This is a genomic window from Methylovulum psychrotolerans (assembly GCF_002209385.1).
GTDB lineage: Bacteria > Pseudomonadota > Gammaproteobacteria > Methylococcales > Methylomonadaceae > Methylovulum > Methylovulum psychrotolerans.
Window position 1 is genome coordinate 863139 of the sequence record NZ_CP022129.1, and the last position, 115343, is coordinate 978481.

General features: G+C 51.0%; 110 protein-coding genes and 3 pseudogenes (2 of these 113 cut by a window edge). 76 read left to right on the forward strand and 37 right to left on the reverse strand.

Features of this window, described 5'->3' with window-relative positions; genetic code table 11:
• From CEK71_RS03715 to serA, 11 genes are all read right to left on the reverse strand, one after another.
• Positions 1–1013, reverse strand: partial view of an energy transducer TonB gene (locus tag CEK71_RS03715; protein ID WP_088618123.1) — the 5' portion only. 787 nt of this gene lie to the left of the window's left edge; 1013 of the gene's 1800 nt are visible here — the first part of the coding sequence; its start codon is at positions 1011–1013; its stop codon lies beyond the left edge, outside the window.
• 4 nt (positions 1014–1017) lie between these two features.
• Positions 1018–1458, reverse strand: a complete 441-nt coding sequence (gene tolR / locus CEK71_RS03720; protein ID WP_088618124.1) for a protein TolR — start codon at positions 1456–1458, stop codon at positions 1018–1020.
• The gene (tolQ, locus tag CEK71_RS03725) at positions 1455–2129 is read right to left on the reverse strand and encodes a protein TolQ (RefSeq protein WP_088618125.1); all 675 of its coding nucleotides are present in this window, start codon (positions 2127–2129) and stop codon (positions 1455–1457) included. Before tolQ ends, tolR begins: the two co-directional genes overlap by 4 nt.
• Entirely contained in the window at positions 2119–2529 is a 411-nt protein-coding gene (ybgC, locus tag CEK71_RS03730; RefSeq protein ID WP_088618126.1) for a tol-pal system-associated acyl-CoA thioesterase, read from the reverse strand. The genes tolQ and ybgC overlap by 11 nt, the downstream gene beginning before the upstream one ends.
• A 198-nt stretch (positions 2530–2727) precedes the next feature.
• A complete protein-coding gene (gene ruvB / locus CEK71_RS03735; RefSeq protein WP_215479442.1) occupies positions 2728–3759 on the reverse strand; it encodes a Holliday junction branch migration DNA helicase RuvB in 1032 nt (343 codons plus the stop codon).
• Positions 3759–4361, reverse strand: coding sequence for a Holliday junction branch migration protein RuvA (gene ruvA, locus CEK71_RS03740; RefSeq protein ID WP_088618128.1), 603 nt, complete (start codon positions 4359–4361; stop codon positions 3759–3761). Before ruvA ends, ruvB begins: the two co-directional genes overlap by 1 nt.
• On the reverse strand, positions 4358–4852 hold the full coding sequence (ruvC, locus tag CEK71_RS03745; protein WP_088618129.1) for a crossover junction endodeoxyribonuclease RuvC: 495 nt from the start codon (positions 4850–4852) through the stop codon (positions 4358–4360). The genes ruvA and ruvC overlap by 4 nt, the downstream gene beginning before the upstream one ends.
• Positions 4853–5007: 155 nt before the next feature.
• Positions 5008–5754, reverse strand: a complete 747-nt coding sequence (locus tag CEK71_RS03750) for a YebC/PmpR family DNA-binding transcriptional regulator (protein WP_088618130.1) — start codon at positions 5752–5754, stop codon at positions 5008–5010.
• A gap of 480 nt (positions 5755–6234) precedes the next feature.
• A complete protein-coding gene (locus CEK71_RS03755) occupies positions 6235–7266 on the reverse strand; it encodes an acyltransferase (protein ID WP_088618131.1) in 1032 nt (343 codons plus the stop codon).
• A gap of 71 nt (positions 7267–7337) precedes the next feature.
• Positions 7338–7982 carry an HAD-IB family phosphatase gene (locus CEK71_RS03760; protein WP_088621494.1) on the reverse strand — a complete coding sequence of 215 codons (645 nt, stop codon included), beginning with the start codon at positions 7980–7982 and terminating at the stop codon, positions 7338–7340.
• Between the two features lie 8 nt (positions 7983–7990).
• A complete protein-coding gene (serA, locus tag CEK71_RS03765; protein ID WP_088618132.1) occupies positions 7991–9574 on the reverse strand; it encodes a phosphoglycerate dehydrogenase in 1584 nt (527 codons plus the stop codon).
• A 96-nt stretch (positions 9575–9670) separates the two neighbouring features.
• Between serA and CEK71_RS03770 the strand changes: the two genes are divergently transcribed.
• On the forward strand, positions 9671–10555 hold the full coding sequence (locus tag CEK71_RS03770; RefSeq protein ID WP_088618133.1) for a hypothetical protein: 885 nt from the start codon (positions 9671–9673) through the stop codon (positions 10553–10555).
• Positions 10556–10582: 27 nt separating this feature from the next.
• The gene (locus CEK71_RS03775) at positions 10583–11455 is read left to right on the forward strand and encodes a DNA-methyltransferase (protein ID WP_088618134.1); all 873 of its coding nucleotides are present in this window, start codon (positions 10583–10585) and stop codon (positions 11453–11455) included.
• Here the strand turns inward: CEK71_RS03775 and CEK71_RS03780 are convergent.
• Together CEK71_RS03780 and CEK71_RS03785 are read right to left on the reverse strand one after the other, a co-directional pair.
• Positions 11432–12040 (reverse strand): ScaI family restriction endonuclease, encoded by a 609-nt coding sequence (locus CEK71_RS03780; RefSeq protein ID WP_198328455.1) that lies wholly within the window; start codon positions 12038–12040, stop codon positions 11432–11434. The genes CEK71_RS03775 and CEK71_RS03780 overlap by 24 nt on opposite strands.
• Positions 12037–12252 carry a helix-turn-helix domain-containing protein gene (locus CEK71_RS03785; protein ID WP_088618136.1) on the reverse strand — a complete coding sequence of 72 codons (216 nt, stop codon included), beginning with the start codon at positions 12250–12252 and terminating at the stop codon, positions 12037–12039. The genes CEK71_RS03780 and CEK71_RS03785 overlap by 4 nt, the downstream gene beginning before the upstream one ends.
• 207 nt (positions 12253–12459) lie before the next feature.
• On the opposite strand from CEK71_RS03785, the gene CEK71_RS03790 reads away from it, so the two are divergent.
• The 3 genes from CEK71_RS03790 to CEK71_RS03800 all read left to right on the forward strand — a co-directional run bounded on the left by CEK71_RS03790 (position 12460) and on the right by CEK71_RS03800 (position 14258).
• Complete coding sequence (locus tag CEK71_RS03790) at positions 12460–13386, forward strand: histone deacetylase family protein (protein ID WP_088618137.1); 927 nt, start codon at positions 12460–12462, stop codon at positions 13384–13386.
• Positions 13387–13468: 82 nt separating this feature from the next.
• Positions 13469–13747 carry a DUF5710 domain-containing protein gene (locus CEK71_RS03795; protein WP_088618138.1) on the forward strand — a complete coding sequence of 93 codons (279 nt, stop codon included), beginning with the start codon at positions 13469–13471 and terminating at the stop codon, positions 13745–13747.
• Positions 13748–13751: 4 nt separating this feature from the next.
• Positions 13752–14258: a M48 metallopeptidase family protein gene (locus tag CEK71_RS03800; protein WP_088618139.1), complete on the forward strand. Its 507-nt coding sequence runs from the start codon at positions 13752–13754 to the stop codon at positions 14256–14258.
• A gap of 121 nt (positions 14259–14379) precedes the next feature.
• On the opposite strand, the pseudogene CEK71_RS23480 reads toward CEK71_RS03800, so the two are convergent.
• Positions 14380–14493: pseudogene (locus CEK71_RS23480) on the reverse strand (BrnA antitoxin family protein); the annotation flags it as partial.
• A 197-nt stretch (positions 14494–14690) separates the two neighbouring features.
• Between CEK71_RS23480 and CEK71_RS03810 the strand changes: the two are divergent.
• The gene (locus tag CEK71_RS03810) at positions 14691–15638 is read left to right on the forward strand and encodes a reverse transcriptase domain-containing protein (protein WP_088618141.1); all 948 of its coding nucleotides are present in this window, start codon (positions 14691–14693) and stop codon (positions 15636–15638) included.
• 2 nt (positions 15639–15640) lie between these two features.
• The gene (locus CEK71_RS03815; RefSeq protein WP_088618142.1) at positions 15641–17005 is read left to right on the forward strand and encodes an ATP-dependent nuclease; all 1365 of its coding nucleotides are present in this window, start codon (positions 15641–15643) and stop codon (positions 17003–17005) included.
• Positions 17006–17066: 61 nt separating this feature from the next.
• Here the strand turns inward: CEK71_RS03815 and CEK71_RS03820 are convergent.
• Positions 17067–17470, reverse strand: a pseudogene (locus tag CEK71_RS03820) (IS701 family transposase); the annotation flags it as partial.
• A 173-nt stretch (positions 17471–17643) separates the two neighbouring features.
• On the opposite strand from CEK71_RS03820, the gene CEK71_RS03825 reads away from it, so the two are divergent.
• The 5 genes from CEK71_RS03825 (at position 17644) to CEK71_RS03845 (ending at position 23173) form a co-directional block, all read left to right on the forward strand.
• The gene (locus tag CEK71_RS03825; protein ID WP_088618144.1) at positions 17644–18549 is read left to right on the forward strand and encodes an AAA family ATPase; all 906 of its coding nucleotides are present in this window, start codon (positions 17644–17646) and stop codon (positions 18547–18549) included.
• On the forward strand, positions 18546–19493 hold the full coding sequence (locus CEK71_RS03830; RefSeq protein WP_088618145.1) for a DUF58 domain-containing protein: 948 nt from the start codon (positions 18546–18548) through the stop codon (positions 19491–19493). Before CEK71_RS03825 ends, CEK71_RS03830 begins: the two co-directional genes overlap by 4 nt.
• Positions 19494–19841: 348 nt before the next feature.
• A complete protein-coding gene (locus CEK71_RS03835; RefSeq protein ID WP_088618146.1) occupies positions 19842–21815 on the forward strand; it encodes a transglutaminase TgpA family protein in 1974 nt (657 codons plus the stop codon).
• A 315-nt stretch (positions 21816–22130) separates the two neighbouring features.
• A complete protein-coding gene (locus tag CEK71_RS03840; protein WP_088618147.1) occupies positions 22131–22676 on the forward strand; it encodes a hypothetical protein in 546 nt (181 codons plus the stop codon).
• A gap of 17 nt (positions 22677–22693) precedes the next feature.
• Positions 22694–23173, forward strand: a complete 480-nt coding sequence (locus CEK71_RS03845; RefSeq protein ID WP_088618148.1) for a CinA family protein — start codon at positions 22694–22696, stop codon at positions 23171–23173.
• A 67-nt stretch (positions 23174–23240) separates the two neighbouring features.
• Here CEK71_RS03845 and CEK71_RS03850 read toward each other — a convergent pair whose 3' ends face one another.
• The 3 genes from CEK71_RS03850 to CEK71_RS03860 form a co-directional block, all read right to left on the reverse strand.
• Positions 23241–23468, reverse strand: coding sequence for a PA3496 family putative envelope integrity protein (locus CEK71_RS03850; RefSeq protein WP_088618149.1), 228 nt, complete (start codon positions 23466–23468; stop codon positions 23241–23243).
• 301 nt (positions 23469–23769) lie between these two features.
• A complete protein-coding gene (locus CEK71_RS03855) occupies positions 23770–25668 on the reverse strand; it encodes a transketolase C-terminal domain-containing protein (RefSeq protein WP_088618150.1) in 1899 nt (632 codons plus the stop codon).
• A gap of 366 nt (positions 25669–26034) precedes the next feature.
• Positions 26035–26775 (reverse strand): zinc ribbon domain-containing protein, encoded by a 741-nt coding sequence (locus tag CEK71_RS03860; protein ID WP_088618151.1) that lies wholly within the window; start codon positions 26773–26775, stop codon positions 26035–26037.
• A 445-nt stretch (positions 26776–27220) separates the two neighbouring features.
• Between CEK71_RS03860 and CEK71_RS03865 the strand changes: the two genes are divergently transcribed.
• Both CEK71_RS03865 and CEK71_RS03870 read left to right on the forward strand, forming a co-directional pair.
• The gene (locus CEK71_RS03865) at positions 27221–29689 is read left to right on the forward strand and encodes a sensor domain-containing diguanylate cyclase (protein WP_088618152.1); all 2469 of its coding nucleotides are present in this window, start codon (positions 27221–27223) and stop codon (positions 29687–29689) included.
• A 250-nt stretch (positions 29690–29939) separates the two neighbouring features.
• A complete protein-coding gene (locus CEK71_RS03870; RefSeq protein WP_088618153.1) occupies positions 29940–32942 on the forward strand; it encodes a tetratricopeptide repeat protein in 3003 nt (1000 codons plus the stop codon).
• Here the strand turns inward: CEK71_RS03870 and CEK71_RS03875 are convergent.
• The 4 genes from CEK71_RS03875 to CEK71_RS03890 all read right to left on the reverse strand — a co-directional run bounded on the left by CEK71_RS03875 (position 32939) and on the right by CEK71_RS03890 (position 36943).
• Positions 32939–33928, reverse strand: a complete 990-nt coding sequence (locus tag CEK71_RS03875; protein WP_088618154.1) for an alpha/beta hydrolase — start codon at positions 33926–33928, stop codon at positions 32939–32941. The genes CEK71_RS03870 and CEK71_RS03875 overlap by 4 nt on opposite strands.
• A gap of 357 nt (positions 33929–34285) precedes the next feature.
• On the reverse strand, positions 34286–35281 hold the full coding sequence (rpoS, locus tag CEK71_RS03880) for an RNA polymerase sigma factor RpoS (protein ID WP_088618155.1): 996 nt from the start codon (positions 35279–35281) through the stop codon (positions 34286–34288).
• A gap of 184 nt (positions 35282–35465) precedes the next feature.
• Positions 35466–36449, reverse strand: coding sequence for a peptidoglycan DD-metalloendopeptidase family protein (locus tag CEK71_RS03885; protein ID WP_088618156.1), 984 nt, complete (start codon positions 36447–36449; stop codon positions 35466–35468).
• 5 nt (positions 36450–36454) lie between these two features.
• Positions 36455–36943 (reverse strand): DnaJ domain-containing protein, encoded by a 489-nt coding sequence (locus CEK71_RS03890; protein ID WP_088621495.1) that lies wholly within the window; start codon positions 36941–36943, stop codon positions 36455–36457.
• 103 nt (positions 36944–37046) lie between these two features.
• On the opposite strand from CEK71_RS03890, the gene mobB reads away from it, so the two are divergent.
• From mobB to cysN, 6 genes are all read left to right on the forward strand, one after another.
• Positions 37047–37568 carry a molybdopterin-guanine dinucleotide biosynthesis protein B gene (gene mobB, locus CEK71_RS03895; protein WP_088618157.1) on the forward strand — a complete coding sequence of 174 codons (522 nt, stop codon included), beginning with the start codon at positions 37047–37049 and terminating at the stop codon, positions 37566–37568.
• Complete coding sequence (gene moeA / locus CEK71_RS03900) at positions 37565–38809, forward strand: molybdopterin molybdotransferase MoeA (protein ID WP_088618158.1); 1245 nt, start codon at positions 37565–37567, stop codon at positions 38807–38809. Before mobB ends, moeA begins: the two co-directional genes overlap by 4 nt.
• Before the next feature lie 250 nt (positions 38810–39059).
• Positions 39060–40421 carry a UDP-N-acetylmuramate:L-alanyl-gamma-D-glutamyl-meso-diaminopimelate ligase gene (gene mpl / locus CEK71_RS03905; protein WP_088621496.1) on the forward strand — a complete coding sequence of 454 codons (1362 nt, stop codon included), beginning with the start codon at positions 39060–39062 and terminating at the stop codon, positions 40419–40421.
• Positions 40422–40845: 424 nt separating this feature from the next.
• Complete coding sequence (gene cysD / locus CEK71_RS03915) at positions 40846–41754, forward strand: sulfate adenylyltransferase subunit CysD (RefSeq protein WP_088618159.1); 909 nt, start codon at positions 40846–40848, stop codon at positions 41752–41754.
• Positions 41755–41789: 35 nt separating this feature from the next.
• The gene (locus tag CEK71_RS03920) at positions 41790–42332 is read left to right on the forward strand and encodes a DUF4124 domain-containing protein (protein WP_088618160.1); all 543 of its coding nucleotides are present in this window, start codon (positions 41790–41792) and stop codon (positions 42330–42332) included.
• A gap of 418 nt (positions 42333–42750) precedes the next feature.
• The gene (gene cysN / locus CEK71_RS03925) at positions 42751–44376 is read left to right on the forward strand and encodes a sulfate adenylyltransferase subunit CysN (RefSeq protein WP_088618161.1); all 1626 of its coding nucleotides are present in this window, start codon (positions 42751–42753) and stop codon (positions 44374–44376) included.
• Positions 44377–44696: 320 nt separating this feature from the next.
• On the opposite strand, the gene CEK71_RS03930 is transcribed toward cysN, so the two are convergent.
• Positions 44697–45509 (reverse strand): DUF2797 domain-containing protein, encoded by an 813-nt coding sequence (locus CEK71_RS03930; protein WP_088618162.1) that lies wholly within the window; start codon positions 45507–45509, stop codon positions 44697–44699.
• A 645-nt stretch (positions 45510–46154) separates the two neighbouring features.
• Here CEK71_RS03930 and CEK71_RS03935 point away from each other — a divergent pair.
• The 22 genes from CEK71_RS03935 to CEK71_RS04040 all read left to right on the forward strand — a co-directional run bounded on the left by CEK71_RS03935 (position 46155) and on the right by CEK71_RS04040 (position 67049).
• Positions 46155–46514 (forward strand): ATP synthase subunit I, encoded by a 360-nt coding sequence (locus tag CEK71_RS03935; RefSeq protein WP_232463758.1) that lies wholly within the window; start codon positions 46155–46157, stop codon positions 46512–46514.
• A 25-nt stretch (positions 46515–46539) separates the two neighbouring features.
• Positions 46540–47316, forward strand: coding sequence for a F0F1 ATP synthase subunit A (gene atpB / locus CEK71_RS03940; RefSeq protein WP_088618164.1), 777 nt, complete (start codon positions 46540–46542; stop codon positions 47314–47316).
• A 44-nt stretch (positions 47317–47360) separates the two neighbouring features.
• Complete coding sequence (atpE, locus tag CEK71_RS03945) at positions 47361–47648, forward strand: F0F1 ATP synthase subunit C (protein ID WP_019864635.1); 288 nt, start codon at positions 47361–47363, stop codon at positions 47646–47648.
• Between the two features lie 40 nt (positions 47649–47688).
• A complete protein-coding gene (locus CEK71_RS03950; RefSeq protein ID WP_088618165.1) occupies positions 47689–48162 on the forward strand; it encodes a F0F1 ATP synthase subunit B in 474 nt (157 codons plus the stop codon).
• Between the two features lie 5 nt (positions 48163–48167).
• Complete coding sequence (locus CEK71_RS03955) at positions 48168–48701, forward strand: F0F1 ATP synthase subunit delta (RefSeq protein ID WP_088618166.1); 534 nt, start codon at positions 48168–48170, stop codon at positions 48699–48701.
• Positions 48702–48716: 15 nt separating this feature from the next.
• Positions 48717–50258 (forward strand): F0F1 ATP synthase subunit alpha, encoded by a 1542-nt coding sequence (gene atpA / locus CEK71_RS03960; RefSeq protein ID WP_088618167.1) that lies wholly within the window; start codon positions 48717–48719, stop codon positions 50256–50258.
• A gap of 12 nt (positions 50259–50270) precedes the next feature.
• A complete protein-coding gene (atpG, locus tag CEK71_RS03965; protein WP_088618168.1) occupies positions 50271–51137 on the forward strand; it encodes a F0F1 ATP synthase subunit gamma in 867 nt (288 codons plus the stop codon).
• Between the two features lie 128 nt (positions 51138–51265).
• Positions 51266–52648, forward strand: coding sequence for a F0F1 ATP synthase subunit beta (atpD, locus tag CEK71_RS03970; RefSeq protein WP_088618169.1), 1383 nt, complete (start codon positions 51266–51268; stop codon positions 52646–52648).
• Positions 52649–52668: 20 nt separating this feature from the next.
• Positions 52669–53091 (forward strand): F0F1 ATP synthase subunit epsilon, encoded by a 423-nt coding sequence (locus CEK71_RS03975; protein WP_088618170.1) that lies wholly within the window; start codon positions 52669–52671, stop codon positions 53089–53091.
• Positions 53092–53203: 112 nt separating this feature from the next.
• Entirely contained in the window at positions 53204–54574 is a 1371-nt protein-coding gene (gene glmU / locus CEK71_RS03980) for a bifunctional UDP-N-acetylglucosamine diphosphorylase/glucosamine-1-phosphate N-acetyltransferase GlmU (protein ID WP_088618171.1), read from the forward strand.
• Between the two features lie 2 nt (positions 54575–54576).
• Positions 54577–56406, forward strand: a complete 1830-nt coding sequence (gene glmS, locus CEK71_RS03985) for a glutamine--fructose-6-phosphate transaminase (isomerizing) (RefSeq protein WP_088618172.1) — start codon at positions 54577–54579, stop codon at positions 56404–56406.
• A gap of 75 nt (positions 56407–56481) precedes the next feature.
• Positions 56482–57054, forward strand: a complete 573-nt coding sequence (locus CEK71_RS03990) for a DUF4124 domain-containing protein (protein WP_088618173.1) — start codon at positions 56482–56484, stop codon at positions 57052–57054.
• On the forward strand, positions 57054–57887 hold the full coding sequence (locus CEK71_RS03995) for an SDR family oxidoreductase (RefSeq protein WP_088618174.1): 834 nt from the start codon (positions 57054–57056) through the stop codon (positions 57885–57887). The genes CEK71_RS03990 and CEK71_RS03995 overlap by 1 nt, the downstream gene beginning before the upstream one ends.
• An 83-nt stretch (positions 57888–57970) precedes the next feature.
• Positions 57971–58921, forward strand: coding sequence for an Rpn family recombination-promoting nuclease/putative transposase (locus CEK71_RS04000; RefSeq protein WP_088618175.1), 951 nt, complete (start codon positions 57971–57973; stop codon positions 58919–58921).
• A 162-nt stretch (positions 58922–59083) separates the two neighbouring features.
• The gene (locus tag CEK71_RS04005; RefSeq protein WP_088618176.1) at positions 59084–59839 is read left to right on the forward strand and encodes a hypothetical protein; all 756 of its coding nucleotides are present in this window, start codon (positions 59084–59086) and stop codon (positions 59837–59839) included.
• Positions 59840–59874: 35 nt separating this feature from the next.
• Complete coding sequence (locus CEK71_RS04010) at positions 59875–60708, forward strand: hypothetical protein (RefSeq protein WP_157678969.1); 834 nt, start codon at positions 59875–59877, stop codon at positions 60706–60708.
• Positions 60705–62075, forward strand: coding sequence for a DUF4350 domain-containing protein (locus CEK71_RS04015; RefSeq protein WP_088618178.1), 1371 nt, complete (start codon positions 60705–60707; stop codon positions 62073–62075). Before CEK71_RS04010 ends, CEK71_RS04015 begins: the two co-directional genes overlap by 4 nt.
• Entirely contained in the window at positions 62072–63040 is a 969-nt protein-coding gene (locus CEK71_RS04020) for an AAA family ATPase (RefSeq protein WP_088618179.1), read from the forward strand. Before CEK71_RS04015 ends, CEK71_RS04020 begins: the two co-directional genes overlap by 4 nt.
• Positions 63040–64338 (forward strand): DUF58 domain-containing protein, encoded by a 1299-nt coding sequence (locus tag CEK71_RS04025; protein WP_088618180.1) that lies wholly within the window; start codon positions 63040–63042, stop codon positions 64336–64338. Before CEK71_RS04020 ends, CEK71_RS04025 begins: the two co-directional genes overlap by 1 nt.
• A 134-nt stretch (positions 64339–64472) precedes the next feature.
• On the forward strand, positions 64473–65234 hold the full coding sequence (locus tag CEK71_RS04030; protein WP_088618181.1) for an RDD family protein: 762 nt from the start codon (positions 64473–64475) through the stop codon (positions 65232–65234).
• A 7-nt stretch (positions 65235–65241) separates the two neighbouring features.
• Positions 65242–66231 (forward strand): stage II sporulation protein M, encoded by a 990-nt coding sequence (locus CEK71_RS04035; RefSeq protein ID WP_088618182.1) that lies wholly within the window; start codon positions 65242–65244, stop codon positions 66229–66231.
• A 425-nt stretch (positions 66232–66656) separates the two neighbouring features.
• Entirely contained in the window at positions 66657–67049 is a 393-nt protein-coding gene (locus CEK71_RS04040) for a group II truncated hemoglobin (protein WP_088618183.1), read from the forward strand.
• Positions 67050–67141: 92 nt separating this feature from the next.
• Here CEK71_RS04040 and CEK71_RS22410 read toward each other — a convergent pair whose 3' ends face one another.
• Complete coding sequence (locus tag CEK71_RS22410; protein WP_157678971.1) at positions 67142–67303, reverse strand: hypothetical protein; 162 nt, start codon at positions 67301–67303, stop codon at positions 67142–67144.
• Positions 67304–67551: 248 nt separating this feature from the next.
• Positions 67552–67971, reverse strand: a complete 420-nt coding sequence (locus tag CEK71_RS04045; RefSeq protein WP_088618184.1) for a hypothetical protein — start codon at positions 67969–67971, stop codon at positions 67552–67554.
• A 1044-nt stretch (positions 67972–69015) separates the two neighbouring features.
• On the opposite strand from CEK71_RS04045, the gene CEK71_RS04050 reads away from it, so the two are divergent.
• The 3 genes from CEK71_RS04050 to CEK71_RS04060 all read left to right on the forward strand — a co-directional run bounded on the left by CEK71_RS04050 (position 69016) and on the right by CEK71_RS04060 (position 73018).
• Positions 69016–69567: a MarR family winged helix-turn-helix transcriptional regulator gene (locus CEK71_RS04050; protein WP_088618185.1), complete on the forward strand. Its 552-nt coding sequence runs from the start codon at positions 69016–69018 to the stop codon at positions 69565–69567.
• Positions 69568–70214: 647 nt separating this feature from the next.
• On the forward strand, positions 70215–71744 hold the full coding sequence (gene clcA / locus CEK71_RS04055) for a H(+)/Cl(-) exchange transporter ClcA (protein WP_088618186.1): 1530 nt from the start codon (positions 70215–70217) through the stop codon (positions 71742–71744).
• A 104-nt stretch (positions 71745–71848) separates the two neighbouring features.
• Complete coding sequence (locus tag CEK71_RS04060) at positions 71849–73018, forward strand: cation:proton antiporter (RefSeq protein WP_088618187.1); 1170 nt, start codon at positions 71849–71851, stop codon at positions 73016–73018.
• Positions 73019–73059: 41 nt separating this feature from the next.
• On the opposite strand, the gene CEK71_RS04065 is transcribed toward CEK71_RS04060, so the two are convergent.
• The 3 genes from CEK71_RS04065 to CEK71_RS04075 form a co-directional block, all read right to left on the reverse strand.
• Entirely contained in the window at positions 73060–73377 is a 318-nt protein-coding gene (locus tag CEK71_RS04065) for a DUF3144 domain-containing protein (protein WP_088618188.1), read from the reverse strand.
• Positions 73378–73824: 447 nt separating this feature from the next.
• The gene (locus tag CEK71_RS04070; RefSeq protein ID WP_088618189.1) at positions 73825–74616 is read right to left on the reverse strand and encodes a sulfite exporter TauE/SafE family protein; all 792 of its coding nucleotides are present in this window, start codon (positions 74614–74616) and stop codon (positions 73825–73827) included.
• 8 nt (positions 74617–74624) lie between these two features.
• Positions 74625–75158 carry a Slp family lipoprotein gene (locus CEK71_RS04075; RefSeq protein ID WP_088618190.1) on the reverse strand — a complete coding sequence of 178 codons (534 nt, stop codon included), beginning with the start codon at positions 75156–75158 and terminating at the stop codon, positions 74625–74627.
• 238 nt (positions 75159–75396) lie between these two features.
• Between CEK71_RS04075 and CEK71_RS04080 the strand changes: the two genes are divergently transcribed.
• The 3 genes from CEK71_RS04080 to CEK71_RS04090 all read left to right on the forward strand — a co-directional run bounded on the left by CEK71_RS04080 (position 75397) and on the right by CEK71_RS04090 (position 78710).
• On the forward strand, positions 75397–77307 hold the full coding sequence (locus CEK71_RS04080; protein WP_088618191.1) for an ATP-dependent DNA helicase: 1911 nt from the start codon (positions 75397–75399) through the stop codon (positions 77305–77307).
• A 341-nt stretch (positions 77308–77648) separates the two neighbouring features.
• Positions 77649–78335 carry a tRNA (adenosine(37)-N6)-threonylcarbamoyltransferase complex dimerization subunit type 1 TsaB gene (tsaB, locus tag CEK71_RS04085; protein ID WP_088618192.1) on the forward strand — a complete coding sequence of 229 codons (687 nt, stop codon included), beginning with the start codon at positions 77649–77651 and terminating at the stop codon, positions 78333–78335.
• Positions 78336–78338: 3 nt separating this feature from the next.
• Entirely contained in the window at positions 78339–78710 is a 372-nt protein-coding gene (locus tag CEK71_RS04090) for a cupin domain-containing protein (protein WP_088618193.1), read from the forward strand.
• A gap of 116 nt (positions 78711–78826) precedes the next feature.
• Here the strand turns inward: CEK71_RS04090 and CEK71_RS24100 are convergent, their stop codons facing one another.
• Complete coding sequence (locus CEK71_RS24100) at positions 78827–78991, reverse strand: IS3 family transposase (protein ID WP_088618194.1); 165 nt, start codon at positions 78989–78991, stop codon at positions 78827–78829.
• 1210 nt (positions 78992–80201) lie between these two features.
• On the opposite strand from CEK71_RS24100, the gene CEK71_RS04100 reads away from it, so the two are divergent.
• The 8 genes from CEK71_RS04100 to CEK71_RS04135 all read left to right on the forward strand — a co-directional run bounded on the left by CEK71_RS04100 (position 80202) and on the right by CEK71_RS04135 (position 91533).
• On the forward strand, positions 80202–80996 hold the full coding sequence (locus tag CEK71_RS04100) for a response regulator (RefSeq protein ID WP_157678973.1): 795 nt from the start codon (positions 80202–80204) through the stop codon (positions 80994–80996).
• A gap of 60 nt (positions 80997–81056) precedes the next feature.
• Complete coding sequence (locus CEK71_RS04105; RefSeq protein WP_088618196.1) at positions 81057–81419, forward strand: response regulator; 363 nt, start codon at positions 81057–81059, stop codon at positions 81417–81419.
• Between the two features lie 33 nt (positions 81420–81452).
• Positions 81453–81980: a chemotaxis protein CheW gene (locus tag CEK71_RS04110; protein ID WP_088618197.1), complete on the forward strand. Its 528-nt coding sequence runs from the start codon at positions 81453–81455 to the stop codon at positions 81978–81980.
• Positions 81977–85579 carry a hybrid sensor histidine kinase/response regulator gene (locus CEK71_RS04115; protein ID WP_088618198.1) on the forward strand — a complete coding sequence of 1201 codons (3603 nt, stop codon included), beginning with the start codon at positions 81977–81979 and terminating at the stop codon, positions 85577–85579. The genes CEK71_RS04110 and CEK71_RS04115 overlap by 4 nt, the downstream gene beginning before the upstream one ends.
• A 620-nt stretch (positions 85580–86199) precedes the next feature.
• Positions 86200–88311: a methyl-accepting chemotaxis protein gene (locus CEK71_RS04120; protein WP_198328459.1), complete on the forward strand. Its 2112-nt coding sequence runs from the start codon at positions 86200–86202 to the stop codon at positions 88309–88311.
• 183 nt (positions 88312–88494) lie between these two features.
• Positions 88495–89235 carry an MHYT domain-containing protein gene (locus CEK71_RS04125; RefSeq protein WP_088618200.1) on the forward strand — a complete coding sequence of 247 codons (741 nt, stop codon included), beginning with the start codon at positions 88495–88497 and terminating at the stop codon, positions 89233–89235.
• Between the two features lie 18 nt (positions 89236–89253).
• Positions 89254–89613 (forward strand): PilZ domain-containing protein, encoded by a 360-nt coding sequence (locus tag CEK71_RS04130; protein WP_088618201.1) that lies wholly within the window; start codon positions 89254–89256, stop codon positions 89611–89613.
• Between the two features lie 372 nt (positions 89614–89985).
• A complete protein-coding gene (locus tag CEK71_RS04135) occupies positions 89986–91533 on the forward strand; it encodes a carbohydrate porin (protein ID WP_088618202.1) in 1548 nt (515 codons plus the stop codon).
• Positions 91534–91686: 153 nt separating this feature from the next.
• On the opposite strand, the gene cfa is transcribed toward CEK71_RS04135, so the two are convergent.
• From cfa to CEK71_RS04150, 3 genes are all read right to left on the reverse strand, one after another.
• Positions 91687–92826, reverse strand: a complete 1140-nt coding sequence (gene cfa / locus CEK71_RS04140) for a cyclopropane fatty acyl phospholipid synthase (RefSeq protein WP_088618203.1) — start codon at positions 92824–92826, stop codon at positions 91687–91689.
• 212 nt (positions 92827–93038) lie between these two features.
• Positions 93039–93503: a very short patch repair endonuclease gene (locus tag CEK71_RS04145; RefSeq protein WP_088618204.1), complete on the reverse strand. Its 465-nt coding sequence runs from the start codon at positions 93501–93503 to the stop codon at positions 93039–93041.
• Positions 93504–93520: 17 nt separating this feature from the next.
• Positions 93521–95026, reverse strand: a complete 1506-nt coding sequence (locus CEK71_RS04150) for a CHAD domain-containing protein (RefSeq protein ID WP_157678975.1) — start codon at positions 95024–95026, stop codon at positions 93521–93523.
• A gap of 237 nt (positions 95027–95263) precedes the next feature.
• Between CEK71_RS04150 and CEK71_RS04155 the strand changes: the two genes are divergently transcribed.
• The 5 genes from CEK71_RS04155 to CEK71_RS04175 all read left to right on the forward strand — a co-directional run bounded on the left by CEK71_RS04155 (position 95264) and on the right by CEK71_RS04175 (position 103111).
• On the forward strand, positions 95264–96820 hold the full coding sequence (locus CEK71_RS04155; RefSeq protein ID WP_088618206.1) for a DNA cytosine methyltransferase: 1557 nt from the start codon (positions 95264–95266) through the stop codon (positions 96818–96820).
• Between the two features lie 265 nt (positions 96821–97085).
• The gene (locus CEK71_RS04160) at positions 97086–98255 is read left to right on the forward strand and encodes a DNA cytosine methyltransferase (RefSeq protein WP_088621497.1); all 1170 of its coding nucleotides are present in this window, start codon (positions 97086–97088) and stop codon (positions 98253–98255) included.
• Positions 98252–99157: a NotI family restriction endonuclease gene (locus CEK71_RS04165; protein ID WP_198328460.1), complete on the forward strand. Its 906-nt coding sequence runs from the start codon at positions 98252–98254 to the stop codon at positions 99155–99157. The genes CEK71_RS04160 and CEK71_RS04165 overlap by 4 nt, the downstream gene beginning before the upstream one ends.
• Before the next feature lie 356 nt (positions 99158–99513).
• A complete protein-coding gene (locus tag CEK71_RS04170) occupies positions 99514–101250 on the forward strand; it encodes a cell surface receptor IPT/TIG domain-containing protein (RefSeq protein ID WP_088618207.1) in 1737 nt (578 codons plus the stop codon).
• A 280-nt stretch (positions 101251–101530) separates the two neighbouring features.
• Positions 101531–103111, forward strand: a complete 1581-nt coding sequence (locus CEK71_RS04175; protein WP_088618208.1) for a bifunctional aminoglycoside phosphotransferase/ATP-binding protein — start codon at positions 101531–101533, stop codon at positions 103109–103111.
• A 163-nt stretch (positions 103112–103274) separates the two neighbouring features.
• Here CEK71_RS04175 and CEK71_RS04180 read toward each other — a convergent pair whose 3' ends face one another.
• From CEK71_RS04180 to CEK71_RS04195, 4 genes are all read right to left on the reverse strand, one after another.
• On the reverse strand, positions 103275–103994 hold the full coding sequence (locus CEK71_RS04180; protein ID WP_088618209.1) for a dienelactone hydrolase family protein: 720 nt from the start codon (positions 103992–103994) through the stop codon (positions 103275–103277).
• Between the two features lie 362 nt (positions 103995–104356).
• Positions 104357–104839, reverse strand: a complete 483-nt coding sequence (locus CEK71_RS04185) for a low molecular weight protein-tyrosine-phosphatase (protein ID WP_088618210.1) — start codon at positions 104837–104839, stop codon at positions 104357–104359.
• A gap of 106 nt (positions 104840–104945) precedes the next feature.
• Positions 104946–105401 (reverse strand): hypothetical protein, encoded by a 456-nt coding sequence (locus tag CEK71_RS04190; RefSeq protein WP_232463760.1) that lies wholly within the window; start codon positions 105399–105401, stop codon positions 104946–104948.
• Complete coding sequence (locus CEK71_RS04195) at positions 105401–106441, reverse strand: hypothetical protein (RefSeq protein WP_088618211.1); 1041 nt, start codon at positions 106439–106441, stop codon at positions 105401–105403. Before CEK71_RS04195 ends, CEK71_RS04190 begins: the two co-directional genes overlap by 1 nt.
• Before the next feature lie 91 nt (positions 106442–106532).
• On the opposite strand from CEK71_RS04195, the gene CEK71_RS04200 reads away from it, so the two are divergent.
• From CEK71_RS04200 to CEK71_RS23490, 9 genes and pseudogenes are all read left to right on the forward strand, one after another.
• Positions 106533–106685, forward strand: a complete 153-nt coding sequence (locus CEK71_RS04200) for an RHS repeat-associated core domain-containing protein (RefSeq protein WP_232463761.1) — start codon at positions 106533–106535, stop codon at positions 106683–106685.
• A gap of 97 nt (positions 106686–106782) precedes the next feature.
• Positions 106783–107496 carry a hypothetical protein gene (locus CEK71_RS04205; RefSeq protein WP_088618213.1) on the forward strand — a complete coding sequence of 238 codons (714 nt, stop codon included), beginning with the start codon at positions 106783–106785 and terminating at the stop codon, positions 107494–107496.
• 134 nt (positions 107497–107630) lie between these two features.
• Positions 107631–107876 (forward strand): hypothetical protein, encoded by a 246-nt coding sequence (locus CEK71_RS04210; RefSeq protein WP_088618214.1) that lies wholly within the window; start codon positions 107631–107633, stop codon positions 107874–107876.
• A 99-nt stretch (positions 107877–107975) separates the two neighbouring features.
• Positions 107976–108494 carry an RHS repeat protein gene (locus CEK71_RS04215; protein ID WP_088618215.1) on the forward strand — a complete coding sequence of 173 codons (519 nt, stop codon included), beginning with the start codon at positions 107976–107978 and terminating at the stop codon, positions 108492–108494.
• Complete coding sequence (locus tag CEK71_RS04220; protein ID WP_088618216.1) at positions 108488–108994, forward strand: Imm42 family immunity protein; 507 nt, start codon at positions 108488–108490, stop codon at positions 108992–108994. The genes CEK71_RS04215 and CEK71_RS04220 overlap by 7 nt, the downstream gene beginning before the upstream one ends.
• A gap of 132 nt (positions 108995–109126) precedes the next feature.
• Positions 109127–109369 carry a hypothetical protein gene (locus tag CEK71_RS04225; RefSeq protein WP_088618217.1) on the forward strand — a complete coding sequence of 81 codons (243 nt, stop codon included), beginning with the start codon at positions 109127–109129 and terminating at the stop codon, positions 109367–109369.
• Between the two features lie 71 nt (positions 109370–109440).
• Positions 109441–109938, forward strand: coding sequence for a hypothetical protein (locus tag CEK71_RS04230; protein ID WP_088618218.1), 498 nt, complete (start codon positions 109441–109443; stop codon positions 109936–109938).
• Positions 109939–110732: 794 nt separating this feature from the next.
• Positions 110733–110936 carry a hypothetical protein gene (locus CEK71_RS23485; protein ID WP_232463762.1) on the forward strand — a complete coding sequence of 68 codons (204 nt, stop codon included), beginning with the start codon at positions 110733–110735 and terminating at the stop codon, positions 110934–110936.
• A gap of 10 nt (positions 110937–110946) precedes the next feature.
• Positions 110947–111468: pseudogene (locus tag CEK71_RS23490) on the forward strand (RHS repeat-associated core domain-containing protein); the annotation flags it as partial.
• A gap of 177 nt (positions 111469–111645) precedes the next feature.
• On the opposite strand, the gene CEK71_RS23495 reads toward CEK71_RS23490, so the two are convergent.
• The gene (locus tag CEK71_RS23495) at positions 111646–111870 is read right to left on the reverse strand and encodes a hypothetical protein (protein WP_157678977.1); all 225 of its coding nucleotides are present in this window, start codon (positions 111868–111870) and stop codon (positions 111646–111648) included.
• On the opposite strand from CEK71_RS23495, the gene CEK71_RS23870 reads away from it, so the two are divergent.
• The 6 genes from CEK71_RS23870 to CEK71_RS04265 form a co-directional block, all read left to right on the forward strand.
• Entirely contained in the window at positions 111859–112497 is a 639-nt protein-coding gene (locus CEK71_RS23870; RefSeq protein ID WP_157678979.1) for an RHS repeat-associated core domain-containing protein, read from the forward strand. The genes CEK71_RS23495 and CEK71_RS23870 overlap by 12 nt on opposite strands.
• Before the next feature lie 17 nt (positions 112498–112514).
• Positions 112515–113255 (forward strand): HEAT repeat domain-containing protein, encoded by a 741-nt coding sequence (locus CEK71_RS04245; protein WP_088618221.1) that lies wholly within the window; start codon positions 112515–112517, stop codon positions 113253–113255.
• A gap of 407 nt (positions 113256–113662) precedes the next feature.
• Positions 113663–114067 (forward strand): RHS repeat-associated core domain-containing protein, encoded by a 405-nt coding sequence (locus CEK71_RS04250; protein ID WP_088618222.1) that lies wholly within the window; start codon positions 113663–113665, stop codon positions 114065–114067.
• Positions 114064–114501: a hypothetical protein gene (locus CEK71_RS04255; RefSeq protein WP_088618223.1), complete on the forward strand. Its 438-nt coding sequence runs from the start codon at positions 114064–114066 to the stop codon at positions 114499–114501. The genes CEK71_RS04250 and CEK71_RS04255 overlap by 4 nt, the downstream gene beginning before the upstream one ends.
• 110 nt (positions 114502–114611) lie before the next feature.
• Complete coding sequence (locus CEK71_RS04260) at positions 114612–114860, forward strand: hypothetical protein (protein WP_088621500.1); 249 nt, start codon at positions 114612–114614, stop codon at positions 114858–114860.
• A gap of 64 nt (positions 114861–114924) precedes the next feature.
• On the forward strand, positions 114925–115343 hold the 5' portion of the coding sequence (locus tag CEK71_RS04265; RefSeq protein WP_198328461.1) for a hypothetical protein. Its footprint extends 64 nt past the window's final position; 419 of the gene's 483 nt are visible here — the first part of the coding sequence; its start codon is at positions 114925–114927; its stop codon lies off the right edge, out of view.

Below are 115343 nucleotides of genomic sequence, written 5' to 3' on the forward strand. Positions count from 1 at the left end.
GCCTTGGCCGCTTCGGCGGCTTCCGCCTTGGCTTTGGCGGCGGCTTCGGCTTTGGCCTTAGCAGCAGCTTCGGCTTTTTCGGCCTTGGCGGCTTCAGCGGCTTCCGCCTTGGCTTTGGCGGCGGCCTCGGCTTTGGCCTTAGCAGCAGCTTCGGCTTTTTCAGCCTTGGCCTTTTCTGCGGCTTCTTCTTTGGCTTTCTCAGACTTTTCAGCCTTGGCCTTTTCGGCAGCTTCCGCTTTGGCTTTCTCAGACTTTTCGGCCTTAGCCTTTTCTGCGGCTTCTTCTTTGGCTTTCTCAGACTTTTCGGCCTTAGCCTTTTCTGCGGCTTCTTCTTTGGCTTTCTCAGACTTTTCGGCCTTGGCCTTTTCAGCCGCCTCTTCTTTAGCCTTCTCGGCTTTTTCAGCCTTGGCCTTTTCGGCGGCTTCTTCTTTGGCTTTCTCGGTTTTTTCGGCCTTAGCCTTTTCGGCGGCCTCTTCTTTGGCTTTCTCAGACTTTTCAGCCTTGGCCTTTTCGGCAGCTTCCGCTTTGGCTTTCTCAGACTTTTCGGCCTTAGCCTTTTCTGCGGCTTCTTCTTTGGCTTTCTCAGATTTTTCGGCCTTGGCCTTTTCGGCAGCTTCCGCTTTGGCTTTCTCAGACTTTTCGGCCTTGGCCGCTTCCGCCTTAGCTTTTTCTGCGGCTTCTTTCGCTTGTTCTTTGGTTTGGGCGGCCTCAGCTTTCGCTTGTTCCGCTGCTTTGGCGGCGGCTTCGGCTTGCGCCTGTTCGGCGGCTAAGGCTTCTTGTGCGGCACGTTCTTGGGCTTGTTGCTCTGCTGCTTTGGCGGCATCTAGGGCTTGCTGTTGCGCTTCAATCTCGGCGGCATCGAACATGGTGGCATGGATGATGTCTTCCGAGGGTTGCTTGGGTTCGGGGCGTTGCGGTTTCAGCAAGGCCGTGAGGACAAACAAGGCCAACAAGGTAAAGTGTAAAGCTAATGCCAGAAGGAAATAGCGGGAATATCGTCTGTTACTGGCCATTTCACTATTGGTCTTCTGATTTTGCTTTGGTGCTGAAGCCTACTTTATCGACACCGGCATTTTTTAAGTCCGCCATGACGGTAATCACTTTGCCGTATTCGACGCTTTTGTCGGCGCTGATGTAGACTTGGGTCTTGGGTTTTTTCGCCAAAGCGGCAATGACCAACTCGGTGATTGCTTCCGGTTGGATCATCAGGTTGTCGGCATCGTCTATTTTAATGGAGTATTGGCCGGATTTTTCAATGGAGATGATAATCGGCGGGTCATCGGTCACTTCGACGGCTTTCGACGAGGCTTCCGGCAAATCGACATCCACGCCAGTCTGCAACATGGGCGTAGTCACCATGAAGATAATCAGCAGCACGAGGGTAACGTCGATATACGGCACGACGTTGATTTCTGCCATCGGCTTGCGGCGGCCATTCTTTTTGCTCAATTTGCTCATTTGCTGTGGGCCTGTCTTTGTAATAATACAACAAATTCTTCCACAAACAGTTCGTAACGTCCGGTCAGGCGGTCAAGGCGGGTCGAGAAGCGGTTATAGGCGATAACCGCCGGAATCGCCGCGAACAGGCCGATGGCGGTGGCGATCAGGGCTTCGGCGATACCGGGGGCGACTTGCGCCAAGGTGGCTTGTTTGACGCTGCCTAAGGACATGAAAGAGTTCATAATCCCCCAGACGGTGCCGAACAGGCCGATGTAGGGGCTGATGGAGCCGACGGTGGCGAGGAAGGCCAGATGCTCGTCGAGCCGCTCCAATTCGCGCGACAGTTCGATGCGCATGGCGCGTTGGGCGCTTTCGACCTGCACCATCGCTTCGACCCCGCCTTGGTTCATGCGGGAAAATTCTTTGTAGCCCGCGAGGAAGATTTTTTCGATGCCTTCGGGGGCGAAGTCTTTAGCGGCCAGTTTGCGGTACAACTCGGCCAGGGCGATACCTGACCAGAATTGTTCTTCAAATTCATCCGTGATTTCGACCGCGCGGTTCAGCTCTTTGCGTTTGCCGAAGATAAATGTCCAGGAAGCCACGGAGGCGGTCGCTAAGACCAGCATGACAAACTGGACGACAAAGCTGGCTTCGGTGACTAGGTGAAAAATGGATAAATCAGTGTTCATTCGTTAACTGCTCAAGTAAATAGTGGGGAATAACGGTGGGGCGCAGGGTATCGGCATTCAGGCAGGCAATGCGGATCTGTCCGGTCGCCAAGGTTTTATCGCCCAGCATGACGCTTTGGGCAAACATCAGGCTGGCTTTTTTGGCCTCGGTCACGGCGGCGCTGACGTGTAAAAGCTCATTAAAACGGGCGGGGCTTAAATAGTCAACCTGTACTGAGCGCACGACAAAAATAATGCCTTCCTGGGCGCGTAAAGTGTCTTGCTCATGCCCCATAGCGCGGAGCATTTCGGTGCGGGCGCGTTCAAAAAATTTCAGGTAGTTGGCGTAAAACACCACACCGCCTGCGTCGGTGTCTTCGTAGTAGACCCTGATGGGCCAAGTAAAGGGCTTGGGCTTCATTATAATGGTTTGTGGGGCGGTAGTTTTGGAACGGCGTTGGTTTGGCGGTAATGTAGGGTGGATACTTATGCTATAAAGAGATGGGTTCTATAAAGCTGTTGGGGCTTTTTATCGTGCGATTATTGGGATTTTAAATTGGCTCTATCCAAAAAATTATACGGCAATACTACCCCTAAACCCTGAACCGTATCTTAACGGTTAATCAAACAAATCCACCGCCACCCCAAATGCCCTGGGCACGTCTAAACCGAAGTGGGTGTAGGCGTGTTGGGTGACGACCCGCCCGCGTGGGGTGCGCATGATGAAGCCTTGCTGCATCAGGTACGGCTCCAGCACGTCTTCGATGGTGCCGCGTTCTTCGCTGATGGCGGCGGCTAGGGTGTCCAGACCGACGGGGCCGCCTGCGAAGTTTTCGATCATGGTCAATAATAGTTTGCGGTCCAGCGCGTCGAAGCCGTTACTGTCGACTTTGAGCATGTCCAGCGCCTGCATGGCGACGGTTTCGGTGACGATGCCGTTGCTTTTGACTTCGGCGTAGTCGCGTACCCGCCGCAATAGGCGGTTGGCGATGCGCGGCGTGCCGCGTGAGCGGCGGGCGACTTCAAACGCGCCTTGGCTTTCCATGCTGATGCCTAACACGTTTGCCGAGCGCAGGATGATGCTGGTCAGCTCATCCACGGTGTAAAACTCCAGGCGTTGGACGATGCCGAAGCGGTCGCGTAGCGGCGAGGTCAGCAACCCGGCGCGGGTGGTGGCACCGACTAGGGTAAACGGCGGCAGGTCGAGTTTGATGGAGCGGGCGGCGGGGCCTTCGCCGATCATCAAATCGAGCTGGTAGTCTTCCATGGCCGGATACAGTATTTCTTCCACGGCGGGGCTGAGGCGGTGGATTTCGTCGATGAACAGCACATCGTGGGCTTCCAGGTTGGTCAGCAACGCCGCCAAGTCACCCGCTTTTTCCAACACGGGACCAGAGGTTTGGCGAATTTTAACACACATTTCCGCCGCGATGATGTTGGCGAGGGTGGTTTTGCCCAAGCCGGGCGGCCCGAAGATCAGGACGTGGTCCAGGGCTTCTTTGCGGGCGGTGGCGGCTTGGATAAATATCTCCATTTGCGCACAGAGTTCTTTTTGCCCGACATACTCGGCGAGGCGTTTCGGACGGATGGCGCGGTCTTGGCGTTCTTCGTCCAGATGGCTGGTGGCGGTGATGATGCGGTCGCTTTCGATCATTTCAGCGTCCCTTGCAGGGCGAGGCGGATGATGTCTTCACAGCTTTTGCCTTCGGCGTTGACGGCCTGCACCATTTTGCTGGCATCGGCGGGTTTGTAGCCTAAGGAACACAGGGCGCTGATGGCTTCTTGTTTGGGGTGGGCGGCGACCGGCGCGGCACTGGGGCTGGCGGCGGTGCTGACGCTGGTGTCGCCTAGGGTGGGCAAGCGGTCGCGCAGTTCGATGACCAGTCGTTCGGCGGTTTTTTTGCCGACGCCGGGCAAGCGCACCAGGGCTTGGGTGTCGTTATTTTCGATGCTGCGGTGGAATTCTTCGGCGCTTTGCCCGGACAGGATGGTCAGGGCGAGTTTGGGGCCAACTCCGTTGACTTTTATCAGGGTGCGGAACAGGGCACGGTCAGCCTCTTTAAGGAAGCCGAACAGGCTGTGCGCGTCTTCGCGGACGACCAAATGGGTGTGCAGGGTGATGTCGGCACCGATTAGGGGCAGGTCGTAGAAGGTGGTCATGGGGGCTTCGATTTCGTAGCCCACCCCTTGTACGTCCAGCACAATTAACGGCGGGGCTTTATGCACCAGTTTGCCGCGTAAAAAACCAATCATTGATAACCTTGCTGTAAGCGGTTGGCGGTTTGTTGATAATGGGCGTGGCAGAGGCTGATACCCAGCGCGTCGCTGGCATCAATCTGTAAGTCGCCCTGAATGTTTAGCAATATTTTGACCATGTGCTGCACTTGCAGTTTGTCGGCGCTGCCTTTGCCGGCAATGGCCTGTTTGACTTGCCGGGCAGCGTATTCGAACACGGGTATGTTGACGCTTTGCACGGCGCAAATCGCCGCGCCACGCGCTTGGCCTAATTTTAACGCAGAATCGGCATTTTTGTGCATAAACACTTGTTCTATCGCCATTTGTTCGGGCTGGTATTGCTCGCTGATTTGGCGCAGGCCGTCGAATATTTGTTTCAGGCGGTCGGGGAAGTAGTCGCCGCTGATGCGGATGCAGCCGCTGGCGACGTAACGGTAGCCGCGCGGGCTGTGTTCGATAATGCCGTAACCGGTGAGTCTGGAGCCGGGGTCTATGCCTAAAATTCTCATGTTGGGTAAGGGGTTAGGAGGGGCTGCGGGCGCAAAGGTTTTTAGGCTTTCCGTGGATTGGTCAGGCTATACGGCTTTAAGGTGGTACGGTGGCCTGTAAATGCGTTGTCTTACAGGCCATGTCGGGCAGAACCGCTTGCCCGACGATCTTACGCTTATTCCAAGCCCGCCATAATTTCATCGCTAATATCAGCGTTGGAATAGACGTTTTGCACGTCGTCCAAGTCTTCTAAGCGGTCGATGAGTTTGAGCATTTTTTCGGCGGTTTCGGCATCGAGTTCGACCAGGGTGGCGGCTTGCATGACCACTTCGGCGTTGTCGGGGGGGAATCCGGCGGCGTTGAGCGCGTCTTTTACGCCCAGGTAGCTTTCGGGGCTGGTCATAACATCGGCGGAGCCGTTATCATGGCTGGTCACGTCGTCCGCGCCCGCTTCTAAGGCCGCTTCCATCAGCGCGTCTTCGTCAATCGGCGGGGCGTAGCTGAGGATGCCGAGTTTGCTGAACAGGTAGGCGACTGAGCCGTCGGTGCCTAGGTTGCCGCCCGCTTTGGTGAAGGCGTGGCGGACTTCGGCGACGGTGCGGTTGCGGTTGTCGGTCAGGCAATCGACGATGACCGCCGTGCCGCCGGGGCCGTAGCCTTCGTAGCGCAGATGCTCGTAATTGGCGCCTTCTTGCGCTCCTGAGGCTTTTTTAATGGTGTTGTCGATGGTGTCGCGGCGCATGTTCGCGCCTAAGGCCTTGTCTATCACCGTGCGTAACGATGGATTACTGGCGGGGTCTGCCCCGCTGGTTTTGACGGCGACGGTGATTTCGCGCAACAGTTTGGTGAAAATTTTGCCGCGTTTGGCATCTTGCCCGGCTTTGCGGTGCTTGATGTTCGCCCATTTACTATGTCCTGCCATGATGTCTCTCTAAGGTGTTTCTTTAAATCTATGGGGTAAAATTCGGTGATCAAGTTTTTCATAAAGCCCGCCTTGAATAGGCTGGGGCATTTGTTAAAAACACAAACCTATCGGCTAAAGCGGTTCCCTCCCCTGATGGGCGACTGCATGGATGCAGGAGGTAGAGCAACGCAGGAGCAGTTGCCGAGAGGGCTGGGGTGGGGAGAATAAAATCAATAGCTTATGCTGATGTCTCAGAGGTTTTAATCGGACTGTTTTTAGTTGGTTTAATGAAAAAAGCCTTGTTTAGATTCTCCCCACCCCAACCCTCTCGGCAACTGCTCCTGCGTTGCTCTACCTCCTGCATCCATGCAGTCGCCCATCAGGGGAGGGAGACGATCTCCGCTGTAACCTGTTGTTTCTAATTATATGTATGCTTTTCCAATATCCGATAGCTAAGCTATTTTGAAAAACTTGATCATCAGGTAACACAAATTTTGTTTAGGTGACGCGCCGGAACAGCGCGTTTTTTCTCAGTACGGCGATACACAGGTACGATAACAGTGTGGTGGCTGTAAACGTCAACGCTATATAAGGCAGCGGGTGGCTATTGTAATCGGGTAGCACCTGTTTGGACAAAAAGATGAACACCGGATGCACTAAATAGATGCCGAAGGTGGTGTCGGCGAGGTGGCGGACGGTCTTATGGTCCCGCAGGTACGCGGCATTGGTTTTGGCTAATAAGAATACCAGTGCCGCTATTATAAAGCTTAGCGGCCCCATGTCGCTAAACAGCGGCGGCGGGTCTTGGCTGATGTGTAAATGCTGGCGCAGCAGATAATTGCCGCCCGCACCCGCCGCTATCAGCAATGCCAGTGCCGAGACCATAACGCGGTTGCTCAGGTGTAGGCGGTTGCCGTAGTGGTCTAGGTAGTAGCCGAGGATGAAGTAGGCGATATACCAGGGAAAAATGCGGAACCAGTTAAGTTCGGCTTTTAGTAGGTTTTCTGCCACTAAGGCGAGGCCGTTGAGGCTAAAAAAGCCCAGCATGAGCAAGAGCAGCAGGCGCAAGTCGGCGGGGCGCGGTTTGTTGCCGTTGATAAATTGATTAATGAACGGGGCAAACAGCATCAGGCAGGCGAGCATGGTCAGATACCAAAGATGGATGCGGGTATAGCCGTGCAGGAGAATTTGCCAGAGCTGTTGGTGCAGGTCGGTGTCGGTCAAGAGGCCGAAGCCGAAGTAAAAGGCTGACCAGAACAGTAAAGGCGGCAGGAGCCGGATAGTCCGTTTTTGGTAAAAGGCCTTAGTGGTGCTGGGTTTGCCGAGCAATAACGCGCCGGAGATCATGACGAAAATCGGCACGGCAAAGCGGCTGGCGGCGTTGAGCAGGTTGGTCAGCCACCAGTTTAAGGTATTGAGGTCGGGGGCGTTTTTGTAGTAATGGCTGGTGGCATGGATGCAGATGACCGCCAGGGTGGCGATGATGCGCAGATAGTCTAGCCAGGGTTTTTGGGTAGTGGGGGAGGACATGGAAAAGCTAAAGGGGATTTAAAGGCAACAGATAGGCGGGTTTCCTCGTTCTGACGAACCCCGCCCCATTTTTACAGCAAATACGGCAAAACGCCCAGCAAACTCGCTTCGGCGACATAAGCATCCGCCGCTTCGCGCACTGCCGGGCGTTCGACGACACCGCCGAAGCCGATGGTGTACGCGCCCGCCTGTTTGGCTTCCATATCGGTTTTGCCGTCGCCGACCATCGCCATGCGGGCATTGTCGGTGCGCAATTGGGCGCAGATTTCCGCTTTGCCGCCGTTGCGTGCCAGCGGCGAGTCTTGTTGGTAGTCGCGGTAGCTGCCGTCGGCGTTAAAGTAGATGTCGACCGCATGGACGTTGGCATCATTTACGCCTAGCCGCCTTGCCATCGGCAGGATTGCCGGACGCAAGCCGCCGCTGATGATATGCACGGCTTTGCCTTGTGCCGCCAATTCGGCGAATACCTCGGCCACGCCCGGCACTTGTTCGGCGCTATAGCGTTCGGCCAGCCACGTTATGCTGTCTGCGTCCGGTCTGATGAGTTCCAGGCGTTGCCCATAAACTTGCGCCAGCGGCACTTCGCCGTTCATGGCGGCATCGGTAAGCTTGGCCATGGCAGGCCCTAAGCCCACCCTTACCGCCAGTTCGTCTATGCCTTCTAAGGCGCTTAAGGTGCTGTCGAAATCAAAACAGACAATATCAAAACCAGTCATATCAATACTCATAAACAAATTTGGGTAACGCTCAGGACAGGGGGCAGTTCGGCCAGTTGTTGTAAGATAGCCGGGTTAATCGGGGTGGAAATGCTGATGACGGCCATGGCTTCTAAGCGGTCGTCGGCGGTGCTGACTTGCATCCTTGATATATTAATGTTGGCGTTGCCCAGCACCGCGCTGATGGCGGAGATAACGCCGGGGCGGTCGTCATGGCGGGTGATGATGAGCGTGCCTTCGGGGACGACTTCAATATCAAAATGGTTGATGCACACCAGGCGCGGTTGGCGGCCACCCAATAACGCGCCGGACAGGCTGAGGGTTTGGTCGCGGCAAAAGCCCGTGATTTTAATCAGGGAGATATAGTCGCGCGATTCCAAGGTCATGGATTCGACCAAGCCAATGCCTTGGCGTTTCGCCAGATTTTCGGCGTTGACGCGGTTAACGGCGCTGGAGACTTGGCCGCTCAATACTCCGACCAAAGCGGCGATGGAGATGGGGCGTACCGCGACTTCGGCGGCGCGGCCAAAGGTGGCGACTTCGATTTTATGCAACGGTTGGTCAGTCAGGCCGACCAGCACCTTGCCCAAAATCGTCGCCAGATTCATAAACTCGTGGGATTTTTTCAGCTCTTCGGCGGACAGGCGTGGCAGGTTAAGGGCGTTGACCGCTTCGCCTGTCCTTAAGAAGGTCACGGCTTGGCGGGCGATTTCGACGCTGACTGCCTCTTGGGCTTCGGCAGTCGATGCGCCCAGATGCGGGGTGAACACGATATTGCTTAAGCCCAGCAAAGGCGAGTCGGTTGGCGGTTCGACCTCGTAGACATCCAAGGCCGCGCCAGCGAGGCGGCCTGTGCTTAAGGCCTCATATAAGGCGGCTTCGTCAATCAGCCCGCCCCGTGCGCAGTTAATCACCATCGCTTCTTTTTTCATCAAGGCCAATTGTTGGCTGCCGATGATATGCTGGGTTTTGGCGATTAACGGGCAATGCAGGGTCAGGTAATCGGCACGGCGCAGCAATTCGTCCAAGCTGACCGGCTCCACGCCCAGTTCGGTGAAAATTTCTGGCGCGACAAACGGGTCGTAGGCGATAACGTGCATCCTTAGGCCGAAACCGCGCTGGGCGACAATCCGGCCTATGGTGCCAAAGCCTAAGATCGCCAAGGTTTTATGGGCGACTTCGGTGCCGACCAGTTTCGCCCGCTCCCATTGCCCGGCCCGTACCGAGCGGTCGGCGGCGGGCAGGTGGCGGCTCAGCGACAGCAGGTGCGCAATGGCCAGCTCGGCGGTGGTGGTGGCGTTAGCGTCGGGGGTGTTCATGACAATAATGCCCAACTCGGTCGCTAAGGGAATGTCGACATTATCGACCCCAATACCCGCCCGCCCGATCAGTTTCAGATTTATCGCCGAATGCAGCACCGCCGGGGTGACTTGGGTGTCGCTGCGGATCAGCAGGGCATCGTAATCGCCGATAATCCGGCATAAGCCGTCCTCATCTAAGCCGGTTTCGATATGAATGGCGATATCCGTTTGGTCTTGTAGGTATTGGATACCGGCGGCGGCTAATTTGTCAGCAACAAGGATTTTTTTCATGGCAGATTGGCGGGTGAGTTTACGCGCTAAAAAACGCCTAGTTTACCAGCTTTGTTATAATCTCGGAATTTTGCTGCCTTTGATCTTATCCCCGCTATGATGACTCTGCCCTTTCGTGTCCACATCCATCTGGGGGCGCATAAAACCGCCACCACATTTATCCAAAACGGCTTGGCGCAACAACACGCTTGGCTACGCGAACGGCACATCGCCTACATCCCTTTACATCGCTTACGCCAAGAATTTACCCCGTGTTTTTGGGAGCTGACCAACGGCCAAGCCGCCGACCCCGCCGCCTTAATGGCACGGATGCGTACCCTATTACTGGCGAATGTCGAAGCCAGCGGCTATAAAGTAGACGACACCCGGTTGCTGATACTGTCGGAAGAAAACCTGCTCGGCGCGTTGGGGGCTTTATACCATAGGGGTGTGTTATACCCCGATTTGGCGAAGCGGATGCAGTATCTGGCGGAGATTTTTCAGGGCTGCGAGGTGCAGGCGTTTTTGTCCGTCCGCAATTACCGCGATTTTTACGCCTCGGCGTATGCGGAAGTCCTGCGCCAAGGCTGGGTCAAGCCGATGGATCAGTTTGTCGCCAAGCTGGATTTGTCCGGCAATACCTGGCCGAACGTGGTCGCCGCTATTGAAGCCGCGTTGGGACCGGTGACGGTATGGCCTTATGAGCAGTTCCGCAGCCATACCGGGGAGATTATCTCGGCTTTGTTGCAAGCTGAAGTGGGGGCGGATTTTTTGGGCAAGCAAACTGTCAGGCCATCGCTGACCCAAAAAGGCTTGGCCGTGGCAATGGCCTGCCGTGATGTGCTGGAACCGGCGGATTTGAAGAAATTGGTCAATACGCTGGTGGATAAGGTGGTGTTTGAACAGCCGGACGGGCGGATTGTGTTGGGGGATGACGGGGGGATTGGGGCGTTGGAGGCGCGGTATTGGGAGGAGTTGGAGGGGTATTCCTTGACTCTATGAAATAAAGTGAATACTATAAGTAGCATTATGACTAACTCATCATTTAATCAAGTAAAAAAAATCTTAGGCACGCCTGCTTATGAAAATGCAGGCGTAGCCATCTATTGCCAAGATTGCCTAAAAGGAATGCAAAAACTGCCTGATAACTTAGTCAACTTAACCGTTACGTCACCGCCATACAATATTGGCAAAGAATATGAATCCTTCATTACCACAGAGGATTACATCGGCTGGTGTAGTAAGTGGATGCAAGAAATCTACAGGATAACCGCTGAAAATGGCGCGTTTTGGCTAAATGTCGGCTATTTTGAGGTTAAAAATAAGGGGCTTGCTGTGCCTATTTCCTACTTGCTTTGGGATAAAAGCGATTTTTATTTACTTCAAGAGCTTGTTTGGAATTACGCGGCTGGGGTTGCCTGCAAATCCCGATTTTCACCTAGGAATGAAAAGCTGCTCTGGTACATAAAAAATCAACAGCACTATACGTTTAATTTAGATGAGGTTCGGGATCCTAATGTCAAATATCCCAATCAAAAAAAGAATGGCAAACTGAAATGTAATCCTCTCGGAAAAAATCCTACCGATGTATGGCAAATTGCTAAGGTGACATCCGGTGCGAACCGTTCTTCAAAGGAAAGGACTGCGCATCCGGCCCAATTTCCGACGGCGATGATTGAAAGGGTTATCAAATCAAGCAGCAATTGGGGGGAACTTGTTATTGATCCGTTTATAGGGTCAGGAAGTACGGCTATCGCCGCCCTTGAGAATGGCCGTCATGTTATCGGATTTGAAGTTGAAGAAAAATATATCCAGATAGCTAGGCAACGGATTGAAGCTTATCTGTTTGACAAGGAAATGGCGCAAGCGCAGGGTGACTTAGAGCTGATGTTTGGGATATAGGGTTTTTAGCTTTAATCGGTAAGTCTCGGGTGCCAGCTTTGCTTGTTGTCCTGTTTCAGAAGCTTGGCCAATCCAATCCGTATGGTCTAGCCAGCCGAACCGAATCATTAAAATGCGCGGTTGTTGGGTTTTTGCTTTGATTTGTTCAAAATTAACCGCTAAATAATAGCCGTCTTTGCTTTTTTTCTGCTGTGAAGGCGTTTGGGCATAGCTTCTGTTGGCAAATATCTGGTTTGGATTTGAAGACGTTTTTAGCTCTATCGAATAACGGTCATCGGGTAAGTAAACAATATCCTTATCGTATTTTTCCTGCTCCCTTTGCCATATACCCGGATAACTCGCCGCTATTTCAGCGGGTATCAGTTCGTGCAACAAGGCTCCGATGACTTGCGGCTTCGGAAAAATATGTTCGCCGATTTTAAGGCGGTGTCGCCCTATGGTAGAGCTGAACAGGCCTTGCCATGCGGCGAAGCAAAACCCGACAATTTCCTGCTCGTCTAACGGATGGTTTGCAATGAGATCATGGGTAATTTGTAACCAATCTGATTTTGCGGATTGGGCATAAGGGGACGCAGCCGTCATCATTCTATTCCACTCAGCAGTGTCGACGGGCTGACAGATAGCGCCCTAGCGATTAAGACAATATTTTGTAAGCTGACATTGCGTTCGCCGCGTTCAATCGAGCCTATGTAGGTTCTATGCAGGCCACATGCGTCGGCTAGCCCCTCTTGTGACAAGCCAATAACGCCGCGCTGTTCGCGTATCTTTTGCCCTAGTTTTTTTTGTATCGTTTCCATCTGATTATGGTGATGCTATGCACACTATAAGTCTACAGACTATAGGTAGCACCCCGTCAAAATGTTTGATGCGGTTTTTTATGGTCGGGCAATGAAGCGCCAACGTGAAGGACGGAATTTCCAAGCGGCTTGGGAACGCGCCATTTACCTTTATCAGGACTCCGGTAGAATAGCCCGTATCTTAAAACCGGACTGGCAGGCCATGGTATGCGCACCCTCTATTATTCCCACCCCGATTTTCTGCAACATCTCACTGGCGTAGGCCATCCTGAATGCCCGATGCGCTTGTGGGGGATTAACCGGGTGTTGCAGGAACCGGAATTTGCCGGGTTGGTTCGGGTGGAGCCGCCGATGGGTACGGAGCAGCAGGTGCATTTGGTGCATCCGCCGGAACATATCGCGCATTTGCGGGCCGAGTTGCCCGCCGAAGGCCAGCAGCCTTTAGATAATGACACGATATTGTCGCCAGGGTCGTTGACGGCGGCGTTCCGGGCGGTGGGGGCGGTGTGTGATGCGGTTGACCAAGTGCTGATCGGGGCGGCGGATAATGCTTTTTGCGCGGTGCGCCCGCCGGGGCATCATGCCGAGCCTGAGCAGGCGATGGGCTTTTGTCTGTTTAATAACGTCGCCATCGCCGCCGAATATGCCCGCCAGCATTATCAGTTAGAGCGTATTGCCATTGTCGATTTTGATGTCCATCACGGTAATGGCACGCAAGCGTGTTTTGCCCGCCAGCCGCAGGTGTTGTATATCTCCAGCCATGAAATGCCGCAGTATCCCGGCACGGGCTACGCGACGGAAACGGGAGTGGGCAATATCATTAATATCCCGTTCCGCGCGGGTGAGGCGGGGGCGGCGTTGCGGGATAAATATCAAGCGTTGGTGTTTCCGGCGTTGGAGGCGTTTCAGCCCCAGTTGCTGTTGCTGTCGGCGGGTTTTGATGCCCATGAGAATGATCCCTTGGCGGGTTTGGCTTGGGTGGAAGACGATTACCGTTGGTTGACCGAGGCCTTGGTGGACGTTGCCGCCCGCCATTGTCAGGGGCGGGTGATTTCGGTGCTGGAGGGTGGCTATAATATTAAGGATTTGGCGATGAGCGCCGCTGCACATGTTAGGGTGTTGATGGGGGCTTAGGTTGTGGTTCTGAAACGATTGGACGGCACGGCTTGCCCTAGGCTATGATGACCGATACCTTAACTGTTGATTTGTTTATTGAATGGCTAGCGCAAAAATTTATCTGACTGTCCCTTACGCGCAAAAAGACGCGGCGAAAGCCTTAGGGGCGCGTTGGGATGCTGCTGTAAAAAAATGGTATGTCCCTGCTGATAAGGAACTGGTGCTGTTTGCGCAATGGCAGGTGGATGCTGGTGTTCCGGTGGCGGCTACGCCTGCTAAGGCGAAAGCGTCCGGCGGCACTACCCGCGCCAGTACGGTGACGGTTGCGGCGGCGGGGGATTTTGTCGCCTATAACGGCGACGCGCCGCCGTGGGAGTAGGGCGATGGCGGGCTTAAAATATCTGGCGGGGTATTCGCCCCAAGTCAACGAGCAGGTGCAACGGCTGATCGACAGCGGCGAGCTGGCGGGGCGGTTGCGCAAAAAATATCCGGCCAGCCACACTATCCGTACCGATAAGGCACTTTATACTTATACGGTGGAGCTAAAAAACCAGTTCCTGAGGCAATCCAACCCGCTCAGTAAGGTGGTGTATGACGATAAGCTGGACGTGCTGCATCAGGCGTTAGGTTTGCATACGTTTATCTCGCGGGTGCAGGGCGGTAATCTTAAGGCCAAGCATGAGATTCGCGTCGGGGCGGTGTTTAAAACCGCGCCGCTGGAGTTTTTGCGCATGATTGTTGTGCATGAGCTGGCGCATTTGCGTGAGAAGGAACATAACAAGGCGTTTTATAAGCTCTGCGAGTATATGGAGCCGGATTATCACCAACTGGAGTTTGATATGCGTTTGTATCTGACGTGTTTGGAGTTGGGGGCAGAAGGTGTTAAGTGAACCCCATCACTCACCATCAACCTTAGGGCGTGTTCCTGCCATAATAGGATGATGGCTTAAAATTCAGGTGAGGGAATGGAACAGGGCTAGGCTCGCCTGTCCAAAACCCAAAATAAGGCTTTTATGCCTTATGTTCGCTCAGCCATTCTTTAAGCGCATCGTTCATGCGCGTCTGCCAGCCTTTGCCAGTGGCGCGGAATGCTGCCAATACGTCGGCATCATAGCGGACGGCGACTTGTTGCTTGCGGGGTTACAAATTGATTTGTTTTTTAAATTTAAAAACGATACACTTAACAGTATGCTAGTGACTAGGAGTATCTCCAGTCATAAATACTAGCCGCTACCTCCGTTTAGCCTAATTTATCTTGCCCGAACTCTTTCAGAGACGGGCAAGTTGAAATTTGACGAACATTGCGATCTGGTGTCGTTCAAATGAAAAAAACATCTCTTTCCCTCCAAGAAGCTTTTGATTCTACGTTCCATCATAAATTGAATTTTGATGATTTTTTAAATTTAAATCTTCCTCAAGAATATCAAAAAATTTCAAATGCAAAAGTTAATCCTTCTCCTAAATTAAAAAAATACTTACGATTTTTAAATAGCTTTGTCTTTGATTACGTCAAAATAAATACTAATGTCGTGCATTCGTATAGACATGAAAAAAGCACTTACACGGCGGTAGTTCCACACTGTCATAGCAAGTTTTTTTTTCAAACGGATATAAAAGATTTTTTTCATAAAATTACAAAGCAAGACGTCGAAAAAATATTAGACACTGCTTTAGATAATGTTCCAATCTATGATATTCATCAATATAAATCTGAATTATTAAATATAACAACAATTGATGATATTTTACCTGTAGGCTTTCCAACTTCCCCAAATATTAGCAATAGTTTTTTATCTGATTTTGATGATGCTCTTGAAGGATATTGTATAAAAAACGAGATAATTTACACTCGATATTCAGATGATATTTTTTTATCATCAAACGCTAAAGATTCTTTAATGAGCATTCAAAATACTATTTCTGATTATCTTAACGAACTTTATGATAGAAGAGTAAAAATAAACGCATATAAAACAAAACATACTCACAAAGGAAGTAAAATAAAAATGCTCGGAATGGTTATTTTGCCATCTGGAAAAATTAGCGTGGATATTAAATTAAAACAACAAATTGAAGTGTTATTTCATTTTTATATCAATGATAAAGATAAATTTGCTGATTATTTAAAAAACCATTATCAAGGTGACTTCAGTAAGGTTTCAGGGCAGCTAAATCATATTAATACAATTGATAAGTCGTATTTAGACAAACTTAGAAAGAAATACGGTAATTTCATTGTTGATAGTTTTTATCATCAATCTATTGATTAAAAATGGATAGTGAATTTATTTGCATACTGTTCGATGTTCAGCACATAAAAGAATTATTTTTTCGTATTGAATTGTCAAACAAATTAATGTGCATTGTTGGAAAAAATAGTGTAGGAAAAACAACATTAATTCGTGCTATAAAAAATATCACTTCTGCAAATACGTTTGCAAAGACAGCCTCCCCCTATATTTTTAAAGATACTAGCTGTATTCGTTATATCATTGATGGAACAATTTATAATTTTCAGTACAACCCTAAGCTTCGGGTTATTGATACTAAGTCAATCATCAATGAAAAAATAAAACGAAATATTTATGCTGAGTTACCTATCCCTCATGGTGAAAGATTTAATCATTTTCAAAGGTTATCTGAAATTGATGAAGAACTAAGAAAGGGCATATCATTAAAGGAATACTCTACACCTGACGACTTAATAGAATTTCTTTCAAGAATATATAGGTCTGATAGATTTGAAAATTTAAAAGAAATAAAAATAAAGGGGAAACGATACTATTTTATTTTAAAAGAAAATGGTTTTTATATTAGAGAAGATTATCTAAGTTCAGGTGAACATTTTATTATCAACTTGTATAAAATTATCAAACGAAAATGCAAGTTGATTGTGATTGATGAAATTGATATATCGTTAGATGCTTCGGCACAAGTCAATCTCATTGCTGAGTTAAGGCGCTATTGCGAGCAAGATGGGGTTAATATTGTTTTTACTACGCATTCTTTAGCATTGATGAAAACATTGAAAGACTCTGAACTTTTTTATATGGAAAGCAATAATTCTGAAGTTTCTCTAAAAGAAGTGCCTTACAATTATATAAGAAGTGAGCTTTTTTGTTTCCAAGGACGATGGGATAAATATATTTTAGTAGAGGATGTGGTATTAGAACAGTATCTGTCTCATTTAATTAATCAAAAAGAAATGCCCCTGTTTTTTACCTATAAAATAATTTATATTGGCGGTGCTAGTAATGTTATTGATTTAATGAAGCGTAACGAAAAGGCTTGTTTTTTCTCATCACCAGAAAATGTAATTTCAATTCTTGATGGCGATAAAAAAGAAGAATGTAAAAATAATCAAAATGTTTTTTTTATTCCATTTGAAAGTGTTGAAAAACAACTCTCAAAGCATTATAGAAAAACAAATAGAGATGGCTTGCCTGAAGTTACTGAAACATATAAAGGGAAGAAAGAAAAAGATAGAATAAAAAAGCTATACGAAGATTTTACTTATCAAGGTTATCAACATTCGGCAGTTATGACAAATACTCAAATTTTTGACTTTATAAATGAAAGAAAAAAAAATGAGGTTGAACAATTTAAAAAAGAATTGATTGGTTTTTTACAAAAGTAGAAGTTACGCATTGACGACAGGCTGAGCCATAACCGCGTGTACTGACCGTTTAGCCTGTCGTTTGCTTACGCCGGACTCTATACTGTTCAATATGCCAGTGCTTGTCATGTTGCTCAAGGAACGCTTTCCGGTCAAAGGACGCAAACTGTTCTTCATCCGCCAAGTAAACGGCGTAGTGGCGTGGCTGGTCTTTCAGCCATGTCCGGAACAGCTTCACGTTGCCAAAGTCCTTGAGCCAAACGGCCAGCCCCCGTCATCGGGGATGTCCAGCTTTTGCACCTGCACCCAGCGGCCTTTGTCCACGGAGACGGTGCAGTTGCTTTCCACGGCGAACAGCCAACCTAGCCGGTGGTTTTTTACCCGCTTCAGGTTGTCAACGCCGCTGTACCAGCTATCCCCAAAGGCCGGTTCCAGACCCCAAATCAAGACATCTTCCAGCATCTCGCGAAAATAGTCGTTTCTAGTGCCCCTTGTGGGTGTAATGGTCAACAAAAACCGGACAGTTTCTTAGTCTGTTATTGCTACCCGCAACGGTTGACAGTCCCGCGTTGCGCCACTATGCTTTAACCCAGAGCTATCCTTGAAAGCGGTTGTCCGCACTGTCCTGATTTTTCATCTTCTGCACATTCCCCCACACTATGCACAATGCTATCGAACGCTTATTAACTTCCGCGAATGACATCATTCTCGGCAAAGATCATAAAATCCGCTTGGCGGTGTGTTGCCTGTTGGCGCGGGGACATTTGTTGATTGAGGATATTCCGGGGGTGGGTAAGACCACGCTGGCGCATACGCTGGCGAAGTTGTTGGGTTTGCATTATCAGCGTATCCAATTCACTAGCGATTTGTTGCCCGCCGATATTTTGGGCGCGTCGGTGTTTGACAGTGCCAATAATAATTTTAAGTTCCATCCGGGGCCGGTGTTTAACCAGATGGTGTTGGCGGATGAGGTGAACCGCGCCACGCCGAAGGCCCAAAGCGCGTTGTTGGAGGCAATGGAAGAAGGGCAGGTGACGGTGGAAGGCAAGACGTATCCGTTACCCAGCCCGTTTTTTGTCATCGCCACGCAAAACCCTTCCCACCAAATCGGCACTTTCCCGTTGCCGGAATCGCAGTTGGACCGTTTTCTGATGCGCATTGAATTGGGCTACCCCGACCCGGCGGCTGAGCGGGCGTTATTGGCGGGGCAAAGCCGCCAGCAGTTGTTGGAGGCGTTGACTGTGCAGTTGCCACCTGAGCAGTTGCAGGCCATCCAGCAAGCGGTGCTGGGTATCCATGTCTCGCCCGCGCTGTTGGATTATTGCCAAGCTTTGATCCACTATACCCGCACTTCGCCGGAATACCCGTGTGGCCTGTCGCCGCGCGGCGGTTTGGCGTTGTTACGCGCGGCGAAGGCGTGGGCGTTTATGCACCGCCGCGATGCGGTGTTGCCGGAAGATGTCCAAGCGGTGTTGGCGGCGGTGGCGGGGCATCGCTTACGCGCGGGCAGTAGCCATTCCGAGGCGATTGTCGCGTCCTTATTAGACAAGGTGGCTATCCATTGAGCCAGCCGACCCTCACCGAGCGCGTTAAGGCGCACCGTTTTTTTACCGGGGAAAAGGCTTTGGCGAACCAGCCGGTGGTTTTGAACCATCGGCGGATTTTTATTTTGCCGACGCAACGCGGTTTGAGCTTTGCGGTGCTGGTAGGTTTGTTGTTTTTGATTGCTTTTGTTTATAACAATAACTTGGCCTATCTGCTGACGTTTTTGATCGCCAGTGTGTTTTTTATCACCACGCTGCACAGCTTTAAGGCCTTGGCGGGTTTGGTGGTGCAGCCGGGGCCTGCCCAGCCGGTGTTTGCCGGCAACCCCGCCCGTTTTGATGTGTATGTGGACAATCCGACGCCGAACCCGCGCGAGCATTTGCGGCTGACCTTGGAAGATACCGTCAGTGTGAGTGTGCCGGCCTTGACCAAGACCCGGGTCGCGTTGGCTTGCGCCACCCACCAGCGCGGTTGGTATGAGGCGGGTAAGGTGACGGTTGCCAGCACTTATCCGCTGGGCTTGTTTCGGACGTGGTCGCCCATCCGCTTTACGTTAAAGGTGTTGGTGTATCCTAAACCTGCCGACTTCAGTACCCCGTTTCCCGAATCATCGGCGGGGGATATTCAGCAGGGTTTCAGTAAAAAAGGTGCGGAGGATTTTTATGGGGTGCATGAATATCAGGCGGGCGATCCGGTACGCCATATCCATTGGAAGGCCTACGCCAAGGGTTTGGGACTGTACAGCAAGCAATACGGCGGCGGCAGTTCGGCGCAAATCTGGTTGGATTATGCCCAGACTTCGGGGCATTCCACCGAAGAGCGGCTCAGCCAATTGTGCCGCTGGGTGCTGGATGCCGAGCAGGCGGGGTTGAGTTATGGTTTTATCTTGCCTAACCTGACTTTGCAGCCGGGCAGCGGGGTAGGGCATAGCCAGCAATGTTTGGAGGCGTTGGCGTTGTTTTAGGGGGGGTATAAAATTAGTCGGCGTTTCATTGCGTCTCTGCGTGTTAAACCCCACCCCAGCCTCCCCTTGGCAGCATAAGTATCTACACAAGTTTAATTGGGGCTTCGATGGGTTTCACAGGCTTTGGCCGCTAATAAGTGTAGCGACAATAAATCTACCCGGCATACCCTTATGGCCACAGCACGGAGTGCAATGGTCTTCAGCCATTGCACTCCACGCTATGTCGCCCAATGAGTGACGGTATCTTAACAGCCTTGCACAAGCAAAAGGCGCGGTAAACCGTACGGCCTTGTCGGGCAGAACCGCTTGCCCGACCTACTCCTTTTTTAACCCCCGAATACTCTGATAATGATGCTAAATCCCGACAAAAACGTGCTGGTCTTCTTGTTCGCGTCCATCGCCTTGATTGCCTTTCCGCATATTTACCATATTCCCCTCAATATTTTCGGCTATTTTTATTTGTTGCTGGGCTGGCGCGTGGCGGGGATTTGGCGGCCTGAGTGGTTGCCTAACGGCGGATTGGTGTTTGGCTTGACGGTGATCGGCATCGGTTTGGTGTATTTGGACCATCAGGGCATTTTCGGACGCGATTCGGGGACGCGGCTGTTTATCGTCGCCTTAGGCTTAAAGCTGATGGAGATCAAAACCGAGCGGGATTTGTATCTGGTGACGTTTTTGGCTTTTGTGGTCGCGTCGTCGCAGTTTTTATACACGCAGACCCTGTTCATGGCGGCGTATATCTTGTTGGTGAGCTGTGTGCTGATCGCCACGCTAGTGTGCATCAACAGCCGCCAGCCGCAGCCGTGGCTGGCGGTTAAGACCGCAGCGACCATTATATTCCAGGCGTTGCCGATGGCGATTGTCTTGTTTATTTTGTTTCCGCGCATGGAAGCGCCGCGTTGGATGTTGCTGAATGACCGTACCCAAAGCCGCACGGGGCTGAGCGAGACCATGGAGCCGGGGTCTATCAGCGAGTTGGGGATGTCCACCGAGTTGGCGTTTCGGGTGCAGTTTAGCGGCCCGTTGCCGCCGCCTGCGCAACGTTACTGGCGCGGGCCGGTGTTGAGCAAAACCGATGGTAGACATTGGATACAGTCACCGCATCAGGGCTTTGGCGCGTATATGGATGAGCCGGGCTTTTCCGGCACGGCTTACCCCTACACTTTGTTGATGGAGCCGCAGAACAAAAATTGGGTGTTCGCGTTGGATATGCCAGCCGAGTTTGAAAAGCCTTTGGAGCGTAACGTCAATTATCAATTGATCACCGCCGCCAATCCCGATAAACGTTCGGAATATAAAATCACCTCCTATCTGCACTACAACACCGGCTATATCACGCGGGTCGAATATGCCGATGCCACCCAACTGCCCGCTGCGCCATCGCCGGAAATTACCGCATTAGTCACGCAACTGCATGGTTTTGATACGCCGCCGGAGCAGTTTGCCAAGGCGGTTCTACAGTATTTCCATAACGAAGACTTCCATTACACGCTGACCCCACCGCTGATGGAAGACAAACCGATTGAGGCGTTTTTGTTTAAAGAGCGGCGGGGCTTTTGCAGCCATTATGCCGCCGCGTTTACTTATCTGATGCGGGCCGCGCATATTCCGGCTAGGGTTGTGACGGGCTATCAGGGCGGCGAGTTGAATAAGGTCGGCAACTTTTTGGAAATCTATCAGTACGATGCCCATGCCTGGACGGAAATTTGGCTGCAAGGCAAGGGCTGGACGCGGGTCGATCCGACGGCGGCGGTCGCCCCCGAACGCATTGAGAAAAACATTAATGTCGATGCTTTGGAGCAGGGCGCGGCTATCCAGTTCGATAATGGTAGCGCAGATCAGGCACCGGGTTGGCTGAAACAGGCGCGGACGTTATGGGGTAATGTCGATTATAGCTGGCAACGCTGGGTCATTAACTATAACCGCACCAACCAGAGTAAGTTTTTGTCGGGGTTGGGGATTGGCAATCTGCAAACCATGCTGTATTGGCTGTTGGGGTTGGTCGCGCTGATTACTGTGGTGCTGTGCTTTATTTTGCTGTACCAGAAGCCTAAGGCCACCGACCAAGCGTTGCGCCAATATCGGCAGTTTTGCCGTAAGCTGGGCAAATACGGCTTGGTGCGCCAGCCTGGCGAAGGCGAAACGGCGTTTGCCGGGCGAATTACCGCCGCCTTGCCGCAATCCGCCCCCGCTGCCCAGCAGATTACCGACCTTTTTGTCGGCCTGCGTTACGGGAAGGCCGCTAAGCCTGAGGATTTGCAGCAACTGACGGAGCAGGTGCGGGCGTTTCGGGTGCTGGATGCGGTGGATAAGGCGGCGTGAACGGTATTGTTGACAGGTAAGGAACAGGTAAAAAATAATTCAGGCAAACGCCAAAGGTTACGGATCTTGGAGCGAGGGCATCTTGCCCGCCCTTGCGGGCAAGATGCCCGCGCTCCAAAAATGCTGCTGGCCTGCCGCTCGTCCTCTAGGCTATCGTGCAATGGCTGAAGACCATTGCGCTCCGTTCGGTGCGGCTTCTGTACTCCTGCAAGGGCGGCGGCTTCCGGTTGCCGCCCTTGCATAAAACGCTTGTCCTTCCCGCCAAACCGTCTCAAAATAGCTGGACAATAATAACGACAGCCAGTAGGTTTTTTTATGACGATTGCCACCTTTCCCCTCCGTCCTTCCCGTCGCCGCTGTATCGCGCTTGCCCTGTGCTGTTGGGCGGCCTTGGCCTTAACCGCGTGCGAGAAAAACTCGCCGCCTAAAGTCGGCATCCACCAAGCCGTGAAAACCTTCCCTAGCGCGACGGTGCTGAAAGGTCTGGTCAGCACTAAAAGCGGGCCGATAAAAGCCGGAGAAGTCACGTTAAGCGACGCGCAGCACCAGCTTATCGCCAAAGCGGCGATTACGGATGGCCATTACCAGCTAGAAGTCGCCGCCGCCACGCCGTTGCCTGTTATCCTGAGCAGCAGTGCCGGGGGCGAGGCTTTGATAGCGGCTATTGTCGACCCGTCGGTCAGCCAATACGACCTTAACCCGCTCACCACCGCCATCGCCCACAAAGCCCAGGCTTTAGGCGGCTATACCCGCGCCAATATGGTGGTTGCGGCGGAAACCATGATTAACGCCCCCGATGCCAATAAAACCTCCACAGGATTCCGTGGCGACCCGACCACCCAATATGGCGGTTGGCATTAGGCAGGCAGGGGAACGCTATGGATGAGGGGCAATTAGAGGCGTTGGCGGCGCGTTTGGGCGCGTATTTAACCGAGCGAGGGCAGAGTATCGCTACCGCCGAATCGTGTACGGGCGGTTGGCTGGCGCAGGTTATTACGGCCATACCCGGCAGCTCGGCATGGTTTGAGCGGGGCTTTGTCACTTACAGCAATGACGCGAAAGTGGAGATGTTAGGAGTTGATCCGCAGATTATCGGACGCTATGGGGCGGTCAGTGAAGAAACGGTAACAGCAATGGTGGCCGGGGCGTTAGCGCGTAGCCGTGCCAGTTGTGCCATTGCCGTTACTGGAGTTGCAGGCCCTGCGGGCGGAACCCCGGCGAAGCCTGTCGGTACGGTCTTTATTGCTTGGTTGGAAAAGGGGGGAGTCCCTCTTGTGGCCCGGCAGCAATTTTCCGGCGATCGGCACCAGATTCGGGCGCAATCGGTGCAAACGGCGCTGGAAGGCGCAATGCGGTAAACCTGCATCAGCAAGGCGGTAGGCCTTGCTTTAACTGTAAGGCCGCTCATGGCGGACACTTACGCGCTTAGAAACCGAATTCGGATTCGTCGAAATCGTCAAACTGCTCACGCAGTTGTTTCTTTTCCCAATAAATTTCAATTTTGCGCCGGGCATCGCGTTTGATGGTTTCTTTTTCCAAGCTGTCGGGCAAAGGGACAAAATCCGTGTCGAAAATGTCGTCATCGTCGTGGTCAGGTTCGGCGGTGCTGGGGGCACTGGCTTTGGTGACGGATTTGGGGGTGGTTTTGGTCATTTGTCTTCCTATGTCATAAAACGATTATTAAAATCTTATTATCGGGACTTGTAAATCAAAAATTATCCGTGATGCCATGAAAGTTGGGGCAAATGGCTGTAATTGCGTCCACAAGCAGGGGGAGAGGCGCTAAGATGGCGGAAAATTAGCTGGACTACGGAAGCTATTGACAGTAAGCGGGGTGGGGCGTTCAAAAAAAGCGTGGGCTGGGGATAATCGCTAGTGAATTAACGTCAAATATTCAAAGCCAAAAAAAAGGGTGCATTGCTGCACCCTTTTTTGTTACCGCAAGCTAGGCCGATTAACCTAACAATTCCTTAACTTTAGCCATAATCCCTACTGGGTCGATGCCTTGGTGCGGGAATTGTTCCCACAAACCGCCGCAACCTTCTTTGTGGGTGGCGATGTGTGCGAACTTAGGGGTCAGGCCGCGTTCCAGCAACCAAGAGCCGTAGCGGCTACCCAGACCGGTTTTACGGTTGAAGGATTCGACGATCAGCACCATCGGTGATGAGCCGACTTTTTGCAGCATGTCTTCGTCGATGCTGCTTAAGGTCGGTTTGTTGATCAGGCCGACATCAATGCCTTCGGCTTTCAGGCGCTCTACTGCGTCTAAGGCGCGGTATAAGCTTTCGCCGAAGGCGACGATGTAACCTTGGGTGCCTTCGCGGATGACTTCGTCTTTACCTGGGACGAATTTATAATCGCCGCCGAAGTATTCGTTGCCGTTTTCGTCCAAAATCAATGGCACTTTAGAACGGGTTGAGAACACGAAACGCAGGCCTGGGTTGAAGAAAATGCTGCTGACGCAAGCTTTCATTTGGTTCGGGTCGGCAGGGAAGTACAGGCCAGTGGCGTAGCCGTCATCCAGACCGTTGTCGGCGAACATGTTGTTCAGGCCGAAATGGCAAGTGTTGTCGGCCATGTCGTCGATACCGGAATGTGAGAAGTGGCTCAACACATTGGAGTTGTTCAGACGCGCCATAGTGATTTCGGACATCAGCATTTCTAAGAACGCGCTGAAGGTGCCGAAAATGCCTTGTTTGCCCGCTTCCATACCAAAACCCGCAGCGGCGGAGAAGTTACCGCGCTCCATGATACCGGAAGAGATGAAGCTTTCTGGGAAAGCGCTGTGGATTTTGTGCAAGCCGCAAGAGCCTTCTAAGTCGGAGTCGATGACGCGGACTTTTTCGATGCGTTCGGCTTCGCTCATGCCGCTCATGACCGCGACGACAGCGTCGCCGAAGACGTTACGGTTGGCATCCCATTTGTCGCTGGAGCCTAAGAATTTATATTCATTCTTTGGGGCGACAACGGCTTTCAGGAAATCGACAGCGGCTTGGTGGCCACGGGTTTCCAAATATTCCAACGCCAATTTGACGGAGATAACGTCATGGCCGTGGGTAGAGCCTTCCAGGCCAACGATGCCTGGGCACATTGGGCGGTGGTTGATGATGGCGACCGGGCCGTCAGTGTTGATGGCGGTGCAGATGTTCGCGTACAGGCTGTCGAGGTCTTCGCCGTCGCCTTCCAGTACGGTCAGGCCGTGGCCTGCCAAGGTTTTTGCAGTGGTGCAACCTTTTAAGTATTTTGATGGGTGGCCAGCGATGGTGACATCGTTGTCGTCAATCAATAATTTAACGTTCAGGCCTTGGGCAACCGCCAAACGCGCCGCTTCGGCATCGTCGCCTTCTTGTTGTGAGCCGTCTGAGCCTAAGCAGAACACGGTTTTGCTAGGGTTCGCCATGGCGACACCGTTGATGTACGGCCACAAGTGGCCTAAACGGCCTGAGCTGAATTTAACGCCGGGGGTGAAGCCCAATTCTGGGTGGCCTGGCAGGTGCGAATGGGCAGCGCGGTATTGGGTCAGGTGTTCCGCTTCCATGTCGCCGTTTAAGACCGACATCAGGTATTGGGTGGCAACGCGGTGTCCGGCTTCGTCGAAGAAGGTCGGTACATAGTTTTCTGAGCCACGGAACAGCGCGTCCATAATCATGACTTCAGGCACGGTGTCGTAAGGGCCGCCCGTGTGACCGCCCACGCCTCTGGCTGCGCCAGTGGAGGTGAAGAAGACGATAGCGTCACGGCACAGTTGGATATTGGCTTTCAGAGCGGTTCTTTGCTCGTCAGTCAACGTCGGTACGCTGGCATCTAGCGTAATACGTTGGTAAGCGCCAAGATCGATAGGGAAGTTAGACATAGCTTAATTTCTCGTTAGTAAGTGGATGGGAAGGGTTAATAGCTGTATGAACCCGCCATTATCCAATAGATCAGGGGTTCTGAAAAGACGGCCCACCAGATTACTGGACATAGCGTAATTTTTGTTGCGTCCTAGTTATTTTTATGTATTAGTTGTTTTTGGTAAATAGTGCGTTGCATGAATGGATGCAATCCGTCACGGTGGCTAACAGTACACTTAGGCGCTTGGGCTTTGCAAGCGATTTATTAACAGATCAGTAGAAAATAATGTAGCTAAGGTGTTTTAGGTGATTTTTGGTGCTGATTGCCCTGTTTTGGGGCTTTTGTGCCGAAGTTTTGCTTAGGGCTTTGGGCTGGCGCGACACGCCTATAGACCTTGCCGATGGCGGTATTGCCGCCACAGCAGCGCCGCGCCGCCGCACAGGGCGCTGAGCATAATCAGCGAACCGATTGCATAGGCGGCTTGGGCGAGGCTGTGGTCGTATTGCAAATAGCCGGACTCGGTCAACAGGTAGTGCCAGTCATGGAAACCGTAGGGGGCGGAATGGCCGAAGTTGCCGCCCACTAAGGGCAGTTGTCCGGTGCGGGCATCGTTGACGTAGGGGGCGATATCGAGAAAATTCTCCCCGACCCACCACAAAGCCACACTCGCGCCGAACGGGTCGCGGGATTTTATCAGCAACACGCCCGTGCAGATGCTGGGCATCAGCAATTGCCCCAAGGTGCCGCCCAGCGAGGTGATGAAGCGGCCAAAAGGCCGAAACAGGATATGTCCGGCCTCATGGAAGGGCAGGTTGATGTTATGCAGGAAAGACTCGCCAGCGGTGTTGCTGGCGATGGAAGCGCCGATAAACTGCCAACTCCACAACACCAGGCCGATAAAGAGGAGGCTGCGGGCGGCGAACTGTGCGGGGTTATAGGGAGCTTCCTGAAACAGGTTGTTTGTTTCGGTCGGGGGCGTGAGGGTGATGCGCGGGCGGGCGGTTTCGGCGTCGGCGGGCGCGTCCGCTTCGGGGTGGTATTTACGATATTTGGCGAAAATAAGGCCGCAGTGCGGGCAGCTTGCTTGTGGGGCGGGTAGTTGATAATGGCATTTAGGGCAATCCATCGGGGCTCCAGGCGGGTGGTCATTATAAAACCCTATAGAAAAATAGTAATTTTTCACTATTTATTTATGACAATATGTTTTTTTACAAAAAAATGCTATATTTAACAGCGATATTAGACATATCTTCATATTCGGTATATTGGGTGATTTTTACGCGAAGTCCGGCCCAGCACTAAGGTTTGCATCGCTATAATGGCATTGATGCTAAACGCAGGGCCATAAAAAAACGCTTTGCTAAACGCGGCATTACTTTATTTGTTAAGGGCAGGCCGAGCCACTTAAAAGGGTCTTGTTATGCGGATGGTTACAAAATTGCCCGCCCTGGGTTAATGGCAACCCGAAAATGAGCGTTCTCGCCATCTTCATAATAGTAGCAAAAACAGTTCTACATATCCCTTAAAATAAACGCCAACAGGGCGTAAGGTTTGATGAGCATAGAAAATATATGATTGACCCTGGATGCAACAATTTGTCGCCCACCTTAGTGCCGAAGGCAAACGTGTTGCCTGATGACATTGTGCAAAATTTCTTTGCACAGATGCCGAGTGGCGCGGTGTTCTGCAAAATGCTTTACCGGAACGGTCAGCCGGAAGACTTTGTTTGCCTTTATAGCAATCAGGCCTTCCATGCCCAAACCGGCTTGGGGCCGGTGGATGGTCTGCGCATCAGCGTGGCCGTCCCCGGCATTCTTGAGGCCAATCCAGAATTTTTAACCGTTTTTGGCCGTGTCGCTGGGGGTGGCAGTGCCGAAAGCTTCGAAACGTTTGTTGATGGCCTACAGCAATGGTTTTCGGTGCAGGCGTGTAGCTCCAAACCCGGACATTTCATCGCCGCGTTCAATGCTATCAACCAACGCAAAGTTGCCGAGGAATCCTTAGTTGCCAGCGAAAAGCTGTATAGGGGCTTGCTGGAAGACCAAACGGAAACTATCTGCCGTTTTAAAGCCGACGGCAGCCTCATCTACGTCAACAACGCTTTTTGCAAATTGTTTGGTAAGTCCAGGGAGGCTTTGCTTGGGCTTAGCTGGCATCGAAGTGTATGGGATGAAGATTTGCCGTTGGTCAATGCAAAATTGGCTACCCTGTCACCCGGCAATCCGGTCGTCACGATTGAAAACCGGATTATTGCGGTACATGGCGAAATACGGTGGGGGCAGTTTGTCAACCGAGCTTTTTTTGACGGGCAAGGCGATTTATTAGAGATACAGGCGGTTGGCCGCGACATCACCGAACAAAAGCTTTCCGAAGCGGCGACTGCCGAGCTCTACACCCGGCTGGCGAAAATTTCTTCCCGCGTCCCCGGTGTCATCTATCAATATCAATTACGGGCCGATGGCAGCTCTTGCTTCCCTTACGCAAGCGAGGCCATCCGTGACATTTACCGGGTGACACCCGAAGCCGTGCAAGACGATGCCTCCGCCGTGTTCGCCATCTTGCATCCTGACGATTATGCCGGGGTCGCCGATTCGATCAGGCAATCGGCAGCGACGCTTGAGCCTTGGCAACAGGAATACCGTGTCCGGTTTACGGATGGTTGTGTCCGCTGGCTGTACGGTAATGCCGTGCCTAGAAACGCCTCCGACGGGTCGGTGATCTGGGATGGTTTTATTACCGACATTACCGAGCGTAAATTGCTGGAGGACAGGCTCCGGGTATCGGCACAAGAGCTGCAAGACCTCTATGACCGTGCGCCGTGCGGCTACCATTCCATTGACGTTAACGGCGTTTTTACTAATATCAACGACACCGAATTGGCGTGGTTGGGCTGTGGGCGTGACGAGTTGGTCGGCAAGAAGCGCATTAGCGAATTTATGACCGCCGAGGGCAAGGAACAGTTTAAAGCCACGTTTCCGCAATTTATAGCAGCAGGCCATATTGAGAATGTGGAATTTGAACTGGTCGGCAAAAACGGTGCCATACGGCAAATAAGCGTCAATGCGACCGCCATCAACGACAGTGCCGGCAACTTTGTCAAAAGCCGCAGCGTCTTGCACGACATTTCCGAGCTGAAGAAAATCCACAACGAACTCATGCTGTTAACCGCCGAACAACAGGCGATGTTGGATAACGAATTGGTGGGCATTGTGAAGGTGCGTAATCGGCACACGATCTGGATAAACTCGGCAATGGAGCGTATTTTCGGTTATGGCGAGGGTGAGTTGGATGGGCAACCAAACAGGATACTGTACTTAAATGAGCGGTCTTACCAAGAAGTGGGCGCCGCCGCTTACCCTATCCTTAAGGCACACGGCATTTACCGCACCCAACTTAAGATGCGCCGTAAAGACGGGGAGGTCATCTGGATTGACCTTAACGGGATGCAATTGCCTGGGGATAGCCGGGATTCGGTGTGGATGTTGTTGGACATCACCGCATCTAAGCGCTACGAAGAGGAAATTGAACGCATCGCCTTCCATGATGTGTTGACAGGTTTGCCGAACCGGAAGTTAATCACTGACCGCCTGAAACAGGCGTTAGCCTTGGCGGAAAGAAACCAGCATCCGCTCGCGGTTTGCTACCTTGATCTTGATGGCTTTAAGCCCATTAACGACCAATATGGCCATGCCGCAGGTGACAAGCTGCTGATAGAAATTGCCCGCCGGATGCAGGAGGCCGTCCGTGTTAACGATACGGTTGGCCGTCTTGGCGGTGATGAGTTTGTACTGTTGCTGACGGGGCTTAAGCAAATTGATGAATATCGGCCCGTGTTGCAACGGGTTATTGATGCCATCAATGCGCCTTTTTCAATAGGCCAAAGGCTGGTCACGGTCGGTGCCAGCATCGGTGTGGCGCTCTTTGCGCGTGACGGCGATAATCCTGATATGCTGTTGCGGCACTCTGACCAAGCCATGTATCAGGCCAAAAAGTCGGGGCGTAACCGGGTTTGCCTTTATGAGGCTGAAAGTAATGGGTAGGAAATAATTCAGGTAAACGCTAAAGGGTACGGGTCTTGGAGCGCGGGCATCTTGCCCGCCTTTGCGGGCAAGATGCCCGCGCTCCAAAGAGGCCGCCGCTTCACGATAAGATTTGCCGGGGTTAATTTTTATGCAGGCTCCTTATCTTCCGGCTCTTGTATGGGAGGCGTTAAATCCCCAAAAAACCGCTTGCCCAACGCTACCTTGGTGTTAAAATCCCCGGCACAGCCAACTACCGCAGCGCACAGCCATGACCGGACAAACCCACTCAGGCACAGGCCATATTGCCGGACGCGACTATTATGATATTGATCGGCAGATAACGGTCAAGGGGGCGTATTACGAAAAATCGGAGATCCACTACCACAACAGCCCGCCCATCCCCCGCCACCTGACGACTACGCCCTTCATCCCCGACGTGTTCGAAGGCCGCGAGGAAGATTTGACGGCGATACGCGCCAAGCTGGAAGTAAGCAAGCAGCCCTTGCTGTTGGTCAACGGCCAGGGCGGTATCGGCAAAACCTCATTGGCGGCGAAGTATTGGCAAATCTACCAAAGCCATTACGCCCACACCGCTTGGTTGTATGCCCCCAGCCGCTTGGACGATGCCTTGCTGATGCTGGCCTTGCCTTTGCAAGTGGGCTTCCCCGATGCGATGCCCACGGCGCAACGTTTGGAGGTGCTGCAAGCCGCCGTCGCCAACCTCACCGCGCCCTGTTTGCTGATTATCGACAACGCCAATAATGCCGAAGAGCTGGGGCGACACTGGGGCTTTTTACACGCCTGCACCAACTGCCATATCCTGCTCACCAGCCGTTTGAGCTTTAACGGTGCTGACCGTTACCCGATTAAAGCCTTGCCGGAGGCGGTGGCCTTACGCGTCTTCAACAGCCATTACCCGCAGCACAGCAGCGAAGATGACGGGTTGTTTGCCAGCATCTACCAAGCGGTGGGCGGCAACACACTGGTGCTGGAGCTGTTGGCGAAGAACTTGGCGGCGGTGAACACCAACAAGGTGTTTTACCCGCTGAGCCAGTTGCTGGCGGATTTGCAACAACGCGGGCTATTGCAATTGTCCAAAACCAAAACGGTTAACGTGATGGGCAAAGGCGTGTTGCCCGTCTTACAGGCCGCCAACCCCACCGCCATCATCGCCGCCCTGTATGACGAGTTGGAGCAGATAACACCGCTCAGCGCAGCCGAACAACGGCTATTGAGTAACTTGGCGGTGTTGCCAGCGGAAAACTGGGCTTATGGCGATTTGGCGGACTTGCTGTTACCCCCCGAAGCCGACGAAGAAATCTTCTCCGATACCCTCAGCGGCTTGGCGGCACGCGGTTGGTTGGAGAACAGCACCCAATACGGGGTCAGTCACTACAAAACCAGCCCCGTGGTGCAGGAGATCACCCGCCATAAAAATGCCGAACACTTGTCGGGTTATTGTGCGGGCTTGGTCGCTAAGCTGATTGACAAGCTGGCTCATGAAGCTGACAGCGGGCATTTGCTCAACGCCAGCTACGCGGCTGCGGCGGCTTACTGCCGCCATGCCGAAACGGTCACGGCTGGGTTGCCGGGAGATCATAAGCTTGCCGTGTTGCACGGACACATAGGCCGCTACCACCTGACCACAGGTAACCCGGACAAGGCATTAAGGGCTTTTACCGATGAGCATACCGTCATGGCAGCGCTTCACCAGCGCGAGCCGGATAACTCGGACGTTAAATACGATCTGGCGGTGGCCTGCCAATACTTAGGCAACACCCGCACCACGCTGGGAGACTTGCAACAGGCCTTGCGCTGGTATGAAGACAACCATCGTTTGGCACGGGAACTCCATGCCGCCGCCCCCGGCCATCTGGACTTTAAAAACGGCTTGGCGGTTGCTTGCCAACACTTAGGCATCACCCACACCACGCTGGGCGACCTGCAACAGGCCTTGCGCTGGTATCAAGACTACCACCACCTGGAGCAGGAACTCCATGCCGCCGCCCCCAGCCATCTGGGCTTTAAAAACGGTTTGGCGGTTGCCTGCCAACACTTAGGCAACACCCATGCCACATTGGGAGACTTGCAACAGGCCTTGCGCTGGTATCAAGACTACCACCGCCTGGAACAGGAACTCCATACCGCCGCCCCCAGTCATCTGGACTTTAAAAATCAGTTGGCGGTGGCCTGCCAAAAGTTAGGCAATACCCACACCACGCTGGGCGACTTGGGACAGGCCTTGCGCTGGTATGAAGACTACCATCGTTTGGCACAGGAACTCCATGCGGCCGCCCCCGGTCATCTGGGTTTTAAAAACGGCTTGGCGGTGGCCTGCTGTTTTTTAGGTATCACCCACACCACGCTGGGCAACCTGGGACAGGCTTTGCGCTGGTATCAGGATTGCTACCGCTTGGAACAGGAACTCCATGCAGCCTCCCCAGACCATCCGAGCTTTAAATACGAGTTGGCTGTGGTCTGTCAACACTTAGGCAATACCCACACCACGCTGTGTGACTTGAGACAGGCCTTGCGCTGGTATGAAGACTACCATCGTTTGGCACGGGAACTCCATGCCTCCGCCCCCGACCATCCGGAGTTTAAAAATCTGTTGGCGGTGGCCTGCCAAAACTTAGGTATCACCCACACCACCCTGGGCGACTTGGGACAGGCCTTGCGCTGGTATGAAGAGTTTTACCGTTTGATACAGGAACTCCGTTCCGCCGCCCCCGATCATCTGGGCTTTACCAACGGCTTGGCAATTGCCTGCCAATACTTAGGCATCACCCACACCACGCTGGGCGACCTGCAACAGGCCTTGCGCTGGTATGAAGACTACCACCGGCTGGCACAGGAACTCCATGCCGCCTCTCCAGACCATCCGAGCTTTAAACACGAGTTGGCGGTGGCCTGTCAACACTTAGGCAACACCCACACCACGCTGGGCGACTTGGGACGTGCCTTGAGCTGGTATCAAGACTGCCACCGCTTGGAACATGAGCTTCATGCCACCGCCCCCGATCATCTGAGTTTTACCAATGGCTTAACCATTGCCCTCATTAAATTAGGCAAGCATTATGAACAACAAGGCAATCTCTCCTTAACCTTGGACTATTATCGGCAAGCCCAAGCTTTACGGGTGGAATTAGTAGCTAAGTCGCCCCTTAATGTGGAGTTTAAAGAAAGATTGGCTTGGGTCAATAGGCGGCTGGAAAAGCTGGAGAATAAGCGCAACAGTTTTTGGGCTAAGCTACGCCGCTGGGTAACTTAATCGGTGCGTATGTCAACACCAAGGCGGCTTTGCGCGTAATGGTCGGCGGTGGAGGGTAGGGGGCTGTCTGGCGTGGTGATCCAAGCCAAGATGTCTTGGCGGACGGTGGCGGCGTCAAGGTCGCGGAGCAGCATGTGGTAGCCGTTTTTATAAAAGGCGATGGTTTTGTCTGGGCTTTGGCTAAAGGTTTTGATGAATTGCCGGGTCGGGGTGGGGGGGATGAGTTGGTCGTGGTCGCCGTAGAGCAGCAGGCTGGGTTGCGGGAGTTGTCCGGCTAGGCCTAGGGTCGCATCCATTAAATCGGCGAGGCCGTACATGGCTTCGACGCGGGTGGCTTTGATGACTTGTGGGTCTTTGCCTAAGGCGCGGAGCATGGGGATGTTGTCGGAGGCGAGGATTTTTAGGCCGCGTCCGGTTAGGGTTAGTTTGGGGACGGTGTGGGCGAGTGTCCATAGCAGCGGCGGTTGGTACCAGGGCATGGTGGTGCGCGCCCAGACGGCGGGGGCGACGAGGATGAGGCCGTTGACGGGCGGTGCGTCGGCTTGACTAAAGGTGTTGATGACCACCGCCCCGCCCATGCTTTCGCCGAGGACGAACAGCGGGATGTGGGGGTGGCGGTGTTGGACGAGGCGGACGAAGTTGTTGAGGTCTTGGCTTAAGGTGGCGGCACCGCTCCAGCCGCCGCGCTGGGGGCTGCCGCCAAAGCCGCGTTGGTCGTAGGCGTAGCTGGCGATGCCGTGCTGGCGGAAAAATTCGCCGCTGGCTTGGAAGAAGTGGCTGTAGTCGTTAAAGCCGTGCAGGGCGATGATGACGCTGGTGGGCGGCTGGTCGGGTTGCCAGCTTGCCAGGGGCAGTAAGGTCGCGTCGGCGGTCAGGTAACGGTGGGGTAGGAGTTGGGCGGTGGTCACAGGTGCGCCTGCGGGCTGGATATGCGGCATACAGGCGGACAGTAATAGGGTGAGTAGGCTGGTGAGTAGGTGGCGCATAAGATTGGGGGCTTAGGGACGTGTATGAAATAAAATCTGTTGAACAAGCGAAAGTACGGCAACCCCCTCCCAGCCTCCCCCTTGGCAGGGGGAGGGGCTTTTTCCCCTCATTTTCGCCTGTTCGACGGGGAAAACGCTCCCTCCCCTGTGAAGGGGAGGGCTGGGGTGGGGTTTAATTCGCAAATGTTAAAAGATATATGCACGCCTACTTATAACGGGAAGACGTTTGCTCCCTCACTTGCCAAGGGCGGCTGCACGGGATTCCATCTCTGGTTCCCTGAGCGAAGCCGAAGAGCCGCTCCCTTCGGCTTCGCTCAGGGAACGGCTCTACAACGGATTTTATGTCGTACACGTCCATTAGTTGAAAATTTCTTCAAAGGAGTAGCCGTGGGTGTGCATGATCTCTTTGAGCTTTTTTAGGCCTTCCATTTGGATTTGGCGGATGCGCTCGCGGGTTACGCCGAGTTCTTGGGCGACTTGTTCCAGTGTCCATTCTTGGTAGCCGCACAGGCCGTAGCGGCGGCAGATCACTTCGCGCTGTTTGTCGGGCAGTTCGAAAATCCAATGGCAGATGTTGAGCCGGATGCCTTCGGCTTGGATGTGTTCGTCATGGGGCAGGGCGGTGTCGCTGGACAAGGAGTCTAGGATGGGCTTGTCAAACTCTTGCAGGCTGGGTAAATCCACCGAGGTGACGCGCTCGTTGAGTTTGAGCATTTTTTCCACTTGCGGCAGCGGGCGGTCCAGATGCGTGGCGATGTCTTCGGGCGTGGGTTCGCGGTCCAGCAACTGCGCGAGATGGCGCTGCGCCTTAAGGTACACATTCATTTCTTTGACGATATGGATGGGCAGGCGGATGGTGCGGGTTTGGTTCATGATGGCGCGTTCTATCGCCTGTCTGATCCACCAGGTGGCGTAGGTGGAGAAGCGGAAGCCTTTGTCGGGGTTGAATTTTTCCACGGCGCGGATCAGCCCCAGGTTGCCTTCGTTGATGAGGTCGAGCAGGGGCAGGCCACGGTTAATATAGCGGCGGGAAATTTTTACCACCAAGCGCAGGTTGCTTTCGATCATGATGTTGCGGGCGGTTTGGTCGCCTTGCTGGGCTTGTTTGCCGTAAGTGACTTCCTGTTCGGCGGTCAGTAACACCGAGCGGCCCAGTTCGCTCAGATAGGTGCGGGTGGCATCGAAATCTTGGGGGGCTTTGCTTTTTAGTGCGGCGACTTCGGTGTCTAAGTCCAGCAGTTCTTGTGGGTTAATAGTCCCGGCAATTTCGCTGTCTTCATCAAACGTAAACGTTTCATCATCAAGCGTTGCCGTAATGTCATCATCCGCTGGTACTAGCAAGGTTTCATTCATAAATAAAGTTCGGAATTATCGGGTTAAGGCTTTGTCCGGTGCAACATTGCCCCGCCTGCTAATTTTATTGCGGCCTAGAGTGTCCGCGTCTGGTAAGGCTATCGGATTTTGTGCTGTAAAAAGGTTGCGCTCTGCCGTTCCGTGCCTTACCCGGCTAGAGCCTAAGCCAGAACCCTGAATGGTGCTATTTGGCTAAGAAATTCAGCGGGTCTACGGGTGTGCCGTTTTTTCTTATCTGAAAATGTAGGCTGTAGGGCCCGTTAGCCGCCGTGCCGATTTCGGCAACGGCTTGCCCAGCCGCCACGTTTTGGTCTTCTTTCACAAGAATGCGGCTGTTATTGGCATAAGCGGTCAAATAAGGGCCATTGTGTTGGATGATCAGCAGGTTTTTTAGGTTGCTTAGGCCTTGACCGATGTAAACGACGCGTCCGGCTGCTGCCGCTACCACCGATTGTTTGTTTTTGCTTTCTATATCAATCCCTTGTTTATTTGATTGTGCGAAGCTTCTGAGGATGCGGCCTGTAATAGGCCATCTATAGCCTAACTTTACCATTTTTTTATCGGTAACGGGAGTGTCACGTTTTTTCTCAGCCAACGGGGCAGATTTGCTGGCGGCGGCGGTATTACTGGCTTTGCGCGGGTTGATTATAGCGTTTGGCGCGGTTTTTTTAAGGGGGGGAATTGTGAATTTTTGAACTGCGTCACGTTTTTCTGGGGCGGGTATGGGATTTGCTTGCTTTTGCTCAGGCACAGGCTCTTCGGGCGGCTCGAACAATTGCAGGGTTTGCCCTTCGCTGACGCGGTAAGGCGAGGGTAAACGGTTCCATTGTGCCAGATTTTGGAACACTTGGCCCGTTTTTACACTGATGGAATACAGGGTTTCGCCCGGTTGGACTTGATAATATTTTTTTGCCTCCAAGGCGGGGGCTTTGGTAGGGGCTTTTTTGGCAAGGCTTGCCGTAGGTTTCGGCAGCTTGGCAGGTAGGGCTTTGCTGGGCGCGGCGGCATGGGCGGCGGTTTTGGGCGGGGCGGCGGGGCTTTTCGCCGCTGGTATTTTCTTGGGCGCGGCAGGTGCAGGAGGTTCGGCGGCACTTGGCGGGGTTACGCCGAAGAGGGCGGCGAGGGTCAGGGAGATTAGAAAAATCGGCTGGGGGGCTCGGCGTTTCATAAGCGTTAGGGATTGAGCAAGGTTTTTTTTGCCAGATTGATTTTGGCGGCGAGATAATCCGAGCCGCCCCGGTCTGGATGGTTTTTTAGCATTAGCCGCCGATGCGCGGCGAGGATGTCCGGTTCGGTTGCCCCCGGTTTTAAGCCGAGGATTTCGTAGGCTTCGTCGTGGCTCATGCCGCCTTTAGGGCGGGCGGAATGTGCCGAATGTTGGCCTTGTCCACCACCCTGCTGTGTCCAAAAACGGTGCAGATGCGGTAAGATAGCGGTAAGCAACGGCATTAGCCGTAACAGCAAGGCGGCAATAAGGGTGATGAAGGCCGCTAAGGCGTTGAGGTTTCCGGTCAGCGCCAACAGTAACAGGCCCCCGCCGCATAAGCCCCAAATCAAGGAGCGGGTGGGTCGCCGCCCGGGCGGAAAGGCTTTTTTCAAGCTGCCGCGTAAGGCAAAATAGCCGATAATGGCCAGCAGTAATAAGAAGATGATGCGGATCAAAGCGGGCTCCGTAAATAATCGGTTGGGCGGGATTAAATAGAGGTTAAGCCCATAATACCTTAGAATAGCTTGCACAAGATAACAGTCTGATGAATTGGCATCCATGCAATATTCGCAAATCCCCGTACTCGGTTTTGTCGCCGCCAGCGGTACCGGCAAAACCACGCTTCTGACAGCGCTGATTCCGCTGTTAAAAAACCAAGGCTTACGGATTGGCCTGATTAAACATAGCCACCACGATTTTCAAATCGACCAGCCCGGCAAGGACAGCTTCCGCTTACGCGCGGCTGGGGCTTCCCCGGTGCTGTTGGTGTCCCGCCACCGCAGCGCTATGATTACGGACATCTTACCCGTGTGTGAGCCGCAGTTGGCCGAAAGCTTACGCCAGTTTGACCAGACGGGGGTGGATTTAGTTCTGGTCGAAGGCTTTAAAGCGGAAAAATTTCCTAAGATTGAATTGCACCGCCGAGAGCTAGCGCAGCCCTTGTTATATCCTGACGACCCGGATATTATCGCGGTCGCCAGTGACGAGGCTTTGGATTTGCCGCCGCCGTTGCCGTGCTTGGACATTAACCGTCCGCAGCAGCTTGCCGAGTTCATCATGACGCAGGTGTTGGCAGCATGATCGACAGTTGCGCGTATGAGGCAAAACCGCTCTTGACCGTCGCCGAAGCCTTGGCGCGGATTTTGGCGGCACTGGCACCGATAGCAGACACGGAAACTGTCGCTTTACCCGCCGCTTTGGGGCGGGTTTTAGCGCGTCCGGTGACGGCGCAGACCAATCTGCCGCCCGAACGGAATGCGGCGATGGACGGTTATGCCTTTGCTGGCGCGGATGTCAGCGCCGATGCCGCCGTCACTTTGCAGTGTGTCGGTACGGCGTGGGCGGGACGGCCTTTTCAAGGTATGCTGCAAGCCGGGCAATGTGTGCGGATTTTTACCGGCGCGGTGGTGCCGCCGCAAGCCGATTCGGTGGTGATGCAGGAGCAAGTGCGCGTTGACGGCGCGGCGGTGCGAGTGCCACCCCAGCCTAAACCGGGGCAAAATGTCCGCCAAGCCGGGGAAGACGTGCGGCTCGGTGCGTCGTTGTGCGCCGACCATACCACCTTAAGCCCCGCCGATTTGGGGCTGTTGGCGGCGGCGGGGGTGGCACAGGTAGCGGTGGTGCGGCCTTTGCGCATTACCTTTTTTTCGACGGGCGACGAGCTGGTCGGTTTGGGGCAAGCCTTGGCCTCTGGGCAAATTTATGACAGCAACCGTTATTTGTTAGGCGGTTTATTAGCTGATCCGCGTTATCAGGTCACGGATGGCGGGGTACTGGCCGATGATCCGGGGCAATTGGAGGCGGCGTTGCTTAAGGCCGCTGCGACGGCGGATGTGCTGATCACCACGGGCGGCGCGTCGGTGGGTGAGGCGGATTATATCCGGGCATTATTGGCGCAGCGCGGGCAGGTGGCGTTTTGGAAGCTGGCGATGAAGCCGGGCAAGCCTTTGGCGTTCGGTACGCTGGCGGGTTGCCATTTTTTCGGCTTACCCGGCAACCCCTTGGCGGTGATGGCGACTTTTCGGCAGTTGGTGCAGCCGGGTCTGCACTGCTTGTTGGGTCTGCCCTACCAGCCGCCGCTACGGCTGCTGGCTACCTGCACCAGCCTGTTAAAAAAATCCCCTGGGCGGCAGGAGTTCCAATGCGGCATTTTCAGCCAAGCCGCCGACGGCAGTTTGACGGTCGCCTCGGCGGGTTTGCAGGGTTCGCATGTGCTAAGCACGTTGCATAAGGCCAACTGTTACATCGTCTTGCCCGCCACTTGCCAAGGTGTACAGCCCGGCGAGGCGGTATGGGTTGAGCCGTTTAATGTGCATAGTTAACAGCATTTTTCTGGCGTTGCGGGTAGACTGGCAACTGATATGCTTTCGTTGCGTAGGTCGGGCAAGCGGTTCTGCCCGATATTTTCCAATGCTGCCGGATGTGGCCTTGTGCGCAGCCAAAAGGCACGGCAAACCGAACGGCTGCTGTCGGGCAGAACCGCTTGCCCGACCTACCCATTAATTTAATGGCAATGGCGCGGCCTGTTAAAAAAATTCATAACATAACTAAACCGTGCAACGGGATGACACAGTGCATATTCATATTTTAGGTATTTGCGGGACATTTATGGGCGGCTTGGCGGTGATTGCCAAGCAGTTGGGGCATCGGGTGTCGGGGTCTGACCAAAACGTCTATCCGCCTATGAGTACGCAATTGGCAGCGCAAGGCATCCAATTGCTCTCCGGCTATCGGGCGGAGAATTTGGCCGAACGCCCCGATTTGGTGATTATCGGTAACGCCCTGTCGCGCGGTAATCCTGAGGTGGAGGCGGTGCTGAATTTGGGCTTGCCCTACCTGTCTGGCCCGCAATGGTTGGCCGAGCAGGTGTTGCAAGGCAAATGGGTGTTGGCGGTGGCGGGTACGCACGGCAAAACCACGACTACCAGCATGTTAAGCTGGATATTGGCTTATAACGGCCTCGAACCGGGTTTTTTGATTGGCGGTGTTCCGCTGAACTTTGGCGTGTCGGCGCGGCTGGGCGGCGGTGAGTTTTTTGTGATCGAGGCCGATGAGTATGATTCGGCATTTTTTGACAAACGCTCAAAATTTGTCCATTATCGCCCGCGTACTGCGATTTTAAATAACCTTGAATTTGACCATGCGGACATTTTTCCTGACTTGGACGCGATTAAAAAGCAATTCCACCATTTGGTCAGGACAGTGCCGGGTGAGGGCTTGCTGATTAGCCCGGTCGCCGACGCTAACCTGAATGATGTGTTGGCGATGGGCTGCTGGACAAAGGTGGTCGGCACGTCAATTGCTGGTGAAGGGCAATGGGATGCGCAGTTGCTGAAAGCGGACGGCAGTTTGTTTAAGGTATTTTTTGCCGGCAGCGAGCAGGCTACGGTGGCATGGGGGCTGACGGGCCGGCATAATGTCTATAACGCGTTGTCGGCATTGGCCGCCGCTGCCCATGTTGGGGTGCAACCTGCCGACGCGGTCGCCGCTTTGGTGCAGTTCCGTAATGTCAAGCGGCGTATGGAGGTGTTGGCGACCATCAACGGGGTCACGCTGTATGATGATTTTGCCCACCACCCGACCGCCATCGCCACGACCTTAGACGGTTTGCGCCAGCAAGTCGGGGCGCAGCGCATCATCGCTATTGTCGAGCCGCGCTCCAATACCATGCGCATGGGCGTACATAGCCAAACGCTGGCCGCTTCGTTAAGCCAAGCGGATGTGGCGGTCATTTATCAGCCGGAAGCGTTGGGTTGGGATTTGACGGCCTTACAACAGTATGCCGATAATATCGAAATCTGCCCGTCGCTGGAGGCCATTATCGCGCGTGTGCTGGCCGAGGCCCCGCAAGGCGGGCATGTCGTGCTGATGAGCAACGGCAGCTTCGGCGGCATTTATCAGCACCTGCAAACCGCTTTACAACAGTTTTTATAGCCCTGACGTTACGCAGTAACGTCGCTTTACTCCCGTTTGCCGCGCCGAGCACCGCAGGTTTTGTCGGGATCAGCCCGAAGGGGCGCGGCAGGGATGCCGCGCGTCGGCAGGTGGGCAGGAGCCCACTCTGCCGACCCCCGACAAAACCGAGGAGCGCAGGAAGAAGCGGCAGCCGGGCCGCCTTTTCTTTGGATACTTTCTTTTGGCGGAGCAAAAGAAAGTATCTCGCCTTCGGGTGCGAGAACCCGATTAAAAAAACCGTCGCGATAGCGACTCATTAAGATAGCCACCTTAAATTAAACACCTTGCAATAGTGGAGAGACATGGCGGGAATTGGTATTAACTGAGGCTTCAAATTTAGTATAGGGCGCGGCTTGAGCGTCTGATTGACATAGTGTTTCACCCAACTTTGACGGACTTTTAAATGACCGATTATAAATTAACACATCTTAAACAGCTGGAAGCTGAGAGCATTCATATCATTCGTGAAGTGGCAGCTGAATTTGAACGTCCTGTGATGTTGTATTCGATAGGCAAAGATTCGGCGGTCATGCTGCATTTGACCATGAAGGCTTTTTATCCGGGCAAACCGCCTTTCCCTTTGCTGCATGTCGATACGACCTGGAAGTTTAAGGAAATGATCGCTTTCCGTGATGACTGGGTTAAGCAGTTGGGCTTGGATTTGCTGGTGCATATTAATCAGGACGGGGTTGAACAAGGTATCGGCCCGTTTAGCCACGGCAGTAAGAAACATACTGACGTGATGAAGACCGAAAGCCTTAAGCAAGCCTTGAACAAATACCAATTTGATGCCGCTTTCGGCGGGGCCCGCCGTGACGAGGAAAAATCGCGGGCTAAAGAGCGGGTTTATTCGTTCCGCGACAAAAACCATACCTGGGACCCGAAAAACCAACGCCCCGAATTATGGAACATTTACAACGGTAAGATCGATAAAGGCGAAAGCATCCGCGTGTTCCCGCTGTCGAACTGGACGGAGCTGGACATTTGGCAATATATCCATTTGGAACAGATTCCTATCGTGCCGTTGTATTTTGCTAAAGAACGTCCGGTGGTCGAAAAAGACGGCATGTTAATCATGGTCGATGATGAGCGTATGCCGATAGGCCCGGATGATAAGGTTGAAATGAAGATGGTACGGTTTCGGACTTTAGGCTGTTATCCGCTGACGGGTGCGGTTGAGTCTACAGCTACGACATTGCCGGAGATTATCCAAGAGATGTTATTAACGACCACTTCCGAGCGTCAAGGCCGTTTGATCGACCATGACCAATCCGGCTCTATGGAGCAGAAAAAACGCGAAGGGTATTTCTAACACCTCGTTTGCTTTGGCTGACTGCGGGAGTTTTTATGGCTATTCATCAGATGGCGGTTAATCGGTTACTGTGCTTAAGCCTGCTGTGCGTGTCTGCGGGCAGTTATGGCGGCGTGTATAAGTGCACCGATAGGTATGGCGGTATCGTTTATTCGGATACCGAATGCGCCACCCGTGCCGACCGCCAGCCTGTCAATACCGCAAGCTCCCCGGCGGTGGGGTCTTTGGCTCCGTCTGCCCCAAAACTGCCACACCACCCAGCCGTCCCTTCCGTCAGTGAGTTGATGGATAAGGTGCAAGGTCGGCTTAAAGATTTGGGCGGCAAGTTCGGCGGCGGTTCGGCCAATACCGTTTTACCCGGCCCTGTGGCGGCGGGCGGCGGTTTGGATGCCAATAATTTGGATGTCAACAGCTTGGATGTCACGCAATTGACGCAAGTGTTGCAGGCCTTACAGGCTTTGCAGTGCGGCGATAATGCGGCTTGTCTGGATACGGTGGCTTGTAATGAGGCCGGCGTATTAATGGGGCTTTGTACAGACCCGGCGTTGGCGAATAATAATGGCGGGGCCTACCGCTAAAGCGGTTGTATTTTTATCTGATGTTACGCTGCCACTTTTGCGATATTGAAAAATGTAGTGATGAGTCGCTGTCGCGACGGTTTTTTTAATCGGGTTCTCGCACCCGAAGGCGAGATACTTTCTTTTGCTCCGCCTCGGCAATTGCTCCTGCATTGCTCTACCTTCTGCATCCGTGCAGTCGAAAAGAAAGTATCCAAAGAAAAGGCGGCCCGGTTGCCGCTTGATCCTGCGCTTCTCGGTTTTGTCGGGGGTCGGCAGAGAGGGCTCCTGCCCTCCTGCCGACGCGCGGCATCCCTGCCGCGCCCCTTCGGGCTGATCCCGACAAAACCTGCGATGCTCGGCGCGGCAAACGGGGGTAAAGCCCGTTACTGCGTAACGTCAGTTTTTATCTTGAACCTTTTACTTTGAATCTAATACCATGTCCCATCAATCCGATCTGATCAGCACTGATATTAACGCCTATCTGGCACAACATGAACGTAAAGAGCTGTTACGCTTTTTAACTTGCGGTAACGTTGACGACGGCAAGAGCACCTTGATAGGCCGCTTATTGCACGACTCGAAGATGATTTATGAAGACCAATTGGCGGCTGTGCAGGCCGATAGCGTCAAGTCCGGCACCACGGGTGCGGGTAAAATCGATTTGGCGTTGTTGGTGGACGGTTTGCAGGCCGAACGTGAGCAAGGCATCACTATCGACGTGGCTTACCGTTATTTCTCGACCTCTACCCGCAAGTTCATCATCGCTGACACCCCTGGGCATGAGCAATATACCCGCAATATGGCGACCGGCGCGTCCACTTGCGATTTGGCGATCATTTTGATCGATGCCCGCTACGGTGTACAAACCCAAACCAAGCGCCATAGCTTTATCGCGTCGTTGCTGGGCATTAAGCACGTTATCGTCGCCATTAACAAAATGGATTTGGTTGAGTACAGCGAAGCGAAGTTTGAGCAAATCAAAGCCGATTATTTGCATTTTATTGCCACTTTGGATTTGCAAGACGTGCAGTTTATCCCGATGTCGGCGCTGGACGGCGATAACGTGGTAAACCCTAGCGAGAACATGGCGTGGTTTACCGGTGTGCCGATGATGGAAGCGTTGAACACGGTGGTGATTGCCCATGACCGCAATTTTGACAATGCCCGTTTCCCTGTCCAATACGTCAACCGTCCTAACTTGGATTTCCGGGGCTTTTGCGGTACGGTCGCGGCAGGTGTGTTCAATAAAGGCGATTTGGTCACCGCTCTGCCGTCCGGTAAAAGCAGTAAGATCAAATCTATCGTGACGTATGACGGCGATATTGAGCAGGCGTTCGCACCGATGTCGGTGACGTTGACCTTGGAAGATGAGATTGACGTGAGCCGTGGCGATATGCTGGTCGGCAAAGAGCTGGTCTCAGCGGTGGTGGCCGATAAGTTTAAGGCGCATATCGTTTGGATGACCGAAAAAGCCCTGACCCCAGGCCGCCAATACGTCATTAAGCTGGCGACACGCAGTGTGTTCGGTTCGGTGTCGCTGATCCATCACCGTATTGATGTCAATACCTTGGAGCATCATGATGCGACCGAGGTTAAGCTGAACGAAATCGGTTGCTGTACAGTGTCGGTGACATCGCCAGTGGTGTTTGATGCGTATAAAACCAGCCGTGGCACGGGGTCATTTATTATCATCGACCGTTTGACGAACGGTACGGTCGGTGCGGGGATGATTATCGGCGTATCTGATGATGAAGGCCTGCAATCGGTCAGTATCGAAGAACGCGCGTCCCGCTTTAGCCAAACCCCGGCGGCGGTTTTGTTGACGGGTGCGGACAGCGCAACCGTGGCCTATCAGTTGGAAAGAAAGCTGTTTGATAACGGCCATGCGACCACGGTGCTGGAAACCGCCAATGCCGAGTTGGTGCTGGCGCTGAAGAATGCCGGCTTGGTGGCGATTTGCACCACTTGCCCTGCCGAATTGGCCGACAGTACCTTCGATACCGACACGCAATCACTGGATGACATTCATGGCGCGTTGAAAGAGCAGGGTATTATCCACTAAGGGATTTGCATGAAATAAAAACCTGTTGTACAGGCGAAAGTACGGCAACCCCCTCCCTCCTGAGCGAAGCCGAAGGGCTCCCCCTTGGCAGGGGGAGGGGCTTTTCTTCTAATGTTCGCCTGCATGACGGGGAAGCCATTTGCTCCCTCCCCTGTCAAGGGCTGGGGTGGGGTTTAATACGCTGAGGTGTAATAAACGCCCACTTAATTTCATATACGTTCCTAAGTGTTAACGGGGTTTGCCCGGCCTGCTGTCTCTTTGGAGCGCGGGCATCTTACCCGCTCTTGTGCGGGCAAGATGCCCGCGCTCCCGTTTAATGCTTAGGCTTGGAAGTTTACTTCGTAGCCGGTATATTTGCGGATATTTAACACGCCGCTGTCTAACAGCAAATATTGTCCTTTTATGCCTAATAGGATGCCGGAAATTTCCGGGGTTTTGATCAGGCACAGGGATTTGATCTTAGTGGGGTATTGGCTGACCGGAAATGCCAATTCCACCACGTCTCCCCTTAGCGGTTCAACCGCTCCTAAGCCAAAGCGTTCGCTGATGGCCGCCAGCTCGGCGGCGCACAAGTGCAACAAGTGGTCGCGCCGTTCCGGCAGGTCGATAGGCTCGGCGGTTTTTTTCAGCATTTGCTGCCAGTTGGTCTTGTCGCTGATATGCTGGGCCAACACCATTTCCACCAATCCGGCAATCTGGCGCGATGACGTTTGAAAAATTGCCAAAGCTTGGCTCGCGCCTTGGTCTATCCAACGGGTCGGGATTTGGGTGGCACGGGTGATGCCGACTTTAATGCCGCTGGAGTTGGCCAGATAGACGATATGCGGTTGGAAACAAAACGCTTCGCCCCAGCTCGGCTCCCGGCATGTCCCCGCCGCATAATGGCAGGTGTGGGGTTTGACGATGCACAAATCGCATTCCGCCAAAGAGATGAAGCAGGGGTAGCAATAGCCTTGGTTATAGGTCTTTTTAATGGCTTTGCCGCAATGCAGGCAGAGGATTTTGCCGGTGTTGGTCAGTTTGATGGGCTGGCCGATGAACGGGTTGAGGGGGATTTTGGTGTCGTTTAGCGGTAGGTCGTATAAGATGGGCGAGGCGAGTTGCCCGGACATTTTTTTCAGTTGGCCCTGCATGGTATAAGTCCTGATCGGTCGGTGATGGACTTATAATCGCATAGATTGGCGTAGGGGCAAAGGCTTGTGGATGTAGGGTATGAATGACAAAAGCAGTGTTCCGATTGCTTTATCGCGTAGTTTTGGCTTTGTATGTCCTATTGCGGTTTTTTTGTCTGGTCAATGTCCTTGCGATATGCTAAATTCTTTTCCCTAAAACGCATTGGCTCTGGAATCCGTAGATTCAACGGCGTTAACTGCGGGCTGTATGAAGGCTGTTTTTTGCTTATCAATCAATTTGTCCCTGTTCTTTGTGAGAGACGTTTTTTAAACAAAAATTACCGCTCTCGGATACCCGTCATATTGTTTTCCCGTTTAGCGGTTGGTCAGGCTTGAGTGGCCGATGCGGGGAAGGATTAGCTGTGCGGAGCTTATCTTGTGGGGTAATAACCGTCCGCTATATACCTTATTTTTTATAAGGATTTAGGGTGTCCACCATTTTGCCAAAAACGTGGTGAAATTGCTAATATTTTGAAAAATAAAGCAGAAAAAAGCCGTGTAAGGCGTTGATAAGGGGCAGCCTAAAGCAATTGCCGACACACCGACCTTGATTTAATCAAAACAGGTCGTTATAATCCAACAGCTTTTATGTTTGGAGTTTGTCAGGTGGCAGCTAGAAAATTATCTACTGTCAGCAAAGTGCTTATTTATCAATTTCTGATAATAACAACTGCCGTTTTCGGCTTTGCTGTCGTATTAGGATGGCAACAGGCGGGTTCGGCTGCTGTGGGCGGGGTGGTGGCGTTTATCCCCAATGCGTTTTTTGGTTGGCAAATGCGCAATCCGGCCGGCAAGTCCGCAAAAATCCTCATTAACCGCTTTTACTTGGGTGAGGCGGGTAAATGGGCGCTGACGGTTATCTTGTTTGCTGCGGCTTTTCAGCTTCCTAACATAAACATATTTCCACTATTGTCCACCTATATGGCGGCAATAGCCGTTTTTTGGTTCGCGCTATTAATGCGTTGACATTGACTATTTAAAGAGAGGAACAATGGCTACCGAAGCTCACGCTGCCGAAGGTGCAACCGGATATATTATTCACCATTTGACTGCGCTGCGGGTTGGCGAAGGCTTTTGGTCATTACATCTTGACACTTTGTTTTTCTCAGCGGTTTTAGGCGGCTTGTTCGTTTGGTTTTTTAAGACCGCCGCCGATAAAGCCACCGCCGGGGTGCCGGGTTTGGCGCAAAGTTTTGCCGAAATGCTCATTGAGTTTGTCGACACGCAAGTCAAAGACAGCTTCCACGGCCATAGCAAACTGATCGCGCCGTTGGCGTTGACCATTTTTTGCTGGGTGTTCTTGTGGAACTTTATGGACTTGTTCCCTGTAGACATTTTGCCGCTGATCGGTTCCTTAATGGGCATCGATTATTTGCGGGTGGTGCCGAGTACCGATTTAAACGCCACGTTTGCCATGTCCATTTCCGTATTTTTCTTGATTATTTTTTACAGCATCAAGATTAAGGGCGTATGGGGCTTTACCAAAGAACTGACCTTGCAGCCGTTCGGGCCGTGGCTGCTGCCGTTTAACCTGTTGCTGAAGTTGGTCGAAGAGCTGGCCAAGCCCATTTCACTGGCGCTGCGGTTATTCGGTAACTTATATGCGGGCGAGCTGATCTTTATTCTGATCGCTTTACTGCCTTGGTATATCCAACCGGTTTTGAGTTTTCCTTGGGCCATTTTCCATATTCTGATCATTACCCTGCAAGCGTTCATCTTTATGGTGCTGACGATTGTTTATTTGAGTATGGCGCACGAAGACCATTAATTTTTTACACTTTTTTATAACTTGATATACGTTTTGGAGGTTTCATGGAAATTGCAAGATTGATTGCTGATGTGCAAGGTATGACTGCTATCGCAGTAGGTCTGGTTTTAGGTATGGGCGCTTTAGGTACTGCGATAGGCTTCGGTCTGTTGGGCGGTAAATTCCTGGAAGGTGCGGCCCGCCAACCAGAGATGGTGCCTATGCTGCAAGTAAAAATGTTCGTTGTCGCCGGTCTGTTGGACGCGGTAACCATGATCGGTGTCGGTTTGGCGTTATTCTTTACCTTTGCAAATCCGTTCTTGTCTGCTGTCCAAGCTGCTGCGGCAGGCTAATTAAACAGTCTAATTTTAATAGCGACAAGAGGAACGCATCGTGAGCATCAATGCTACTCTGATTGGGCAAATGATTACCTTTGCACTTCTGGTATGGTTTACCATGAAGTACATTTGGCCACCTTTATTTGACTCTTTAGAAGAACGTAGAAAGAAAATTGCCGAAGGTTTGGCGGCGGCTGAAAAAGGTCAGGAAGAAATGCAGTTGGCCGAGAAAAAAGCCAAAAGCTATTTGAAAGAGGCCAAAACGCAGTCTGCGGAAATTGTCAGCCTTGCGCAAAAACGTGCGAACGAAATTGTTGAAGAATCGAAAGATGCCGCCAAAAAAGAAGGCGAGCGTTTGGTTCTGGCAGCACGCGCACAAGTTGAGCAAGAAATGCAGCAAGCCAAAGACGGCCTGCGCCAAGAAGTTGCTAAGTTGGCGCTGATCGCCGCCGAACAAATCTTGGGTGCGGAAATCGACGCGGCTAAGCATCAGGACATTATTAATAATGTCTCTAATCAATTAGGTTAAGCACCATGAGCGAATTGGCGACATCGGCAAGACCTTATGCGGTAGCGGCGTTTAAACGCGCCAAAGAGACGGCGGCTATGCAAAGCTGGTCGCAAGGTTTGGCGTTTATGGCGGCGGTTATCGGCAGTGGGGACATTTCTGGCGTAGTTGATAACCCTAAGATCGGTAAGCAAAGCGTAGCTACTCTTTTGCTCGATATTTGTCAAGGCCAACTTGATGAAGAAGCGGCTAATTTCCTTAAATTGCTGGTGCAAAACGGTCGTCTGCCTTTGTTGCCGACAATTGCCAAGCTGTTTGAAGAGTATAAGGCGGAGTATGAAGGTTATCTTGATGTCCAGGTGACATCCGCTTATGAGCTGTCAGAAGCCGCCCATAAAGGGCTTGCCGACACTCTGGAAAAATCGCTGGGCAAAAAAATTAATATGAATGTAGCCGTAGACAAATCACTCATTGGCGGTGTTCTGGTACGCGCTGGCGATCAAGTAATTGACGGTTCTATTAGAGGCCGGCTTCAACACATGCAAAAAACTCTTCAGTGAGAGTGAGAAAAAATCATGCAATTAAACCCATCTGAAATTAGTGATCTGATTAAAAAGAAGATCGAAAGCTTTGATTTGAGTTCTGAATCTCATACGGAAGGCACCGTGGTCAGTGTGTCTGACGGTATCGTCAGGGTTCATGGCCTTTCCGCAGCAATGCAAGGGGAAATGTTAGAGTTCCCGCAAAATACCTTCGGTATGGCGTTGAATCTTGAAAGGGATTCCGTCGGTGTGGTTATTTTAGGTTCTTACCAGCACATTTCCGAAGGCGACACCGTAAAATGTACCGGACGGATTTTGGAAGTCCCGGTCGGTGAAGCGTTGTTAGGCCGCGTCGTCGATGCCTTAGGCAACCCGATTGACGGCAAAGGCCCGATTGACACCAACGAAACTGCACCTATCGAAAAGATTGCCCCTGGCGTTATTGCCCGCCAATCGGTTGACCAGCCCGTCCAATTGGGCTTGAAATCCATTGACGCGATGATTCCGGTTGGCCGCGGCCAGCGCGAGCTGATCATCGGCGACCGCCAAACCGGTAAAACCGCTATCGCCGTTGATGCCATCATCAACCAAAAAGGCACCGGCATTAAGTGTATTTATGTCGCTATCGGCCAAAAACGTTCATCTATCGCCAACGTGGTGCGTAAGTTGGAAGAGCATGGCGCGATGGAACATACCATCATCGTCGCGGCTTCCGCTTCCGAATCGGCGGCTATGCAGTTCATTGCCCCGTATACCGGCTGTTCAATGGGCGAGTTTTTCCGTGACCGTGGTGAAGACGCGCTGATCATTTATGACGATTTGACCAAACAAGCCTGGGCTTACCGTCAAGTGTCGCTGTTGTTGCGCCGTCCGCCAGGCCGTGAAGCGTATCCGGGTGACGTGTTCTATCTGCATTCGCGCTTGTTGGAACGCGCCGCGCGTATCAACGCCGACGAAGTCGAAAAGCTGACCGGCGGTAAGGTGAAAGGCAAAACCGGTTCGTTGACCGCGTTGCCGATTATCGAAACCCAAGGCGGTGACGTATCGGCCTTCGTACCGACTAACGTGATCTCCATCACCGACGGACAAATTTTCTTGGAAAGCAACCTGTTCAACGCGGGTATCCGGCCAGCGGTTAACGCGGGTCTGTCGGTATCGCGGGTAGGCGGTGCGGCACAAACCAAGATCATTAAAAAGTTAGGTGGCGGTACCCGTTTGGACTTGGCGCAATACCGTGAGTTGGCGGCATTTGCCCAGTTCGCGTCTGACCTTGACGAAAGCACCAGAAAACAAATTGAGCGTGGCCAACGGGTTACGGAATTGATGAAACAAAATCAATATTCGCCGATGTCAGTTGCGCAAATGGCCGTTTCTTTGTTTGCCGCCAATGAGGGTTTCCTTGATTCGGTTGAAGTCAATAAGGTGCTGGATTTTGAAGCGGCCTTACATGGCTACATGAAAGCCGAACACGCCGCTCTGATGGATTCCATTAATGAGACGGGTGATTTTAGCAATGAAATCAAACAGGGTATGCAGGCTGCTATAGAAACCTTCATTAAAACTCATAGTTGGTAAAAGGGTCTCAAAATGGCTGTTGGTAAAGAAATACGCACCAAGATTGCGAGTATCAAGAATACTCAGAAAATCACCCGCGCAATGGAGATGGTTGCCGCGAGTAAAATGCGTAAAACAAAAGACAGAATGCAGGCAACACGCCCTTATGCGAAAAAAATGGCGCAGATCATTAAGCATCTGGCGCAGGCAAACCCTGAGTATAAGCATCCCTTTCTGATTAAGCGCGATGTCAAACGGGTCGGGCTGATTGTCGTCAGTTCCGATAGGGGCTTGTGTGGCGGCTTAAACTCCAACTTGTTCAGAAAGTCATTAGGGTTGTTGACGCAATGGCAACAGGACGGCGTTGAAGTGGATGTGTGCACCATCGGCACAAAAGCGGCCAGTTTTTTTAGCGGCCTGAAACATGCCAAGCTGGTAGGCCAAGCCGGTAAGCTGGGTGATGCGCCGCATCTTAGCGACATTATCGGTATCATTAAGATAATGTTGGATGCGTTTGCGGAAAACCGCATTGATGAGCTGCATGTCATCAGTAACGAGTTTGTCAACACCATGACCCAGCGTCCGACTGCCGAAAAGCTGTTGCCGGTCGCTGCCGATGAGATTGCAGGCGAGTTGGGCGGCCATTGGGATTACCTTTATGAGCCTGATGCCAAAGAGGTGCTTGACCATCTGCTGACACGCTATATCGAAGCCATTGTCTATCAGGGTTTGGTGGAAAACAATGCTTGCGAACAGGCCGCCAGAATGGTGGCGATGAAAGGGGCTTCCGATAATGCGGGCAAGCTGATTAAAGAGCTTCAGTTGGTTTATAACAAAGCCCGGCAGGCTGCCATTACGCAGGAAATTTCCGAAATTGTTGCCGGCGCCGCAGCCGTTTAAAGCGACGGGCGGGGATCGTTATGCCCAAGTGCCTAAGCAAGGGATGGCAGAATTGGCGGCTTGGCTTAAAGGTCCCGTACCTTGCCTAACGCCCTAGCAAAATGATAAAAAACTAAGAGGACAACTTAATGAGTTCGGGTAAAATCGTTCAGATTATTGGTGCGGTCGTCGACGTGGAGTTTTCACGAGAAGAATTGCCCAAAGTTTATGATGCTTTAATTGTAGAAGGAAATGGTTTGGTGCTGGAAGTCCAGCAACAAATTGGTGACGGTGTGGTCCGGGCGATTGCTATGGGCACCACCGACGGTTTGGGTCGTGGCCTGACCGTTAACAATACCAACGCGCCTATTTCTGTGCCAGTCGGTCAAGAGACCTTAGGACGTATTATGAACGTTCTGGGTGAGCCTATCGACGAAAAGGGGCCTATCGGCGAAAAAGTCAAATGGGGTATCCACCGTGAAGCGCCCAGCTATGCGGAACAGGCGGCGGCTAATGAGCTGTTGGAAACCGGTATTAAGGTTATCGATTTGATCTGTCCTTTCTCCAAAGGCGGTAAGGTTGGTCTGTTCGGTGGTGCGGGTGTGGGCAAGACCGTTAACATGATGGAATTGATCCGTAACATCGCTATCGAGCACAGCGGTTATTCGGTGTTCGCCGGTGTCGGTGAACGTACGCGTGAAGGTAACGACTTCTACCATGAAATGACTGACTCTAACGTTATCGACAAGGTATCGTTGGTTTACGGTCAGATGAACGAGCCGCCCGGCAACAGATTGCGCGTGGCGTTGACCGGTCTGACTATGGCGGAATATTTCCGTGATGAAGGCCGCGACGTGTTGTTCTTCGTCGATAACATTTACCGTTATACCTTGGCGGGTACCGAAGTGTCGGCGCTGTTAGGCCGTATGCCGTCTGCGGTAGGGTATCAGCCGACCTTGGCTGAGGAAATGGGCGTTCTGCAAGAACGTATCACCTCAACCAAAACCGGTTCTATCACGTCTATCCAAGCGGTTTATGTACCTGCCGACGACTTGACTGACCCGTCACCTGCGACAACTTTCGCGCATTTGGACGCGACGGTGGTATTGTCACGGCAAATTGCCGAGCTGGGTATTTATCCGGCGATTGATCCTTTAGACTCCACCAGCCGCCAATTGGATCCGCTGGTTATCGGTCAGGAGCATTATGATGTGGCGCGTAAAGTCCAAGGGATTTTGCAACGCTATAAAGAGTTGCGTGATATTATCGCCATTTTGGGTATGGATGAGTTGTCGGAAGAAGACAAGCAAACCGTTGCCCGGGCGCGTAAAATCCAACGTTTCTTGTCACAACCTTTCTTTGTTGCTGAAGTCTTTACCGGTTCGCCGGGTAAGTATGTGTCTTTGAAAGATACCATTGCGGGCTTTAAAGGCATTATTAACGGCGAGTTCGATGCGATTCCAGAACAGGCTTTCTATATGGTCGGTACCATTGAGGAAGTGTTGGAAAAAGCAAAGGCCATGAAAGCTTAATGTCAGTTTAGGTAAAATCAATGACCATGACCGTACATGTAGACATCGTAAGCGCAGAAAAGGAAATCTTTTCCGGTTTGGCGGAAATGCTCTTTGCGCCTGCTGAATTAGGCGAAGTAGGTATTTCCCCGCGCCACGCGCCTTTCATTACTAAGTTAAACCCAGGTGAAGTGCGGGTGAAGGTCTCGGATAAGGAACAGTATCCGTTCTTTATTTCCGGCGGTATTCTGGAAGTGCAGCCGCATCTGGTCACAGTGTTGGCGGATACCGCCATCAGGGCGAAAGATATTGATGAGGCGGCGGCGATGGAAGCGAAGGCAAGGGCCGAAGAGGCGTTGGCGGACAGGTCGGGTAAGATCGATTATGAATCCGCCCATGCCCAATTGTTGCAGGCTATCATGCAGTTGCGGACATTGGACAGGCTGAGAAAGCGTGGCGAATAAGTTATGAACACTGATGCTTGATTGTCACCCTTAGCAATCATGTTAAAACAGTCTATCAAAGCCCGGTAACGTGTAAGCGCTATCGGGCTTTTTTATTTTAACGGGAAGAGAAATGAAAATCACTACGGTTATTTTGGCGGCGGGTAAGGGGACGCGGATGCGTTCGGATTTGCCTAAGGTGTTGCATGGTATTGCGGGCAGGCCGCTGCTGCGCCATGTTTATGATATGTGCAGCCAAGTGGCGGACAATAGTGTCCATATTGTCGTCGGCCACGGCGCGGAGCAGGTCAAACAGGCGTTGGCGGACTGTCAGGTTAATTGGATCGGACAGTACCAGCAATGGGGCACGGGCCATGCGGTGCAGCAAGCCAGCCCGTTTATCGGCGCGGATGATACGGTGTTGATTTTATACGGCGATGTGCCGTTGTTAAAATTGGCGACTGTCCGACAATTGTTGGCGGATGTCAGTCCGCAAACCTTGGCGTTATTGACGGTCACGTTGGCGGACGCGACGGGTTACGGGCGGATTGTCAGGGATGTTGACGGACAAGTGCTGAAAATTGTTGAAGAAAAAGATGCCGACGCAACCGAAAAGGCTATCTGTGAAGTCAATACCGGGATTATGGCGGTCAGTGGCGGGCAGTTGCAAACCTGGTTGGGGCAGTTGACTAATCAGAATGCCCAGCAGGAATATTATCTGACCGATGTTATCGAAATGGCGGTGGCGGCGGGAGTGCGTATCGTCACTAGCCAGCCGGATAGGGAAGAAGAGGTGTTGGGGGTGAACAACCGGATGCAGTTGGCGCAATTGGAGCGGTTTTTCCAGATGCGCCAAGCCGAAGAACTGATGGCGCAAGGGGTGACTTTGCGCGACCCGCAGCGTTTTGATGTGCGCGGCACGGTGGTCAGCTTGGGGCAGGACATTGAGATTGATGTCAATGTGATTTTGGAAGGTGCGGTCAGTATCGGAAACCGTGTTAAAATTGGTCCGAACACCCAAATTAAGGACTGCCAAATCGCCGATGATGTTGAAATTTTTGGCTGTTGTGTGCTGGAGGGTGCGGTCATAGGGCAGGGCAGCCGTATCGGCCCTTATGCGCGGTTGCGGCCAGAAACGGTTTTGGCCGATAATGTGCATATTGGTAACTTTGTTGAACTAAAAAAATCATCAGTTGCCGAAGCTAGTAAGATCAATCATTTAAGTTATATTGGCGACACCAGTGTCGGCAGTAAGGTCAATATTGGTGCGGGCACCATCACTTGTAATTATGATGGTGCGAATAAGTTTAAGACGGTCATCGGCGACGGGGCGTTTATCGGTTCCGACAGCCAATTGGTCGCCCCGGTCACTATCGGTAAAAATGCCACCATCGGTGCCGGTTCGACCATCACTCGCGATGCCCCTGAAGGCCAATTGACTTTAAGCAGGGGTAAGCAATTTTCTGTTCCTGGTTGGCAACGGCCAAGCAAAAAGGAGAGTTAAGTATGTGTGGAATAGTCGGCGGTATCGCCCAACGTAATGTCGTACCTATTTTATTGGAAGGCTTGCGGCGTTTAGAATACCGTGGCTACGATTCGGCGGGGTTGGCGGTGGTCAATGGCGGCGAGCTCCACCGTAAACGCGAACTGGGTAAGGTGCAGGGCTTGGCGGCGTTGGTGGAGGCCGACCCGATGCCGGGTTTGCTGGGTATTGCCCATACCCGGTGGGCGACCCACGGTAAACCCAGCACCGCTAATGCCCATCCCCATACCAGTGGTGATAAGGTGGCGGTGGTGCATAACGGTATTATTGAGAACTATGCCGTGCTGAAGGCCGAACAATTGGCACAAGGCTATGAATTTACTTCGCAAACCGATACCGAGGTCATTGTCCATGAGGTATTCGGGGCTTTGCGCACGGCGGGCAATTTGCTCGCGGCAGTCCGGCAAGCGGTGCAAAAATTGTCCGGTGCGTATGCCTTGGGGATTATCAGTGCCGATGAGCCGGATGTGCTGGTTGCTTGCCGTAAGGGCAGCCCTTTGGTGATTGGTGTGGGTATCGGCGAGTATTTTATCGCATCCGATGTCGCGGCTTTGTTGCCGGTGACGCAGCGGTTTATGTTTCTGGAAGAGGGTGATATTGCCGCGTTGCGGATAGGTTCGGTAGAGATTTATAATGCTGACGGTCAGCGCGTCGAGCGGCCTATTAGGGAAAGCCTGCTCAGCCCCGATGCGGTCGATAAGGGCGCGTATCGGCATTATATGCTGAAGGAGATTTACGAACAGCCTACCGCTATTGCGCAAACCTTAGAGGGACGTTTCATCAATCACCGTTTGCAGGAAAGCGCTTTCGGCCATAATGCCGCGCAGATGTTTGACGAGGTTAAGGCGGTGCAGATTTTAGCGTGCGGAACCAGTTATCATGCGGGTTTGGTGGCACGGTATTGGTTTGAGGAGTTGGCGCGGATACCTTGCCAAGTCGAGGTCGCCAGTGAATTTCGTTATCGCAAGCCGATGTTGGCGGCGGATACGTTGGTGGTGACTATTTCCCAATCCGGCGAGACTGCCGATACCTTGGCGGCCTTGCAGGAAGCGAAAAAACTCGGGGCGAAGTATTCCTTAACGTTGTGCAATGTGCCGGAAAGCTCTTTGGTCAGGGAGTCCGACCTGGTGCTGATGACCCGCGCAGGTCCGGAAATCGGTGTGGCTTCAACCAAAGCCTTTACCACCCAACTGGTCACGCTGATGCTGTTGGTGATGGCGTTGGGGCGGCGTTTCCAATTGGATGCCGCGCTGGAGGCAAAAATTACCGCCCAGTTGTTCAGTTTGCCGCAGAAAATCGACAAGGTATTGCGTCTGAATGACCCTATCCGGTTATTGTCCGAGCAGTTTGCCGAAAAGAATAATGCCTTGTTTTTAGGACGGGGGGCGCATTATCCGATAGCGATGGAAGGGGCGTTAAAGTTAAAGGAAATTTCTTATATCCATGCCGAAGCCTATCCGGCGGGCGAGTTGAAACACGGGCCTTTGGCCTTGATTGATGCCGATATGCCGGTGATTACCGTTGCCCCTAACAATAGCCTGTTGGAAAAGCTTCAGTCCAATATGGAAGAAGTCAGTGCGCGGGGCGGGCAGTTGATTGTCTTTATGGACGAGACTTTGGTGCCGGCGGTCAACGGCGCTGTGCAGATGATTAAAGTGCCGCAGGTGGATAACGAGATTTCACCTATACTCTATACCATACCCTTGCAATTATTGGCCTACCATGTCGCGGTGCTGAAGGGGACGGATGTTGACCAGCCAAGAAACCTTGCCAAATCGGTGACGGTGGAATAAACCTGAGCAGACATCTAAAGGGCTTGAACACCGGATATAAGTAAAACTAATACCCCCCAAACTAACCGAGAGAACATGAAATATTTAGTCTTGCTATTAACCGGCTTTTTGGCTTTTAATGCGGAGGCCGAGGTCTATAAATGTACCGATTCTGGCGGCAATAAAGTGTACCGTTCCACGCCCTGTGTGGCAGGCTCTAATATCCAGATTGACCTGAAAACGGGTGTCAGCATTGATCTGGATGCAGAGAAAAAATCCGATCTGCAAAAAATAAAGGAACGTCAAGAGCGCGAAGAGCAAGCCGAACTTCAGCGCCAGCAAGCGGTGCAGCGCAAACAGCAGATTGTCGAGGCGGGAAAAAAGAACCAGGCGTTGATCAAATCCCGCCCCCATGATTTTTCGGCTTATGCTATCCCGCCTTATGATGTGGATAATTTGTTACCGTTAGTCAAGCGTTTTGAAGGCCGTTTAGTCGATATTGAACGGCTGCGCGGGGCGGCGGCGGAAAAAGCCTTGGCGACCGGGCAGTGTAACCGCGTCGAATCGTCGGAGTTGAATGAAAAATCCAGCCCAGAGTCGTTAGTGTTTCTGGTCGATTGCAGTAACGCCAAAACCTTTTATTTTAACGAGCAAGAGCTGGGCAAATAATGGTGACGGCAAAAACGGTTCTGATTACCGGCTGTTCCAGCGGTATCGGCTACGCGACCGCGCAAGTGCTGAAACAGCGGGGTCATCGGGTCTTCGCCACGGCGCGTAAACCCGACGATGTGGCGCGGTTGGCGGCAGAGGGCTTTACTGCGTTGCGCTTGGATTTGGCCGACAGCGCCAGTATCCGGGCGGCGGTCGCCGAGCTGTTGGTGCTGACGGGCGGCACTTTGGATGCGGTGTTTAATAATGCCGCATTTGGCCAGCCCGGGGCGGTTGAGGATTTGGGGCGCGAGGTGTTGCGCCAGCAGTTTGAAACTAACGTCTTCGGCACCCAAGAGCTGACCAATTTGCTGATCCCGGTGATGCGCCGTCAAGGTCATGGCCGTATCATTTATAACAGCTCGGTATTGGGCTTGGTCGCCATGACCTATCGCGGTGCCTACAATGCCAGTAAGTTTGCTTTGGAAGGCCTTGCCGATACCTTGCGCTTGGAGTTGCACGGTACGGGTATCTATATTGCGCTGATAGAGCCGGGGCCTATACGCAGCGATTTCCGCAAAAATGCCTTTGCGCTGTATCAGGCCAATATCGACCCTAGCCAGAGTTACCACCACGGCACTTATCAGGCACTGGCGGCGCGTTTGCAAAAACAAGGCCCCGCCGCCCCGTTTACCCTGCCTGCTGAGGCGGTGGCGGCAAAAGTCGTCCACGCTTTGGAAGCTAAGCGGCCAAAAATCCGTTATTACGTCACCTTCCCGACCTATTTGTTTGGGTTTTTAAAACGGATATTGCCTGCGGCTTGGTTAGATGTGTTGTTAAGAAAAGCCGCCTGAGTGTGAGGCGTTAGCGGAACCTCGGCTAAGACTTTTCGGTCATTAAGGACGATGGTTTTATTTTCCCGTTATTAGCGTCCTTTATGAATTTTCTCGATATCCGCACCGATTTTGCGTTTAAGAAAGTCTTTGGCAGTGAAGGCTCGAAAGATATTTTATTGAGCTTTCTGAACGCTGTCCTCCCGTTTGACGATGGCAAGCGTATTACCGACCTGACCATTGTCGACCCGTATAACATCCCCATGCTCAAGGGCATGAAAGACACTTTTGTCGATGTCAAAGCGTTGCTTAGCGACGGCACCCGCGTCATTATTGAGATGCAGATCCTCAACCACGACGGTTTTGAGAAGCGGGTACTGTACAATGCGGCAAAAAACTATTCCGCGCAACTGGTTCAAGGCCAGGCCTACCATTTGTTGAATCCGGTCATTGCCCTGACCTTGACCGATTTTGTCATGTTCCCCGATAGCCCGCGCCTGATGAACTGCTTTAAGCTGTTAGAAAAGCGTGATTTCATCGAATACTGCGATGATATTGAGCTGGTCTTTATCGAGTTGCCCAAGTTTAACAAAACGGAAACGGAATTGGAGACTGAGCGGGACAATTGGCTGTATTTCATCAAAAACGCCGCTAAGTTGAACGATATACCAAAAAACTGCGGGCGGGATTTGGCAAAGGCCTTCGGGATAGCCAACGAGGCCAACCTAAGCCCCGAAGAGCTGGAACTGCAACACCGTAAGAGCGAATTTATCGTCATTGTCCAGGCCAGTTTGGATATGGCGATCCGGCAAGGCAAGCAGGAGGGTATTGAGCTGGGCATCGAGTTGGGCAAGCAGGAAGGCATCGAACAAGGCAAGCAGGAAGGCATCGAGCAAGGCATCGAACAAGGCAAGCAGGAAGGCATTGCCGAAAGCCGTCGGGCAACGGTGTTCAGCGCCCATCAGGCGGGTGTGCCGGTGGCGACGATTGCACAGATTGTGCAAATGGATAGTGCCGACGTTATTGCCCTGCTAGCTTCTGCAATGCCGGATTGACGCGGGTTTACTGGGGACGGCGGGTAGGGTGGGAAACGTTTTTTTGCTAAGCACCTTGGTTATTTGCGGGAAATTGGCTATGCTTAAGGCGGCTGTCAGTGCGAATGTCGCCGTTGTTGCCAAGCGGATAGCCGCCAATATTAACTTAGAGGGGAAAGTATTATGCAAATGTTAGCTGACGAACCCGTGAGTCTCGCCAAGATATTGGACATCAGCATTAAGCTGTATGTCGCCAGTTTTACTAAATGGATTGGTTTTAGTACCGTATTGGGTGTACTAAGCCTAGGATTTAACTGGTTTATCAAGCAGTATATTGGCCCCGGTGCCGATGCTTCGGCCTTGGCTGAGGGGGGGACGGTGCTTTTGCTTGCTATAGTGGCTGTGACACTGTGTTCTTCTGTGAGTTATGCCGCGATTGTTTATCGCTTGGACAATACGGCCCATCAGCGTCAAGATAGTTTTATGGAAGCCTTGCAACTGGGTATTAAAAAAACGCCGTCCCTCCTGTTGGCGGGATTCCTTTATATGCTAGCGGTGAGTGTCGGAACGCTTTTGTTGCTGGTGCCGGGTATCATACTGAGCTTATCACTGTTGTTTCATATTAATTTTATTGTATTGGACGCTAAGAAGGCTTATGGATCTTTAAAAGCCAGTTATGCTTTAGTGAAAGGCAGTTGGTGGCGGACAGCGGGGGTGTTGACGGTGCCGATGGTGTTGTTGTTGCTGTTTTATTTTATTTTAATTATGTTGTTGGGTTTTATTGTTAAATTTGCCGGCATTGATGGTATAGCTGAACTCATCATTAATTTATTCTCCATTGCCTCTACGCCGTTTTTTTTGACGGTGCTCTACGTCCAATTCCATGATCTGAAACTGCGCAAATCCGGTGCCGATTTGGCGGCGCGTTTGGCTGGATAATGCGCTGGTTGCTCTTGTACCTGTGCTGTTTGGCAATGCCAGGGCACGCGGCGGATGCGGTGCGCGACTGCTTAAGTGCCGTCCCGCCGCAATCGGATAAGCCTGTGGATTTGACGCTGGCCTGTCCGGCATTGGTACAGCCTTGGCAAGCGTTGGTGGTGGCGCAAGCCGACAGCCATAGTGTGCAAGCGGGGCAGTTGCAGTTTTGGGCTAAAGCAGAACAGCCTGTGCGTACAACTGCCCTTAACCTGAGCGGTCTTGACGGCGTATTAGCGGGGATTTTTGACCCCAGTGCCGAAGAAGTCCGAAAGCAGTGGTGGACACGTTTTTTACAGTGGTTGGATAGTCTGAAAGGCAAAGATTACGATACCCAATTCCAGTGGTTTAGCGGTCTGTTGAACGGCATGACATTGTCTGATGAAACGTTGGCGCATTTGTTTTATGGCCTTATGGCGTTGCTGGTGTTGGTGACGTTAGGCTTGGTGTCGCATGAGTTATGGCTGGCGGAGGTTTTTGCCCGCTGGTCGGGGCGACGCAAGTCTGGCCAGCAAGCTGACAGGGTGCTGGTGACAGCGTCCGCGCCCTCGGTTTTTAGTGGCGAGTTAAGCCCGCCCCAGCAAATCGCCGCGTTGTTGGCGCAAGTGGTGGAGGCCTTGGCGGTGCGGGAGGCCATCCCGCGTGATGCGACGCTGACGTATCGGCAACTGCTCCGCCATCTTAAGCCAACCCGTGGGCTTAATCCGGCGGCGTTTACCGCTTTAGTCGCCACTGCCGAGCCGATTGTGTTCGGCCAACAAGCCGCCGATGCGCAAATCCTGGCGGCTTATCGGCGTGATGCCGAAGCCTTATTGGCTCAGCAGGTATCATGAAAGATCGCTTGTTTACCTTCGCTTTGGCGGTGGCGGCATTGGTCGCGGTCATTTTCTTGTTGTCCCCGTCTGAGAGGCAGAAACTTATTTCCGTACCGAGTACGGAGGACAGCGGACGGGACGGCCTGAAAGGGCTGTTGGTGTGGTTACAGCGCGAGCAAGTGCCTAGCAGCAGTTTCCGTCAGCCTTATACGGCATTGTTGCAGCATCCCGATCAGGCGGCTAGTGGTAATGTATTGCTGATGAGCCTGCCTTCGCACAAAGACATCTCCCGCGCCGAATGGGCGGCTCTGGCTAAGTGGCTGGCTAAAGGCAATAGTGTCTTGGTGATGGCGGCCGCTTACCAGTATCCCGCTTGGTCGATGTATCGTGACTGTTTTTGCAAAATAAACAGCCTGTTATCACTACAGCATTGGCGGCTTGCTCGAGAAGGGCGCAAGGATGCTAAGGCGGATGAGGAAGATGACAACGCCGCAGACCATGCACCCGCCGCCCCTGCGGAGCCGTTGCCACCTAAGGCCCCGCCGGTTAAGCCTGAATCTGCTAAACCTAAGCCAGAAACCTTTCAAGGCGTTGTGAACCAAGTGCGGGATGCTATCAGTGCCGCGCTGAAGCCGCAAACGCTAGTGCCGCTGCCCGGTGTGCCGTGGTTGGCGGATCTGCACGGTGCGGAGGCGGACACTGCGGCCAAGCTGTTAGAGAGGCCCTGGCAATTGGCTAGTGACAGCCCCGATAATCTGGCGTTGCGGCTGTTAACCCTCCAAGGGACAGACACGACAGTGGCTTGGCAAATCAGTGCGGGGCAAGGGCAGATCCTGTTAGTGCTGACTCCGGACTTATTCAGCAACCGTCTCCTTAACCATGCCGATAATGCCCGGTTATTCGACCATCTGCTCGCCCAAACCTTAGCCCCCGGCGGGCAGGTGTTGTTTGACGATTACCATTTCGGCCTTTCGGCACTTTACGATCCCCAGCATTTTTTTAGTGACAGCCGTTTGCATCAGAGCCTGTTTTGCTTAGGCTTGCTGTGGCTGTTGTATGTACTGGGTTATACCAACCGTTTAGCGCCGGTGCGCAGCCGTACACCTGCGTTATCGGCACAGGATTTTATCATTGTCACAGCGGAATTTTTCGCCCGCCGCTTGCCCCCGCGCCAACTGGCGCACGCGTTGGTCAAGCATTTGCTGCAAGATGTGTGTCAGCAACGCCATTTGCCCGACGAGGCCGCTGCCCTCGCTTGGTTAGGCCAACATAGCCGGATCAGCGCCGGGCAATTGGCGGCCCTTAAGCAAGCTTACGCCGGACAGCGGCTAGCGTTAATCCCCTTAACCCATACCCTTACTTACATCAGGACAGTGACTTTATGACTAGCAATGCGGCGCAACAATTGGAGCAACACCTGCGGCAAGAACTCGGCAAAGTGGTGTTCGGTATGGACGATACCTTGCATGGGCTGGTGATTGCTTGGTTGGCGAACGGGCATGTGTTGTTGGAAGGGGTGCCGGGTTTGGGTAAGACCTTGTTAGCAAAAGCCTTGGCGCAATTGATCGGCGGCAGTTTTGGCCGTATCCAAGGCACGGCGGATTTGATGCCTACGGATATGACGGGGCTGCATGTGTTTAACAGCCACCAAAACAGTTTTGATTTTGTGCCGGGGCCGTTGTTTAACCAAGTGGTGTTGGTCGATGAGATTAACCGTACGGGGCCGAAAACCCAATCGGCTTTATTGCAGGCGATGGAAGAGAATTTTGTCACCATTGATCGGCAAACGTATGCGTTGGCGGCGGGGTTTTTTCTGATTGCCGCGCAAAACCCTTATGATTTTGAAGGTGTGTATCCGCTGTTGGAATCCCAGCTTGACCGTTTTTTAATCCGTTTATTGCTGAGCTATCCTGATGCCGACACCGAAATGGCGGTGCTGAGCCGTTACGATAAGCCGGGCGGCGGGCATGGTGCGGTGTTGCCGACTATCTGCGCGTTGCCGGACGGCCTGTTGGCGCAAGCCCGCGCCGAAGCGGCGGCGGTGCATGTGGATACGTCATTATACCAGTATGTTGTGCAAGTCGCGGCGGCTAGCCGCAACCATCCGCGTTTAAGCTTGGGGCTGTCCACGCGCGGGGCGTTGTCGGTGATGCGTTGCGCCCGCGTTGAAGCGGCTTTGCAGGGGCGCAGTTATCTGCTGCCGGATGATATTAAAACCGTCGCGCCGTGGGTGGTCGGGCATCGGTTGTTGCCGACCGCCGAGGCGATGCTGGAAGGGTATACGGCATTGCAAATCTATCAGGAATTGGATAGCCAGATTGCCGTGCCGCGTAGCGGGGCGGCGGGCTAATGTCCTTATCCCGCTGGGCGTTTATCATCGGCACGGCGATTATCGCGGTGGCGGTGTTGGGGATTTGGTTGGGTGAGCCTTGGGCAGGAGTCTGGCGTTGGCCGACCTTAGTGGTGTTAGTGTTGCTGGTTTGGGAGCGGTTGCGCTTGCCGCCAAGTTTGGTGATTAGTCGGCACATCCCTAAAACAGTCGCCTTAGGTGAGCCGGTCAATTACACGCTAAGTGTCGCCAACCCGTCGGCTAGGGTGTTGCAGATAGAGACCCAAGCCGATTATCCGACCGCTCTGGTGGCGGATAACGCCTTGCAAGCATGGCGTGTTGCTGCCGATGAGCAACAAAGCCGAGTGTTTAGCATCACCCCGACACAGTTAGGGGCGGCGGCGTTGGGTAGCTTGTATGTGCGGCAACTGGGCGGCTTTGGCTTATGCTGGTGGACACGTCCGCTGACTGAGGCCGTGGCGTTTACCGTGGAACCTGTGCGTTTGACTGCCCACGCTAACCTAGCCGGGCGGCGCGAAGCGGGCAACCGTTATAGCCGCCAGCCGCACAGCAGCGGCGTGGAATTGCTGGAGTTGCGCGATTATCGGCAGGGTGATAGCTTGCGCAGTATGGATTGGAAGGCCACTGCCCGGCGCGGTAAGCCGATTGTCCGCAGTTTTACCCGCGAACACCGTTTGGAAATGGTCGTGGTGGTGGATTGCGGGCGCGGTAGCCGTCTCCAATGCGGACGTTTAGGGCGTTTGCAGCACAGCGTCAATGTCGCGGCAAAACTCAGTGAGTTTGCCGCCTTGCAGGGCGACCGGATTGCTTGTCTGGTTTATGCGCAACAGCCGTTGGGGCAAACCCCTTTGGCGGGCGGGTGGGCGGCGGTCAAACAGGTGCGCCAGCTTTTAGGACAAGCGGCGGCGACTAACGAAACCAGTAATGCCTTAAATGCCGCGTTGGCGGTCAGGCAATTGCTTAAGCGGCGCGGCTTGGTGGTGTTTTTGACGGAAATTGAGCAGCCTGGGGCGGCGGCGCAATTGCTGCAAGCCGCACAGTTATTGGCGGGTAAGCATCAGGTGTTGGTGGCGAGTTTGGATGACCCGACCATCAGTGCGGCCTTAAGCCTCCCCGCCCGCCACTGGCAAGACCCGTATCGGCATTTCGCCACCTTGGAGTACCAACGTGGCCGCGCCCTGACCCGCCAACAACTGCAACGCACCGGGGTGGCTATTATTAGCGCCGTGCCTGAGCAGTTAGATCAGCAGATATTGACGTATTATCAAAACCATCGGGAGCGCATTGGTGGGGCGTGACGGAAGGGGTGCTTGCGGCTTAGTGTCTGTGTACGCGCTATCGTGCAATGGCTAAAAGCCATTGCACTCCACTCTGGGCCGTATTTTTTAACCTTAAACAAGGCTGCCTGGCCTAATGATGAGAAGCATAAGTTATGCAGCAACCCCCCAAACCCCAAGCTGGATTATTTAACCGCTTAGAAGTACAGTCGCCCGATGCCTTAGACTATCAATTGGACATTGCCGGACTAGGGGCGCGTAGCCATGCCTTTATCATTGATTTGCATATCCGCTTCTTGTTGGCTTTGACGTGGGTGCTGGTAGTCGGGGGCGGCGTCTTTTCGTTAGATACGTTGCGTGGCGCGCTCAAGCACAACGAGACGACGGGGGAGTTGCTGATGGTTATTATTCCGGCGTTTTGCCTGTATTTTTTCTACCATCCGGTGCTGGAAGTGCTGATGGCAGGCCGTACCCCCGGTAAACGTATGGCGGGGGTGCGCTTGGTCAACCGCCTCGGCCATACCCCCAGCATCGGGGCTATTCTGCTCAGGAATGTGTTGCGGATGGTCGATTCATTGCCCGGCATTTATTTGGTGGGGTTATTAGCGGTGGCTTTTACCCGCGATAAGGTGCGGATCGGCGATTTGGCGGCTGATTTGGTGTTGGTCTATGACAACCGCCTCCCGGCGAAAACCTTGGAACAAATGACCCGCTTGGCGTTGTCGTCTGATTTGTCGGGCGACGACCAAGCCTTGTTGCTGGATTTGCTTAAACGTTGGGATGGCTTGTCGGTCGAGGTGCGGATACGCTTTGCCGGGCAGTTTCTGGCGCGTATCGGCCAACCGATGCCGCCGCCTGACGCTAAGCCGGATCTGGCGTTTAAAAAGGCCTTAGAAAAACTTTTACCCCCTTCTTGAGGTAGCTATGGATACATCCCAGCAAGCCCTGACCCATTGGTTGACCGCGCGTAAAGTCCATTGGGATACCTTGGAAGCCCAGCTTAAGCCTCAGCAAAGCCCCTCTGAACAACCTTTGGCTGAAGCCCGCGAGCTGTTGGTGGGCTATCGCGGCGTGATGAACGACTTGTCGCTGGCGCGGCGGCTACAGGGAACGGCCTTGATTACCCGCTATTTGGAAAATCTTTTTTTAAAAACTCACGAGGAACTGTACCGCCCCGCGCCCCATTTTTGGGGTAGGTTGGGGGATTTGTACCATATCGATGTGCCGTTGCTGATGCGCCGGATGCAGAGGGCCTTATACGCGTCGCTGGCGGTGTTTGTCGTCGCCTTGCTGGTCGGTTGGGTCTTGGTTAGCGCGTACCCGGAACTGATTAACCTGTTCGCCTCGCCCGCGATGATCCGCGAAGTCCACGCCGGACGTTTGTGGACGGATGGTTTGCTCAATGTGGCGCCGTCGTCGTTATTGTCGGTCGGCATCGCCGCCAATAATATCAGTGTGACGTTATTATCTTTTGGCTTGGGGGTTTTTTATGGGGTCGGTACCTTGTACATGATCGGCATTAACGGCCTGATGCTGGGCGGCGCGTTTGCTTTTGCCGCCAGTTATGGCTTGGACGGGCGGCTATTCGCTTTTATTATCGGCCATGGCGTGGTTGAGCTTAGCGTTATCATCATCGCCGGGGGCTTGGGGTTACAACTGGGCGAGGCCTTAATCCGTCCGGGTACGCGCAGCCGCTTACAGGCGTTTCAGGCCACTTGCACCGATACGGGTAAAGTTCTCCTGGCCGCCACGCCGTTTTTGCTGGTGGCGGGCATTATCGAGGGCTTTGTCTCGCCTAACCCGCTGTTTGGCATGATGCCGAGGGTGTTGATGGGGCTGGGTAGCGGTACGCTGTTTTGGCTGGTGATGTTGTATGGTTTGCCTTGGCGTAGAGGTAAGTTTGTGCGCGGTTAAGTGTTGGGCTTGTGTTGTTAGTCGGTGGCAGTGTCAGCCGCGCCTCACTATAATGAGTGTGTTATGGTCGAATGAAGCCAAATAAGTATTAACTGGCCAGGGTGAGGGTATAGTGGCAGATATTATCTTCCCGCAAATGAATGCTATGACTATCAACGTTAGCTAGTAGGCAACTTCATTGCTGCTGCCAAAAAAAATCCTTGTTGCTCTCCAGAATGGAGATGCTATTATTGTCGGTCAACAACTGGCCGCTGGCAATGCGGGAGCTAAGCCGTTAGCGGCCAGAACGGTCAGGCGCGTTGCCAACGACATTATAAAATCAGACAGGCGAAGACACGGCTATCAATAAGCTATCGGTATCGCTGTCTTAAATAATGCCACTCATGACGCTATAACAACAAACCCATTTTAAAGAACAATCAGTAATGACAACCCTCACGCCTTACGATGTCATCGGTGGTGAACAGGCCATCCGCCGTTTGGTCGACCGCTTTTATTTTTATATGGATAGCTTGCCGGAAGCGCAAGGCATACGCGGGATACATCAGCCCAATCTTGCTTCCGCCAAGGATAAGTTGTTTAAGTTTCTGTCCGGTTGGCTGGGTGGCCCCGATTTGTTTATTGAAGAATTCGGCCACCCGATGTTACGCGCCCGCCATTTGCCGTTCGCTATTGGCGAATCGGAACGCGACCAATGGATGCTGTGCATGAATAAAGCGCTGGCGGAAACCCCTATGGATCCCAGGTTGGAAACTAATATCCAACAGGCGTTGCAGCAACTGGCAACGCACATGATTAATCAGGCACCGGCAGCGTAAGCCCTTAACCGCCCAAAAGTAGGGCGCTTCAATTGGCAGGGGGTATGTTAAATGCTTAATGAGCGCTTACTTAACAGCCGCTATTTGCCCAGCTACGGTTTTTCACTGTCATTTTCCGGTGTCTCCCGGTCGATAAGGTCTTCATCGCGCCCCGTATTAGCAGACGTTTTCTCGTTAGCGCTTATTTTTGTCAAAAACACCAGAATTGACACAATGGCTATGACCATCGTGGCTTCCATCACTAATCTCATCATTGCCGCCACCACTTTTACTAAATTAATTGGGTCACCGGAGTACCACAAACCACTTTCGGGCCGATAGTAGTTTATAGCTTTTAGCCCTTATTGCTAAAGCTGTCAATCATTTTGTAAAGGTTAAGAAGGGCGGCGATAGGTTTCGGCTGGGTCAGATAAGCGTGGAGTTTATGATAGTGCGGGGTTTGTTAGTATAAAGGGTACCCAGACCGTTAGGCCTTATGTTGCGCGTTTGGGGCGGGTATCGCTCACGCCAAGCTTTTTTTGATAAACGGGAGGATTAGGTATAACGCGTCCGCTTCTTCTTCAATGCTAAGCTGGATATCTTGGCTAAGCTCCCTTTCGCTGGTGTCTCCCTTTGGGTTGAAGGTAAATCGGCCCAATTTTATTTTTTCAAGGTGCGGGTATTTTTTTTCTTGATAGCATTCCACTGCACCCATCAGCTTTTTATCGCTGTCAAGAAAGCTGGTTAGGATAAAAAAAAGCGTATGTCCGGCGATTTTGATGCTAAATTCGCCATAACTGGGGTTCGGTTGGCCTACGCAGATAGCACCTAAGGCTTCGCTTTGTGAGGTGGCGTTTTTGCTGAACGCATCAAATTGGCGGAGCAATGCGGCATAATCTTCTATTATGGTGGTAATGCTGCCGCTGGCATCAGAATTGGGCATAATCTCTCCTTGGCTGTTCGCTATTGATAAGGGGTGAAGGACATATTTTGCAAATATAAACATAATGAATGCCAAGAAGGAGTACAGGAAGCGAAACGGAAGTGGAGCGGTGTACGACGCCCCCCGCGTAGCCGTAGGGGCCGGGCGTGTTGACGGAGTTGGAGCGCAAGCGGAAGCGTAGTCAACATGCAAGGCCATCCCGAAACGGCGTCAAGTCATTTGCGCAGGCCAGTGGTGCACAGCGTACCGAAGGGGAGTTGTGTATCGCGGCCGGAGCAGGACGAAGGCGGGCAGCCGAAGGCAATAATCGCCAGGAAAATTTTTCGCCGCTAAAATCGGATGGATCCCATTTTAGCTTTCGCGAAAAATCCTGGCGCGCCTGTTCGGTTTTGTTGTTTTCATTTCAAGGGCTGTCCGGCCTACAGGCTGGGCTACCGCAAGACATGGCAATTTAAAATGAACCGTTACCCATTATACCTCGTTCATATTGAAATCAGTAGTTTCAATAGCGCATCAATAGGCAGTTCAGGCGAGGATTAACTGACACTGTCCTTTAAATTACATCGCTTTAAGAATTGCTTAAAACTACAGATTTCAAGATAGGCAAGATTTAGTTAAGCAGGCTAGTTTTTTAAAATTAAGCCCGAAAATTCAGGGCATCGTTTTTTGCGGGCATAAAATGGCAATAGACGATAAGTTGGTATGCTTTTCCCCCTACTTGGTGGGTAGTTCCCGAAAGGCTTTCCCCAAGCTTAAAGCGTTTGCTATCTAGGGATAGGCGGTGCTAGCCGTAACGAATGCAATCCTCAATACAAAAGACGGTATTGATAAATATAGCAATGCGGCTACTTTTTTCGGAGTTATCCGGGCATTTTAATTAAAAAATTATGTTTGCGCAAACAATGTTTGGATGGTATAAATAATACCAATAGCTCTATTTTTTAAGCTATCTGTTATAGGTCGCCCCTGTTTTTGGCTGTTTCCGGTTACGAAAAATATCTTGTAATCGATTGGTAAATAATAAAGCTTTGGATATGGCTAACAATGAAATGTGATACCGGGGCAGAGGCGGCCCCAACAACCGCCCCGTTGCCAGATGACCCCAAACAATGGTCTTATGAGGTGCTTAAGCAGTTCCGGTTGATTTTTAAGGCTACCCAGCAACATTCGTTGTGGGTGGAAACGCAATGTGGGGTGAGTAGCGCCCAGCTCTGGATGCTGTGGGAGTTGTCCAAGCAACCGGGCTTGCGGGTGACGGAATTGGCTAAGGTTTTGTCCATACACCATTCTACCGCCAGTAATTTGTTGGATAAATTGGCTAAGAAAAAACTCATCCAGAAGGAGCGCGCTAGTGCCGACCAGCGGGTCGTTACGGTAACACTGACCGCTGCGGGTGAGGCGTTAATGGCCAAGGCACCTGCGCCGCCGCAGGGCATATTGCAGCACGCAATATTTGCATTGCCGGAAAATGCCCTTAAGGTCCTTAATGAGCATCTTGATATGTTGGTAAAAGAAATGGCGATAAAAGATGATGAAGCGACGATGCAGCCGATCAATCCTTTGCCAAAAAGGCGGGCGATGAAAAAAAACGGCTAAGTGTCGGCGGCGTTTTTAAGTGGCCTGACCGATGCGTAATCACAGTCCTTATAATTTCTGGTTTTTATTCTCATTAAGCGATTTTTTTTAAAAGGGTTATATGCGTTTTGCTAAGCCGCTGTTTAGGGTTTATTTATGTTTGTATAAACATTTTTTAATGTGAACGCTATACTGCTGTTGAGGGATGTGCAGTTGCCAAGTAATGTTGGATAGTCAAGTGGCGTTTGGGTAGGGGTGGCTTTCTGGCGCACACCTGCCGCTGTACGGTCTATCTTGGCCGCGTCCCTTTGCGCTTATGCCGACAAAATCTTAGGTGTTCGGTAAGGGGATAAAGCACGTTACTGCGAACGTCAGTTAGGTATTTGGCTTAGGCCTGTCGGTTTCGGGGGTAGGAATGGCCAGGTACAGATTATGAGGAGGAAGTTATTACTAACTGACGTTACGCAGTAACGTGCTTTACCCCCGTTTGCCGCGCCGAGCATCGCAGGTTTTGTCGGGATCAGCCCGAATACCCATAGGGCATAAAGGGGCGCGGCAGGGATGCCGCGCGTCGGCAGGTGTACCCAAGGGCATAAAGGCAGGAGCCCACTCTGCCGACCCCCGACAAAACCGAGAAGCGCAGGATCAAGCGGCAACCGGGCCGCCTTATGACGCGTGCCGTCCTTGGCACTCGCACTTCGTGTGCGGTGCATCCAAATCTGCTCCTGGCAGATTTGTCTTTGGATACTTTCTTTTGGCGGAGCAAAAGAAAGTATCTCGCCTTCGGGTGCGAGAACCCGATTAAAAACCGTCGCGACAGCGACTCATCGCTACATTTTTCAATATCGAAAAATGATTGCGTAACACCAGTTACTAATCAGATAATTAATGGGGAAGATACCCTATCATTGGAGGCAAAGCGGCGGCAGTGCCTAATTTTGCCGGCTTTCGTGTTGGGGGTGTTGGCGGGGCTGGTTTCGGTCGGTTTCCAGCTTGCCTTGGCTTATGGCGAAGCTATCCGTAACCAAGCCATTGGTTTGGCGCATCACTATCCTGACATCGGCTCTTGGGCGGTTATGGTTGCAGCGTTGGCTAGCCTAGCCCTATCAGCCGGGTTGGTATTCCGGTTTGCCCCTGAGGCGGCGGGTAGCGGTGTCCCGCATGTAAAAATGGTCATGCAAGGCCATAGGACTTTCCGTTGGTTGCGGGTGCTGGCCATTAAGTTTGCCAGTACCTTGATCGGGGCGAGCGCAGGTTTTATGGTGGGGCGCGGCGGGCCGTCGGTACATATCGGGGCGGCGCTGGGGCAAGGTGTCAGTGATTTATGGCCGGACGCTACCGTTAAAAACCAAGCGGTTTTGGTGGCGGCGGGCGGCGGGGCGGGTTTGGCCGCCACGTTTAATGCCCCATTGGCAGGGTTGGCGTTTGCGTTTGAGGACTTAGGGTTGCGCGGTATACCATCCGGCTTATTTGCCGCCGCCATTGCCTGTTTTAGCGCCGATATGGTTTGTCGCTGGGGGCTTGGGCAGGAGCCAGGTTTTCATATTACCCTTAGCCAAGCCCCACCTTTAAATGCGCTGGCGGCTTTTGTGCCGGTGGGCGTGGTCGCGGGGCTATTGGGCGGGCTGTTTAATAAGGCGTTACTGGCCGGGCAAACGCTGGTCAAGTTACCTGCCGGTTTGCGTTGGCTATGGTGGTGGGTGTTGGCTATGTTGGTCGCCGCTGTGGCTTGGTGGCTACCCGAATTATTAGGCGGCGGGCAAAATTTTATCGACAGTCTGCTGACGGGTAGGGCGTTGGCATTCAATACGCTCGCCTTATTTTTTGTAGTCCGCTTTGTTGTGACGGTCGGCAGTTCGTGTTCGGGGGCGGCGGCGGGCATTTTTATGCCGTCTTTGGTGCTGGGGGCGTTAGTAGGGGTGGCGGTCGGCGGTATTGTCCAACTGCTGGTGCCTGGGTTGGGCGTTGTTCCGGCAGCGTTTGCCGCTGCCGGGATGGCGGCTTTTTTTACCGGGGCGATAAAAGTGCCGTTAACGGCTATAGTGCTGGTCATGGAAATGACGGGCAGCTATACGCTGGTGTTGCCGTTATTTGTGGCCTGTTTTGCGGCGTACAGTATTGCCGATATGCTGGGGATTGAGCCAATTTATGGGGCGTTGATGCAGCGGGCGTTAAGGCAGGAGACCCCGAAGCAATGACTCGGCTAATCGGCTTTAACCTAAAAGTCTTACGGATAGAACTAAATCTATAAAAATCAATCTGTAATAACAGCCATCTATTATAAACAACTCTGGAGCCACCTATGGAAAGTTATCCCGCCGAATTGCTCTTGATTGCCTTTGTGGCAGTGCTGGCGCCGCTGCTCAGCGAATTGCCGCGCAATATCCGCGTACCTGTCATTGTTTTTGAAGTGGTCTTGGGCATATTGATCGGCCCGCATGTTTTTGATTTGGCAGACCCGGATGGCATGGTCGGTACGTTGGGGGAACTGGGGCTGACTTTTTTGCTGTTTATGGTCGGGCTTGAAATTGACTTCGATAAGATTCGTGGCCGGCCCTTGTCGTTAGCGGTCGGCGGTTGGCTGTTATCGCTATCGGTGGCTTTGGTTTGTATGGTCTTTTTCAGCAGTATCGGTTTACTCCAGACCCCGCCCTTTCTGGCCGCCGTCGCGTTATCGACGACCGCTTTAGGGGTGCTGGCCCCTATCCTCCGTGACCGGGGCGAATTGCATAGCGAATTCGGCACTTATATGGTTGCCGCCGCCGCTGTGGGCGAGTTCGGGCCTTTGGTGGTCATTTCGATGCTGTTGATCCCCACCCACAGTACGGCTGTGCATACCCTGTTCATGGTGTCGTTTGTCATTATTGCCTTCGGTGCGGCACATATCGCCCTCAAGGCCCGTTCATCACGCGTGCTGGAACTGCTTAAGCGGACGATGCAGAGCAGCGGCCAGCTTCCGGTCAGGATTTGCCTATTGCTGCAAATTTTGTTTGTCGCCTTGGCCGCAAAATTTGGCCTCAATATCGTCATAGGGGCTTTTACGGCGGGGATTATTGTCGGCATGGCGATAAAAGGGGCGGGCGGCGACGTGTTGCGGCAGAAGTTGGATGCGATCGGTTATGGTTTTCTGATACCGATTTTTTTTATTGTCGCCGGTATGAAGTTTGAAGTCAGCGCCTTATGGTCAGCCCCGCTTGCCCCACTGCAAGTGGCGTTGTTGTTAGTTTTGTTGGTTTTCGTCCGGGGTGTGCCGGTGTTGTTATATAAGAAAGAGCTGAAGACAGAGGAAAAAGTGCCTTTCGCTTTATACTCGGCGACCGGGTTGCCGCTGATTGTCATCATCAGTGAAATCGGCGTGTCTTCGGGGGTGATGCCGCCGGATAGGGCCGCTATTTTGGTGAGTGCCGGCATGTTGTCGGTGTTATTGTTGCCGATGTTAGCTGTGCGTTGGCGGGCTAAAACCGTCGGCTAGGGGTATGGGGCGGCAACTTTCCATACCCCCCCCCGTTACCGTTAGTGTTGGCTGCCTGTCCCACCCATGTACTTGTCGAAATTGGCGATATAATCGTCGATATGGTGTTCGACCATCAGGCGGTACTGTTCGACAAAATAGGCGATGGCTTGGTCGCGGTGCCCCGCCATCAGTTCGCTGGATTGGGCATCACAAGCGTTGACCCAAGCCGTAAAACGTGCCGAAGCGAACATTACCGATGCGCAGACTTTGCCACGTTCGCTGTCTTTAAGCTGTTCATTCGCTAACTGGATGATGGCATCGGCACGGCGGTAAAACTGTTCGTCAATTTGCTCTGCTTGCTCTTCTTGTTCTGACATGAGGTGTCGCCTTAGGTTAAGAAATAAGCGGCTATTGTAACAATTATTTAATTGATGTTAAGCAGACATATTCTGCAATTTAAAAAAACAATAATGAGTCGCTACCGCGACGATTTTTTTAATCGGGTTCTCGCACCCGAAGGCGAGATACTTTCTTTTGCTCCGCCAAAAGAAAGTATCCAAAGAAAAGGCGGCCCGATTGCCGCTTGATCCTGCGCTTCTCGGTTTTGTCGGGGGTCGGTAAAGGGGGCTCCTGCCTTTATGCCCTTTGGGTGCACTTGCCGATGCGCGGCATCCCTGCCGCGCCCTTTTATGCCCTATGGGTATTCGGGCTTATCCCAACAAAACCTGCGATGCTCGGCGCGGCAAACGGGGGTAAAGCGACGTTACTGCGTAACGTCAGTTATTTAAATACCCTAACAGCCTCAAACACCCTAACCGCTGCGCTTAATGCCACAACAGTTTGGCGGCCATTACCCATAACAGCACCGAGAAATAGCGTTTTAAGTGTGCGGCAGGCAGTTTGTTGGCCAATTTTGCCCCTAAGGGGGCGGTCAGGATACTGGTCAGGCCGACTCCGGCAAAGGCGGGTAAGGACACATAGCCTACGCTGTAATCGGGTAGGTGCGTGGCGTGCCAGCCTAACAGCGCGTAACTGGCCGTGCCGGCAATGGCGATGGGCAGGCCGCAGGCGCTGGAAATGGCGACGGCATTGCGCATCGGTTGGTTGCCGTACACCAAGTAGGGTACGGTCAAGGTACCGCCGCCAATGCCGACAATCGCCGACATCAGGCCGATAATAGTCGCCGCGATGCCGTCCAGCCATAAGGACGGTGCTGTCGCACCCGGCTTGGGCTTAAGCTGGAAGGCCATTTGGGTGCCGACATAGAGCAAAAAGGCGACCAAAATCAGCCGTAAGGTGTCGGCGGGGATGCGCTCCGCCACTACCGCGCCTAGGCCGGAGCCGACCATAATCATCGGGCTGAGCCGCCAGACTTTCTGCCATACGACGGCTCCTAGGCGATGGTGCGCGTAAACGGAAGACAGGGCGGTCAGGATGATGGTCGCCAGCGAGGTGGCGACCGCCATCAGCAAGGTAATATCGGGTGGGTAGCCTTGTTCTTTAAAAACAAAGGCCAGCACAGGGACGATGACTAAACCGCCGCCAATACCAAACAATCCGGCTAACAAGCCTGCGACCAGCCCTAAAGCGAGGCTGGCTAAAAAAATACTGAGCATAGTGATTTTTAACGTGGTGGTGGGAAGAAAATCGGGCGGTAAAAAGCGCCTCCCCAGCCTGGGTAGCCATAATAGGCGTTATATGTGCCGTAGCTGCCGTACATCGGATTATTGGTATAATCCGGCCATAAGTGCAGGGCAGTGAGGCTCAGTAAGGGCAGGTGCAGGACTTTTTTGTCGACGGTGCGGTCAATTTCTCCGGCTAACATCCCCGCCACGGTGATCTGGGTGTCTTTTTCGTATACAGCCGGATCTAAAAATTCCGGCGAACTGATAACAAAACGGCCTTGGTGGGGCTGGTCGGTCAGCGGACGGCCTTGGCTGCTTAAGGGGTAGGAGAGGATTTGGATCAGGCTGCGGTTTTCCTCGTTGGCAACATCGACAATCACCCCACCCCAGCGCACAGGGGCGTTTTTGTATTTGGTCAGGTTTTGGCTGGCTTCGCTATAGGATAAATCATAGTGGGGCGGGTCGCTAATCGCGGGCGGCAATGACGAGCAAGCCGTCAGCAGGACGCAGCAGAGCAGTAAATAGGCTTTCATCTTACCCTCCTTAAAGGGGTGGCCGGAAAATTTTTTAATAACGGGTGGAACCTAAGGCAGGTTTATGACTGTCTGCTGAGAAGTGCCCTGCTTTAGCGGCTACGCCCAAGTTTACTGTGGATAACGGTATTTTAATGGAAGTTCACCGCGCAATGGGGATTTTTATCGCCAGCCACATAGCATTCTTGCCCGCATTCCCCTACTATGTCATCTTTCGACTTTTTTCTGCCTTTATTCCGTGACCGAACTCGCTACTTTTTTTAGCCCGACTGGCCCATTGGCGACCACCATTACAGGTTATCAGCCCCGCGCCGCACAACTGGAAATGGCCCAAGCCATCCATACCGCCATTACTGACCGCCAGCATTTGCTGGCCGAAGCAGGGACGGGAACGGGCAAAACCTTCGCGTATTTAATTCCGGCCATTTTATCGGGGCGCAAGGTGCTGGTGTCCACAGGCACGAAAAACCTGCAAGACCAGCTCTTTAGCAAAGATTTGCCGTTGTTGCGCAAAGCCATTAAAACGCCGTTTCTGGCGGCATTGCTGAAAGGCCGTAGCAATTATTTGTGCACTTATCGGCTCAAAAATGCCTTAACGTCAAATATGGGGTTTAGTAAGGAAGATGCGGCGGCCTTAGCAAAAATCAATGCCTGGGGCAAGCGCACGGTTACGGGCGACATCGCCGATATTGCCGACGTGCCGGAAACCAGCCCGGTCTGGTATTTGGCGACCTCGACGGCGGATAATTGCCTGGGTCAAGACTGCCCGGATTATGCCGAGTGTTTTCTGGTTAAAGCCCGCAAAAAAGCCCTAGAAGCCGAAGTGCTGGTCATTAACCACCATTTATTGTGCGCCGACTGGTCGATCCGCGACAACGGTTTCGGCGAATTGCTGCCCAACGCCGAGGTGGTGATTATTGACGAAGCGCACCAGTTGGCCGACACCGCGTCGAATTTTTTGGGCATTAACGTCGGGGCGAAGCAACTGCAAGATTTGGCGCAAGACGCGTTGCTTGAATATTATAAAGATGCCACCGACATTCCGGCCTTACGCGCCGCCGCTGAGGAACTGGAGCATGAGCTGAAAGACGTGCGCTTGGCGTTTGGGGTGGAGATGAAGCGCGGCGAGTGGCAGGAGTTGCTCAATAACCCGAACATTATGGGGGGCTTGCGGGCGGTGCAGGCGCAACTGCAAGGCTTGCACCAACAACTGGAAATCGCTTCGGTCAAAACCAAGGGGCTGGAGACCTGTTTTAAACGCGCCGATGAGTTGGTGGCGCAATTGGCGGCCATTATGGACAGTGAGGGCGGCAAATGGATACGCTGGTATGAGGTGCACCGCAAATCGTTTACCTTAAGCCGCACCCCGCTGGATATTGCCGGTGAGTTCCGGCAGTTTATGCAGCAGCATCAGGCGGCTTGGATATTTACCTCGGCGACGCTTAGCGTCGCCAATAAGTTTGACCATTTTGCCAATAGTTTGGGGTTGGCGGAGCCGCGTTGCCATAGTTGGGAAAGCCCGTTCGATTATGCTAAGCAGTCCTTGTTTTACCATCCTAAAGGCCTGCCGCAACCGAATGACCCGAATGTTATCCCGCAGATTATAGAGTTTGTCTTGCCGGTTTTGCAAGCCAGTAAAGGCCGGGCGTTTTTTCTGTTCACCAGCCACCGCGCCTTGCAACAGGCGGAAAACCTGTTAAAAAACCGCTTGGATTATCCGTTGCTGGTGCAGGGCAGCCGCCCGAAAACCCAATTATTGGAACAGTTTAAACAGGCGGGGAATGCCGTGCTGTTGGGGACGGCGAGTTTTTGGGAAGGGGTCGATGTGCGTGGTGAGGCCTTATCGTGCGTGATTATCGACAAGCTGCCGTTCGCCTCGCCTGGCGATCCGGTGCTAAAGGCGCGTTTGGATGCGATGACCCAACAAGGCAAAAATCCGTTTTTCGAGCATCAGATCCCCGCCGCCGTGATTGCCTTACGGCAGGGCATAGGGCGTTTGATCCGTGACGAGAACGACCGGGGGGTGCTGATGGTGTGTGACCCGCGTTTGTTAAAACGCGCGTATGGGCAGTTGTTTTTGGACAGTGTGCCGCCGATGCGCCGTAGCCGGGATATTGCCGACGTGCAGGCGTTTTTTACTGAAGGGTAGGCGTGTGCCAGTACCCTGTCGTTGGTTCCTTTGTATTGGGTGTTTTGCCGAATGGCTAACCCATTAAGCTTCTGTTAAGCCTAGTGCGCTAGGCTATTGCCGTAGCTTCCCCCAATGTCTCGGCCATTGTGTTACCGAGATGAATTTTTAGCTGCTATACCCTATAGAAATGGAGCTATTTTTCCTAAAGCCTGTCTTAAATCCCCACAATCCCACACTCCTTCAAACCCTAGCCAATGCTACAGCGTTAACAAGCCTTTTTTAACGACTAGACTAAAACCTTAGCCGCCTGTGTGCGGATCTTTGTTTTGACTCCCCCATTTTTCAATAGGACTTTACACATGAAATTACTCGCCGTAGAAACTGCAACTGATGCCTGCTCGGCGGCATTGACGATTAATGGTGTTATCCATGAACGCTATGCCCTTGCCAGTAAAGAACATACGCAACTGATTTTACCGATGGTTGATGAGTTAATGAAAGCGGCGGGCCTGCAACCGTCCGATTTGGACGGTTTGGCGTTTGGCTGCGGCCCCGGTTCTTTTACGGGTGTGCGTATTGCCACAGGCATTATGCAGGGCATGGCCTTAGGCTTGGATTTACAGGTAATGCCGGTCTCGACCTTGGCGGCGATTGCCCAAGATTATTTTGACCAGCATGACGCGACAGTCGCCTATGTGGCGATGGATGCGCGGATGGGGGAGATTTTTTGGGGGGTTTACCAGCGCGATGCCGATGGCTTTGCCCAATTGCTCGGCAGTGAGGTGGTCACGCCGCCGGAGTTGATCGAATACCCCGATTTGCCGGGTGTTGGCTTGGGGACGGGGTGGGGTGTATACGCGCAGGTGTTGCTTGAGCAATTGAGTGAGCAAATCAGCCATTATGAAATTGACCCGTTGCCGAGGGCGCGGGCGATTGCTTCTTTGGGGATGAGGGGCTTTGCCCGGCAACAGGCGGTGTCGGTGGAACGTGCCATGCCGGTGTACTTGCGCAATAAGGTCGCCAAAAAAGAAGTGGAGCGCTGTTAAGCCATGCAGCCGCAGATCCTCAAGGCCGATGAGGCGGACGAGTATTATTTTGCCGAAGGCTGTTTTATCTTAGAGCTGTCCAATAGCCCCGCCGATGCCGAGGTGTCGGTCGCCAGGGCGCGGGTCAAGCCGGGTGTCACTACCCAATTGCACCGCCTGCACGGCGTAACCGAACGCTATGTGCTGCTGGCGGGTCAAGGCGTGGTCGCTATCGAAGGGCTGCCGCCGCAAACCGTCACCGAGGGTGATGTCGTCATCATCCCGCCGCGCTGTCCGCAACAAATCACCAATATCGGAGATGTTGACCTAGTGTTTTTGGCCATTTGTTCGCCGCGCTTCCGGCTGGAGGTTTATGAAGGGCTGGGGGAGGCATAGTGCCGCTATAGGCGCACGGCTTGGTCATCTTGGCATTTTCTTGTGGGTTGCCTGCCGTAACGTTATGCGGCATGTTCTTTGAACCATTCTTTAAGCGCGTCGTTCATGCGTGCCAGCTAACAGTTGGCTTTTGGATAGCAGGGTCCTAAGTTCAACTCGGCCATCACTCTCCGGGTCTTATAACGGCCCACGGGGAATCCTGCTTTTTTCAGCCCGTCCGACAGCCGCCGCGACCCATACGAACGCTTGGAGGCATCAAATAATGCTTGGGAATTCTCCATAAGCTTTTTATTTTAAACTATATTACCAGTATCTTCCGGCTGTTTTGCCCAATCATAATAGGCGCTGGTACTGACGGCCATCACTTTGCATAATACGGTGACAGGATAAGTCTTCTGTTGCTCTTGGACACCCACACAGGGCACTAGTACCCACACGAGGCACTAGTGAATCCGTACCTCACCCGAGTTCTTTCGCAAAAATACCCTCTGGGGCATAAAAGACTGCGGCCTTTTCGTGGTACCCCCGTGGGTATTATTATTTCGCGCTCCATCCGCAACTGCTCGTTTTCTTTGCGCAGCCGCACTAGCCCGTCGTAATCCGCCAGATTCATTGCTTGGGCTTTGGCACCAGAAACGGCAGGTTGGGGCTGTTTGGCCCTGACCCAACGTCCCAAAGCACTTAACGACACCCCTAAAGCTATCTGCCGCCTGTTGGTGGGTATAGCCTTTTCTCAAGCACCAATTTGGCCGCATCTTGCTTAAATTCCAGGGTAACAAAGGTTGTTTGACTTTATCTGTTTTGCTCATTTTTCACCTCTGCTGACATTATAATCTGCCTTTAGAAGTGTCCGGCTTTATTAGGTCATTTCATACACTATTTTGTTAGGATAGCGAAAGTCTTAAATAAGATGGAGTTGAGTAGTTACAAAAATTTAGTAAATTTAAAAATAGACTATTAATCATATTCGTCATATTCTATATAAACAATATTAACCAAACAGCTAGATTAGAAATAAGAATTTCGACTGAATTTAAGTCATTTTGTTAAGAAGATTATAGATTTATATTTTATGTCCGTGCCGTATGTTTGCATAGTTTTGTTAAGTATTATCATGTTATATGCCGCAATATGCGATAAACATATTAGGTATTATTAATAGCTTTAATAGCTTTAATAGCTTTAATGGCATTTATGGCTGTAAATAAAACCTATAACGACTTTAAATATATATTTTTCTTAAAAAACAGTTGTGCTTTGATTTCTCAAGCGCATCCTTTTAATAAAAAACATTAAATAATGTACATGTTCGAAATACAAGAAACACTTAATAACCCTTCTTTAAGGAATGCCTCGAACGTTACTGAAAGCGTTCGGGATAAAAGCATTCGTAAGACTTTATGTGTCAGTCTTTTAGGTTTTGACGTAGCAGCTCAAGAAAAATTAAGCCGTGCATTACAGACTAAAAGAGCAGATGGTTTTATATATCGGTTGCTGGACCCAACAGAAGAACAATTCGGGGCTGTCATTCTGGCCAACTACGACAATCCCCGCGCCCAAAAACAGATAGAAGCTATTCTTGCCTTACATCCCCGATTAAAGCGCATCGCTGTCAGCCATGGGGGTATCGATGACACTTCCGTCCACCAACTCCGGGGCATATTGATTACCGCCAAAATATTGGGCATATTGGACAAGGTTGCTGAAGAATTGGCCAAGGAAGAGCCTAACCAATCAGATAGCCCGACCCAGTTGTTTAAGCCGACGGGTGTGCCTAATGAACAGCCCTTAACCGCTCGCCTTGATGTTCTTGCAGAACCGATCCTTGCGTCCGCCTACAGTTGCCCTCCAGTTAGTCCGGTCGCCCCAAGCAATGAAGTTGCGGGTTATCGGGCTTTAATAGTCGATGACAGTATAGCCGTCCAAAAATCCTTGCAACTCCACCTTGCCAATATTAAGCAAATAGCGGCGGTTGATTTTGCCAGCAGTGGCGAAGAAGCTGTCGACAAATGTGCGTCTCAAAAATACAACGTGATTTTTCTGGACATCATAATGCCAGGAATGGACGGCTATGACACTTGTACGCTCTTGAGAAAAATGCCTGAGTACAAAAAAGTCCCGATTATTATGGTGTCAGGCAAGACTTCGCCCTTAGATGAAGTGAAGGGGGTGGTTGCCGGATGCACGACGTATTTAACCAAACCCGTGCAGCCTGAGGCTTTCCAGCGCCTCAGTAACCGGGTGCTAACGTGGTTGGAGCGGCAGAACCCGTCCAGTAACCCATAGTTTGGCGACCCGCTTTGGGTATTTCTAATTAACCGTATTAATAAATTTAAAGGTACGAACATGTCTATAAACACCATTTTAATCTGTGACGATTCCCAAACCGATTTGATGAGCCTGAGAAACGCTTTGTCGGACACCCATTGCCGCTTGATTACTGCCAGCGATGGGGACGAGGCGGTTAAAAAAGCTAAAAGCGAGCAACCGGATGTCATTTTCCTTGATATTGTCATGCCCGGCATGGACGGTTACGATGCCTGCCGCACTATCCATGATGATCCAGAAACCACGCATATTCCTGTGTTTTTTGTCAGTAGCAATAGCCAACGCGCTGACCGGGTTTGGGCGCAGATGCAAGGTGCTAGGGATTTGATCGCCAAACCTTATGAAGCGAAAGATATTCTTGACATATTAGCGACGCTTTAGAGCCATTTTACTAACCTAAGGGTGTCACTTTCCATGGCAACAGATATTTATGACGCAGATAGCTTAGGGCAAATTAATTGGGCGGAAATTCCGCCTTATGAAGCCCAGCAGGAAAGCGTGTTCAGCATTCGCATAGGCCATTGGGGTTTATTGGTTCCGGTGGCGCTGTATTGTGAGGTGTGGGATAAAGCCAAAGTCAGCCCTTTTCCAGATGTGCACCCGTGGCTGACCGGATTATTGAATTTGCGTGGTAATTTGGCGCCGTTGTTTGATTTGCATAAAGTTTTTTCAGAATCCAGTGCTGTTAATAAGACCCGCAAATTATTGTCGTTAGGGCGTGGCGAAAAAATGGTGGCGGTGTGGATAGACACATTTCCTGAAGTTAAAACCATTGCCGCTTTGCAGCGGCTTGAGAAAATTCCTGTGTTGCCAGAGCATTTGCTAGGTTATGTCAGCCAAGCCTACCAACAGGATGGGCAAGTTTGGTTAATGGTTGAATTTGAAGCGTTAATTCAAGCCTTAGGGCATCACCAGTACAGCGTTATGGAGACGGGGACATGACTAAGGGCTATCATTTGGGAATAGAGCCAGATTGGCCAAGCGATCCGTTGGCTTTAATGGAGAAATTGGCCGAGTTATCGGTACAGCGCGGTTATTTTGCGTTACAAGATGCCAATTGGGTACTGGCGGAAATAATCAGTACGCGGCAATCAGAGCCAACATTATCGGACGGCTCAACGATTGAGAGTTTGTTGGCCGAATGGGTGGGGATGGTTGAAAATTATTGGGCAAATCCCCGTGCGGCTGTCAGTGGCATCATAATGTACTTGCGCCGTTCTGAGCTGAAAGTGCCGCTTGCCGAAGAAGAATTTAGCCTATTGGCCGAGCAACTTTTAAATGAAGCCGGGAATTTAGGAGAAAATTTAGAAGAAGCTATAGGCGAGGATACGCTAAGCGGTACTGAGGCGATTTCACGGGATATTTTGTTAGCAAGCCTGGAAATCTTGGCCGAACAAGCAGGCAATCAAGGTTGGTACGGCTTACAAGACGCCAATTTGTTATTGCTCGAAACCTTGATGGAAGCAGACTTTGAGGGCTTGGGCAAAACAGTGCTAGATCAGTTAACCGTTTGGCCAGAATGGGTAAACCGTTATGCCGAACAGCCTCAGCAATCCATAGCGGCTATCATGGCGTTGTTGCACGAACCGTGCTTAGGCATCCCAATGGCAGATAATGAGTTTGCCCTATTGCAGGATCAGCTAACAAATGAAGTCTTTGATGTTACAAAATCCCCAACACTTTTCCATGAGGCGATAGAAGCTACGGAAACAGAAACGGAGACTGAGACGGCCATTGCGGAGCAAGAGCCGGCTATTAGCGATGAGTTGGTAAGATTGATGTTGTTGCAGACCGATAAGGTGCGCTCCCGATTGTTTGGGATTATTGTCGGGGATGAAATATCTGTGCGTGCAGGTTTGCGGGAAGGTAACTATGAAATGGGCAATTTTGCCAATTCGGCAAAAACCGCCGGATTTTCTGGTTTAAGCCGGATATGTTGGCATATCAAAGCGAATTTGCAACAGTATTTGCTGGCGTGTGGCGATTTTACCCAAGGGCAATTGGATTTGCTGTTGGCATGGCTGGATCAAGCCAAAGATTATTTGCCAAGTTACGATGATGCCGATGCGGCGCAATTGCTGGTATCGGGCTTGATGGATGAGGAATGGGATTTGCCATTGGGCTATGAAGAGATGGCCGATTGTTTGCGGCAAATCCGTTACGATGGCGCGTTGACCGAAGCCGGGGACGGACAGGCTGAAGCCCCGCGCAAAACGGTTGCCAATCCTGATGATGTCTCCCTCGCGCTGCCTGAAGATGTCAACACGGAGTTGTTGGACATGCTGTTACAGGAATTGCCTATGCGTACCGGACAATTTGCCGATGCGGTACAGCGTTTGCGGGCAGGTAACCGGGAGGCGTTAGATATTGCCCAACGTGCCGCCCATACCTTGAAAGGTTCGGCCAATACGGTCGGCATTAAAGGTATTGCTATTTTGACCCACCATATTGAAGACATTTTAATTGCCTGTGCCGACGCAGCGATGCTACCTGGCTTGGAGCTCGGCAATGCCCTGATGAATGCGGTTGACTGCCTGGAGTCGATGACGGAAAGCTTGCTTAGCCAAAGCCCGCCACCGCAAGATGCGCTGGCGGTGCTGCAAGACATTCTTGATTGGGCAAACCGCATTGATGATGAAGGTGTGCCTGATTCAGAAAATAGTCCGGCAAGGCCAGCAGATAGTGCTGCGCCCGAAGTAGTCGATGAAAACAGTGAACAAAACGCGCTTGGCCAAATTGCCATGATGCGCGTTTCTGTAGGGCAAATTGAGAATTTATTGCGTTTGTCTGGGGAGAACATCATTCTCAACAGTCAGGTTTCCGCAACCATGCACCGCATCAAAACCCAACTACAAGCCATGCAAACGCAATTTAGCCAATTGAAACGGCTAAATATCGAATTGGAGCAGTTGATAGACTTAAAAGATTTGTCCAGCAAGACCTTCATGGCGAATAGCTCCGATTTCGATGCTTTGGAAATGGATCAATACAACGAGTTGCACACCACCACACGCAGGTTGATTGAAGCGTCGGTGGATGCCCGTGAAATTAATGTTGATGCCATGAAAGAAATCGAGCAAATGGACGAGGTTTTGACCTATCAGCAGCAGGTGATGATGGACACCCAAGAGGCCATTATGAAAACCCGGCTGGTGCCGATAGCCAGCATCGTTTCGCGTTTGCAAAGGGCTTTGCGGCAAACCTGCCGTTTGACGGCTAAGGATTGTGAGTTGTCAATTATCGGTGATAGCTTGTTGATTGATAGCGACATGCTCAATACCTTAGTTGATCCCTTGATGCACATATTGCGCAATGCTGTGGATCATGGCATTGAACCTTCAGAAGAACGCGCATCTTTAGGAAAGCCTCCCCAAGGCCTTATTACCATTCAGTTTGAACAAGACGGGAATGCTCTAGTCATCCGCTGCCGGGATGACGGACGCGGTTTGAATTTTGCCGCAATTCGCCAAACCGCTGAACGGCGCGGGGTAATACAGCCCAATCAAGCATTGTCGGAAGACGAATTGGCAAGCATTATCCTCCGCCCCAATTTTTCTACCCGTTCCGAAACAACGCAGACCTCAGGCCGCGGCGTTGGTATGGATGCCGTGCATTTTCATGTCACGGCTATGGGTGGGAGCTTAGTTTTACATTCTGAGCAAGGTCAAGGCTTAACTGTGGAATTGAGAATGCCTTTACCGTTGAGCCGATTCCACGCCCTTATAGCCAATGCCGGCCCCTTTCGGGTTGCTATTTCTAGCAAAATGATTAGCCAAGTGTTTTATTCTGGTATTGATGACATCAGGCATACCGACGGGCAAGCTATGCTGTATTTAGATGGGCAGTCTTATCCGGTAAAAACGCTTAACAAATTGCTGAATATGCCCGACAGGCTGGCATCAGGGCAAGCCCACGGCGCTGTTTTGCTGGTGCAGTATAACGGAGGTATCACGGCAGTGTTGCTGGATAATATCATCGACAGCATTGATATTGTCATCAAAAGCTTAGGGCCTTATCTGAAGAAAATACCCGGTGTTATGGGGGCGACCATCATGGGCGACGGTTTAGTCGCCCCCGTATTGGATGTTGCAGAATTGCTGAGTTCAGGTAGTAGGGTAAGAGGCAATCTGGCTATTTTTGAGCCGGACAGCGATGAGCCTGAAGAGGCTTTGCCGATCATACTCGTGGTTGACGATTCGCTTAGCCAACGGCGTTCATTGGAATTGCTGCTGCATGACACCGGTTTTAGGGTTATCACCGCGCGGGACGGCATTGAAGCCGTCAATCTTATGCAAAAAAGCAAACCGGCTTTGGTCTTGACGGATTTGGAAATGCCAAGAATGAACGGCATAGAACTTGCCGCGCATATCCGCGCCAATACCGCCATCAAAACGGTGCCAGTGCTGATGATTACATCGCGGACGACTCTGAAACATAGAAAAATGGCGGAACAGGCTGGCGTCAATGCCTATCTGGTTAAGCCCGTGAGTGAAGACATTTTGCTGGCCAACATGCAATCGTTAATGGCTGTTACGCCTTAAGCAATTTTAGTTATCAGAAATCATTGTCTTAAGAATATGCAGGTTTTACGAATAAGTGATTGTTTATATAGGATAAAATCTAATAAACTGGAGTGTGCTGTTATTATTCGGCCCTCCACAAAACCCAAAGGGTAGTCCTTGATGCGCGGGAGGTTTCCATCGTTTCTGGTCGGAAGGCCACCGTGGTGGCATCGCCACACAAGCGGTGTTTCTTTTCGGTGCAATGAACAATGGCTCCAATGCGCAGTGAAATGACACCCGGTGATATGGCAAAGCTTTTTAACTTAGTCAAGCAAAGCGGTTTTTCCGCATCTAAGGCTTGCTTTTCTTCCGTCAACTGCCGGATATCGGATTCTGGTGGGTTTTTTGGCCTTGTTGAGAATCTGGCTTTTCTGGGGGATGGAAGTGAGTAATAACGTAATTTTAATTAGGAAACAGAAATGAGTGCGAATAATCCAAATTTATTCAGTCAATTGCTGCTTTGGCAAAAATTTGTGATATTAGGTATGATTACTTTAGTTTTGGTTGTCGTACCTTCTTATCTATATTTTTCCAACAGCCAACAAGCAATAACAAGCTACGAACGCGTAAGGATAGGGTTAAATGCCGGTTCAAAATTGATGGCTCTTTTAAAGTCAACGCAAAAACATCGGGGCTTAATGGCTGTGGTGTTGTTTGGCGACAAAAGTAAAGAAACTGATTTGCAAAAGGAAAAACTTGCCGTTAACCAAGCTATTGCCGACTTCGATAACATGGCCAATAGTTTTGATGATCCGCAATTAAGTGAAAAATGGCAGTTGATAACAAACAATTGGCTGAACATTGAAAGCGGGGTTGCCGCAATTAATGCTGACAGAAACACGCTATGGGAGATGCATAGCCATCAGATCGATTTGATAAAAAGTGCCTTACAATCTATTTTGGGTGATTCCAACATGACCTTGGATGCTTATCCGCAATCCTATTTCTTGGTGCAAGGGATAATGATCAATTTGCCTGAGTTATTTGATCAAATGGGTTTGGCACGCGCTTATGGCCGCGAATTTTTGGAAAGGGCTTTGTCTCCAACCGTAACCGACAAATCGGCCGATAAACAAAAGCATCTTGAGATGGAGCAATATAGGGTCTTATTGGCCCAAGCTGTCAATATGTCTCGCAGCAACCTGAAAAACAACGCAGATTCTTTGTTATTGTCGGTGGATAAAAATCCCGAACTTAAAGATGCTTTGGTAAAACGTATCAACGATTTAATAAAAGCTTCAGAGGTGTCCCTTAAATTGAGTGAACAACTGATTGATGCCAAGACCACGTCATACCCCACCATAAACGAGTACCGTGGAAAATATAATACCGCCACGGATGCCACTTATGAGTTGATAACCGAAAGCATCAACGCTCTTAACTCGCTAATTGACCAACAAATTGACTTAGTGAAGCAATCCCAATATGTCATTATTATCATAATGTTACTTTCGCTTTTGTTGGGTACCAGTATTGCCGTTTATATTGTTAATTCAATCACCCAACCGGTTAACCGGTTGGCGGGGGTCATGAAAAAAGTGGCCGTTGGCGAATCGATTCGGGTCAATATGAATTCCTACGACGAAATAGGCATCTTGGGCCGTCAGTTCGACAATATGCTAGATGAGCGGGAAGCCATCAATAATGAGCGGGAAGCCACCAACCGTCAGTTGGAAGCAATCAATAACAAAATTATCAAAGAAAACGAAAACCTCAACAGCTCCATTATTGAATTACTGTATGCCGTGGCTAAGCTTGCCAAACGGGATTTGACAGCCAAAGCGATAGTTGCCGAAGATGTGACCGGCCCAGTATCAGACGCGTTAAACTTGCTGGCGAGGGAAACGTCAAAAGTCTTGAATAAGGTTTTGCAAATTGCCAATGATGTTTCCAGTGTTTCAGAAATGGTGCAAAACCAAGCGACATTGGTAATTAACGTGGCCACCGATGAAAAGCGTGAAGTCGAAACAGCGTCAGCCGAATTGGTTGCCGCGTCCAAGGCCATGAACGATATTTCGTTATTGGCATTTTCTTGCAATGAAATGGCACAAAAAGCGATTACCAATACGGTTAAGGCGCAATCGTCCGTGTCGGGCACCGTGCAAGGCATCGCCGCGATTCGTGAGACTATCCGCGAAACGGAAAAAAGAATAAAACGTCTTGGCGAACGTTCCCAAGAAATCGGTGGCGTAGTGACTCTCATTAACGATATTTCCGAACGTACACATATTCTTGCCATTAACGCGTCCATGCATGCCGCATCGGCTGGTGAAGCGGGGCGTGGTTTTGCTGTGGTCGCTAACGAGGTGCAAAAATTGGCGGAAAACTCCCGCGCGGCAACGTCTAAAATTGCCGAACTGGTCAACAATATCCAGGTGGAAACGGCGGAAACCGTGATGACCATGAACGACGCGATTAGTCAGGTTGTATACGGGACTGATCTTGCCCAACAAGCTGGGCAGGAAATGGGTGAAACCCGTGATACGACCGCAGAATTGGTGAAAATGGTGCAACGGATTGCCGAAAGCTCCACTACCCAATCTGAAACGTCCACACGTTTGGTGCAACGGGCGCAACAAATCCAAAACAGCACCAACCAAACCTACGATCAATTGCAGGAGCAAGGTCGGCAAACAGAACGTTTGGTGGATTTGTCAAACGCGCTGTTGACATCCGTCAACGTATTCACCCTGCCTAAAGCGGCCGCTTAAGACTGTTTAAAATACACGATATTGGTTGTGTTTTTAGATTTGCTTGTAGAAATTGTTGCTAACGATGGGAAAAGACTTATGGGGTGAAAGGCGTTTATAAGCGTTTAGCTGTTGCTGAAGGCGGTGGTTACCTGTTTTTTAATCCACGAATTTTGCGTACCAACTAACACTATAGGTGTAAATATGAGTAATTTTAATGTTTATTTGGTTTTTGTTTCATATATTGTTGCCGTTATCGGATCGTTGATGGCCTTGATCGCCGTGCGCGATGCGCTACATGACGAACCTAATAGCCGTAGCAGTATGATATGGGTTTCTGCGTTATGTTTAGGCGGTGTCGGTATCTGGTCTATGCATTTCATCGGCATGTTGGCCTACAATATGAACGGTATGGCAATGAACTATAACTGGTGGCTTACCGCTTTATCGTTTGTCGTCGGTGTGGGGGTGGTATATTGCGGTTTGACCATTATGGCTATAGGAAAATTTGGTTTTTTGAAACTGATCATGGCCGGATTTTTAGTGGGTTTAGGCGTCGCGGCCATGCACTATACGGGCATGTTGTCCATGCAGATGCAGGCGGATACTAAATGGGACACGTCCATTATAGCGGTATCCACAGGCATTGCCGTGGTAGCTGCGATTGTGGCGCTATGGTTGGCCGTACACGTCAAACGACTATGGCAAATAGTCGTTAGTGCCTTGGTAATGGGGGTGGCTGTTTGTGGTATGCATTATACGGGTATGACCGCTGTTGAATTTGTTCAAAATGATGCGCTGCCAACTGTCTCGCCTATGGGATTGACCGGCACCATTTTTACCTTAATTATCATATCAATAGACGCGATTATTGTCATTTTTTCTATGCTGATGGTGATGGCTCGGGCGAATAAGCGCTTGTTTATTGAAAATAAACTGGCTTGAATTAATCTATAAGCATTTATGAAAACAGCAATAAGTTGTAACGATGGCCGTGAAACTACCGATAGGCGCAAATACCCCCGCTTTTCGATTAATGCGGACTATATATTGGTACTGGATGGCATTGAACATAAAGGTGTGGCCATCAATATGAGTTTGGGCGGCGCATATCTGGCCACAATTGAGCCGACCATCACCGAAGACAATTTATTCCAAGAAGGTGAATTATCCTTGAATGCCAACAATAAATCTCTACTCATGCGTTGCTACGTCACTTATATCGGAACACAGCAAAATGAGTATCCTATAGGCGTTGGCATTGCTTTTATTGAGAATGATGAAATGAATACGCTTTTAATAACTGAATTTATTTCATCATGAAAAGCTCAACAACAATAACAAGAAGCCAGCGGATTTAAAACACAGACCTACCGTGCATTCGTACGGATCGAAGCCGCCCTATAAAATATTAAAATCCCCGGCTTTAACTGGACATTTTTCTGAGATATTTTTTCCCCTGTTTATGCTTTGTTTAAGTTTTTATACGTTATTAAAGGAGATAGGGCAATTACGATTCTTCAAATAAAATAAAATTTTACTACAGGGATTTCTCGTGTTTTGACAAAAAAATAAAAATTCTATAAGCCTCTTGTATTTTATTTCGATCATCATTTGGCTGAGATAATAAACGTCAATACGCTTTAGTGAATTACCAATTATATTCAATATTTATCATTCTTGGAGATACTTCAAATGCTTAACAAATCGGCATTATGGCTGACAATGGGGACTTTCGGTGCCATCGGTTTTGCCAATACCAGCCAAGCCATGAGCGTGGAGCAACGGATGGCGGCGATGGAAAAGAAAATGGCGCAGATGGAAAGCCAATTAAAACACGCCGAAGCCGAAAACCAACAACTGAAAAGCTATCTGGCCGGACAAGCCCAACCTGTCCAAGCCGCCCCTGTCAAACAACTGGAAGACAAGCTGTCCGTCATTAGCCAACGTCTTGAAACCGACAAAAAAGCCGCCGATGAACAGGCCAAAAAAGCCCCTAAAATCGAGGTGTCCAATAAAGGTGTGGTCTTGAAATCCGCCGATGAAAATTACAAGCTAAATATCCGTGGCTATGCCCAAGCTGACAGTAATTTTTATGCCGATGATGCGCCGGTGTCTGCGGGCGAATTTGATAAGTTTCTGATCCGTAGGGCGCGGTTAACGTTTGACGGCACGTTGTTTAAAAATGTCGATTTCCGCATCTCACCCGATTTGGTTCCCGGCTCAAAAGGTGAAATACGCCTATTTGATGCCTTTGTCGATTTGCACTATTTCACTGCCGCCAGCCTGATGGCCGGTAAATTCCGCCAACCCGTCAGCTTGGAACGGATGCAAAGTGCGACCAATCTGACCTTTATCGAACGCGCTTTTCCTACTGAGTTAGCCCCTAACCGTGATGTAGGGTTTATGTTGCATGGGGCTTTTGCGTCTCCTGGCTATAAAGCGCAATATACACCGCAACCGGTTTTTAAGGAGTTTATCGGTTATGAAGTCGGGGTATTTAATGGTGTCCGTGATAACCAAGCGGTGCAAAATTCCGATAAAGAGACGGATAACAATAAAGAAGTTGCCGCGCGTTTGTTTTCGCACCCCTTTATGCATAGCGGCACGGCTTTTGAAGGCTTAGGCATGGGTGTGGCAGGTACTTGGGGGCAACCGCAAAATAATCCCCTCTCATCGCTAGTTAGTGGTGGGCAGCAAACCATTTTAAGCTATAACAGCACTGCCACTGCATCTGGCGAACAGTACCGGATTTACCCGCAAATGTATTGGTACTGGAAAACCTTTGGTATGCTGGGGGAATACGTCTTGTCATCGCAAAACCTGTATAGTGCCGGACTCAATAAACATGTGATACAAAACAACGAGGCTTGGCATTTCAATGTGTCTTATATGCTGACGGGCGAAAACAATAGCTTTTTTGCCATTAAACCCAACAAGCGCTTTGATCCGGCAGCGGGTTCTTGGGGAGCTTGGCAATTGGCCGCACGATGGTCTGAGCTGAATATCGACAAGTCGACGTTCCAAAACATCGGCTCAGTGGCCAACCCTTATTCCTTCGCCAGCTTAAGCAGTTCTGTCAGAAACGCCCAATCGTGGGCATTAGGGCTCAACTGGTACTTAAACGACAACCTGAAACTGATGACCAATTATGAAGAGACCGTGTTTATCGGTGGGGCTGCCGGCAATGCAGACCGGACGACCGAGCAAGCCGTGTTTTCACGGGTTCAGGTAGCGTTTTAAAGCGGCACTTAGAACGGGTGCTTTTGCTATACCCCGTCAATTTTGAAAGCCGTAGTTTCAATGCATCATCAATAGGCGGTGCAAGTGAGGATTAACCGTCCAGCCTTCGACAAGCTCAGGCCGAACGGTTAATCCTAAAAACCGAAAACTTGACTAACGTACTGACGTATACCCCCCAGGCACACCGGTTTTGGCTAAGACCAGTTGCCAAAGCTGGTTGTCACGCGCCCGGAACGCACCCGCGCAGGACAGCAGGTAGTATTTCCACATCAGATAGAAGCGGTGGTCGTAGTTGGCGATGATCATTTGCCAGTTGTCGGCGAAGTTGGCGAACCATGCCATCAGGGTCTTGTCGTAATCGGCGCCGAAATTATGCACATCCTCAATGACGAACTGGCCTTCAGCGGCTTTGCTGATTTGCTTTAGCGAGGGTAACATGCTGCCGGGGAAGATATACTTACCCATCCAGGCATCGACGCTAATCCGTGACTTGCTGCTGCCGATGGTGTGCAGCAAAAATAGCCCGCCGTCTTTCAGGCAGCGGTTGGCGACTTTCATATACTCGGCATAATTTTTATAGCCGACATGCTCAAACATGCCGATGGAAATGACATGGTCAAAGGTCTCGTCCAACTCGCGGTAATCGGCTAAGCGGATGTCGATAGGCAAATCTTTGCACAAGAGCTTGCCTAAGGCGACCTGTTCCGCCGATAAGGTGACCCCGACACAAGACACCCGATAATGCTCGACGGCAAACTTCATAAAACTGCCCCAGCCGCAGCCAATATCAAGGATTTTTTGTCCGGGCTGCAAGTTGAGTTTCCGGCAAATCAGATCAAACTTATGCTCTTGCGCCTCGTCGAGGTTTTTCGCTTTAGGCCAATAGCCGCAGCTATAGGTCAGGCGCTTATCGAGCATGGCTTGGTACAGGTCATTGCCAATGTCGTAATGCCATTTGATATGCTCCGGCGCCCGCTGGCGGCTTTGGTGGTTGTTCAGGCAGCCCAAGACCCGATTGATAAAGGTTTGCGGGTCGACAATGACTTTGTTCTCCAATTGTGCTTGGCAGATTTTGTTGAACAGCTCGTCTAGCTGGTGGCAATCCCACCATTCGTCCATATACGCCTCGCCCAAGCCTAAAGAGCCTTGGGTCAGGATACGTTGGTACAATTCGGCGTTATAAACGCGGATGTCCCACGGCCTGTCGCCATTAAAAACAATGTCCGTACCGATTAACAAACGCTCGATATTCTCCCTATATCGGTTGTGGGTATTATCAATTAGTTTACTCATGATTTTTATAGTTATTATTGACTGAGACCGCTATCGGGAAGTCCTCAACAAGCCTAATAACGGCGGGTTAAAATGACGGGTTGTACGGCTACAGGGGCTTTTATCGGGTCATGGTGGCACTCCTCGGCAAGGGGTTTTAGGGCTGGCTCCAACAGCATAACTTACCAAATCGTTCAAAATTATGACAATAAACCCCCGGCTGCTTTAGCTGTTTATAAGTCGCTAAATTCGTCGTAAACCGGCATTTCAAAATATTCCGCGCTACTGCCCAGCCAAGCCACCAAATGCCGTAAAGTGTCTTCGCGGCCGCGTTTTTTCAGGCCGCATTCCCAAACGATGGCCGCCCGCCAGCCCAGCACTTTCAGTTGGTAGAGGACTTTTTGGTCGCGGGCGGTGTTACGCGCAAATTTTTGCGCCCAAAATTCCGCTCGGGTCGCCGGGATATGCCCGCCTTTACAGCCCTCATGCTGGTGCCAAAAACAGCCGTTGATAAACACCACGGCATGGTATTTGCGCAACACCAGATCCGGCGAGCCGGGTAGGGTTTTGCTGTGCAGGCGGAAGCGGAAACCTTGCCGATGTAAGGCCGAACGCACCCACTGTTCAGGCCGGGTGTTTTTGCTGCGGATCGCCGCCATGGTGCGGGAACGGGCTTCGGGGCTGATGCGGTCGGTCATGGAAGGCGGTACTAGGTTCAGTGCTTGGCTAATAGCTGCCGTTGGTCGCAGTGTGTAAATTCGGCAAAGGTGTCGGTAAAGGCGGCCCGCGCCTGCTCGTCGCGCTCCGCCAATAGTTGCAGGAGTGCCGTCAGCGCCAGCTGGGTCGGTGCCGGAAAGGGTTCGGCCTGAAATTGTCGGATATAATCGGCCTGTACTTGGCAGTCTTGGATGGTGCCGAGTATGGCTTGCAGGTTTTTTAACTTTTTTAACAGATCCTTAAATAAAGGGGTAGGGTAGAGGGTTTGGAAGAATTCCATGAGGTAGCGGAGTTTCTTGCAGGTTTTCCGTAAGGTGTGGAAGTTGTCGGCGGGCGAGCCCCGGCGGATAGTTTTACCTTCGCGTAAGGCGCGGTGGTAGAGCTTGCCGATACGTTGGTCGGCGACCTGTTTGATGGGGCGGTGGGCATCGGGATGGGTGGCCTGTAATGCTTGCGGGGTGGGTTGTTGCAGGAATTGCGCCCAGTCGGTTAAGGTGTGGGTATAGGCAGTTGAGGCTAAGGTCGTCGCCAGTTCTTGTTGCCAGTGCGCTTGCTGGGTCAGCAAAAACGCCCGCAACGGTTCTAGGTCGGCACGGATGGCCAAGGGCAGGGCATTTTTATAGCCGTCAAAATCGAGCAAGTACACGTCCATATCCCGCACCGGGCTGGTCGCCCGCCCCAGTTCGGCAAAAAAGCCCGCATAATGGCGGCTAATCCGCTTTGGCAATACCCTGTTGAGTTGGCTTATACCCGCGCGGGTTTTGCGCACGGCAACCCGGAAATCATGTAAAAATTCGCTGTCGGTGCGGTGAATAATGCCCTGCTCATTGGCGCTGATGATGCCGTGCAGTTGGCGGTAGATGTCTTTGCAGGCGGTGTCGGCCCGCATGGCGGGGTTTAAGGCTAAGTCTAGCTTGCCGGTATAACTGCCCGGTTGGCAGGTTAAGCGTTCGGGCAAGAGTCCGGCGTGGTAAGGCAGCAAGTGCAGTTGGTTGGTGAGTAGGCCGACGAACTGCCGGGCGGCTTTCTCATAACCTTTTAAGGGCGCGACCCACAAGCGGCTAAGGCCGTCCTGATATTCTTCTAATACTAGCCGCACCAGCACTTTGTCCTCCGTATCGATGACGGTGGTCTGATGGCATTGGCAGGCTATTTGGCCAATATTGAGTAAGGCCCGCATGGACAGGATAGGTTCTAGCAAAGGGCGCAGGCTGGCGGGGCAGTGTTCGGTAAACAGCGGCGCGGTGTTGTCGGGCGGCGTTAAGTCGGCGCGTGCAAGGGTTTGTCCGTCTATGTATTGGCTTAAGGTCAGCCACGCGGCGGTTTTGGTTTGCGTTAGCTCGCAGCAGATACCTTTTTGGTATAAGCGCCAATCGAAGCTATCGTAATAACGGGTTTGCCCACGCTGGGTGCTGACCCGCGTCAGTTTGGCAAAACGGCTTAAGTCGGCAAACAATGCCGTGGCTGGGCTAGGACAGGCAAATGACTGGGGTAGTGGGGTCAAGATAGTATCCTATAATTAAGATGGGGGCTGGGCGGATAAGGCTATGACTTGGGCTGGAGCGGTTTGTTCAGTGTTTAGGTGGTGGCCTACGTTATAATAGCCCTATCCGAAGCTGGCTGCAAAATGCTGGTAAATCTTAACCCTAACACACTGCCGATCTTATTGCTTTACTGGATAGGGTCTTGTCTTCGCAGGGTAGAGGCGGAAGATTGTTTGTGCAAATAAGCTGTTATTGTAATGACCCTAACGAAAAAACCTTTTACGTTTATAGATTTATTTGCCGGCATCGGCGGTTTCCGCTTGGCGTTAAGCCAGTTGGGCGGGCGGTGTGTCGGTTTTAGCGAAATACACGCCGATGCCATTAACACCTATTGCGGCAATTTTAACGAAGCCGCCACGGTTAATTTGGGCGACATTACGCAAATTAAGCGTTTGCCCGCCCATGATATTTTAACGGCGGGCGTACCTTGCCAGAGCTGGTCTATTGCGGGCAAAAATTTAGGCTTTGATGATGATCGGGGGCAGTTATGGAATGACACCCTGTATCTGCTGAACCAAGCCCGCCCTAAGGCGTTTATTTTTGAAAACGTTAAAGGCTTGGCTGACCCGCGTAACCATGACGCTTTAGCGTATATATTGCAGCGCATTAACCAAGCGGGTTATTTCGCCCGCCATTTCGTTTTAAACTCCGCCGATTACGAGGTGCCGCAAGATCGGGTGCGGGTGTATATCATCGGTTTTTTAGACGCGGCGCAGTTGGCGGCTTTCCGCTTACCGCCCCCGCAAAAAAGTACGTTAACATTGTTGGATGTCCTGCAAGATTGCCAGGCGGTACGCTCTGCCAGTAGCCGTGTCGGGGAAACGGCGGATATTTTTGGTGATGCTCCGGCGGATAAAAAACGCGACCGGAAGACCAACGGCATGAATGATTTTTTCTTGTTCAACGATATCCGTAATGGCCCGACGACTATCCACTCGTGGGATTTACAGGCGACCACCGATAGGCAGCAACAGATTTGTTACTTGCTGTTAAAGAACCGCCGCAAACGGACGTATGGCAGATTGGACGGCAACCCTTTGTCGCTGGCGCATTTTCAGCAACTGGACAGCACGATTCAAGAAGAAGAATTGGTGGCATTGGTGGCTTTGGGCATTTTCAAAACCGTTGACTATACCTATACGGTTTTGCCTCATAAGCAGGTGCTGGATGCCGCTGAGCAACAGGTGTTACAGCAAGCGGTGGCTGGGGCAATCAGTTTGGATGCCTTAAAAGATTGCCGGGATTTAAAAAAAGCGCGTATCCCCTTTGAAAAAATCCTCACGCGTCTGGTCGCCAAACAGGTGCTGGTCTGTTCCGAAATCAGGTATGAATTTAGGTACACCAAAATCAGTACGGGCATTGCAGGGGTTAACCGGATTTTCTTGCCTAAATCCGAGGCGTTCCCTACCTTGGTGGCGAGTGACAGCAATGATTTTGTGGCCTTAAAAGATGTGGAGGCCGATAACGACCACGCGTATAAGCAAGCGTTTTTGGCGCAGATTTTCCATAAGCAGTTATATAGGAAAATATCCAAGGAAGAAGCGTGCCTGATCCAAGGCTTCCCTAAGCATTTTGAATTGCCGGCATCACGGAGCCGGTGGATGAAGTTAATCGGCAACAGCGTGTCTGTTCCGGTGGTGCAGATGCTGGGGCAGGCTATTTTAGCCACGGGCTGTGTGGATGGCGGGCGGGATGCTTGTCCGCCTGTGGAGGCGCGGCATGGGCTTAATAAGAGGATAAACCCGCCTCCTTAAAATCCTAGGCTCCATCAGGTGAAGAAATTGGCCACATTGATAAGCTTTAAGCCTCTTTCAGTTTCCTATTGAAAACCACGACCGCATTTCTTGGCTCTTCCTGACCGGAAATATGCCTACAAAATCAAAAAGCCCGTAAATTTCGGCCGTTAACAATACAGACCGTTAAATTTAATTTTTTAAAGTTAGCGAACCTAGGGTTATCGTGTCAAAAAAGCGGGTAGCAAAGTACCCTTATGAAAAATTACGACAATTTGAGATTAATATGAAAAGCGTTGACTTATTCGCTGGTGCAGGCGGACTATCATGTGGCCTAAAACAATCGGGCTTTAACCCCCTTCTTGCCAACGAGCTTGCGCCTCAGTACGCAGAAACCTACCAACTTAACCACCCAGAAACCCAAATGATGGTGGGTGATGTACGCCAAGTTTGCGAAGCCAATATTAAAAAGTTATTGGGGGTGGAGGAAGGTGAAATTGATCTTGTCGCTGGTGGCCCACCTTGCCAGGGTTTTTCTATCAATGCGCCTATCCGCACGCTTGACGATGCGAGAAACCATTTGTTTAAAGATTTTCTTCGGGTGGTTGCTGCGCTAAAACCCAAAGCGGTATTGATAGAAAATGTTCCGGGTATAGTGTCCATCGGTAAGGGGACGGTGGTACAGCAAATATACGCCGAACTGGAAATGTTAGGATATAAGGTAAACCATAAAATTCTTTTTGCCGGTCATTATGGCATTCCGCAAATGCGTTTCCGTACGGTATTTATTGGCATAAGAGGATACCAAGGGGAGATTGTGTTTCCTGAACCTGAGTTTGCCGCAAAAGCTGTGGCAAATTTCACCGGAGCCAAAGAACTGTGTATTTCAACGCCACCGCTTTTTTATCCCAATTTAAAGCCACAAGTCAATGTTTGGGATGCATTGTCAGATCTGCCTGAAATTGCCAATAACCAAATAACCAGCCCTGATGGGTACACTTGTCCTCCACAAAATGCTTATCAAACCTATCTGCGCAATGGCTGTGAACAATTGACCGCCCATTATTGTGCCAGACTGGCAGAGGTCAATCTTGAGCGGCTTAAACACATTCCTCAAGGTGGAAGTTGGCGGGATATCCCCCATGATCTTTTGCCTAACGGCTTAAAACGGGCAAGAAGAAGTGACCATACTAAGCGTTATGGCCGTCTGCATCCAGAGGCATTGTGTTCGACAGTGCTGACAAAATGCGATCCACACTGGGGGAGTTTTTTTCATCCGACCCAGAATCGGGTCATTTCTGTACGCGAAGCCGCAAGAATACAATCTTTTCCAGATAGCTATCGATTTTCTGGAAGTATCACCCAACAATATGAACAAATTGGGAACGCGGTTCCTCCGTTGCTGGGCAAGGCTATAGGGGATGAGATTATAAAAATGCTTGGAGACATTGCGTGATTACACGGCCTAAAAAAGATTTGGTTGAGATATTTGGCTATGCGCCCGATGATCTAACGTCACAGTGCCGTAGTCTTTGGCACCTATCGGCTTGTCCGTTTATTAACAGGCAGTGTACAAAAGCGAATCATGACAGCTCAATAATTTACGGGACATGCAGTGTTTCTTCCCCTTACGGGGATTGTGTCATTTGTCCTAATCGGCTTTATGAAAATAATTATGCAGTGCTCAGAACCGTCGCTAGCGAAGTTTTTGACAAAAACTTGCCATTTCTACTGTATGAGCAATTTATTCCCGTTAGAGAAAGTGCGAAAAATTGTATTGTTGCTCTGGGGCAAAACTCAGGGAAAGAAGTGAAAATCGGTACTAGCCTTGCAATGGATTGGGTTCTTGCAAGAGTCGAGGATGGGGTGCTTGTTGAATACACAGGGGTAGAAGTCCAAAGCATCGACATCACAGGGAATTACCGCGATTCTTGGCATTCATATAAAAATCTTTCTGAAACCGCCTTGAGTATTCCAAGCTCCCAGCACGGGATGAATTGGGCTAATGTCCATAAACGGCTTATTCCACAGATCATTAGAAAAGGCACTATGTATTCGCGTTCAAATCTTGTCAAATCAGGCCTTTATTTTGTGGTGCCAGATATTGTTTACCGAAAGTTTGAGGATATTATTGGTCAAGACATTCCCCTGCTCAAGGAAGGCGGCAAAGATGTCCTTACCATCCATACATACGAGTTATCGCCTTTTAAAAAACACGGTGAACAGCGTACTTTGCAAATAAAACGCAACATGCGTTTTTCCTTGGACGAGTTTTCACAACGCTTTATTTCAGGGCCAAATTTACCCAGCGGCGAACAGCTCGATAGTGCGGTTAAAAGAGTTCTTGGTGCTAGTTAAACGGTTTTAGGATTGCTCAATGATGATTCATGCTGTCTCGATGTTTGAATGTGCCGAATAATAATCCTGTACCAACTTGTTGATCGGAATGGAGCAGTAGCTTTGATCTGATGTAAGACGTTTGTTTGAGGGCAATAAAATAGCGGGTAAGTAAGCCTGTTAGGGTGGTGGGGTACTTAGCGGGTAGGGTTTAATAACTTTGCTTCCCTAAGCACTGGAAATTTAAGCGGATTGCCCACTTACAAAATTAACCCTGCAAACTATAATGAATAAGGTAAGTCTGCTATACTATATAAGAAAATTAAAATAATCTAATAGATGGCCAGCCCCCCTGTTCTCACCGAGGAACCTTATTTATGATTAAGATCAACTATCCGGCCCTTATCTCTCTGATGTGGTTGCTCATCAGCGGGTTAGCCCACAGTGCCACAATCCAGCAATACAAAGTGTTTGCCGCTAATGATTTAGGGATGCACTGTGTTGATGACGATTTTTCGACCTTTACCATTTTGCCGCCGTTTAATGTTGTGCAAGCGCAGGTGATCGGTATCGACGCGCTAGGCCACCCTTCGGTGTTGACCGCCGCCGATGGTGTGGAGCTGACGTATGCCGCCACCGCCGATGCGCACGGTTCCATTAACAGCTCGTGGTTGGATAAATACGGTGTGCCGAAAACCAATTTTTGGACATATCAGCAGGCCTACGGTTTAAACCTGCCGGAAGGCAAGGGTATTTTTGGCTTGACGCTGCCTAAAGATGCCAAAACCCGCGCCGACAGAACGTTTTCTTGGAACACTAGCCAAAGCGTTTTTAAGGCGGTGGGGGTGCCAATTTTGCCGATTGACGATCAGGGCAATAAGAATTTTTATCCTATGCTGCAACTCCAGGTCAGCAACGCCAAAACCCATGCCGCTTTTGTGGGGGCTACCACCAAGGTGGTGTTGCCCGTTTCCGATGAGACGACCTGTAAAAATTGCCATGCCACCAACGCCAGCGCCGCTATGCCGGGTAAATATCCTACGGTAACATGGTCGTTTGACCCTAACCCCAGCGTCCAGTATCGGGAAAACGTCCTCAAACTGCACGATTTTAAGTTTGCGACCGCGTTAGAAGTCGCCAAGCCAGTATTATGCGCGGCTTGCCATTATTCCCCCGCCCTCGACCTGACCGGATCAGGGCAAAGTGCCGAACAAAAACGGCACCGCACGATGTCGGCGGTTATGCACGATAATCATGCCGCTAAAATGGTGTTAAATGGTGTGGCGTTACCTGATAAGCCAGTGCTGGTAGGCGGCAAAATCCCTGCGTCCAGCAAGGAAAGCTGTTACCAATGCCATCCGGGTAGTGACACCCGGTGTTTGCGCGGGGCGATGACCCAGAATGTCACTTGCCAAAACTGCCACGGCAATATGCAGGCCACTGGTGGGCATTATCCGCTGAAACCCGGCGGTTCTTTAGATGGTACTAACGATAGTGGCAGCCGCCGTCCGTGGGTGGATTTACCGCGTTGCCAATCTTGCCATACTGGCGATGCCGTCAACCACTTGCCTGTTACCGCCAGCACTTCGGCGGATGGGTTGCGCCAGTATTTTGCTTTCGATTTGGCCGATCCGGCGGCTTCACCCCGGCTCGCCAGTAATAAACGCTTTGCCGAACAAACAGCTACCTTGTACCGTTTCAGTAAAGGCCACGGTAATGTCTTATGTGAAAATTGCCACAATAGCACCCATGCGATTTGGCCGGGCGATGCCAAACATCCTAACGACAATATCCCTGCCGTGCTGGCGCAAGGCCATACAGGGACGTTAGCGGAGTGTACCACCTGCCATACCAACGGCAGCTTGGGTTTGACCTTAAACGGCCCGCACGGTATGCACAATGTGAATGATAAGAAATGGGTTAATGGCGGTCATGGCGATTTTTATGAAAAGAACGCTAAAGCTTGTCAAGCCTGCCACGGTTTGGATTTAAAAGGCTCGCCCTTAGGCAAAGTGGCTGCTAACCGGGTATTCGTCACCGAGTTCGGCACTAAAAATTATACCGTCGGGGATAAGGTGACGTGTTTTGATTGCCATAAGGGGGGTAATTTTTAAGTGGGCTTTAATCGCTGTTGCTGAACCGGTCTGTTTTTGGCCGGGTTCTGTATCGCCTCAAATCGGTAAAGTTTTACCGATTTGAGGTTTAATAGGGGATTAAATGAACTATGTCGCGCCGCCATGGTGACTATGATGACAGGGCAATGGCTGCCAATAGCACTTCCTTGCTATCAGATTTCGATAACCGTTAAGCGACTTTCTCAGTTTCCTGTTGAAAATCCCAGCCGTTTCTGTTGCAATCAAGATTCATGAGGATACCTAAGGTTTTTGGAAGCCAATGACATCAATCCCTACTGACCCCCCCGTACAGGATTCTGGTTTTGCTTTGCTGAAAGGGCTTAGCAAAGCCGATGCGTATAACCACCCCACTGAGTCTATCCGTTTGATTGAAACTCATATTTCTTGGGTCTTACTGACCGGGCAATACGCCTACAAAATCAAAAAGCCGGTGAATTTCGGCTTTTTGGATTTTTCGGCCTTAGCGCAGCGTGAGTTTTTTTGCCATGAGGAATTACGCCTCAACCAACGTTTGGCGGCAAGCTGGTATCTTGCGGTGGTGCCGATAACCGGTTCGCCCGCTGCGCCTAAAATGGCCGGTACAGGTGATGCTATAGAATATGCCGTCAAGATGCGGCAATTCCCTTGTGCGCAAACTTTGCGGGAGTCCGCCGAGTGTGGGCAATTGAGTACGGATGAAATTGACCAGATCGCCAGTCTGGTTGCCGATTTTCACCATACGGTGGCTCGCACTGACGACCAGTCGCCTTATGGTAGCAGTCAGGATATACGCTATTGGTTTACCGAGAATTTTACCGGCATCCGGCCTTTTTTAAAAAGCTCTGGCCAAGTGCAACAATTGGCGGCTCTCCAGGTTTGGGGGGATGCAGAATGGCACAGCAAAGCCGCGCTGATGAAGCAACGCCAACAGCAGGGCTGGGTGCGCGAATGCCATGGTGATTTACATTTAGGCAATATGACGCTGGTCGATGGTAAGGTCATCCCGTTTGACTGTATTGAGTTTAACCCGCTACTGAGTTGGATTGATGTCATGAGCGAGGTGGCTTTTTTGATGAACGATTTGCTGCGTTTTGGCTATGAAGTGTATGCCTACCGTTTCCTTAACCGCTATTTACAAGCGACTGGCGATTATCCGGGGCTGGCTTTGTTGCGCTATTATTGGGTGTACCGTGCCTTGGTACGGGCGAAAATCGCGTTGTTGCAGGCTGACCAAAACCCAGAAGCTGATGGGCAACTGTGTGCTGAGTATGGCCTGTTTGCCGATTTGGCCGAACGCTTTACCCAACCCGGCAAGGCGGGGCTGATTATCATGCACGGTTTTTCGGGTTCAGGAAAATCGACGTTAGCCAGCCAAGTGGCGGAAAACATCGGCGCGTTACAGATCCGTTCGGATATAGAACGCAAACGCTTGTTGGGTTATACGGCGCAAGCCGATACGGGTAGCGGCTTGGGTACTGGCATTTATAGCCAAGAAGCCAGCCGGCAAACGTATCGGCACTTGGCGGTGTTGGCCAAAGGGGTGCTTGAGGCGGGGTTTTCCGTCATTGTCGATGCGGCGTTTCTTAACAGGGAACAGCGGGAGGGCTTTTTGCAACTGGCCGAAGACTGCCAAACGCCTTTTATTATCATTGCCGTGCAAGCGGCCGATGATACTTTGTGCCAACGTATCAGGCAACGGCAGGGCGATGCTTCGGAAGCGACAGTGGCGGTGTTGCGCCAACAGCAGCAAGCGGCTGAACCGCTGGGGGAAGCCGAGCAACGCCATACCATAGCGGTTGATACGGAGCGGGGCGATGCGCTGGAAAGGGTGCTGACCCAGTTAGGTAAGATATGCCCTTAGGCCATCGGCAAAGATTGAAGGCCTTTGCGTAGGAATGGGTAGGCAATAATTTAGGCAAACGTTAAAAGTACGGGTTTTGGAGCGCGGGCATCTTGCCCGCAAGGGCGGGCAAGATGCCCGCGCTCCAAAAATGCTTATGCCGAGGTTATTTTATGGAGATTTTTTAGGCAAAAATCTCTTCAAGGAAATTACCCATCGCCCGCCATGAACGGCGGGCGGCATCGGCTTGGTAGACGGTGCCGAAGGCGGGGTTGTTGGCTTGCGGGTTGGTGAAGGCGTGTAGGGTATGACCGTAGGTGTGCAGTTGCCAATCGGCGCCGACGGCGGTCATTTCCTGTTCAAAGGCCAAGGCTTGGGCGGGCGGCCCCATCGGGTCGTCGTGGCCGTGCAAGGCCAGCACTTTGGCGGTAATGGTTTGTCCGGCCAAATTATTGGGCGCACCGAGCAGGCCGTGGAAGCTGACCACGCCTTTCAGAGCCGCGCCGCTACGCGCCAAATCCAATACGCACAAGCCGCCGAAGCAAAAGCCAATGGCGGCGATGTTGCTGTCGTCTACCCACGGCAGCAAGCGGACGCTGGCTAAGGCGGCTTTAATGCGCCGTTGCAGCAAAGCGCGGTCTTCTATGAACGGTTGCATCAGGTGGCCGTTTTCTTCGGGTGAACTGCCCACTTTACCCGCGCCGTACATGTCCAGGGCAAAGCCCAGATAGCCTTGTTGCGCCAGTTGCTTGGCTTTGTCGTCGGCGAAGCTGTCGCGGCCTGCCCAAGTGGGGGCGATTAAGACGGCGGGGCGGCGGCCTTGCAGGGTATCGTCAAAGGCAAAGAAACCTTCTAAGACGGTATCGCCGTCCAGATAGTTGATGGTATTGGTGATAATAGCCATGTAGCGTTCCTACTCGATCATCAAGTTTTTCATAAAACCCGCCCTAAATAGGGCGGGGCATTGGTTAAAAAATAAAAGCTTGTAGGGTAAGACGGCTCCCTCCCCTGATGGAGAGGGCTGGGGTGGGGAGAATAAAATCAATAGCTTATGCTTCTGTCTCAGAGATTTTAAGCAGACTGTTTTTAGTCCGTTTAATAAAAAAAGCCTGATTTAGATTCTCCCCACCCCAACCCTCCCCATCAGGGGAGGGAGACGAGCTTCGTTGCAACTTGTTGTTTTAAATAGTTTTACAGTATCTGATAGCTAAGCTATTTATCTGAATGTTAAAAACTTGAACATCGAGTTCCTAAAGTTGCTGGGGTTTACAAATGCCCGTCGGCTTTTAAGGTTTTTAAGAAGCCTTCGGAAGCTTCTTCCACTAAGTCCAGTACCCGCTCAAAACCGTAGCTGCCGCCGTAATACGGGTCGGGGACTTCGCGGAAGGGCAGGTGCGGCGCGTAATCTAAAAACAGGCGGACTTTCGCCTTGTGTTCGTCCGGGCAGGCGGCGGCGAGTAGGGTATGGTTTTCCATGTCCATCGCCAAGATATGGTCAAAATCGCTGAAATCGTCGACAGTGAATTTTCTGGCGCGTAGTTTCGCCAATTCCACGCCCCGGTTCCGCGCGGCTTTTTGGGAGCGTAAGTCAGGGGCGGCCCCGATATGGTAAGCATGGGTGCCTGCCGAATCGACGGTAAAGCGTTCGCCCAGATAACGGTCTTCAATCAGTTTGTTAAATACCCCCTCGGCGGTTGGCGAGCGGCAGATGTTGCCCATACAGACAAACAGCACTTTGATTTTTTTCATGGTCGTATCCGTAAACAGAATGTTGATAGCGGTATTTTAAGGCTTAGCGGCAAAAATTGGCAGGGTTGATTGAGGTCAGCCGTTAAAAACCACTTTTTGCCGGACGCTATTTACCGCATTGCCCCTTAAGGTCATCACGGACAGGCAGTTTAAAGACCACTTGTACCCGCGCGTCGCTATGGCAGGGCAGGACATAGCCGATGGCGCCACGCGTGCCGGAGACAAAGCGCAGCATAGCCTCTTCGGAGGCGACCACATAGGGCGGGGTCAGGCCGTGGAAATATTGCTCGTTCCAGTAGGGTTCCAAGGCTTCGGCACGGCGGTGGAACAAGGCTTCGGAAAAGGCTTGGCGAACCGGGTGTTCGGGATTTAGGTTGAGCGGTATCCAACTGCTGCCGTCTTCGTTCAGCAAGGTTTTGCGCAAAAAAATATTCTCCAGCGTCTTGTGGCTTAAGGTTTTAAACGGCGTGTCCAGACCCGTGACCAACCATATCTCATCGGCATGGGCGGGTATGAGGGCTAATGCCGTCAGGCAGAATAGGGCGGTGCGCGTAAACATCATCAGAAGAACATGGAAATGGAAGTGAAAAAGCCGCTGGGGGCGACGCTTTCATTTTGGCTACCGAAACGGTACTCGGCCTTAAACACTAAGGGCACATAAGGCCGCCACGCCAGACCTGTAACCCCGATATGGGTATCGGTGCGGATAAATTGGTGCGTACCGTTTAGGTATTCGTAACGGCCTATCGCAAAGACTTGCTTGGCGAGGGGGGCTATGCCTTGTAGGTACAGGCCATGCTCTTGGCCTTGGCTATCGTTGGCATGGCGGTAGATGGCTTCGGTGGTGACTTCGTAGCCGTCTTTCTTCCAGACAAAATCCATGCCCACCATGTTATTGCGCTCGGCTTTGGGGTGGAGTTCGTTAGTGAAGTTAATAAAGGAGAAGCCGACTTGCCACGGCTCGGACAGCTCTAAATTGACCCGCCCGCCAAACGCGTCGTCAAACCCGGTCGTGCTGTTGTCGAAAATGTCAAATTGGCTGGAATGGTCGGCATAGACCGAAATGTCCAGATTGCGTTCGCTGAATTGAATACGTTGGGTGAGCATGAGGCCGTTAAGGTGGTGGCTAAACAGTTGCTCGTCAGTCACTAGCGGGCGGGTGGTCGTCCAAATTAGCGGCGCGGCGTGGATGACATTCCAGCGGCCTAGAGGGGTTAAGAATTTGCCGACCCGCACGGTCAGGGTGTCGGTGGCCAACAGGTCGGCATACAGGCGCTCGGCGCGGATCGCATTGGCAAAGCTGTTGGGGTATTGCGTGGACAGCCAGTCATCGGCTTCCACTTCGGCAAAAAACCGTAACCGTTGCAGCGGCGACCAGGAAATTAACAGGCTGATTTCGTCTAACTTGAGATAGTTAGGCTGGTTTTCGGGGTGCATATAGGAAACGTTGGCATAACCGCCCAAGTTAAAGTCCAGCGCGGGCACACTGATGCCGCGCCCCCATTTATAAGAGGGCGGTAGTGGGGGCGCTGCCCAACTGCCGCTTAGGCTGTGCCCGAGCAATAGCAAGACAATCAGGGTGGGGCATAGCGGCTTGGGCATAGACGGGTGCGGTAGGGGGTTATGGGTAGAGTATATAATAAACCTATTATAATGCTATGTCGGTTGGTGGGGAATTTGGGTTTTGTTTGGGGTGGGAGCATTTGGCTACAACCTGCGCTTCCCTGGCCAATACATCGACGGCGAGAGCGGGCTGTTCTATAATTACCAGCGCACTTATGACCCTAAGGCGGGCAGATACACCCAAAGCGACCCGATTGGCTTGGGTGGGGGGATGAACTCGTGAGCCTGCCATTAAAGCCTATAGTTTTTTGAAAAAAAATAGGTAGGTGAAAAAATTCAGAATCATCTAAATAGATTAATCAATCGTTGAGTGGAAGGAAATGCGCCTAATAAATCATAAAAGATTAAAGTTTAAAGGGTTGTTGATAATTCTCTTCGTAAATGTATTAAGTATCGCTGATGCGAAACCAATCAAGCAATGTTTTCCTTATAGTAACTTTCCTGGCCGATCAATTCAAAATATCTGGGTTCAACAAGCGCAATTGAAAGAAAGAAATATTCACGATAAGTTATCAAAAAGCTTATCGGGAACCCTTTTTTCTGCACTTAGAGAAAATAATATTTCTGTTCCTCTTCAGGAGTTAACAAATGGGGATGGAATTGCGTTTGCGTTTCGAGAACGATTTTCAGGTTGGCCGGGATTGAGTGATACATCTGCGATCCAGTATCTCACTATTCATATTCCTGACGGCCCATTTAAAAACCGTGAATTTGATCTATCAAAACATGATAAGGCTTTGGTTGTACTCACAGAAGGTTCGTCTTCATTCAGAAATTTTTGCTTTGGTTATGCAAAGAAAGGAACTCTTAAATTAATGGTTTCAAATGGGGATAACAGCGTATTGTTAAATAAAATGTCGCGCCCTATATTTGATACGATTGGTGAAGACACAATCTTAATGGACATCGACATAGAGGTAACAACGAAAATGACTAATGAAGCATGGCCAAGCCCAGAAGTCTGCGGAACCTGTGTTTTACAAGGACATTTTATATTTTTGAAATCTTCACTAACCGAGTTTAATCGACAATAAATTACTGATAGATAGGATCTGGGTGGAGTATGCTGTGCGTACCTTCCACTTGGCTATGGCGGACTGGGCAAGGTGCTTGTTTTGATGCAAATGGAAATATGACAGGTTTTTTAGGATCCTAGGATAATTACATTATGAATGACAAGGTAAGGATATTATTGTCCAGTGATTCTGATTATGAAAAGCTGGTCGCTGAAATTTATTACGAAGATAAATTTATTGGTTTACTTAACCAAGATGATGGGTTGGATTGTATGAAAATTGAGTTTCCTGACCAAAATGTACAAGAAAACTTGGTGCTAAGGAAGGTTGATTTAGCAATTTTTGAAAAAGCATTAAAAGAAGCCAAGCGAAAAATTAGTACGGTTAGCGTAGCGTAATCGTACGCATGGGAAGTCCGGCACCCTATGCGTACCTTCTACTTGGCCATGACAGACTGGGCAACCGCCTGAATCCAGTAGGTGCTAAAACCTACTGCCATGACACTCCGGCAAACTTGCCGACAACAGCCCCAAGCCTTCATCTACGGTGTCAAAAGCCGCCTGTCCGGCATCAGCAAAAGTGCCGCCTACCGCTATGGTAGCAACGCCCTAAGCCTGCACGTCAAAAACCAGCCTTACCCTGAACACGGGCGGGTCTATGGGTACGGCCAAACCAACCACCTGATCGGTGAATACGACAACAACGGTGCCCGCCAAGCCGAACACATCTGGCTCGGCGACCTGCCCGTCGCCATGCTTGCGGGCGGCGGCGCCATCTTCCCCGTGCTCAGCGACCACCTCGGCACCCCCCGCCAAATTATCGACGGCAACAAACAGGTGCGCTGGCAATGGGACAACCTCGACCCCTTCGGCGCCAACGCCCCCAACACCAACCCCGCCGGGGTGGGCGGCTTCGGCTACAACCTGCGCTTCCCCGGCCAATACGTCGACGGCGAGAGCGGGCTGTTCTATAATTACCACTATACTTATGGGTATTTGGTTTGTAAGCGATGTTGATCGGTGATAAACAAAGATTTGCGGTGGAATATGCGCTTGATTTTAATTCCGGTGGCGAATGGATGTATGGCAAGATTTGTTATTGGCTCGAAGGTGAGAGCATAGGCGATTATGAGCTTGGCACTTCTCTTAGGGATGTTTTGTCACAGTTGAAATATTTGCTATATGACTCTGGCAAACGCAATGCTGACGGCTTATGTTTGCAAGCACCTGAAAAGGTTTTTTATCAGCTCAATGAAGCAATTTATGGTGACAGCAAAAATGTCCGTGGTGAAATGCCTGATTCTCCAGCTCGGTTTGAAATAACAATACCTGTAGATGTCTTTGATCAATGGAAGATTTTTCTTATCGATTGTAATGGTTATTCGACGGTTTTGTATAAGGGGATTGAAGATAAAAATGTCCGTACCGCCCAGATTCTTTTAGGTGAATACGATCATGTTATTGGCAAGCTTTATAAGGCGCTGGAGTCAATTTACGCGCATGTCGCTGATTCGTAATATGTATTTGTAAAGCTAAGGGTAGGCATGAACTCAAACCAGAAAGGGTGATGTTATAAATGAATCACCACAATTATATGATTCAGATACAGGACTTTCTTCACCAATAAGGCCAAATTGGCAATAGGGCTTATGATTAATGAAAACGATAAAATAACCGTAAAAGCCGCCTATGCAGCGATGTATAAATTTCTTGAACATGAATATGAATTAACAAACTCAAATGACATAGCTGGCTTACTTGGCGGCATGTCGCTGTTAGAGAATGGGAACACTGCTGACCCGACTGCTTGGGCAGATTGGTTAAACGCAATTGCAAAGGCTTCATGTAATGACTGCGACATAAGTTTGCAGATTATTCCTGCAATTCGATAGGTATAGCTATTAGTGTAAGTGCATTTTCCTGGTATGCGACCAACTTTTGTACCTTATAACAAATAAAGTTTATGGGAAAACAAATAAATTTTTACTTATTACCATCAGATTTAGATGCGTTAGAGAGCAAATTGAAAGATGCTTGTCTTTTAATTATTCTGCATAGTAAATCAAGTTCTTCTTCGCCGAGGGAGTTATCTAATCTCAATTTAACTGAGAATAACCATCGCTGGTTATTCTATTATTTTGTTCACCCAGATGATATTGATTCGTTAGTGATTAATTTTGTACCTAAACAAAATCATTGGGTTATTGACGTGCTTCGTTCGCCGATAATTGAGGTTACTAGTTGTTTTTACGATGGTAAAATCTTGAGAAGAGGTAGAGTTTATTATACTGATAAATTTTATGGGAAAAATGATGAGGTAGTAGAAAAAACAGAAAATTTCAAAAAATGGGCCCAACAAATTTTTTTAGTTACAAAAAAAAATCTTCTAAAATTGAATAAGGATTATATTGGTGAAGAAACAAAACAATGGCTAGAGCAATCAGGCAACAAAATTCATTGATTCGAAATAACGGAATAACAGGGTTCGAATAACTACTGGCCCGCCGGCTCCAACGCGGTAAGACCTAATCCGTAACAGGTCCAACTAACAATTGCCAAACTTTTGTTCAGAGTTTGATAAAACAATGCTCAGCGCTTCCGCCCTATTAGCAACCTAAAGAAGCTTGGCAACAACAAAAATAATTAACAAAATAAAATATTGGATAACTGTAATTATATGTGTGCTGATAGCCTATTTTTCTGGTGTTAACGTCTTGTATTTTATTTGGCAGAGCGCCTTTACGAATGCAAATATCCCTAAGTTAGAATGTTTGGTTTATTCATACTCGTTTGTATTTGTTATTTCATTTTCATGTTTCATTTACTTTTTTATTAAGGCTATAAGGCGTAACACTTTGTAATGGGATAGAGTGCTAGCCTTTATACGATGGCTTAAAACGGCGTATACAAACGTTGTAGAAAAACCAACAATTAGCCCTCTTATCCCGCCGTTATCTTAGCCGGGTAGGGTACGCTGTGCGTACCTTCCACTTGGCTATGGCGGACTGGGCAACTATACTGTAATGGCTCCCCGCCACTGTCGGCAACACCAACAGCAACCGCCTGAATCCGCTAGGCACTAAAACCTACCGCCATGACACTCCGGCAAACTTACCGACAACGGTGCCCAAACCTTCACCTACGGTGCCAAAAGCCGCCTGTCCGGTATCAGCAAAAACGGCACCTACCGCTATGGCAGCAACGCCCTAGGCCTGCACGTCAAAAACCAGCCCCGCCCTGAACACGCGCGGGTTTATGGCTTACGGCCAAGCCAACCACCTGAGCGGCGGCAACGGCAACAACGGTGTCCGCCAACAGGAACACATCCGGCTCGGCGACCTGCCCGTCGCCATGGTCGCGGGCGGGGGCGGCATCTACCCCGTGCTCAGCGACCACCTCGGCACCCCCCGCCAGATTATCCCCGGCAAAACAGGTACGCTGGCAATGGGACAACCTTGAACCCTTCGGCGCCAACGCCCCCAACACCAACCCCGCCGGAGTCGGCGGCTTCGGCTACAACCTGAGCTTCCCCGGCCAATACATCGACAACGAGAGCGGGCTGTTCTACAACTACCACCGCACTTATGACCCTAAGGCGGGCAGGTACACCCAAAGCGACCCGATCGGCTTGGGCGGGGGGATGAACACTTATGGGTATGTGGGGGGGAATCCGCTTAACAGGATTGATCCAAGGGGTAATAATGAGGAGATATTTGGAATTCTCCTCATTGCCGCAATTGCTTACGATGCGGGACATAATATAGAATACAAACCAGGAGCTAATTCAGATGAATTCATTGTACGAATCCCTCCGCCATCAATGTGGACAAACGGTGTTCCATTGCCATTTCCAGCAGGAATAGACTTGACGTGCGGTATTGCGAAGACTCCTGTCGGAGATTTAGGATTTCCTAAAGGCATTAACTTTACAGTTGATCCAAACGTTGTAGAGAAACCAAAAATTAGTCCTCTTATTCCGCCGTTATCTTAGGTATTAGATTTATGTCGAATGATAGTAAATTATGGATATTGATAATGATATTGTTGTTCGTTATGTTACCCGTAGTGGCTGGAATTCTTGGGCCTTTCCTGAAAAAAATGGGTTTTGTTGATTTTTAATCAAATGGATAACGTAGCTATTATGGTAGCAACGCCCTAGGTCAACATGTCAAAAACCAGCCCCGCCCTGAATATGGGCGGGTCTATGGCTTACGACCAAGCCAACCACTTGAGCGGCGGCTACGGCAACAACGGTGTCCGCCAACAGGCACACCTCCGGCTCGGCGACCTGCCCGTCGCCATAGTCGCGGGCGGCAGCATCTACCCCGTGCTCAGCGACCACCTCGGCACCCCCCGCCAAATCATCGACGGCAGCAAACAGGTGCGCTGGCAATGGGACAACCTCGACCCCTTCGGCGCCAACGCCCCCAACACCAACCCCGCCGGGGTGGGCGGCTTCGGCTACAACCTGCGCTTCCCCGACCAATACGCCGACAACGAGAGCGGGCTGTTCTACAACTACCACCGCACCTATGACCCTAAGGCGGGCAGGTACACCCAAAGCGACCCGATCGGCTTGGATGGGGGGATGAACACTTATGGGTATGTGGGGGGGAATCCGGTTAATCAAATTGATCCGTATGGATTAACTGCTGAAGGTGCAGTACTAGGTGGTACCATTGGTGGGGGAGCTGCCATAGTTGGATCAATAGCTATCGACGTAACCACAGGTGGAGCAAATATTCTAGCTACTCCTTCTGAAATTGCATTCGCTACGGCCGCCGGTGCGGCTTTTGGAGATGTCGTTTCGGATTTTGTTAATAACGTGTCTAGCGCACTAGAAAATGCCTATGAAATGGCAAAAGGCGGCAATCAAAATGTCAGAGATAGTGGGCTTGAAGGCTATACAGACCAAGAAATTCAAGATTTATATGATAAGGCCAAGGGTAAAGATAAAAAACGTCTTGAGAAAGAATTAAAAGGCCGTAAAGTAAAAAATAAAAACAAAAGATGTCCATAAAGTAAGGGTGTTATCAAGTGAGCAGTAAAGATACTTTGTCAAGAGTTTTATTGGTCAAAAGTTGGCAAGAAAAAGCATATGACGAAATACGTCCTTTACTTTTTCAAGCGTTTGAAGATAAAAATTATTCTATTAGGTCGGCAGCTATCCAGGTCTTTGGGGAAATTGGCAATAAAAATGATGTTGATAAGCTGTTCCCATTATTAAAAGACCCGCATTATGAAGTAAGATATTTGACAGCCGAAACATTGGGTTTTTTTAACAATCAACAGTCAATTAGCTATCTAATTGACTCACTTGATGATGTAGATGAGGTTGTTAGATTAAATTCTGCTGACAGCTTAGGGAAATTGAAAGCGAAATATGCTATACCTAAGTTAATTGAAAAACTTACCGATAAAGATGAGTTGGTTAGAGGATATGCAGCAGAAGCATTAGGCGTAATAGGTGATAAAAATACCGTTTATGCTCTAAAAAAGGCATTGTTAACTGAAAAAAGAAATGCATCGAGGGTTAGAATTTTAACGGCATTATTTAAACTTGGCGAAGAATCAAACTTATCTTTGATAATAAAAATGCTCAACACAAAAAGCTATCGGGTAAGATGTGCAACTGCAAATATACTTACTGAATTATCTTTCGATAATAATATTGATGGGCTCTATGGAATATTGGAACAAAAACTTAAAAATGAAAAAACAGTAGCCGTAAAATCAACTATTACTAGATGCCTGAAAGAACTTGCTAGTGATAACTAACGCGGTAAGGTGCATTGCGTAGAGCAATGGGATGGATATGCGGGCGACTGTCACCGCCACCCTCTGCTGCTAAACGCCTTCGGCGAACGGGTCGCAAAATGGGGCGCTTATGTCCCCGCTGGCTCCCTACCGCTACGTCTACGACACCGCCGGACATCTGATCGGCGAATACGACACCAACAACACCCTGCGCCAAGCCGGGTAGGGTACGCTGTGCGTACCTTCCACTTGGCTATGGCGAACAGGACAACCATGCTGTAATGGCTCCCCGCCACTGTCGGTAACACCAACAGCAACCGCCTGAATCCGGCAGGTGCTAAAACCTACCGCCATGACACTCCGGTAAACTTACCGACAACGGTACCCAAACCTTCACCTACGGCGACAAAAGCCGACCCGCCCTGAACATGGCGGGTCGATGGCTTACCGTCAAGCCTGCCACCCACCTGAGCGGCAGCTACGGCAACAACGGTGTCCGCCAACAGGCACACCTCCGGCCCGGCGACCTGCCCGTCGCCATGGTCGCGGGCGGCGGCATCTTCCCCGTGCTCAGCGGCCACCTTGGCACCCCCTCCAGATTATCGTCGGCAAAACAGGTGCGCTGGCAGTGGGACAACCCCGACCCCTTCGGCACCAACACCGCCAAGACCAACCCCGCCGGGGTGGGCGGCTTCGGCTACAACCTGCGCTTCCCCGGCCAATACATCGACGGCGAGAGCGGGCTGTCCTATAATTACTACCGCACTTATGACACTAAGGCGGGCAGGTACACCCAAAGCGAATGCGTTTTCCAAATTGTGGGGGTTAAATGAACAAGGTTAGCAAATGCCCTACGGTTTACGATTATGACGCTTGGTCTTCTCCAGGCAATCAGCTACCCGACGAGTATGGCGAGGAACTGGCGGAGGACTTGCATAAATTGGGTATCCCGAAAGATGTTTTTTTGGGTTTGTCTAATGTGGCAGATAAAATTGATACTGAAAACCTACGTTCATCCATTGCAGATGGCGAAATAACGCTTGAAGATTTTAGGTTATTTTGCCAGCGGCAAGGTTTGAACCCTGATCCTCTGGACATCCATTCGGCCAATAAATGCTTGGAATACGCCTTTGGCCGTCCGTTAGCTTGGGTGCATGTTCCAGAAGACTCATATCCTGAGCTGTTAATAAAAATTATCGGCTTACTCGAACCTAGAAATATTAAAGTCGTGCATCCTTTAACATACGAAACTGTTGTTATTTCTTAACGGCTGTACGGCGAATAAAAAATGACGAGTAAGGAATGAAACACCACTGCTATATAATTCAGATACAGGACTTTCTTCACCCGTAAAGCCACAAGTCGGAAATGGAGCTTATGATTAATGAAAACGATAAAATAACCGTAAAAGCCGCCTATGCAGCGATGTATAAATTTCTTGAACATGAACATGAATATGAATTAACAAACTCAAATGACATAGCTGGCTTACTTGGCGGCATGTCGCTGTTAGATAATGGGAACACCGCCGACCCCGCTATTTGGGTAGATTGGTTAAACGCAATTGCAAAGGCTTCATGTAATGACTGCGACATAAGTTTGCAGATTATTCCTGAAATTCGATAATTTTAATTATTGGTGTAAATACATAATAGCTCTTAAAGTGATAAAAGTGATTTCGGAAATTGGAGTGGCAAGGTTAGATGGCTTTCTGATGGGCGTTATGGCGTTAAACGGGAGAATTAATGATTACTATGCCGGTGCCTTTATCCTTGAAAACACGACCGAACAAAATGTAGATATAAACTTGATTCAGTATTTTCAATCCCGTTGTCAGTTAAATGTGGATATGAAATATGATGTTAAATACAGTCAGATAGAGCAAGAGATTCAAGTATTTATAGCGGAAAATATTTTAAATTACCCCATTGGTCATTTTGATTGCAAAGCTGTAGATGATAAGAAAAAGTACATTTCTTTTAAAATCCTGGATATGATTGAGTTTTTAATGCCAAATTCTGAATATACATCATATAGATTTGAAAAGGCTATAAAAATTGAGGGCTTAATAGAGCATTCAACTTCAAAAGACACTTTTTTTTGTTTCCC

What these genes read in the sequence shown, in the direction of transcription:
- CEK71_RS03860 (WP_088618151.1), bottom strand. Translation starts at nt 26,775, where the DNA reads ATGGATTGCCCTAAATGCCATTATCAACTACCCGCCCCACAAGCAAGC.
- CEK71_RS04125 (WP_088618200.1), top strand. Translation starts at nt 88,495, where the DNA reads ATGAGTAATTTTAATGTTTATTTGGTTTTTGTTTCATATATTGTTGCC.
- CEK71_RS04225 (WP_088618217.1), top strand. Translation starts at nt 109,127, where the DNA reads ATGATTAATGAAAACGATAAAATAACCGTAAAAGCCGCCTATGCAGCG.
- CEK71_RS03955 (WP_088618166.1), top strand. Translation starts at nt 48,168, where the DNA reads ATGAGCGAATTGGCGACATCGGCAAGACCTTATGCGGTAGCGGCGTTT.
- CEK71_RS04215 (WP_088618215.1), top strand. Translation starts at nt 107,976, where the DNA reads ATGACACTCCGGCAAACTTGCCGACAACAGCCCCAAGCCTTCATCTAC.
- CEK71_RS04260 (WP_088621500.1), top strand. Translation starts at nt 114,612, where the DNA reads ATGATTAATGAAAACGATAAAATAACCGTAAAAGCCGCCTATGCAGCG.
- CEK71_RS04230 (WP_088618218.1), top strand. Translation starts at nt 109,441, where the DNA reads ATGGGAAAACAAATAAATTTTTACTTATTACCATCAGATTTAGATGCG.
- tolR (WP_088618124.1), bottom strand. Translation starts at nt 1,458, where the DNA reads ATGAGCAAATTGAGCAAAAAGAATGGCCGCCGCAAGCCGATGGCAGAA.
- CEK71_RS03825 (WP_088618144.1), top strand. Translation starts at nt 17,644, where the DNA reads ATGCACAATGCTATCGAACGCTTATTAACTTCCGCGAATGACATCATT.
- atpA (WP_088618167.1), top strand. Translation starts at nt 48,717, where the DNA reads ATGCAATTAAACCCATCTGAAATTAGTGATCTGATTAAAAAGAAGATC.
- CEK71_RS04050 (WP_088618185.1), top strand. Translation starts at nt 69,016, where the DNA reads ATGAAATGTGATACCGGGGCAGAGGCGGCCCCAACAACCGCCCCGTTG.
- cysD (WP_088618159.1), top strand. Translation starts at nt 40,846, where the DNA reads ATGACCGATTATAAATTAACACATCTTAAACAGCTGGAAGCTGAGAGC.
- CEK71_RS04195 (WP_088618211.1), bottom strand. Translation starts at nt 106,441, where the DNA reads ATGCCCAAGCCGCTATGCCCCACCCTGATTGTCTTGCTATTGCTCGGG.
- CEK71_RS04180 (WP_088618209.1), bottom strand. Translation starts at nt 103,994, where the DNA reads ATGGCTATTATCACCAATACCATCAACTATCTGGACGGCGATACCGTC.
- CEK71_RS04030 (WP_088618181.1), top strand. Translation starts at nt 64,473, where the DNA reads ATGCAGCAACCCCCCAAACCCCAAGCTGGATTATTTAACCGCTTAGAA.
- ruvC (WP_088618129.1), bottom strand. Translation starts at nt 4,852, where the DNA reads ATGAGAATTTTAGGCATAGACCCCGGCTCCAGACTCACCGGTTACGGC.
- serA (WP_088618132.1), bottom strand. Translation starts at nt 9,574, where the DNA reads ATGAAAAAAATCCTTGTTGCTGACAAATTAGCCGCCGCCGGTATCCAA.
- mobB (WP_088618157.1), top strand. Translation starts at nt 37,047, where the DNA reads ATGCAATATTCGCAAATCCCCGTACTCGGTTTTGTCGCCGCCAGCGGT.
- CEK71_RS04005 (WP_088618176.1), top strand. Translation starts at nt 59,084, where the DNA reads ATGCAAATGTTAGCTGACGAACCCGTGAGTCTCGCCAAGATATTGGAC.
- CEK71_RS04090 (WP_088618193.1), top strand. Translation starts at nt 78,339, where the DNA reads ATGCAGCCGCAGATCCTCAAGGCCGATGAGGCGGACGAGTATTATTTT.
- CEK71_RS03840 (WP_088618147.1), top strand. Translation starts at nt 22,131, where the DNA reads ATGACGATTGCCACCTTTCCCCTCCGTCCTTCCCGTCGCCGCTGTATC.
- CEK71_RS04035 (WP_088618182.1), top strand. Translation starts at nt 65,242, where the DNA reads ATGGATACATCCCAGCAAGCCCTGACCCATTGGTTGACCGCGCGTAAA.
- CEK71_RS03785 (WP_088618136.1), bottom strand. Translation starts at nt 12,252, where the DNA reads ATGGAAACGATACAAAAAAAACTAGGGCAAAAGATACGCGAACAGCGC.
- CEK71_RS04010 (WP_157678969.1), top strand. Translation starts at nt 59,875, where the DNA reads ATGCCAGGGCACGCGGCGGATGCGGTGCGCGACTGCTTAAGTGCCGTC.
- CEK71_RS04160 (WP_088621497.1), top strand. Translation starts at nt 97,086, where the DNA reads ATGAAAAGCGTTGACTTATTCGCTGGTGCAGGCGGACTATCATGTGGC.
- CEK71_RS03845 (WP_088618148.1), top strand. Translation starts at nt 22,694, where the DNA reads ATGGATGAGGGGCAATTAGAGGCGTTGGCGGCGCGTTTGGGCGCGTAT.
- ruvA (WP_088618128.1), bottom strand. Translation starts at nt 4,361, where the DNA reads ATGATTGGTTTTTTACGCGGCAAACTGGTGCATAAAGCCCCGCCGTTA.
- CEK71_RS04205 (WP_088618213.1), top strand. Translation starts at nt 106,783, where the DNA reads ATGCGCCTAATAAATCATAAAAGATTAAAGTTTAAAGGGTTGTTGATA.
- cfa (WP_088618203.1), bottom strand. Translation starts at nt 92,826, where the DNA reads ATGAGTAAACTAATTGATAATACCCACAACCGATATAGGGAGAATATC.
- CEK71_RS23485 (WP_232463762.1), top strand. Translation starts at nt 110,733, where the DNA reads ATGGCTTACGGCCAAGCCAACCACCTGAGCGGCGGCAACGGCAACAAC.
- CEK71_RS04105 (WP_088618196.1), top strand. Translation starts at nt 81,057, where the DNA reads ATGTCTATAAACACCATTTTAATCTGTGACGATTCCCAAACCGATTTG.
- CEK71_RS03975 (WP_088618170.1), top strand. Translation starts at nt 52,669, where the DNA reads ATGACCATGACCGTACATGTAGACATCGTAAGCGCAGAAAAGGAAATC.
- CEK71_RS04075 (WP_088618190.1), bottom strand. Translation starts at nt 75,158, where the DNA reads ATGAAAGCCTATTTACTGCTCTGCTGCGTCCTGCTGACGGCTTGCTCG.
- tsaB (WP_088618192.1), top strand. Translation starts at nt 77,649, where the DNA reads ATGAAATTACTCGCCGTAGAAACTGCAACTGATGCCTGCTCGGCGGCA.
- CEK71_RS04110 (WP_088618197.1), top strand. Translation starts at nt 81,453, where the DNA reads ATGGCAACAGATATTTATGACGCAGATAGCTTAGGGCAAATTAATTGG.
- moeA (WP_088618158.1), top strand. Translation starts at nt 37,565, where the DNA reads ATGATCGACAGTTGCGCGTATGAGGCAAAACCGCTCTTGACCGTCGCC.
- CEK71_RS04015 (WP_088618178.1), top strand. Translation starts at nt 60,705, where the DNA reads ATGAAAGATCGCTTGTTTACCTTCGCTTTGGCGGTGGCGGCATTGGTC.
- CEK71_RS04060 (WP_088618187.1), top strand. Translation starts at nt 71,849, where the DNA reads ATGGAAAGTTATCCCGCCGAATTGCTCTTGATTGCCTTTGTGGCAGTG.
- CEK71_RS04065 (WP_088618188.1), bottom strand. Translation starts at nt 73,377, where the DNA reads ATGTCAGAACAAGAAGAGCAAGCAGAGCAAATTGACGAACAGTTTTAC.
- CEK71_RS04020 (WP_088618179.1), top strand. Translation starts at nt 62,072, where the DNA reads ATGACTAGCAATGCGGCGCAACAATTGGAGCAACACCTGCGGCAAGAA.
- CEK71_RS03810 (WP_088618141.1), top strand. Translation starts at nt 14,691, where the DNA reads ATGAAAAAAACATCTCTTTCCCTCCAAGAAGCTTTTGATTCTACGTTC.
- CEK71_RS03920 (WP_088618160.1), top strand. Translation starts at nt 41,790, where the DNA reads ATGGCTATTCATCAGATGGCGGTTAATCGGTTACTGTGCTTAAGCCTG.
- CEK71_RS22410 (WP_157678971.1), bottom strand. Translation starts at nt 67,303, where the DNA reads ATGATGAGATTAGTGATGGAAGCCACGATGGTCATAGCCATTGTGTCA.
- glmU (WP_088618171.1), top strand. Translation starts at nt 53,204, where the DNA reads ATGAAAATCACTACGGTTATTTTGGCGGCGGGTAAGGGGACGCGGATG.
- atpG (WP_088618168.1), top strand. Translation starts at nt 50,271, where the DNA reads ATGGCTGTTGGTAAAGAAATACGCACCAAGATTGCGAGTATCAAGAAT.
- CEK71_RS03835 (WP_088618146.1), top strand. Translation starts at nt 19,842, where the DNA reads ATGATGCTAAATCCCGACAAAAACGTGCTGGTCTTCTTGTTCGCGTCC.
- CEK71_RS03760 (WP_088621494.1), bottom strand. Translation starts at nt 7,982, where the DNA reads ATGACTGGTTTTGATATTGTCTGTTTTGATTTCGACAGCACCTTAAGC.
- CEK71_RS04135 (WP_088618202.1), top strand. Translation starts at nt 89,986, where the DNA reads ATGCTTAACAAATCGGCATTATGGCTGACAATGGGGACTTTCGGTGCC.
- CEK71_RS04070 (WP_088618189.1), bottom strand. Translation starts at nt 74,616, where the DNA reads ATGCTCAGTATTTTTTTAGCCAGCCTCGCTTTAGGGCTGGTCGCAGGC.
- clcA (WP_088618186.1), top strand. Translation starts at nt 70,215, where the DNA reads ATGACGCGTGCCGTCCTTGGCACTCGCACTTCGTGTGCGGTGCATCCA.
- CEK71_RS04220 (WP_088618216.1), top strand. Translation starts at nt 108,488, where the DNA reads ATGTTGATCGGTGATAAACAAAGATTTGCGGTGGAATATGCGCTTGAT.
- CEK71_RS04130 (WP_088618201.1), top strand. Translation starts at nt 89,254, where the DNA reads ATGAAAACAGCAATAAGTTGTAACGATGGCCGTGAAACTACCGATAGG.
- CEK71_RS04250 (WP_088618222.1), top strand. Translation starts at nt 113,663, where the DNA reads ATGGCGGGTCGATGGCTTACCGTCAAGCCTGCCACCCACCTGAGCGGC.
- CEK71_RS03850 (WP_088618149.1), bottom strand. Translation starts at nt 23,468, where the DNA reads ATGACCAAAACCACCCCCAAATCCGTCACCAAAGCCAGTGCCCCCAGC.
- atpB (WP_088618164.1), top strand. Translation starts at nt 46,540, where the DNA reads ATGGCTACCGAAGCTCACGCTGCCGAAGGTGCAACCGGATATATTATT.
- CEK71_RS03995 (WP_088618174.1), top strand. Translation starts at nt 57,054, where the DNA reads ATGGTGACGGCAAAAACGGTTCTGATTACCGGCTGTTCCAGCGGTATC.
- CEK71_RS03795 (WP_088618138.1), top strand. Translation starts at nt 13,469, where the DNA reads ATGGCTAGCGCAAAAATTTATCTGACTGTCCCTTACGCGCAAAAAGAC.
- CEK71_RS03875 (WP_088618154.1), bottom strand. Translation starts at nt 33,928, where the DNA reads ATGCGCCACCTACTCACCAGCCTACTCACCCTATTACTGTCCGCCTGT.
- CEK71_RS04175 (WP_088618208.1), top strand. Translation starts at nt 101,531, where the DNA reads ATGACATCAATCCCTACTGACCCCCCCGTACAGGATTCTGGTTTTGCT.
- CEK71_RS04045 (WP_088618184.1), bottom strand. Translation starts at nt 67,971, where the DNA reads ATGCCCAATTCTGATGCCAGCGGCAGCATTACCACCATAATAGAAGAT.
- CEK71_RS03780 (WP_198328455.1), bottom strand. Translation starts at nt 12,040, where the DNA reads ATGATGACGGCTGCGTCCCCTTATGCCCAATCCGCAAAATCAGATTGG.
- CEK71_RS04145 (WP_088618204.1), bottom strand. Translation starts at nt 93,503, where the DNA reads ATGACCGACCGCATCAGCCCCGAAGCCCGTTCCCGCACCATGGCGGCG.
- CEK71_RS03800 (WP_088618139.1), top strand. Translation starts at nt 13,752, where the DNA reads ATGGCGGGCTTAAAATATCTGGCGGGGTATTCGCCCCAAGTCAACGAG.
- CEK71_RS03775 (WP_088618134.1), top strand. Translation starts at nt 10,583, where the DNA reads ATGACTAACTCATCATTTAATCAAGTAAAAAAAATCTTAGGCACGCCT.
- atpE (WP_019864635.1), top strand. Translation starts at nt 47,361, where the DNA reads ATGGAAATTGCAAGATTGATTGCTGATGTGCAAGGTATGACTGCTATC.
- CEK71_RS04040 (WP_088618183.1), top strand. Translation starts at nt 66,657, where the DNA reads ATGACAACCCTCACGCCTTACGATGTCATCGGTGGTGAACAGGCCATC.
- CEK71_RS04120 (WP_198328459.1), top strand. Translation starts at nt 86,200, where the DNA reads ATGGCTCTTTTAAAGTCAACGCAAAAACATCGGGGCTTAATGGCTGTG.
- tolQ (WP_088618125.1), bottom strand. Translation starts at nt 2,129, where the DNA reads ATGAACACTGATTTATCCATTTTTCACCTAGTCACCGAAGCCAGCTTT.
- CEK71_RS03990 (WP_088618173.1), top strand. Translation starts at nt 56,482, where the DNA reads ATGAAATATTTAGTCTTGCTATTAACCGGCTTTTTGGCTTTTAATGCG.
- ybgC (WP_088618126.1), bottom strand. Translation starts at nt 2,529, where the DNA reads ATGAAGCCCAAGCCCTTTACTTGGCCCATCAGGGTCTACTACGAAGAC.
- CEK71_RS04170 (WP_088618207.1), top strand. Translation starts at nt 99,514, where the DNA reads ATGATTAAGATCAACTATCCGGCCCTTATCTCTCTGATGTGGTTGCTC.
- CEK71_RS03885 (WP_088618156.1), bottom strand. Translation starts at nt 36,449, where the DNA reads ATGAAACGCCGAGCCCCCCAGCCGATTTTTCTAATCTCCCTGACCCTC.
- CEK71_RS03865 (WP_088618152.1), top strand. Translation starts at nt 27,221, where the DNA reads ATGATTGACCCTGGATGCAACAATTTGTCGCCCACCTTAGTGCCGAAG.
- CEK71_RS04190 (WP_232463760.1), bottom strand. Translation starts at nt 105,401, where the DNA reads ATGATGTTTACGCGCACCGCCCTATTCTGCCTGACGGCATTAGCCCTC.
- CEK71_RS04185 (WP_088618210.1), bottom strand. Translation starts at nt 104,839, where the DNA reads ATGAAAAAAATCAAAGTGCTGTTTGTCTGTATGGGCAACATCTGCCGC.
- CEK71_RS03755 (WP_088618131.1), bottom strand. Translation starts at nt 7,266, where the DNA reads ATGTCCTCCCCCACTACCCAAAAACCCTGGCTAGACTATCTGCGCATC.
- CEK71_RS03870 (WP_088618153.1), top strand. Translation starts at nt 29,940, where the DNA reads ATGACCGGACAAACCCACTCAGGCACAGGCCATATTGCCGGACGCGAC.
- CEK71_RS04025 (WP_088618180.1), top strand. Translation starts at nt 63,040, where the DNA reads ATGTCCTTATCCCGCTGGGCGTTTATCATCGGCACGGCGATTATCGCG.
- CEK71_RS03750 (WP_088618130.1), bottom strand. Translation starts at nt 5,754, where the DNA reads ATGGCAGGACATAGTAAATGGGCGAACATCAAGCACCGCAAAGCCGGG.
- CEK71_RS03930 (WP_088618162.1), bottom strand. Translation starts at nt 45,509, where the DNA reads ATGCAGGGCCAACTGAAAAAAATGTCCGGGCAACTCGCCTCGCCCATC.
- CEK71_RS04255 (WP_088618223.1), top strand. Translation starts at nt 114,064, where the DNA reads ATGAACAAGGTTAGCAAATGCCCTACGGTTTACGATTATGACGCTTGG.
- glmS (WP_088618172.1), top strand. Translation starts at nt 54,577, where the DNA reads ATGTGTGGAATAGTCGGCGGTATCGCCCAACGTAATGTCGTACCTATT.
- CEK71_RS03855 (WP_088618150.1), bottom strand. Translation starts at nt 25,668, where the DNA reads ATGTCTAACTTCCCTATCGATCTTGGCGCTTACCAACGTATTACGCTA.
- atpD (WP_088618169.1), top strand. Translation starts at nt 51,266, where the DNA reads ATGAGTTCGGGTAAAATCGTTCAGATTATTGGTGCGGTCGTCGACGTG.
- CEK71_RS03770 (WP_088618133.1), top strand. Translation starts at nt 9,671, where the DNA reads ATGATGACTCTGCCCTTTCGTGTCCACATCCATCTGGGGGCGCATAAA.
- CEK71_RS03815 (WP_088618142.1), top strand. Translation starts at nt 15,641, where the DNA reads ATGGATAGTGAATTTATTTGCATACTGTTCGATGTTCAGCACATAAAA.
- CEK71_RS03790 (WP_088618137.1), top strand. Translation starts at nt 12,460, where the DNA reads ATGCGCACCCTCTATTATTCCCACCCCGATTTTCTGCAACATCTCACT.
- CEK71_RS04210 (WP_088618214.1), top strand. Translation starts at nt 107,631, where the DNA reads ATGAATGACAAGGTAAGGATATTATTGTCCAGTGATTCTGATTATGAA.
- CEK71_RS24100 (WP_088618194.1), bottom strand. Translation starts at nt 78,991, where the DNA reads ATGGAGAATTCCCAAGCATTATTTGATGCCTCCAAGCGTTCGTATGGG.
- CEK71_RS04115 (WP_088618198.1), top strand. Translation starts at nt 81,977, where the DNA reads ATGACTAAGGGCTATCATTTGGGAATAGAGCCAGATTGGCCAAGCGAT.
- CEK71_RS04000 (WP_088618175.1), top strand. Translation starts at nt 57,971, where the DNA reads ATGAATTTTCTCGATATCCGCACCGATTTTGCGTTTAAGAAAGTCTTT.
- CEK71_RS04155 (WP_088618206.1), top strand. Translation starts at nt 95,264, where the DNA reads ATGACCCTAACGAAAAAACCTTTTACGTTTATAGATTTATTTGCCGGC.
- cysN (WP_088618161.1), top strand. Translation starts at nt 42,751, where the DNA reads ATGTCCCATCAATCCGATCTGATCAGCACTGATATTAACGCCTATCTG.
- rpoS (WP_088618155.1), bottom strand. Translation starts at nt 35,281, where the DNA reads ATGAATGAAACCTTGCTAGTACCAGCGGATGATGACATTACGGCAACG.